Genomic DNA, 115,343 nt, shown 5'->3' with positions numbered 1-115,343 from the left:
CGGCATGGCGAAGTCCGTCACGACGTCTGCGATCGCCCGCACCGTCTGATCCGGTGTCAGATCGAGCGCGGCCTCGCCGAGGTTCCCGTAGAAGATCATGTGCAGGTTCTCGTCCGCGGCGATTCGAGCCAGCATTCGGTCCGCCACCGGGTCACCGCACGCATGGCCGGTGTTGCGGTGGGACACTCGCGTCGCAAGCTCCTGCAATGTCACGTAGGCGACCGAATGCAGAAAGTTCGCGCCGTCCATCGGAGCGTCGACGCCTGTGGTCATGTGCTGCATCCGTGCCCGTTCGAGCTCGACAGGGTCCACCGCTCGGGTCACGACGAGGTAGTCCCGCATCACGATGCCGTGCCGGTTCTCTTCCGCCGTCCACCGACCGACCCACGTACCCCAGGCACCGTCGAGCGAGAAGTTGTCTGCCAGACCGCGGTGATACGACGGCAGGTTGTCCTCGGTGAGCAGGTTCGTGATCATCGCCGTGCGCGCGAGGTCGGACAGTCCGGACTGCGACTCGTCCCAGTCGTCGCCGCCCATCGCAGCGAAATTTCTGCCTTCGTCCCACGGAATGTAGTCGTGGGGATGCCATTCCTTCGCTATCGAGAGGTGGCGATCGAGGTTCACCGCCATCGTCGCTTCGAGTTCGGTCAGCAGTTCGGTGTGATCGAGGTTGCGCATCGCTGATTCCTGTTCACGAGGTCGATACGCACGTCGCGTCCGAGGTGGCCTGATACGCGCTGACGCTAGAGCAGTCCCTGGCGCTCGGTCCCCCGTCCGCGGGTTGTCTGGGAATGTCCACATCCGGCTCGCGGTCGCTTGGTCGCCATCACAGACATTGGCAGTTTTTCGCGGAAGTATGACATAACTGCCACTGTTCGACGTGGCCTGCACCGATCGACACTTGCACCATGGCAACCTTCCTCGCACTGGTACTCGTACTCGGATTCATCCACGTCGCCGCCACCACCTACGTGCGACACCAGACCTCGAACTCGGTCAGCAGACTCTGGGCCGGCCCCTACCGATACAACTACTTCCGTCCCGAAGAAGAATCCGTTCCCACCCACCGCATCCGGACGACCCCACAACGCAGTGACCCCACAACGCAGTGACCCCGACACGCATTCGCGTATCGGGGTCACTGACGATCTGTGAAGCTATCCAACTGTCGAACTATCTAATTGTGGAGCCTAGGAGATTCGAACTCCTGACATCTGCCTTGCAAAGGCAGCGCTCTACCAACTGAGCTAAGGCCCCGGGGTGGTGCAAGCGAACAGTACCTTACGAAATCTCGAACTCGAAATTCCCTGGTCCTGACGCCTCCGTGCGGACGATCAGCGAGTGGAAACCTCGTGCCACACACCGTCGCTGTTGCGGAGGGACCGCACGTTCGACGCCGCCAACACGACTGCTACCGCTGCACCGATCAGAAGAAGGATTTTCATGACTATGTCCCTCTTCCAAATTGCTCGGTGTGGGCCTAGGAGGACTTGAACCTCCGACCTCTTCCTTATCAGGGAAGCGCTCTAACCGCCTGAGCTATAGGCCCGTGAACCTCGATTCGGGCAGAAGATTTCTCTTTCCGAACCGAGGAGAGAGATTACCGCATCGAACCGCCGTACTCCAAAACGGCTCGATCCGGCACTCTCGAGCGACCTGATTCAGTCCCGATCCGCGAGGGTTACTTCGACGCCCCCGACCAGGTCGGAAGACAGGTTGTAGATGAACGATCCGATGGTCGTCAACGCCGTGAACAACACCACGTTGATGACGCCGATCACTGCGGCGTAGCCGAATACCTGTCCGGCACTGACCAATCCACCGTCACCCGACTCGGACACGATGTCGGTGAACGCACTGTTCAAGCGATCCCAGACACCCATCCCGTCGAGAACCGCGTACAGCAGCCCGACTGCGACCATCCACACGAAGAACAGCGACACCGCGATGACGAGGGAGATCTTGAGCGTCGACCACGGATCGATCTTGCGCAGTTGAATCGTGGCACGCAGAGGAGTTCCGTCCTCTCGCGCCGCAATAGCGACCGGCTGAGCGATCTGCTGCGTCTCCGACGCCGGTGCCGTGTGCCGGACCTCCGACAGATCCGGCATGTCCTTCGCCAGATCCTTGCGTTCGATGTGCCGCGTCGGTCCGTCGATGCCTGCAGCCTTCGTCTTGGCGGCTTCGCGACGCTGTGAACTGTCCGCCGAACTCTCGGCGCTCACTGCGGCAGTGGCAGCCGCTGCGGACCCTGCCTGGGTCCCGCGACGATCGTCGCCTGGCTGTCCGGACTGTCCCGGCTGGCTCGGTTGAGCGCCCGGTCCGACGGGCGGGAGCGTTCCGCCGCGCGCCGACAGGTTGGTCTGCGGCTGGCTCTGTGCGGCGTTCGCCGGACCGCGCTGCCACGGAGGTGCGCCCTGCCCCGAAACCTTGCCCTGACCCGAAGCACTGCCCTGACCCGAACCGTTCTGGACGGGCCCACTGCGCACCGGTCCCGGACCGTTCTGGTAGCCACCCGCCGGCGGCTGTGTGACGTCACCCGCACCCAGTGGATCGAACGGACGCTCGTTGTCCACCCGTGGCGCCGCCTCGGTGGGCGGCTGCTGGGTAGCAGCGGAGCGTGCCGGTGCGGGCGGACGCGGCTGATTCTGCGGCGGCGCCTTCGGTGCCTCGGCAGGACGCTGGTTCTCCGGGGGACGCTGGTTCTCCGGGGAACGCTGAGGTGCCGATGCCGGAGCTTGCTGAGTCGTCGGAGCCTGCTGAGTCGTCGGAGCCTGCTGAGGTGTCGGCGGCTGAGGCGCAGTCGGCCGCTGGGGAGACTGAGCTTGGGACTGCTCGCGCGCCGAGCCGTCGGACGTCCTGACGGATTCCGAAGCACCTCCCTGACGTTCGGGTGCCTGACGTTCGGGTGCTTGACGCGCCGGCTGATTCGGCGGTTGCCGATCGCCGCCGGCGGGACGCGCACCGTTCCCCTGTTGAGGGCCGGCCTGCTGTGGAGCGGGCTGCTGTGGAGCGCCCTGCTGGGACCCCGCACCCTGTTGAGGGCCGGCCTGCTGAGGGGCCGGGGCACCGGGTCGCGACGGAGGACGCCCGCCACCGTTCTGCGGCGTTCCGGGGCGAACCGCCGGCTGCGGCCGCGCAGAGGTGCGTGGCTGCTCGGCGTCGCTGGGCGGAACGGGCCTGCTGCCAGGCCTGTTGGGAGTGCTCACTTACGACTCCTTCGGTGCGTCGTCTTCGTCTCCGGCGGCGCCGGGCTCGGGTTCGGCTTCGTCGGCGTTACGGGCAATAGCGAGCAGTGTGTCGCCTTCCCCGAGATTCATCAACCGAACGCCCTTCGTCTGTCGGCCGGCCTTCCGTACCTGCTTCGCTGCAGTCCGGATTACACCACCACTGGAGGTGATGGCGTACAGCTCGTCCTCGTCGTCGACGATGAGAGCCCCCACCAGGGTGCCACGCTTCGGGTCGTACTGGATCGTCAGCACGCCCTTTCCGCCGCGGCCCTGTGCCGGGTAGTCCTCCATCGCAGTGCGCTTGGAGTAGCCACCGGAGGTGGCCACCAGTAGGTACTTGCCCTCCCGCACCACGTTCAGCGACAACAGCTCGTCCTCGCCGTTGAACCGCATGCCCTGGACACCGGAGGTCGCGCGACCCATCGGACGCAGAACCTCGTCGGTTGCGGAGAAGCGAATCGACTGACCCTGAGCGGACACCAGCAACAGGTCGTCGTCGGATGACGCCAACACAGCACCGACCAGTTCGTCCTCGCCGCGGAGGTTGACCGCGACGATGCCGCCGCTTCGGTTGGAGTCGAAGTCGGTGAGCTTGGACTTCTTGACCAGTCCGCCCTTGGTTGCGAGCACCAGGTAAGGAGCGTCCTCGTAGGTCTTGATCTGAATGACCTGCGCGATGCGCTCGTCCGGCTGGAACGCCAACAGGTTCGCGACGTGCTGCCCGCGGGCCGTCCGGTTTGCCTCGGGAAGCTCGTACGCCTTGGCGCGATAGACCCTGCCCTTGGTGGTGAAGAACAGAATCCAGTCGTGCGTCGAGCAGACGAAGAACTTGCTGACGATGTCGTCCTGCTTCAACCCCGCGCCTTGCACTCCCTTGCCGCCACGCTTCTGCGAGCGGTAGAGGTCGGTTCTGGTGCGCTTGGCGTAGCCGGTTTCGGTGATGGTGACGACGACGTTCTCGCGTGCGATGAGATCCTCGTCGTTGACGTCTCCGTCGCTGGCGATGATGCGGGTACGACGGTCGTCGCCGTACTTCTCGACGATCTCGCCGAGCTCGTCGCGGACGATCTGACGCTGACGCTCCGGCCGAGCCAGGATGTCCTGCAGGTCGGCAATGGTGCGTTCGATCTCGGCCAACTCGTCGATGATCTTCTGACGCTCGAGGGCAGCGAGGCGACGCAACTGCATCGCGAGGATGGCGTCGGCCTGGATCTCGTCGATGTCGAGCAGTTCGATCAAGCCGGTCTTGGCGTCGTCGGCCGTCGGCGAACGACGGATGAGGGCGATGACCTCGTCCAGAGCGTCGAGTGCCTTGACCAGTCCGCGCAGGATGTGAGCGCGCTCCTCGGCTTTGCGCAGCCGGTATCGCGTGCGCCTGATGATCACGTCGAGCTGATGAGCCACGTAGTAGCGGATCATCTGATCCAGACGCAGGGTGCGCGGCACACCGTCGACGATCGACAGCATGTTCGCGCCGAAGCTCGTCTGCAGCTGGGTGTGCTTGTAGAGGTTGTTCAGCACCACCTTCGCGACGGCGTCGCGCTTGATGGTGACCACGATGCGCATGCCGACGCGGTCCGAGGACTCGTCGTCGATCTTGGAGATGCCGGCCAGTTTGCCGTCGCGCACCTGCTCTGCAATCGACGTGATCAGGTTGTCCGGGTTGACCTGGTACGGCAGCTCGGTCATGACGATCGTGGTGCGGCCGTTGGAGTCTTCCTCGATCTCGACGACGCCGCGCATGCGAATGGATCCGCGTCCGGTCGAGTACGCGTCCTGGATGCCCTGCCCGCCGACGATCAAGCCATGCGTCGGGAAGTCGGGGCCCTTCACGCGTTCCATGCACGCGGCGAGGGTCGCTTCTTCGTCGGCCTCGTGGTTGTCGAGGGCCCAGAAGACGGCGTCGCCGAGTTCACGCAGGTTGTGCGGCGGGATGTTGGTGGCCATACCGACGGCGATGCCGTTGGAGCCGTTCATCAACAGGTTGGGTACCCGCGACGGAAGTACCGTCGGCTCTTGGGTTTTGCCGTCGTAGTTGGGGATGAAGTCGACGGTTTCCTCGTCGATGTCCCGCAACATCTCCATGGCGAGAGGAGTCAGCCGTGCCTCGGTGTATCGCATGGCAGCCGCGCCGTCGTTGCCACGGGAGCCGAAGTTGCCCTGGCCGTCGACCAACGGGTACCGCATGGACCAGGGCTGAGCCAGGCGCACCAGCGCGTCGTAGATCGAGGTGTCACCGTGCGGGTGGTAGTTACCCATCGTTTCGGCAACGGGGCGTGCGGATTTGACATAACTGCGGTCCGGGCGGAAGCCGGAGTCGTACATCGCGTACAGCACGCGACGGTGCACGGGCTTGAGGCCGTCGCGTACTTCGGGAAGTGCGCGGCCGACGATGACGCTCATCGCGTAGTCGATGTAGCTACGCTGCATCTCCTGCTGGATGTCGACCGGATCGATGCGGTCGCCGCCCTCGGCGTTCGTGGTCTGTCCGGGAGGCCCGACAGGAGGCTCGGTTATGTCCGACATGGAAACTCCTTCAGCGAAAGTCTAAGAGGTGTAACGAATTTCAAGAACCGCGTGAAAGTTCGTCACACGTCCAGGAAGCGGACGTCCTTGGCGTTGCGGGCGATGAAACTGCGCCGGGCACTGACGTCCTCGCCCATCAGGACACTGAACAACTCGTCCGCGGCGGCGGCATCGTCGAGGGTGACCAGTCGGAGCACGCGCACCGATGGGTCCATCGTGGTCTCCCACAGTTCCTTCGCGTTCATCTCGCCGAGACCTTTGTAACGCTGGACGCCATCCTCGATGTTGATCTTGCGCTTGTTCGCAATACCGGCCTCGAGCAGACCGTCGCGTTCGCGATCGGAGTACGCGAAGTCGGGTTCGCCACGGCTCCACTTCAACTTGTACAGCGGCGGCATGGCCAGATAGACGTGGCCGTGCTCGATGAGCGGACGCATGAACCGGAACAGCAGCGTCATCAGCAGCGTCGAGATGTGCTGACCGTCCACGTCGGCGTCGGCCATCAACACGATCTTGTGGTAGCGGAGCTTGGTGATGTCGAACTCGTCGTGGATACCGGTGCCGAACGCGGTGATGATCGACTGGACCTCGTTGTTCTTCAGAACGCGGTCGATGCGAGCCTTCTCGACGTTGATGATCTTTCCGCGGAGCGGAAGGATCGCCTGGTACATCGAGTCACGACCGGACTTGGCCGAGCCGCCGGCGGAGTCGCCCTCCACGATGTAGATCTCGGACTTGCTCGGGTCGTTGGAGCGGCAGTCGGCGAGCTTGCCGGGAAGGCCACCGATGTCCGTTGCACTCTTGCGCCGCACCAACTCTCGCGCCTTGCGCGCGGCCATACGGGCCTGAGCCGAGGACACGGCCTTGTTGATGATGGTCTTCGCGTCGGCCGGGTTGGACTCGAACCAGTGCGCCAGGTGCTCGTTGCACGCCTTCTGCACGAACGAGCGGACCTCGGTGTTGCCGAGCTTCGTCTTGGTCTGACCCTCGAACTGCGGCTCGCCCACACGAACGGAAATGACCGCGGCGAGACCCTCGCGGATGTCGTCGCCGGTGAGTTTGCCGTCCTTCTCCTTGACGAGCTTCTTGTCCGCCGCGTACTTGTTCACCGTCGAGGTGAGCGCGGTACGGAAGCCTTCCTCGTGCGTGCCGCCCTCGTGCGTGTTGATCGTGTTGGCGAACGTGTGGACCGACTCGGAATAGCCGGCGTTCCACTGCATCGCGATCTCGACCTCGTGGCCTTCACCCTTGGCGGTGAAGCCGACGACGGAGTTGTGGATGGATGTCTTCGTCTTGTTGATGTGCTTGACGAAGTCGACGAGGCCGTCGGGGTAGTGGTAGGTGCGCTTCTTGACCTTGGCAGGCTTGGCCTCGACGGCCTGAGCTTCTTCCTCGGACGCAGACTTCGGTGCCTCCGCGGTCTCCGCCAGCTCTTCCTCGCTGGCGTCGGTTGCCGCCACGCGCTCGTCGGTGAAGTTGATGGTCAGTCCCTTGTTCAGGAACGCCATCTCCTGGAGGCGACGGTGCACGATGTCGAAGCTGAAGTCGAGTGTCTCGAAGATCTTGCCGTCCGGCCAGAAGCGGACGATCGTGCCGGTGTCCTGGGTTTCGCCGACGGTCTCGAGCGGGCCTGGCTTGGCGTAGTCGTACGTCTGGGTGTAGCGGTGACCGTCGCGGGCGATCTGGAGTTCCACCTTGGTGGAGAGTGCGTTCACCACGGAGATACCGACGCCGTGCAGACCACCGGACACTGCGTACGAGTCCGAGTCGAACTTTCCGCCCGCGTGCAACTGGGTCATGACGACCTCGACGGTGGGAACACCGGAGGCGTGGGTGGCGACGGGAATTCCTCGACCGTCGTCCTTGACCTCGACGCTGCCGTCCTCGTGAATCGTGACGTCGACAGTGGAAGCGTATCCGGCCATGGCCTCGTCGACGGAGTTGTCGACGACCTCCCAGATCAGGTGATGCAGCCCTCGCTCACCGGTGGATCCGATGTACATGCCGGGCCTTTTACGAACTGCTTCCAGTCCCTCGAGCACGGTGATCGACGAAGCGCCGTAATCCTTGTTCTCGGTCTTACCCGACTTCTCGGCAGCCACGGTTCGGTTGTTCTCCTTCAGCGTCAAGGTCCCCCTCGCACCGAATGGGTGCTGCCGTGTGGGCACCGGGTGGTGCCACCGCACGAGTCTGCTCGGCCGTCCTGCCCACCCTGCGGGTAGGCCGTGACGGTGAACAGATCCGAAGGGCTTCTCTGTTACCCGTCCATACTACTGGTACGCACCGACGGCATGGGGACGATGACACCCCGAAATGGCCCCTGGTTGCCTCACAGACGCATTTTTTCGCGTCCCGACGGCAAATATGGACAGCAGAATCAGCTCCGACGGTTACAGATCGAGAACGATGCGGCCTCCCGCTGCCCGCGACACGCAGATCAGCATCTCGCTCTCCTGCTCCTCTGGGGTCAGCCGAGTCTCACGGTGTTCGGGAGTGCCGACGAGCACTCGGGTTCGGCACGTTCCGCAGAACCCCTGCTGGCAGGAGTACGCTACCGACGGCCTCACCTCACGGATCGCCTGCAACGCCGTCTGTTCTGCGCCGACGGTGATGACGTCACCGGAATCGACCAATTGCACCTCGAACTCCACACCGTTCCGAACCGGAGGCGGGGAAAAACGCTCGAAATACAGATGAGTGGCGTCGGTGCCGTCGACGGCAGCTCGCACCGCGTCGATCATCGGCGGCGGGCCACAGCAGTAGACGGCACCACCCGCCACGCGATCGAGCAATTCACTACCCGACGCGATTCCGTCCACATCATCGGTGCGTACGTTCACCCGGTCGTCGTCCAAGGCGAGGATCTCGTCGAGGAACGGAAGCGACTCCCGCGAGCGCCCCCGGTACTCCAGGTACCAGTCCATACCCGTGGCGCGAGCGGCCCGGACCATCGGCAGGATCGCGGTGATCCCGATCCCGCCTGCGACGAACACCGCCCGCCCGTCGGCGACGAACGGAAATCCGTTGCGTGGACCTGTCACGGTGACCGGCGTTCCGATTTCGAGCGCATGCATCTCCGCCGAACCACCGCCGCCGTCCGGAATGAACCGCACCGCAACGGTGTACGCGTGAGCGTCCGACGGGTCACCGCACAACGAGTACTGCCGGCGTCGACCGGACGGCAGAACGAAGTCGAGGTGCATTCCCGGAGCCCATGCCGGAAGTTCCTCGCCCGATGGACTTTCGAACTCGAGCCGGACGACCTGTTGGTCCCCGCACAGAACTTCGCGTGACCGGAGCGTCAGAGCGATGTCCCTGACTACCGGCGCAGCCGCATGACTGTCGTCGAACTCTCCGTTGTCCAGCAGCGCGAACCACTTGTCCAACGCATCGGTCACGAGAGACATCGTCTGATCGGGCACGTCGCGGCCGTACAGATCCTGCGGAACCTGACGACCCTCACGAAACGTATCGACCGTTCTCGCCATGTCGGACAACCGCTTTCGCAGCCCTGTCTTCTTCTTCGATCCCACGTGCTCGACTCTCGAATCCGGATTCGAAACCGCGGTCACCGTGCGCACGCTCGTGCGGCGGGCGAGGTTGCCAGATACTGCACGGCTTGCTCGGTCGACCCTTCGCTCGAGGGGTGGTAGTCACGGGCGAAGTAGCGAAGCGAGGCTTTCCAGATCATCTTCGGGCCAGGGAACAGACCGCGTGCGGCAACCGCGCGATAGTCGCGAAGCGACGGCCGGCGTCGCTTCGCGGGCAGGTGCGCCAGCGTCGGATCGCGATCCATCAGGTACCGAACGCCGCGAGTCCAGAACCACACGAGCGTGGGTGCGATTGCGACATAGGTGCGGATACGCCGGGCGGGGCGGACGTCGAAGTACTGCATGACCTCGAACGCCACCGAGCGGTGCTCGACTTCCTCGGCCCCGTGCCAGCGAAGCAGGTCGAGCATGGTCGGATCGAAATCGACTTCGTCCAGCGCACGCGCGTTCAGCACCCAGTCACCGAGGAACGCCGTCAGATGTTCGACGGCTGCGATCAGCGCAACTCGCTCGACCAGGCTGTTCCTGGTGTGCGTGCGCCTGTTCCCCAGCGCGCGACCGAACAGGAACTGCATCTGCTCGACGTACGGTGCGACGTCGATACCGTGGGCGGTCAACGAATCGAGCACCTGGGTGTGGGCCGTGGCGTGCATCGCTTCCTGGCCGATGAAACCGATGACGTCTTCTCGCAGGCGCTCGTCGTGGATCAGAGGAAGCGCTTCCTTGAAGGTCCGGACGAACCACTCCTCACCCTCGGGCAGGAGCAGATGCATCACGTTCACCAGATGTGTCGCGAGCGGATCGCCGTCCACGTAGTGCAGCGGCAGAGCAGACCAGTCGAATTCGACGTTTCGGGCCTGGAGCACAACGCGGTCCTCCGGCTGTCGATCGATCGCCGACCTGTCGGATTCTTCTTTGGCGTCGGGTGAGAACACGCGGTCCCTTCGTCGTAGCGGGTCGGATCACGAGCAACGATCCCGATCTCGTGGCTTGTGATCGATCACCGAATTACGCTACGCACCGAGGCTGTACAGAGCAACCAAGATCACCTTGATCCATGTGTGTGATCCAGGCAATAGGGACAATTAACAGCGTTGGTCCGCTTCGGTAGGGGTTGAATCTACCCGTACGTGTCCCGAGGCCCGCGGCCCTTGATGTGGCGGTCACCCTTACGCCAACTCTTGGTCGTGGGTCCATGGATCTTCAAGGACTTCACGACGCCGTGTCCCACTGCCGCCGCGATCTTGGCCAGAATCTGCGCTTGCATCAATCGCAGTTGCGTCGCCCACGCCGTGGACTCCGCGGTGACGCTCAGAACACCGTCCTCGAGCTTCGTCGGCGTCGCGTGTGACGCGATGTCCTCGCCGACCACCGCGGGCCACCGCCCGAGCACCGTACCTTCCGCCACCTTGTCCGACCATCCACGCTTCTGCGCGATCGAACCGGCAAGCGAACCCAGAGTCTGCGGGTCACGGTCATCGGGGCCGGCACCGGACCATCCACGCTTGCGCCGCCCTCGAAGTGCACGGACGCCTCCCTTCGGGGAAGAACGTCCCTGTCCGACAGATTTTCCGCTCGCCTTGGCGGCTGCTCGCGCGTCCTCGAGGGCACGGCGCGCCAAGTCGACGCCCTTCAGTTCTTCCGTTCCTTCACCTGATTCTTCGTTCACGTCTCATACTCCTTCGATGGAGTCGACGGTGGCGTCGATCGGGGCTATCGTCGAGATACGTTCCGAACTGTGTTGCACTGCTTCGACTTTCCATCGACGAGCATCGATCTCTGGCGGAATGTCCTCCGCCACGGCCGCGGTGATCAACACTTGCTCCGCCTCGGCCGCGACGGCGGCAAGGGCACTGCGGCGCTTGCGGTCGAGCTCGGCGAAGACATCGTCGAGCATCAAGACCGGGTCGGTACCCTCCGCCCGTAGCAATCGAAAAGACGCCAGCCGCAACGACAATGCGTAGGACCACGATTCACCATGGCTGGCAAACCCTTTCGCAGGCTGATCACCGAGAATCAACTCGAGGTCGTCGCGATGTGGCCCCACCAAACAGACTCCGCGTTCGATCTCTCGTTGACGCATCTCGTTCAGCCGGTGGAGAAACGCAGCCTCGAGCACATCGACGTCGTCGGGCTCCGGTACGCGGTCCGCCTCGGCGAACTCCGGCGGCAGTACGTCCCCCAGACTGCTTCTGTATCGCACTGCGGCAGGGCGTGATTCAGGCGCAATCGATGCATAGGACTCGGCAACCAACGGTTCGAGTTCGTGAACCAAGGCGATGCGGGCAGCCAGCAATTGGGCGCCGTGAGCTGCGAGATGACCGTCCCACACGTCGAGCGTGGCGAGCGCACTGGCACCGTCGGTCGACCGTGAACCACGCCGCAGTGCGCCACCCGCAGTCTTGAGCAACGCTGACCGTTGCCGGAGCACCTTGTCGTAATCTGCCCGCACACCCGCCATTCGAGGCCTTCGGGTGGTCGACAGCTCGTCCAGATAGCGACGTCGATCCCCTGGATCTCCTCGCACGAGCGACAGGTCTTCCGGCGCGAAGAGCACACTGTGCAGAACGCCCAGTATCTCCCGCGGTCTGCGCACCGGAGAGCGATTCATCCTGGCCTTGTTGGCTTTTCCCTCGAGCAACTCGATGTCGATGGTCAGTTCTCGACCGAGATTGACCACCGACGCACTCGCGAACGCCCGCTGTGCGCCCGCGCGGATCATCGGAGCATCGGATGACACCCGATGCGACGACAGCGTCGACAGATAGCCGAGCGACTCGAGCAGGTTCGTCTTACCGTGACCGTTCGGGCCGACGAACACCGTCGAACCCGGCTCGAGTTCGACGGTGACGTCGTCCCAGGACCTGAAGTCCCGCACGGTGAAAGAGCGAACGAACAAGATCTATTTCTTGGGATCGGGTGCGCGAAGAGTTTCTTCGGTGGACGCGCGCTTGACGGCGTGACCACCGAACTGATTGCGCAGTGCGGACACGGCTTTCATCGCCGGTGAGTCGTCCTGACGGGATGCGAATCGCGCGAACAGCGCCGCAGAGATGACCGGCGCCGGAACCGCATGCCGGATCGCCTCTTCGACCGTCCACCTGCCTTCGCCGGAATCCTCTGTGTATCCGGAGATTTCAGCGAACTCGGGATCCTCGGCCAGCGCCTGGACCAGCAGGTCGAGTAGCCAGGATCGGACAACGGTGCCCTTGCTCCACGCGCGCAGGACACCACGCGTGTCCTGCACGAGTTCCTCGGCCTCGAGCAGCTCGTACCCCTCGGCATACGCCTGCATCAACCCGTACTCGATGCCGTTGTGCACCATCTTGGAGTAGTGACCGGCACCCACAGGGCCCGCATGGACGAAACCGTCGGCCCGCTCACCCTCCGGACGAAGCGCGTCGAAAATCGGCTGAGCGCGTGCTACGTCGGCCTCCGATCCACCGACCATCAGGCCGTAACCGTTCTCCAGGCCCCAGACGCCGCCCGACACACCCGCATCGATGTAACCGATGCCCTTCTTCGCCAGCAGTTCCGCATTGGGTCCGTCGTCGGTGAAGCGCGAGTTACCACCGTCGATGACCAGGTCGCCCTCCTCGAGGGCGTCGGCCAGCCCGACGATGGTGTTTCGGGTGATCTCGCCGGACGGCACCATCACCCAGACGATGCGCGGCGCGGCAAGCGCCTGCGCCAGGCCCTCGAGCGACGGGGTGTCCGTTACCTCGGGCCGCGGGTCGTAACCGATGACTTCGTGGCCGTGCGAGCGCAACCGCTCGCGCATGTTGAAGCCCATCTTTCCGAGGCCGACCAGTCCCAGCTGCATGCGAAGTGTCCTTTGCGTCGAAGATGCTGCCGATGGTGAGGACGTCCACCGACGTCCTCACGGGTGGTACCCGATCAGCCGGGAAGACGCACCGGCATCAACAGATAGGTGTAAGCGCTCTGCGGTGCCGCGAACTTGCCCGAAGAATCCGGTACCAGTTCATCATCCGTCGTCGGCCGGAGAACCGCAGGCCTACTGGGAGTCGTGAATCCGAATGTGACCTTCTCGCTGTGCAGCGACGACAACCCGTCGATCAGGTAGCCGGGATTGAACGCGATGGTCAGAGGCTCACCCTGGAAGTCGGCGAGCAGTGCTTCCTCGGCCCGACCGGCATCGTCACCACCAGCCGACAGGAGGACGCCTTCGGAGGAGAACTCGAGGCGAACCTGCGCACCACGCTCGGCAACGAGCGCCACACGCTTGATCGCTTCGACGAGCGGTGCGATCTCCACGACAGCAACCGCCGTGTGCTCGGGTGGCAACAACTGACGGAACTTCGGGAAGTCCGCATCGAGGAGGCGCGTCGTCGTTCGACGACCTCCGCTGATGATGCCGAGAAGACCGTCGGCGCCGATCGACGATCCGGACCCCAGAGCGAGCTCCACCGGCGAACTTGCGTTGCCGGTCAACGTCTTTGCCGATTCAGACAACGTACGAGCCGGGATCAGGACCTCGGTCTTGGTCTCACCTCCGACGGGCAACCACTCGAGCTCGCGGACGGCGAGCCGGAACCGGTCGGTCGCCGCGAGGACGACCGTCGTGCCATGGATTTCGACGCGGATACCGGTGAGCATCGGCAACGTGTCGTCCTTGCCTGCGGCGACGGCCACCTGCGCGATTGCCTCGGAGAACACGTCCACCGCGATCGAACCCGTCTGCGTGGGCAGTTCGGGCAACTGGGGGTAGTCCTCGACGGGCATCGTCGGGAGCGAGAACTTCGCGCTTCCGCAGTTGATGAGCACCCGGGTGCCGTCGACGCTGACGTCGACAGGCTTGTTGGGAAGTGACTTGGTGATGTCGGCGAGCAACTTGCCGGACACCAGGACACGACCGGACGTTGCCACCTCCGCTGACACGCGGACCTGAGCCGAGACTTCGTAGTCGAACCCGGAGACGGTCAGACCTTGATCGTCCGCCGCGAGCAGCACACCACCGAGTACTGGTACCGGCGGCCTGGACGGCAGGCTACGGGCAACCCAGGCAACGGAATCGGAAAAATCTTCGCGAGCAACGCGAAACTTCAGACTTCCAAGCTCCATCGCTCGGTTTTTCCTCTCGTTCGGCAGCGGATCGTCTCGAAGGGGTCTTCGTCGAGCATCGGGTGAGCTCGTTTACCGGTGCGTCAAAGAGTCTGACACAGGCCGCGGTGATGAACACCGTATGCCCTTCGTGACCAACTTGAAAGCCGAAGATCACGACGGAACCACCGGACGCAGCCGCGGGGGCGACCCTGTGAACGGATCGGTCCCCAACACCTGTTTTAGAAGAGATTCCTTCGAAGAGAAAATCTTCTTATTAATAGGTCCTGTGGAATCTGTGCACACACACCATGCGGTGCTGGTCGTCAAGCGTGGTGTCGTGGGGATGAACTCTGAACCAATCGGTGGCCAACTCGGGACCGCCTGTGGACGAAATTCGGCGGTGCACAGGCCCTCACAATTCATCCCCAGAAGTACTCCACTATCCACATGGTTATCCACAGGTGTGAATCAATGGAGCAAAGTACGAAAAAAACTCCTCGGTACCGACTCCTGGGTTGTTTTCGGAGGCCGAAACATGACCTGGAGCACACGACATTCCTCGAGCGAAACGCGAAACGGCGCGAGCCCCGTGTCTCCGGGGTCTCGCGCCGTGATCGTTCCTCGCGTGCTGTACGAGCGCCGTCGCTATCGCTTCGAGCGCTGCTTGATCCGAGCGGTGAGCTCCTGGACCTGGTCGTACACCTTGCGACGCTCCGTCATTTCCTTGCGGATCTTCTTGTCGGCATACATGACGGTCGTGTGGTCGCGGCCGAACGTCTGACCGATCTTGGGCAACGACAGGTCCGTCAGTTCGCGGCAGAGATACATGGCTATCTGCCTGGCCATGGCCAAGGCGCGAGCCTTTCCGGGGCCACACAGGTCGTCGATGGTGGTGTTGAAGTACTCGGCCGTGACCGCCATGATCGTCGCCGCGTTGATCTCGAGGCTCGTCGAATCCGGCATCAGATCCCGGAGCACGACCTCGGCCAACGTCAGGTCCAGTGCCTGCCCGTTCAGAGAGGCGAAGGCGGTGACGCGAATCAGCGCACCCTCCAGCTCACGAATGTTGCGCTCGATTCGACTGGCGATCAACTCGAGAACGTCGTGGGGAACGTCCAGGCGATCCATTCTCGCCTTCTTGCTGAGAATCGCGATCCGAGTCTCGAGCTCGGGCGGCTGAACGTCGGTGATCAGACCCCACTCGAACCGCGTACGCAGGCGCTCCTCGAGGGTGGCCAATTGTTTCGGTGGCCGATCGGAGGACACGACGATCTGCTTGTTCGCGTTGTGCAGGGTGTTGAAGGTGTGGAAGAACTCTTCCTGGATACCTTCCTTGCCCTCGATGAACTGAATGTCGTCGACCAGTAGCACGTCGGTTTCGCGGTAGCGACGCTTGAACGCGACTTTGCGGTCGTCACGAAGCGAGTTGATGAAGTCGTTCGTGAATTCCTCGGTGGAGACGTACTTCACGCGCATGCCGGGGAAGAGTCGCTGCGCGTAGTGCCCGGCGGCATGCAGCAGGTGAGTCTTGCCCAGCCCCGACGCACCCCACACGAACAGGGGGTTGTAGGCGCGGGCGGGAGCTTCGGCGATCGCGACGGCGGCCGCGTGAGCGAATCGATTGGACGCGCCGATGACGAAGGTGTCGAAGGTGTACTTCGCGTTGAGACTTCCCGCGCCCGGGGTGGTGGTGGTTGTCTCCGGGGGCTTGGTGAAGTAGGTAGGCCACGAGTTCTGCACACTCGCGAGTGCCTCTCGCTCGTCGTCCACTTCCTCGTAGTCCGCGGTCTCCGAGTCCGACGGCTCGTCGTCGGAGCTGGTGAGGAAACGGCGCCGGTACGTCGGAGAGCTCGGCGTCTCCGGATATCCGGTCCGTTCGGGCTCGGCCTTCTCCTCCTCGGGAGCGGAGATTCTGACGCCCAGGCCTTCGACGCCCTGGCCGAGGTGACGGCCGAGTGCGTGCAGGATCGGCTCGCGTAGGTCGCGTTCGATGGCCTCCTGAGCGAAGGACGACGGCACCGCCAACAGTGCAAACCCCTGGGTCAGAGTCAGCGGCTCGACCAGCGCGAGCCATGCCTTCTGACCTTTGGTCAACGGTTGACCACTGTGCCTGTCGGACGTCAACTCCGTGACAACCTCTGGCCAGACGCGCGCCAGCGCACCCGGATCGTCGCTCACGGCGCCTCCTACTAGACCAAACCGAACTGTGCAGATTTCAGCGAAACGAAGATCGCCGAAGCGGTCATGCGGCGCTTCGTCGTCGACTAGCGTCACCGACGGCGAACGGATGCCGGCGAGTTCGAAGACGGACATTGCGCGCGCCCGGTACGAATATGCCACCTGCGGGCTGTTTCCACACAATTATCCACAGGTGTGGATGAACGACACCGGTGTTACCCACGAACGTCGAAATCCGGCTGAGAACGACCACTCATGCGATCTGACCTGCAGTGTTGCGCTCGCCGAAATTCTCGAGCTACGGAAGAAACATGTCGAGAGCGTCACCGGTACTCGTTCGAGCGGTTATTCACACACCTCTGTCCCCACCCTTGTGGATGAATTACACCGATGTAGTCTTCTGGGAGAAGATTGCTTTCGTCATTCCTGCAGGCTCCACTCCCGGTGCTTGAATCATTCCTGCAGGCTCCACTCCCGGCTGGGCGAGTTTGACCCGTCCCTTCTCCATCAGTACTCTCGAACAGTCACCCAAAGCGAGGTGACCGATGCTTGCTGGGTGTTTACAGTTCGGTGGTCGGCCTTCTCGCTGTGGGATGTAATTCGAGTTCGACCGAACTCGGTACTACCGCCAGTAGGCGCCTGGAGTGGGCGCTGAAAATTTTCGAGGAGTGTTGACCGTGGCCAAGGGCAAGCGGACGTTCCAGCCGAACAACCGACGCCGCGCGCGCGTTCACGGCTTCCGTCTTCGTATGCGCACGCGTGCAGGTCGTGCAATCGTTTCTGCGCGTCGCGGCAAGGGCCGCAAGGAACTCACCGCCTAAATCATTGTTCGTCTGAGTTACGGAGCTCGGGGTGTTACCTGAGCCGAACAGACTGCACCGCAGCGCGGATTTCTCGCGTGCCGTGCGTCGAGGCCGTCGAATGGGAAGACAAGACGTGGTTGTTCACGCGTTCGCGCGCGACGACGCACGTTCGGTCTTCTCTGTCGGCTCTCCCAGATTCGGACTGATCGTGAGCAAGGCAGTCGGGCCGGCGGTAACTCGTCATCGAGTTGCACGCCGGCTTCGGCATATCTGCTCCCAGCTCGTGGTGGATGTGCCGTCCAACACCGACGTGGTGATCAGAGCTCTACCAGGAGCTTCGGTACTGACGTCGAAAGAACTGCATCGTCAGGTCCGGTCCGGATTGAAGAAGATGGGCTACCTGGATGCATCCGGCCCCACTGCGTCGAAAGATGCATCGTAAATGAGCCTTCTCCAACTAGTTCGTTCGCTCCCGGTACGAACACTTGTCTTCTCGATCCAGCTGTACCGCAATTATGTGTCTCCGCTTCGGCTGCCTACCTGCAGATTCATCCCCACCTGCAGTGAGTACGCCGTCGATGCGTTGAAGACCCACGGTGCAATCAAAGGCTCGATCCTCGCTATCGCTCGCTTGCTCAAATGCGCCCCCTGGCACTCTGGAGGTTGGGATCCGGTGCCCGAGCGCGGTTCGTGGCGACACCGAACCTGCAGCGATGCAACACAGACTTCGACCGAAGACATCCACTCGTTCGTAGGAGTGGACGAACAGAGGAGTACATAGACCCGTGCTCGATTTCATCTACTATCCGGTCTCCTGGATTCTCTGGGTATGGCACAAGGTGTTCGGCGCCGTTCTCGGCGACGACAACGGCTTCGCCTGGGCGCTGTCCGTGGTGTTCCTGGTGTTCACGCTTCGCTTGATTCTGTACAAGCCCTTCGTCAAACAGGTGCGTACGACTCGGCAGATGCAGGAGCTGCAGCCGCAGATCAAGGCACTGCAGAAGAAGTACGGCAAAGACAAGCAGCGCATGGCCGTCGAAATGCAGAAGCTGCAGAAGGAGCACGGCTTCAACCCGATCATGGGTTGCCTCCCGGTCCTTGCTCAGGCGCCTGTGTTCATCGGTCTGTTCCATGTGCTTCGTTCGTTCAACCGAACAGGCACCGGATTCGGTCAGCTCGGCCTCAGTGCGCAAGAGACCCGATCGCTTCCGAACTATGCGTTCAACGTCGATGACGTCAACTCGTTCCTGGACGCCCGTCTGTTCGGCGCTCCGATCTCCGCATTCATCACGATGCCGCAGGATCAGCTCGACGCCTATGCCAACCCCGATCTCGGCCTCGGCATCCCGGCAGTGTGGACGATCGTCGCAGTGTCCGTGCCGCTCATGATCATCGCGGCCGTCGCGACGCACCTGAACTCGCGTGCGTCGGTGGCTCGTCAGAGCGAGGCTGCTGCGGCCAACCCACAGTCCGCCATCATGAACAAGCTCGCGCTGTACGTCTTCCCTCTCGGCGTTCTGGCGTTCGGTGCCTTCCTGCCCATCGCCATCCTGCTCTACTGGGTGAGTAACAACGCGTGGACGTACGGTCAGCAGCACCTCGTGTTCGGCAAGATCGACAAAGAGGAAGCAGCGAAGAAGCAGGTTGCACTCGAGAAGCGATCCGAGAACGCGCCGAAGCCCGGAGTGAAGCCCGTGAGCAAGCCGAAGCCCGGTGCACGTCCGAAACTCTCGAAGTTGGCGTCCAACGACGTTCAGGCCGACATTCAGGCCGACGACGGGGACGCGGATTCGACCGGCAGTTCGGGCAGTGGTGGCACGTCGAACGCAAGTTCCTCCGGCGCCGCGAAGCCCAAGCCGCGACCACAGGCCAACCGAAGCAAGTCCAAGCGCAAGCGTCGCTGACGCGCGGATACCGAGGATCAAGAGATGTCTGCAGATACAGATCAAGAATCGAACACGGACAACGCGGTGAGCGCTGGGGATGGAGCGAGTGAAGTCGTGGCAGTCGACACCGAGCAGTCGGACACAGAAGCTGTAGTTGCCGCACCCGAGAACGTCGACGCCGCACAGGTCGACGAGGACGATCTCGACGACGAGGATTCGGAGGACTACCTCGTCGAAGAAGGCGAGATTGCCGGCGACTACCTCGAGCAGTTGCTCGACGTTCTCGACTTCGACGGTGACATCGATCTGGATGTCGAGGGCGATCGCGCGGTTGTGAGCATCGACGGTGGCTCCGATCTGTCGAAACTCGTCGGACGCAAGGGCGAGGTTCTCGACGCGTTGCAGGAACTGACTCGTCTGGCGGTTCAGCAGTCGACCGGTGAGCGCAGCAAGCTCATGCTCGATGTCGCCGGATGGCGAGCCAACCGACGCAGCGAACTGAGCACCTTGGGTGTGGAAGCGGCACGTCGTGTCCTGGAGAGCGGCGACCGCGAGGAACTGACGCCGATGACTCCCTTCGAGCGGAAGATCGTGCACGACGCCGTCGCGAAGATCGATGGCGTGGACAGCGAAAGTACGGGCGTCGAACCGTCCCGACGAGTAGTTGTCGTGAAGGCGTAGCAAAGAGACGGATCCCGCCCAGTCGAGAATCTCGACGAAGATGTCAGTTCGAACCGAAAGCCCCCGGCAATCAGCCGGGGGCTTTCGTGTATCAGGACTAGGACGAATTCCACCGTTGTGATTCGTGGACCGGACCAAATTTTCGGGTGTTTCCCATGCAGTCCACTGTGCCCATGAAACGTCACTGTGACAGTTGCCGGTGACATCGTGTCGGACAGCTCAGCCCGTCGACATGGCGCCGAATCCGATGGGCCGAGGGGGCTGTGTTTCACGTGAAACTTGGAGGCGCGTCGGTCGGGTCGACGCAGCGGATACGTCATCGACGGCCTTACCCCGTCGGAACAACAGCGAGGTTCAATTTCGGATTTCGGTTAGTGAGGGTGGTTGGCGTACTGGGTGTAGCGACGCCGGTTCACGGGCACCGAACAGAGGACGTCGATTTTGCAGTGATCAGTTGCCGACGTATCAACATCACGAATCGGAAGGTGTTGTTCGAAGCGGCTGTTTCACGTGAAACCCGATCGGTGTGGTGATTCGCGACGGTTCAGGATCGGTGATGTCCGCGGATTGGCGTGGACGTGGAGATGTGCTCTAGCTTCGGATCGTCCTCCACTCCCCCGGCTGTACGCGGTGTACGTAGGGAGATCCGGAACCCGGCTCCGCCTCCTGGCCGTGTTTCACGTGAAACCTGGGTGACAAGCGGGCGGTATTGGCAAACTAACGCTCGGGATCATCATGGTTCGAGAGGCACCACTCCAGCATTGCCCAATCATGATCGTCCGGTGGCGGTCCAGATCGCTGAATTCGACGCACCGCCACCGGGTCGATGACCACCGACGGCAGACTCCTGATGATGCAACAACTGGCCGCCCCAGATCAGCGGTCCACAGTTCGTGAAGCGAGAAGGGGAATTGACGGCGAACCGCCCTGTCCGATAGGTCAGCACGACCGGTCGGCGATACAACCCGGACGTGGGTGATCGAAGACGTGTCGGTAGGCGTTCGAGTGGGCGACCCCGGAGGCGGCGGGATGCATGGAGTGCGCCCGGTGAGATGTGAAGTGAAGGGTCTCTATGTACCGAACGAATGTCGGCGGGAGGGACATCTCGAAGTACGTGCGATCCAGAGAGTGAGTCCGGTGTCCGCGTGGCGAGGTTCGTTCGCAAGGGCCCGTTCTATGACGAGAGGTCAGTTGGGACGAGACGACGCAGTCGCTGGATTCCGCCGAATTCACGGGGATCGGTGCGGTGCAGAGGCAGAATTGAGTCCGGAGCGGGCGGGCTGACCGTTGCGCGTCGGTTCCGCGAAGAGGGCAGGATCGCAGCCCAGATTGACCGAGCGGAATGGTGTCCCCGGTTGACGCGATCGACCACGTCGAACGGTAGTCCCGGGTTAGGGATGCCCATGCGCGATGGCTCCTGTTTCACGTGAAACCTGGCGGCACTCATGCACCCCGATCGGCGGGTCAGTCGGCCGCACCGTTTAGACGTGACGCGACGGACTGAAGTCGGTAACCGGATTTCTGGTCAATGGAGTCGCGTCCACTCGGCCGTCCGAGTTGGAGGTGACCACAGCTGGGTATCGAACCAAATCGCTATCGGCTTGTTTCACGTGAAACCCACAAAGGAAGAAGATGCGATGCGCAGTGCTGGACCGTCGTGGATACACCACGAGTTTCGAATGCTGCCGAACTCCCGCACGCAGTCTTCGTATACGACCGCTGCGAACCTCCGACAGAACCAGTAACTGATTCATGACGGGACTAGGTTTACGCCGGCCTCGGTCAAGCGGCGTCCAAGACTGATCGCCGACCTGCTGTAACCGTATGCCCGCCAGACGGGGTGGCGGTCGGATCCCCGAGTTCGGCTCCGATGCACCACGCCGCCATGAGGGTCAGTTGGCAGCGGCCGAGACCGGTGGTCGCACCTGGTCGGATCCATCTGTTCCACGTGAAACTCGACTACTGACGAGAAATTGGGTGATTTCCGAGCCAATACGCCTCGAGGGTTTGGTGTTGCGACCCCCTACACGGGAGGATGGAGGACGTGCAACCAGAGCCGCTTGATGACGACAGAGTATTGGCCATCGCCGAGCGCGTGTTCGGACCGCGGCTCGATCTGGCAAAGCAGTATCACGAGTCGTTGGCGACGCTCGGTGTCGAGCGAGGGTTGATCGGTCCGCGCGAAGTGCCTCGGTTGTGGGAGCGGCACATCTTGAATTGCGCGGTAGTCGGTGAACTGATCGACGAGGGCGAGCGGGTGGTGGACATAGGAAGCGGAGCGGGGCTGCCCGGAATCCCCCTCGCGATTGCGCGCCCCGATCTCCACGTGACACTCGTAGAGCCACTGCTTCGACGCACCGTCTATCTCGCTGAATTCATCGAGGGCGCCGGACTGGACGTGTTGGTGGTCCGGGGCCGCGCCGAGCAGCCGGGCGTGAAGAAGGAAGCCGGTGGAGCCGACGTCGTCACCTCGCGTGCCGTTGCCCCGCTCGAGAAGCTTGCCAAATGGTCTCTCCCGCTGATCCACGAACGCGGGCGGATGCTTGCGCTCAAAGGAAGCAGCGCCGAAGAGGAAATCGAACGCGATCGCTCTTCCCTTGGTCGTATGGGTGCTGGCAAGCTGGAGGTCGTCAAGTGTGGCGTGGACATTGTTCCCACGCCGACGATCGTGGTTCGTGCCGAACGAGTCCCTCGCCGCTTTCCGCGTTCGTGAGACCGCACTTGTCTTCGCGCCAAGTCCCTCAATCCACGTAGTTCAATCCGTTCCGCATTAAGGAGCACATATGTCGGGTGGATCCGATCCCACTGTTTCACGTGAAACAGAAGACAACGTTTCACGTGAAACAGAATCCTCTGCGCCGAGGTCCCGAAGTTCCCGGGGCGGCGCAGGATCGAAAGCGACGGACGGATCTGGTTTCGGCGCCTACAGCAGCATCTCCCCCGACGACACTCCCATCGGTGCGGCGGCCCACAGAGCCAGCCAGGTACTGCACCCAGGCAGCGTCACACTCCCAAAGCCGGACAAGCGACGGATGTTGACAATTGCCAACCAGAAGGGTGGCGTCGGCAAGACGACAACTGCGGTCAACCTAGCTGCTGCGCTCGCGATCCAAGGGCTGACCGTGCTGGTAGTGGATCTCGACCCTCAGGGCAACGCCAGCACCGCTCTGGGCGTCGAGCATCACTCCGGGGTGCCGTCGAGCTATGAGGTTCTGATCGGTGAAGTCAGCGCCCGAGACGCCATCCAACAAAGCCCCCACAGCGAGCGCCTGTACTGCATTCCGGCGACGATCGACCTCGCCGGTGCAGAGATCGAGCTGGTCTCCATGGTGGCTCGTGAGGGACGCCTGAAGACCGCACTGGCCGATCTCGACTCCATCGACGCGGACTTCGTGTTGATCGACTGCCCGCCCTCGCTGGGTCTGTTGACCGTCAACGCGTTGGTTGCGGCGACTGAAGTACTGATCCCGATCCAGTGCGAGTACTACGCCCTCGAGGGTGTGGGTCAGTTGCTACGCAACATCGAGTTGGTACAGGCGCATCTGAACCCCGCCCTGCATGTGTCCACGGTGATCCTGACGATGTACGACGGACGTACGAAACTTGCGGATCAGGTTGCCGAAGAGGTCCGGAAACACTTCGGTGACGCAGTCCTCCGCGCCGTGATTCCGCGCAGTGTCAAGGTCTCGGAGGCGCCCGGCTACGGGATGACTGTCTTGGATTACGACCCCGGCTCACGCGGTGCGATGAGCTATCTGGACGCGGGTAGAGAACTGGCAGCGCGGTCCGCAGGCGCAGCATCCGACGGAACGCAGGAGCACTAGGAACTATGAGTCAGACACGTAAAGGCGGTTTGGGTCGCGGACTGGCCGCACTGATTCCCACCGGACCGGACGCAGGACCTCGGCTCGGCAACGCGGCAGCGGACGTCGTGATCGGTAAGGACAACTCGGCGACGCGTGCCAAACCGAAGCCGGCCGCCGCAGGATCGGCCGAAGAGGTGGCGTCGGCGCCCACGCCGACACCGCCGGTGCGGAGTTCCGACGAGGACCTCTCCCCCGCGGGTGCGGTCTACCGCGAGATTCCTCCTGGGCTGATTCAGCCGAACCCGAAGCAGCCCCGCAGCGTGTTCGACGACGAGGCGCTCGCTGAACTGGTCCACTCGATCCGTGAATTCGGGTTGATGCAACCGATCGTCGTACGCACGCTCGAAGGCGGTAAGTACGAGCTCGTGATGGGCGAGCGTCGGTGGCGCGCGAGCCAGGAAGCGGGCTTGGAGTCCATCCCGGCGATCGTTCGGGAGACCGCAGATGACGCGATGTTGCGCGACGCCCTGCTCGAGAACATTCACCGCGTTCAACTCAATCCGCTCGAGGAGGCCGCGGCGTATCAGCAACTCCTCGAAGAATTCGACGTCACGCACGAGGAATTGGCGGCCAAGATCGGCCGATCTCGGCCAGTTGTCACCAACATGATTCGTCTTCTCAAGCTGCCGATCGCGGTGCAACGTCGCGTCGCAGCGGGTGTCCTGTCTGCCGGCCATGCGCGTGCATTGCTTTCACTCGACGCTGGGACCGACGCCCAGGAGGCTCTCGCGGCGCGGATCGTCGCGGAAGGCATGTCCGTCCGAGCGACGGAGGAAGCGGTCACTCTCGCAAATCGGGAGGACAGTTCGGGTCCGAATCCTGCTCCGCGGCGGAAGCCGATTCAGATGCCGGGGCTCCAGGATGTCGCGGATCGTCTCTCCGATTCGTTCGACACCCGAGTTACGGTGAGCCTCGGTAAGAAAAAAGGAAAGATTGTGGTCGAGTTCGGCTCGGTCGACGATCTTCAGCGCATCGTCGAGATGATGGAAAATCAGAAGAAGAAGTAGCCGCGAAAATTCAGGTACAGACACACACGGTCATTACGTCACGGTGACGTAAGTGCTGGAAGATCGGACGAGGATGTACGTCGAGAACGTGAAAAGTACTGCAGTGCAGAACTTTACAGCGGACACTTCGATTCCAGGTGTGACCGGACGAGGTCGGTCGGCTCGGCGCCCGCTACATGAGGCGCGACGGGCAGATCGATCGCATATTCTTGACGAGCGTGCCCGATGTTCTGTGCGGGACGCCGAAGGTTCTAGGCTTGGAAGCTGAGGTAAGCAGTGTCGCCGCTCGTCACGGGAGTCACGTTGGACTCCTTCGATCGACTACCGACCCACACACGGCGGTGCCGCTTCTGGGTACTCGATCCAGCTACCGACAAAGCAGATGACGGTGCCGTAGATCTCGAGCTCGAGAACGAAGCATGGTTGTCGATGATCATGCTCGAGTGGGGATCCTGTGGACAATTGCTCACACTCGACGGTGCAACAGCGGGCTGTGCCCTGTACGCCCCTCCGAGTGCCGTTCCCCGGGCATCGAAATTTCCGACGTCGCCGGTAAGTGCCGACGCCGTACTGTTGACAACCCTCCGAACCGAATCCGACGTCGACAGCGAAGGAAACTCGGCAGCGCTGATTCAAGCTGTCGTCGCAGATCTGGTCAACCGCGGCGTGCGGGCACTCGAGGCGTTCGGCCTACGACGCACCGACGACGACGAGGTGCAGGGGCCGAGAGCATCGGCGTCGTTGGTGTGCACGGAGGCCATGTGCATGATCGACGCGGATTTCCTCGAAAAAACGGGTTTCGAAGTTGTTGCGCCTCATCACCGTTACCCTCGCCTTCGCCTCGAGCTCGACCGTGACCACGGTTGGAAGGAAGACGTCGAATCGGCGCTCGAGCAGCTCCTCATCGCAGCGAGCCTGACGATGGTGGAAATCGAGCACAAGACGCCCGTCGGAGTCCGCTGACAAACCCCGCTGACAAACCCCGCTGACATCTGCCCGTCGGCTGGCTTTGTCGGCTGGTGTCAGCGCCTGTCGGCTGGTTTTGTCAGCGCCTGTCGGCTGCGGCCAGTTCTTCGGCCAGGAGTTCCGCGAACGTGAAGGTGCCCGTCGGTTGATCGTCCTGTCCGAGTAGGTAGAGACGCTTGACCGCGATCAGGATTGCTTCGGCGATGATGTCGCGTGAGCGAGGATCACCGAGGACTGCTACGTCCGCCGAGTTGGTGAGGTAGCCGAGATCCACCTGAACGGTGGGCATGTTGGTGAGCCGCAACAGATCCCATGTGCGGCCGTGGCTACGGCAATCGAGAAGTGGTGTGCGAGCCACGATTTCGCGTTGGATGTAACCGGTGAGGACCTGGCCGATGAGGGAGGTGGAACCGTGCGAGTTACCGAAGTGGAAGCTGGCGACGCCGTTGGCGGCGGTGCTGGAACTCGACGCACATCGAAGCGAAATCATCAGGTCGGCATTGAAGGCGTTGGAGGTCTCGGCGCGTTCGGCGACACTGGGATTGGTGCCGCGCGCCCTCGAGAGGAACGTCTCCATACCGGTAGCCGCCATGCGGCCCTCGAGGCGGCTTGCCACGTCCCACAGAATTTCGGCTTCGGAGATTCGGCCGTACAAGCCGTCGACGATCAGACCGGTATCCGCTCCGCCGAGATCGGGGTCGATGACGATACGCTTGCCGGTCAGCTGTGGGCCGGACTGCCGTACCAACTCTTCTTCGCTGATGGCGTGTGGGGATCCACCCGTGACGCGTGCACCCAGCAACTCGAGGGAACGCAGTGTGGCGGGCCCGCAGATGCCGTCGGGAGACAGGCCGATCTCACGCTGGAACGAGGACAGACCCTCGTGTGTCTTGGGACCGAAGTATCCGTCGACACGTTCGCTGTAGAAACCCAGATCCTGTAGACGAGTCTGGAGGGTCGCGACATCGTCGCCGTACAGCGGCGCCGACAACTGGTAGATGAGAGTGCGAGCGCCGAGCCGGTAGGACGCTTCCTTGAGGGAGCGGTACGTCGCGGGGCCCACGATGCCGTCGACCAGCAGGCCGCGGTGTTGCTGGAACGCACGGACGGCGCCATCGAGCGACGAGTCGAACTCCGAGGTGGGTGCACTCCAGTGCAGCGCGTCATCAGTGGTGGGCGACGCGGTATCCAGCAGGAATCCGAGAGAAACCAGCGTGCTCCGTACCTCTGCGACGGCGGGACCGCTGTCGCCGTGACCGAGTCGGTGCATACCCCAAGACCTCCTGCTGAAGAACGCTGATCGTCGGCCGCATCGCATTCCGGAGGAACGGTGACCACCGGTGGCTACGACGCCGACGAACAACAGTCGATGTGCCGACACTGCGTCGGCGCATCAGACGATTGTCGCAGAAAGTAGCCGACGGACCGCAATCCACGCCCGAACGGAGCCTGACGAGCGACCGTCGCAGTCGGGCCTGGATGCGGCACTACCGCGTGCTCGCTACAGAACGGCGTCGAGGTCCTTGAGCAGTGCTGCCTTGCCCTTGGCGCCGACGATCTGCTTCACGGGCTTACCACCCTGGAAGAGAATGAGTGTCGGGATGGACATCACCTTGAAATCGCGCGCGGCCTGCGGGTTGGCGTCGATGTCCAGCTTTGCGATGGTGAGCTTGTCGGAGTGCTCGGCGGCGATCTCCTCGAGGACCGGGGCGACCATCTTGCACGGTCCGCACCAAGTCGCCCAGAAGTCGACGAGGACCGGCTTTTCGCTGGTCAGCACGTCGTCGGCGAACGACGCATCGGTGATGGTGACGGTCTTCTTGTCATCGGACATATTCTGTGTGCTCCTGAGGGTTGGGACAACTAGGTGAGGCAGGGTCGATCAGGCGGAAACAGCGTCGACCGGCTGGTCAGCGTGCTCGAGCGTATTGCTGGTGATGTCACCCTGCTCCGCGAGCCAACGCTCGGCATCGATCGAGGCGGTGCATCCGGTACCGGCTGCGGTGATGGCCTGCTGGTACACGTGGTCGACGAGATCTCCAGCGGCGAAAACGCCGGGCAGCGACGTTGCCGACGACGGCGAGGCGACCTTGACGTAGCCCTCGTCGTCCAGGTCGACCTGGCCCTTGACGAGTTCGCTGCGGGGATCGTGGCCGATGGCGACGAACAATCCCGTGACGTCGAGGGTGCTGGTCTCGCCGGTGCGCGCGTCTTCGACGACCAGGCCGGTGACGGATGTATCACCGAGAACTTCGTTGACCTTGGTGTCGGTGAGGAAGCGGATCTTGTCGTTCTTCTTCGCACGTTCGAGCATGATGCGTGACGCACGGAATTCGCTGCGGCGATGGACGATCGTGACACTACGCGCGAATCGAGTGAGGAATGTCGCTTCCTCCATCGCGGAGTCCCCACCGCCGATGACGGCGATGTCCTGGTCGCGGAAGAAGAAGCCGTCGCAGGTGGCGCAGGCGCTGACGCCGCGGCCCAGCAACTTCTCTTCTCCGGGAATGCCCAGGTAGCGGGCGGCTGCGCCCATCGCGAGGATGACGGCACGCGCCTGGTAGGTCTCGCCGTTCGCGGACACGGTCTTGATCTCGCCGGTCAGGTCGAGTTCCTCGACGTCCTCGGTGCGGATGTCGGCACCGAAGCGCTTGGCCTGCTCGCGCATCTGCTCCATGAGGTCCGGTCCCATGATTCCTTCCCGGAAACCGGGAAAGTTCTCCACCTCGGTGGTGGTCATCAATGCGCCACCGAACTGGGTGCCCTCGAACAGCAGCGGCTCGAGCTCGGCCCGGGCTGCGTAGACACCAGCGGTGTAGCCGGCCGGTCCCGAGCCGACGATGATGAGGTCGTGAACCTTGGGCGTAGTCATGCGGACCTTCCGATAGATGTTCGGGTAGCAATCGCGTGAAGCAAGTGAACTTCAGACGTGTGTGACAACACCAGGGTAAGGGGTGTTGTTCCCGCTCGTATCGGACCAGTCACTCGATGTCGCGTCGAACCAACGTGGCCGGATTGTTCGCACCGCAGTCCGGTCCGACGGCCAACAGGACCATGCCGTCGGCAGCCGAGGCGGTAGCGATCACCAGCATCACTCCCCGCCTGCCGTCGAGTTCCACGGGCGCAGACCCGAGCACCGTACTGTTCGAGCGAAAGCCGTTGGCGATCAGGCATTCGCGAAGATTGCCCGCATCGGTGACGTCGTTTCGCCCGCGCGTCGCCATGACGTCGAAGGCGAGGGAGTTGTTCAGGTCGTCGGAGGTCAGCACCAACGTGGGTGCCTCCGCTCGAAGATCATCCGCGTAACCGCCGTCGACGACGCCCGAATTGTCCGATGTTGCCGTCACTACTGCAGCCGCGACTACCGACACCACCACGACCGACGCTGCAATCCCGGCCGCCAGCACGGTCCGTGACCTGCGACGGCGTGATGCGAGCCGAATCGGCGCTCGGTTCTGCGCCGAGGAGGTGACTGCCGGAGCCTGTACCGGGGGTGCGGCCGTGAGTGCGCGATCGATACGTTCCGCGACCTCGGGAGGCATCGGCTCGCCCGCGGTGAGTTCACGGCCTGCGGTGGCCAACCGCTCGGTGACGGCGTCGAGTGCGTCGAGAATTCGGACCGCATCCGGGTCCTGCCGGACGAGTGGCCACAGTTGCTCGCTCACTGCATCCGGAAGAACGCCTGCATGGAGATCGGCCAGGAGATCCGGCGAGTACGGAGGCTCCAGAAGACCGGCGTCGGATGAAGTCATGCCGATCTCCTTCCACGCATGATTCGGTCCTACACACTGTAAGACGCACCGCCCTGGTTATCGGTTCCCCTCCTCGCGGAGAAAGTCGAGTAGCCCCGCGAGCTTCAATCGTCCGCGGGCACACCGGCTCTTGACGGTTCCTGTCGGAACACCGAGTATCCGGGCTGCGTCGGACACCGAGTATCCCTCCATGTCCACCGCCACGACCGCCGCACGTTGTTCCGGGGCCAACTCCATCAGCGCGTTGTGCACCTCGATCGACGTTTCGACCGCGGACATCTGGTCGCGGACGTCCGGCAGTTCGGCCGAGTCTCCCTCGGGCAGCGGGACGGTCGGCCGCGAGCGGTTGCGACGGATTCGATCGAGGCAGGCGTTGACGACGATCTTGTGCAGCCAACTACGTACGGCAGCATCCGCTCGGAACGACGCTGCGGTCCGGTGCGCGGACAGCAGCGCTTCCTGCAAGGCGTCGGCGGCATCCTCGGTGGTGTAACTGGTCCGCCGCGCCGTCATCCACAGATGCTCGTGGTGCCGATGCACGAGTGTCGTGAACGCCCGCTCGTCGCCTGCAACGTGCGCAGCCAACAACTCCACGTCGGAACGCCCGCTCAGAACATCCCCGACGCCGCTTAGATCTGCACTCCCCATACGAAAACGGCTCCCCCCGTGTTACCGCATTGTTGGAGAGCCTAAGCCATAGAGACCGCGGAGTACGAAACGTTGTCGAATTCAAGCATTCTGCAGGTGAGAGGAGATCCCGCAGACCGTTGGTCAGGATTGCGCCGTGAACCCGAAGTCCGCGATCGACGACTGATTACGGCCACTGTCCGAGCTCAACCCGGTGATCCACAGCAGAACGTGGCTCGTGGGCTCGCTGACCTGTAGTGGAATATCGGTCACTCCGCTACCCAGTGTTGCCTGACCGATCACGGTGGTGTCGCTCAGACTCGGCGAATCGCTGGGTGCGGATCTGATCTCGACGACCGTTCCCGGTGACGGAGAATTGACGAACGCGCTGGTGAGAACCTGTGACGACGGGAGCGTCGCAATCAAGCCCACACCGTCCTTGAGCGACGGGAACGGCTGGAAGTAGGAGTCCGTCGCCCAGACGGTCGACTGGTCCCCGTCGATGGCGTTGGATGCCGAGCCGGCGTTGTCCGCGCTGCCCTGCGGCGAGAACACCTCGACCGAATCGATAGCCACCGGGCTCGACGCCGGGGCGGCAGGCGCGGGCGCACCCGGTGCGGGCGGTGCTGTCTCCTCGGTGGTCAGACCGAGGGCTTCCTGAGATGTCAGCGGCTCGTCCGAGCTACCGCCCGCGATGAACGTGAACAGCCAGTACCCCGCGAATCCGAGCACGACCACCGTGAGAACGCCCAGCACCGCCAAGGCGATGTTGGTGCGGCGGGATCGCTCTTTCTGCGCCGCCATCTCCTCCGGATCCGCGAGCGAATGGCCCGATGCGCCGGGTGCTCGCTGTCCGAGCCTCAGTGCGGGCATCAGATCGGTCTTGTCGTTGACGACGGCTGCCTGGTCGAGGACGTGTTGAACCGTCGCTGCGGTTCTGATGCCACTGTTCTGCTCGAGTGCTCGCACTGCCACCGCGGAAATCTCGAACGGCACGTCCGAACGGACTCGGCGTGGCTCGACGGCGTTTCCGTTCGAGTCGCGGTCTGCGGGCTTCATGCCGCCGACCGATCGCGGCTGCCCGCCGGATGCGGCGTCGACGAGGGGCCAGCGCGCCGTGATCAACGCGTACAACATCGCGCCGAGACCACGGACGTCCGAACCTGGATCAGCGTCGGCCAACGTTGCCGGGAACGCCAGAACGGCGTTGCCGCTGGTACTGATACGGACGCGGTCCGGATGGTCGATCGACAGTGCGCCGCCGCTGCGGTGCGCAGCCTCGGCCGCCGCCGCCAATGCCTTGATGGCCCGTGCTGCACCCGTCGGCGACGGAACGGTGTCCGCCATCTCGCGGAGCGAGCGACCCGGAGTCCACTCGGCGACGACGATTCCGCCGGAGCTTCCACGCACGACGTCGAGCACGCGTGCCAGGCCGGGAGAGTTGATGCGGCCGAGGCGCAATGTGCGGGACAGGATGGCCTGCGGGCCCTCGGGGCGGTCCACGGAGACGTCGGTCGACTGCTGCTCCGAATCGACGAACGTCAACGCGACCTCACGGTCCAGCTTGACGTCGTGCGCCTGCCAGAACTTGAGGCCACGTGCGCCGCCGTGCGGTGCCAGCAGTCGATACCGGCCACCGGCAACCGAAGCGCCGGGGATCAGCTTCGGACCGCGGAGCGAACGCGGGTTCTCGGTCGGGGCACCGGCCTTCACCGGCGTCGCCTCGGCCGACGGAGTCCCCTTGGCTGGAGCGTCCTTGGCCGGGGCGTCCTTGGCTGGGGCTGGGGCCTTGTCGGCCGATTGCGCGCCCGCTGCGGACGTGGATTTTTCGGCTGCGTCGGGAGCCGTGGAGGCTGTCTCGGAATCGGCTGCCGCGGCCTGCGGTGCCTTCGAAGCAGGTGTCTTGGACGTCGCAGGGTCGGCGGCATCAGGCGCGGCCGACTTGGCCGCGGTCGCACCCTTGATCAGAGACGTCTTCTCGCCGGCAGTCTTGTCGGAAGCAGTCTTGTCGGAAGCAGTCTTGTCGGAAGCAGCTTTGTCGGAAACAGCTTTGTCGGAAGCAGTCTTGTCACCGGCGGGCTTGTCCACCGGGAGCTTGGCTGTGGCAGTGCTGTCGGACGACGCTGCTGTGGTCGGCTCGGTGGAGTCCGACGATGCGGCCTGCCGCTCGTCCACCTCCACGCCGCCTTGTGCTCGGTCGCCGCCCTTTTTCGCGGACTCGGCCGGCCCCCCAGCCACTTCGTCGTCGGTCACTCTCACTCCTTCACGCGTGTATGCCCCGGGTAGCCCCATGCGCCCGCCAGGTTCAGGCAGGCGCGACGGGGACGGCGTCCCGGTCCGCCGACGTCCAGGGTACGGGAGTCGGTCGGGTGCAGTGTCCCATGCAGAAACAGAACTGACGACCGGTATGGAATCGGGATGTGCTGGGACGACGGGTTCGGGAGCGGGCGCTGACCTCTTCAGGACGCGGTCGAGGATTCTGCGGATGGCGACGGTGACGGCCAGGACTTCCGGGATGCGTCCGAACCACAGGATCCCGAAGGTGATGCCGAGCATCAGCACGGCGCAGATGCCGACTCGGACGATGGCACCGATCATGCCGAACGGTTCGGTGAGGCCACCGAGATCGGTAATTCGGTCGATGGCGAGCATCGCCGTCCCGCCTGCGGCCGACGCGATCAGAACCATCCAGACCGTCTTGCCGACGTTCGCCATGCGGAGATTTCCGAGGCTGCGGTGCAGCAGAAATCCGCCGATGCAGGCGCCGACGACGAATCCGATGCCGTTGGCGACACCCAACCAGAGCACCACCTGCTCGTCCGAGCTGGCGACGACCGGGGCGAGCGCGGACAGGGCGATCTTGATTCCGGTGATGCCGAGGATGATCCAGGTCGGTGTCCATGCCTGTTCACGGGCGTAGAACACACGGAGGTGGATCAGGACCAGTGCGTACGGGATGAGGGTGAAGGCCGACCAGCTCACCGCTTCGCCCAGTCGCGGTGCCTCGTCCTTGAAGTTGCCGAAACCGAACAGTGCTTCGCCGACCCACGGGCCGGTGAAGGTCAGGAACACCACGATCGGTACCAGGGCAACCAGCGTCAATCGGGTCGCGACGGACAGGTCGTCGACGACGGCCGGTGTGTCACCGTTTGCGGCGTTGCGGCTCAATCTCGGCATGATGGCCGTCAGCACCGTGACACCGAGGATGCCGTACGGCAGTTGCAGCAGGATCCAGGCCTGCGAGTAGATCGCCGGGCCTGCTTCGTCGGCGCTGGAGGAGATGTTCGTCGCGAACACCAGCCCGAGCTGGCTGATGACGACGTAGAGGACGATAGCGGCGGCCATCCCACCGAAGGCCTTGAGGCGGGCGTCGAACCCCCACAGTGGTCGTAGGTCGATCTTCTCGCGCCGCAACGCCGGGATCAGGGCCGCGACCTGCGTCACGACACCGGCGGTGACGCCGAGACCCAGGATGAGGATGTGCGGATCGCTCATCTCGACCGGGTTCAGGGTGATCTCGCCCGGGACGAAGAAGTAGAGGGAGAAGACACCGAGGACGATCAGGTTGTTCCACACGGGTGCCCATGCACCGGGACGGAAGTTCTGTCGTGTGTTCAGCACGGCCGTCAGCAGGCCGGACAGTCCGTAGAAGAGGATCGCGGGGAGAACCAGATAGGACAGCGCGGTGGTCAGTTCACTGCTGACCTTGGCGTCGTCCTTGATCAGCACGCGCGAGAGAAGCGGCGCGCTGATCGTCGCGGCGACCGATACGACGAACAGCATCGTGAACGCCAACGTGAAGAGTCGACGGATGAAGGACGCACCCCGGTCGGGATCCTCCATCTCGGCCCGGACGAGGACCGGTACGACGATCGCGGTGAGGACTGCGCCGAGCACCAACTCCGAGATCATGTTCGGCAGGATCGTGGCGGCGGTGAACGAACTCGCAATGGCTCCGCCGAGGATCGCCAGCATGATCATCTGCTTGAAGAAGCCGGTGATGCGGCTGACGAGCGTCGCCACGGCGATCGAACCTGTGGCGGCGAGCAGGCTCTTCTGCGGTTTCGGCTCGTCCATCTGCGGCGGGGCCGTCTCCGGCGGCGGGGGCTGCGGATAGTCCTCGTCGCGGAATCGCGGGATCAGCTGGGTGACCGAATTGTCCGGGGCAGGGCCACCGTCGGGGGACGGCGGTGCCGGGTAGCTTCGCATCTCCCGAGGCGGTGCCGCGGCCCGTCCGTCGCGTTCCCACGGCGCAGGCCTCGGCGGCTCGGTGCGTCGGAAAACCTGGGATGCGGGCAGCCGCTCGCGAGGCCCGCCGCCGGCGGGCGGCGTTCCCTTGTAGGGCAAGTTTCCCGAATACGGGAAGTCGCTACCCGTCATGGTCGTTCGTACCCTTCGTCTGCAGGATCCGGCTGACCCTTGAACCGATGCCACAATCTGCGGCCGGCGAGCAGCAACAGAAGGACCCCGGCGCAGGCGGTGATGATCGCCAACGCCTGTCCGTACGCGTTCGACCGTACGGACACCGTGGACGCTTCGCCCAATTGTTGGCCGTCGAGAGTGGTCAAGGAGAAGTCGACGGCAAGGTTTCTGCTGTCGTCGACCTGGGCGGGCACGGTGATCGTTCGACTTCCGCGCGCCGGTAGCGCCATTGCTCCGACGTCGCTGACGGTCATCTCGGGGGGAGCGTCGACCTTCAGCCGAACGTTGACCCCGATCGGGAGATCGTTACGGGCGACCAGCAGCAGCGGGCTCTGCTCGGACGCCAGGGTGTAGACGCCGCCGGGAGCCAGAACCGTCACGGCTTCGAAGATGGCGTTCAGTCCGGCCTCCGAGGTGTCCATTCGGATCCGGGACATGTTCGACGCGGCGATCGGGTCCACCGACCGGTCGGCAGTCCCGATCGCACGCAACAGGTCCTCGCGCAGCGGTGCGGTGAACCGGCGCGGAGTCAACACCGATTGAGGGTCCTCGACGAGGGATCCACGCAGCGCCTCGATGCGTTTGCTCTGTGCACGAATGCGATCCTCGAGGTTCCGGTCCCGATCGCTCACACTCGTCGTGACGGTCTCCACGGGCAGCCCGGTCGGTTGCTCCTCGGCCAGCTCGGCGAACGGGCGCGGCGTCGCCAGACCGGTCCGGAGCAGCGAGGACACCGTGCCGAGAATCGCATCGGGTTCGTCGCCGCCTGCCGTCCAGTACTGAGGCGGAGCGATGGTCAGAGCTCGCGGAGAGCCGTCGGGCGGCGTCAACGCGTGGTACGTCACCGCGCCGAGCGCATCCTGCAGGCGAGCGGTCCGCGAATCCCCGGCCAGGTCGTACCGCTGGTCGTCGGGCGTGAAACGCGGCGTCGACGGATCCGTCCCGACGCCGGCCAGGGCCGTCGCCGTCGGGCCGTCGAACACGGTCGCGTTCAGTTCGGCCGCGACCGTGGTGTCTCCCACGACGCGAGCCACGGCCCCTGCGGCTCCGGGAGCGATGCTGTTGTCGGCGACAAGAGCGGTGCGTTGGCCGATCGACCGCACCGTCGCCGCGCCTGCCTCACCGAGTTGACCCGTCGAACTCCACACCACACCGCGTACCGACGTCACGCCGAGGATCGCGTCGACCACCTCGGCCGGCGACTCGAGGGCGGTCGACGCCAACGAGGCGTCGCCGACGTTGCCCAGCGTGTCCAGATCCACCTGCGCGAACGGCAGCGCTGTCACGCACATCGATTCGGTGAGGGTCTCGAGTCGCGACAACCACGCCGTCGCTGCGTCGCGACCGGTGCCTTCCCTGCTCGGTCCCGAAGGATCGGCGGGATCGGCGACGACGAGGTATCCGCGCGTCATGTTGGAGACGGTGACCAGCAGGTCCGGATCCACCGCGATACAGAGGCTCTGTGCGAGCTTGCCGCCGGGGTCGACGTCCGACGCGGTCGCCGACTCCACTGCCTCCAGAAGTTGATCGAGCCGTCCCCCGGGCGCCAACTCAGCCGCAAGATCGTCGTCGACGAGCCGAACCCTGTCATCGATCGAACCCGGAATGCCCGCCGCGAGGCGAGGTTTGTCCGCCAACGGCCACAGAACCGTCGTCGCCACCGGGTCCGCGGTGCTCGGCGGCAGTGGGACAGCGTCGGGAGCCATCGGGTCCGGCACTGTCGGATCACGTGGAACCCCGGTGACCGGGAGCAGGAAGCGGGCGTCGTCGAGCCGCGCCGTTCCGCCGTACTCCGGCGTTCCGTTGGCGTTGAGGAGCAGCGGATACACGCCGGGGCGGTCGATACCCAACGACGGAGACTGCGTCCCGCGAAGCGGCATCGACACCGTGAACTGAGCGGTGGCGCCCTGCTCGAGACTGTCCGCGACAACCTGGAATTCACCGACGTCGGCGTACTCCTGTTGATCCAACGACAGTGTCGTCCGAAGCTCGTCCGGCGAGTCCACGGCGTCCGCGCTCTGCATACGGACGCTGATGTCGTCGACCCGGCGGTCCCCGGTGTTGCGGACAGTGGCGCGCACCGTCACGAACGGCTCGCTCGTCGTCGTCACCGTCCCGGGAGCAACCGCGTCGATTGACATCTCGAGAAACTGAGTACCTCGCGTCGTCCGAGGAAGATCGGACGCCGACGACTGATACGTGACGGTCCCGTCCTCGCTCTGCGAACCCCCTGATGGATCCTGCGCGGCTGGATCCTGCGCGGCTGGATCCTGCGCGGCTGGATCCTGCGCAGCAGCAACACCGGTCCCCAGCAGCAGCGATGCACCGAGAACGAGCACCGACGTCGCTGCAGTGATCCTGGAACGTAGCGCCATCACTGCTTGCCGACGGGCGTTTCGGGGTCGTTCGTCTCGCCGCTCATGCCGTCTATCAGGCGGCTGGCGATGGCCGCCAACTTGCGCTCGTCCGCGTACGCCAACCGCGAGTTCAGTTCACTCAGCGGAACCCACGCCACTTCGGTGACCTCGACGTCCTCGTCGGAGAGTTCACCACCCAGAAACCTCAGCAAATAATGGTGCACGGTCTTGTGGACGCGACGGCCCTCCGTCACGAACCAGTAATCGATACTCCCCAGCGACGCCAACACCGAACCCTGGATACCGGTCTCCTCGGCGACCTCACGCATCGCCGTCTGCTCCGCCGTCTCACCCTGCTCGATATGCCCCTTCGGCAGCGACCACAACAACCGGCCCCGACGATCCGTTCTGCCGATCAACGCCGCGCAACGCTGCGCAGGCGGGCCGTCGAGCCCATCCACCACCAACCCACCGGCAGACGTTTCCCGAACCGTTCGAAGCCGCGGTTTGTCCGTCTCGACACGCGAATTCCGCCGCCGCGGGTTGCGGCGGCTCCTGTTCGCACGTTCGCCAGCAGACACCCAACCAATACTAGAGGGAAAGAACCAATGCTTCGGGCTGCCATACCGAGCTCATTCCGCGGGCTCCACTCGCGGCCATACAGAGCTCATTCCGCGGGCTCCACTCGCGGCCATACCGAGCTCATTCCGCGGGCTCCACTCGCGGCCATACCGAGCTCATTCCGCGGGCTCCACTCGCGGCCATACCGAGCTCATTCCGCAGGCTCCACTCGCGGCCATACCGAGCCTGTTCACGTGGGGCCCTTCCCCCGGTCGGACCGCCTGCTAATAGGCTCTGTCGACGTGGCCGAGAAGTCTCCTGTCCCCCAGCAGCCCGACGTGTCCGCCGACCGTCGCGCGAGACTGCTGGCGTCGGCCGCCGTGTCGTTGAAAGACCTGTCCGGCATCCTGACGCCACTGGCCATGAGGTTCGCGGCCGAGGGGCATGAATTGTTCCTGGTCGGCGGCAGTGTGCGCGACGCCGTGCTGGGCCGCCTCGGTACGGACCTCGACTTCACGACCGACGCCAGGCCGGAGGTCGTCCAACGGCTCCTGACCGGGTGGGCCGACAATCAGTGGGACACCGGCATCGCGTTCGGCACGATCAGTGCGGCGAAGGGCGATCAGCTGGTCGAGATCACCACGTTCCGCACCGACTCCTACGACCAGGTCTCGCGTAATCCCGAAGTCAGGTACGGCACCAGCCTGGAAGAGGATCTGGTTCGTCGTGATTTCACCGTCAACGCGATGGCCGTTCGTCTCGGCGCTGATGGCTCGCAGGAGTTCGTCGACCCTCTCGGCGGCATGGACGCGCTGCTCGAGGGGCTGCTGGACACACCGTCGACCCCGGAGAAGTCGTTCAACGACGACCCACTGCGGATGCTTCGCGGCGCGCGGTTCGTGTCGCAGCTCGGGTTCGCGCTGATGCCGCGCGTGCATCAGGCGATCACGGAGATGGCCGGTCAGATCGAACGCATCACAGCCGAGCGTGTTCAGGTGGAGTTGGACAAGCTGATCCTCGGTGAGTTCCCGCTCGAGGGTGTCGACGTGATGTGCGAGACGGGACTGGCCGGGTACGTGCTTCCCGAGGTGCCTGCGATGAAGCTCGAGATCGACGAGCATCACCAACACAAGGATGTCTACTGGCATTCACTGACGGTGTTGAAGCAGGCGATCGAGCTCGAGGATGGCGATCCGGACCTCGTATTGCGCTGGGCAGCACTGCTTCACGACATCGGGAAGCCGGACACTCGCCGCCACGAGCCGGGCGGAGGCGTCAGCTTCCATCACCACGAGGTGGTCGGCTCGAAGATGGTGCGCAAGCGGATGCGCGCGCTGAAGTACTCCAAGAAGATGATCGACGACGTGTCCCAGCTGGTGTTCCTGCATCTGCGCTTCCACGGGTACGGCAAAGGTCAGTGGACGGACTCGGCCGTGCGCCGCTACGCGACCGATGCCGGCGAGCTACTTCCAAAGTTGCACAAGCTGGTTCGCGCCGACAGCACGACGCGGAACAAGCGTCGGGCGGCCGCTCTGCAGGCCACCTACGACGATCTGGAGGAGCGGATAGCCGCCCTGGCCGCCCAGGAGGACTTGGCGCGGGTTCGCCCCGACCTCGACGGCAACGCCATCATGGAGCTTCTCGATATCCCGGCGGGTCCACAGGTGGGCAAGGCGTGGAAGTTTCTGAAGGAGCTCAGGCTCGACCGCGGTCCTCTCCCCCGCGAGGAAGCGGAGAAAGAACTGCTGGCCTGGTGGAAAAGCGACTTGTGAGTCGAGATGTAGGCGGTCTCGAGCCGTAGGCCAGGGCCTGCATTTCCACTCACCTGCGCAGTATCGCCACCAAACCCACCAGGTACACCGCGGCCCCAGCCAGAACGACGACGTGGGCTGAGGATTCACCGGCCAGATCGGTAGTGGCTGGACCGACGGCGAACGCCGCGACGGCCAGGGCTGCGACGAAGAAGATATTGAACACGGTGTCCTGCAGAGCGAACACGCGACCGCGGTGATCGTCGTCGATTTCGGTCTGCATCGATGCGTCACCGGTGAGCTTGATCGTCTGGCCCGCGACCCCCAGCAGGAACGCGCCGATGAGCAGGCTCGTCTGGGTGAGGGTGTTGATGAACGTGACCTGGACGATCGCGGCGGCCGCGAGAGCCACCATGATCGAGCGAACACGGCCGAAACGCGGAAGAACGAACGGCGTCAGCAGGGCAGCGACGAACATTCCGGCTGCCGTGGCGCCGACGGCTATACCGAATCCGGCGAGTCCACCGGGCAGGGAACTCGACGTGGTTTCGCGCAGGATGAGAACCATGACGAGGGTGTCGACGCCGAACACGATTCGGTGGGCGCCGATGCCGGTCATGGCGGCGGTGACCGTCGGTGATCGCCAGACGGCCACGGCACCGGATTTGAGTCCGTGGGCGATGTCCACCGCAGCCTTCATCGCCCCATGGTCACCACGCTCGGGGAGTGTCTCCGGGCCCAGGGACCTGGGCGCGAATCGCGCGGCGGCGACGGTCCCCACGAGCGAGCCGGACGCTGCTGCGGCAACGGCAATTCCGGAACCGAAGTCCCCTGCACCGACGTATCCGATGATTCCGACGGCTGCGCCCGCCCCGGCGGCGGCGAAACCGGAACCGATGGTGGCGAGGAGGGAGTTCATGGGTACGAGCCATTCGGTTCGTACGACGTGTGGGAGCGACGCCGAGACGCCGGCGAGGACGAATCTGCTGAGTCCGACGGTGGTGAGGGCAAGCAGGAGCAGTGGTGTCTCACCGCCGCCTGCACAGAGCAGGGTTGCGGTGACGGCGATGAGGATGATGCGAAGTACGTTGGCCCACAGAACGACTGCGCGGCGATCCCAGCGGTCCAGCATGGCGCCTGCGAACGGGCCGATGACGGAGTACGGGACGAGGAGGACGGCGAATCCGGCTGCGATGGCAGCCGGATTCGATTCTCGCTCGGGGTTGAACAGGATGGCGCCGCTGAGTGCGGCTTGGAACAGTCCGTCGCCGAACTGGCCTGCGAAACGGATGGCGGTGAGCTTGCCTGCGCCTGGCGAATCGCGCAATCGCGCCAGGAATGTCGTCTCGCTCACTCGCTGAACTTTAGCCTGACGTACTTTACGAGGTCGACGTCAGCTCCTCGGCGTTCCACCATGCGACGGTGGCTGCCGCGCCGTCGTCGAGCGGGGTCGGACGAAGGCCGAGGAGTGTGTCGCTGCGCGTGCTGTCCAGGACGTAGGGGTACTGGAACTGGTACAGCGTGTCGCTCAGCTCTTTCATCTGCCCGGGTACGACGCCCAGTGTCCGGACGATCCATGCCGGTATCGCGGTGACGGTGGGTGCGGGTACTCGGGCGGCGTCGGCGAAGAGTTCGATCATGCCCCGTTGCGTGACGGCAGGTGCGGTGGGGGCGTGCAGGAACGTGTTCCACAGGTCTTTCCTTGCTCCGGCGACGATCATCGCTGCGGCGAAGTCCGGTATGTAGGTGAAGGAGTGGGGTACGTCGGCTTCGGCGATGACGCTGACGGATTTGCCTGCCGTGACCTTGGGGACGATTCGTGCGCCCATGTGCGACGTCCTCACGCGAGGACCGTAGAAGTCCGATGCGGCGACGCTGACGGTCGGGGTGCGGTGGGTGTCACGGGCGGCCAACAGGAGGGTTCGGACGCCGAGTTTGCGGTGAGTTGCCGTGCGCGGGCTGTCCTCTCGGATGGGGCCGTCGGTCTTGCCGTAGGAGTACAGACTTTCGGGGAAGACGACGACGGTTCCGGCGGCGGCGTCGAGCACCCGTCGTTCCATCGCGGGGAGTTTCTCGCGCCAGACCTTGAATTCGTATGCGACGTGAGTGCAGAGATAAATGGCTGTGGCACCTGCGAACTCGCCAGTCAGGTCGTCGGTCTCGATGTTCACGCGGCGACGTTCGACGGCCGGGTGATCCGGGCCCGATCCGGACCGGGTGAGGATCCGTACCGAATGTCCCTGTGCGGCAAGCTGTTCTGCGATCGTCCAACCGACCGGTCCGGCGCCGATGACGACGTGTAGCTGGTTCATGGTGTCTCCCTCGTTCGAAATGTGAGCACTGCTCTCTGTTTCCTCCAGTGTGCGCCTGTTCGCCTGAGAAAGCAAGAGCAGTGCTCTCGGTTGGGCTGTGGCGGATTTGCCGACGAATACACATCCGCCGGGCCGATAGTGTGAATTCATGCCGACCACGCCCCGCGCGCGAGCGAGACAACAGACTCTCGCCGACATCACCCGTATCGGACGGGAGCATTTGGCTGCCGACGGTGCGGCGGCGTTGTCTCTACGCGCGGTGGCCAGGGATCTGGGTGTCGTGTCGTCGGCGGTGTATCGGTACGTCAAGAGCCGCGACGAGCTGCTGACTCTGCTCGTCGTCGACGCATACACCGAGCTCGGCGACGTCGTGGACGACGCTGTCGACGAGGTGTCCGGTCCACTCGAGAAGTTCCTCGCACTCGGTCGTGCGGTCCGTGGGTGGGGGCTTCGGGAACCGGCTCGGTATGCGCTGTTGTTCGGAAGTCCGGTGCCCGGTTACAACGCTCCGGCCGAGCAGACGACAGGCCCGGGTACGAGGGTGATCGTCAAGCTGGTGTCGATTTTCGATGAGGCGTGGGCCGCGGGAACGCTGGCGGAACGTTCGGCGCCTGTGTCGTTGACTGCGTTGAGCCAGAATTTCACGGACGTTCGTAACGAAATGGGAACGGAAATGTCCGACGAGGTGATCGCTCGCGGAGTTCTGGTGTGGGCGGCGCTGTTCGGTGCGGTCAGCTTCGATGTGTTCGATCAGTACGGGTCGGATACCTTCAGCAGCCGAGATGCGTTGTTCGAGTACCAATTGGCGAGCCTGGCCGAGCTCTCGGGGTTCGGCGGGGCGCCGAACAACATCTGAGGTTCCTTGCGTTACATCCGTAGGTGCGCGGTGCCACAATGTCTTGCATGGCGGCGCATGCGGAAGAACCCGAAGACCAGACGGCACCGGCCCCGCAATCGGTGCGACCGGGGAGCTTGTTGGTGTCGTCGATCGAGCTGGTCGAGCCCACGTTCCGACGCACTGTCGTGTACGTCATCGAGCACAACGACGCAGGCAGCCTCGGTGTCGTGATCAATCGGCCGAGCGACACCGCGGTCCAGAACGTGTTACCTCAGTGGACCGATCTCGCGGCGCGGCCGAAGGCCTTGTACGTGGGCGGTCCGGTGAAGAGGGATTCCGCTCTCTGTCTGGCGACGGTCAGGACGGGGGTGGACATCGACGGAATCGCCGGGGTGCGCCGCGTCGACGGTCGGGTCGTCATGGTGGACCTGGATTCGGATCCCGCCGACATCGCGCCGCACGTCGAGGGCGTTCGCATCTTCGCGGGGTATTCCGGGTGGACGCTCGGGCAGCTGGAGGGCGAGCTGGAGCGGGACGACTGGATGGTCGTCTCCGCCCTCGCCTCCGATGTCATCGGTCCACCGAAGATCGATCTGTGGGCCCACGTGCTGCGTCGTCAACCTCTGCCGCTGGCGATGCTCGCCTCGCACCCGATCGACGTCGACCGCAATTGAGGAGTCAGTGCGCGAAGTGGGTGGCCGACGAGTGTCCACCTCCCGCGGCCGATGAGTCGAGTTGATCGATCACTTCGGCGATGGCGCCGCACAGCAGCCTGCCGAGGTCTGCGCTGAATCCCTCTCGCACGACGATGCGGAGCACGGCTACTCCGGTGGCGTTGTCCGGCATCGTGTACGCGGGAACCTGCCAGCCGCGTGCGCGTAGTTCGTGGGAGATGTCGAACACGGTGTATTCACGGTCGCCGGTGAGTTCGAATGCGACGACGGGGATGGCGCTGCCGTCGGTGATGACGTGGAACGCGGGATGCTCGGACAGGTGGCCGGCGACGCGAACAGCGGTATCGCGCAGTGCGTGCATGATGTCGCTGTATCCGGAGCGTCCGAGCCGGAGGAAGTTGTAGTACTGGCCGATCACCTGGTTGCCGGGGCGGGAGAAGTTGAGGGTGAAGGTAGGCATGTCGCCGCCGAGGTAGTTGACCCGGAACACCAGGTCCTCGGGCAGGTCCTCGCGTGTCCGCCACACCGCGAAACCGATTCCAGGATAGGTCAGTCCGTACTTGTGTCCACTGGCGTTGATGGATTTCACCCGCGGTAGACGGAAGTCCCATTCGAGGTGGGGATGAAGGAACGGTACGACGAACCCGCCGCTGGCCGCGTCGACGTGGACGGGGACGTCGGGTCCACCGGACGCTGCGACGGAATCGAGCATCGCGCAGATCTCCTCCACAGGCTCGAGTTCGCCGGTGAAGGTGGTTCCGAGGATCGCCACGACACCGATGGTGTTGTCGTCGACGGCATCTCGAACCTGCTCCGGGGTGATGACGTATCGCCCCGGTTCGACGGGCAGGTACTTGGGTTCGACGTCGAAGTAGCGGCAGAACTTCTCCCACACGACCTGAACATTGCTTCCCAGAACGAGATTCGGACGCGAGGTGTCGGTGCGGCCTTCGCGCCACCGCCATTTCAGGGCGAGGCCTGCGAGCATGACCGCTTCGCTCGATCCGATCGTCGACACTCCCGTCGCGGACTTGGAATCCTCCGGGTCGAGTCCGGGCGCGTGGAACAGATCCGCGACCATGTTGACGCAGCGTTCCTCGATCGACGCCGTTGCCGGGTACTCGTCCTTGTCGATCATGTTCTTGTCGAACGTCTCGGCCATTAGCTTCTCGGCCTGCGGGTCCATCCAGGTCGTGACGAACGTCGCGAGGTTGAGTCGGGAGGAGCCGTCGAGCATCAGTTCGTCGTGAATGAATCGGTACGCCGCTTCAGGATCCAGTTGCTCGTCGGGGAGTCGCAGTGCGGGGATGGGATCGGTGGCGAGTCTCCCGGTGTATGCCGCGGCGATGACTCCGCCTGGGTGTTTGCCTGGCTTCGACAACTCTTTCCGCACGTCGATCCTCCACATTCGTCGTCTGTGGTGCCGACGCTAATCCGCCAGGGCTGATTGCGCATCATCCTTGTCAGGCGATTGCCGAGCATCTGCTTGTCGCGCGTATCGCTGGGCGAGCACGGCACACACCATCAGCTGAATCTGGTGGAACAGAAGCAGAGGAAGCACGATCAGGCCGACGGGCCCGCCGACGAAGAGGACCGAAGCCATGGGTAGTCCGCTCGCCAGGCTCTTCTTGGAACCGCAGAACAACAGAACGATCCGGTCTTCGACGGGAAAGCCGATGGCGCGGCCGATCCAGTACGTGAACGCCAGAATCAGCGCGAGGACGACGATGCAGACCACTACGACCGCAACGATCTGCGGTGGAGACACGGACGACCAGACGTTCTGGTTCATGCTTTCGCTGAACGCGGCGTAGACCACGAGCAGGATGGAACCGCGGTCGACGATCTTCGTCGGTCCGGAATGGCGTGTGAGCCATCCCTTCACGAGCGGTCGGAGGGCTTGCCCGAGGAGGAAGGGCAGAAGCAACTGGGCGCAGATACTCACGATCGACGATGCGTCGACGTGTGCGTCCCCGGTGGTGTTCACCAACAGGATTACCAGCAGGGGTGTCACGAAGACGCCGATGAGGTTGGAGAACGACGCACTGACGACGGCTCCGGCGACGTTGCCGCGTGCGATCGAGGTGAAGGCGATGGAGGACTGAACCGTCGAAGGCACTAGGCACATGAACAGGATGCCGGTGTAGAGGTCCGCTGTGACGACGGTCGGTTCGAGGACGCGCAGAGCCAGTCCGACGAGAGGAAAAACGAGGTACGTGGTGGCCAGCACGACGGAGTGGAGTCGCCAGTGTTTGACGCCGTGCCATGCTTCCTGCGGGGACAGGCGCGCGCCGTAGATCAGGAACAGCAGTCCGATAGCGACTCGGGTGACCCAGGTGAGGACGGTTTCCGAGGTGCCGGACGCTGGGAAGATGCTGGCCAGTACCGCGATCGCGATGATGCTCAGGACGAAGCCGTCGGGCCGGATCTGCCGCAGAAAGTTCACTTGGCTCACGATATCGTGCGTCAATTGATCACGAAAGTCGATAGCTGCGTTAACTGTGAACGTGAATCGTGATAGGAACGACGGGTGAATCTCGATCCGATTCTGCTTCGAACCTTCCTCGCTGTCGAACGGGAAGGTGGCTTCACAGCGGGCGGTGATCTGCTGGGCCTGCGTCAGTCGACGGTCAGCGGCCACATCACGCGACTGGAGAAGGCCGTCGGGCGCGAGTTGTTCCTTCGCGACACCAGGAACATGGAGCTGACGGCCGACGGCACCGCCATGATCGGGTTCGCCCGTTCGATCCTCGATGCAACCGCCGAGGCAGAGCACTATTTCGCCGAAGCCCCGTTGGCGGGCAGGCTCCGGCTCGGGGTGTCCGACGACCTGGTCTCCACCGAGTTGCCGCATGTCCTCTACGACTTTCGTCGCGCGCATCCCGGCGTCGACCTCGAGCTGACCGTCGGGCTGAGCGAGACATTGCGGTCCAAGTTCGACGGCGGTGAGCTGGACCTGGTCTTCGGGAAGCGTCGTCCAGGTGAGACGCACGGTGATCTGGTGTGGGCAGATCGGTTGGTCTGGGCAGGCATTCCGGGAACGCGGGTGGAACCGGGCCCGGTGCCGTTCGTGACGTATCCACCCCCGAGCATCACGCGGTCCGCGGCGTTGGCTGCACTCGGTCGTGAGGGTAGGGGCTGGCGATTCACCTGCGTCACGGACAGCGAGCTGGGGTTGCGTGCGGCAGTCCAGGCGGGGCTCGGATACCTGGTGCACGCGGAGTCGACTCTCCCCGAAGGCGTGGTGGCTTTGGACGGTCAGGATCTTCCGGACCTCGGAGGTATCGAGTTCGTGCTGCTGACGAAGGACCGGGCGAGATCGCCTCGCGCGGCGTTACGCGAGGCGATCATGACGCGGCTGGGCCGCTGACGGCGGCTGGGCCACTGACAGGGCTGGGCCACTGACGGGGCTGGGCCACAGACTGCGGCTGGGCCACTGACGGCGTCGGGGGTGTGGCCGGGTTGTGACTGGACCCAACCGTCGCGGTCGCCGGGTGACCGCGTTTCCAGACGTCGGGCTCGGCTGTAGTCAGTGACCGTTACCACTCCTACTGTCCTCTGTGATTCAGCAAACAGCATCGCGCTGAAATCGAGTCACGCCTTCTCGCCAGCGATGCCGAAGAAGAAAAGGGACGCGCATGGTTCAACACTCTCGGTCGATGTCGATCGAGCATTCACGACTACGAGGCCGAGCACGAGGCATGACGACCATCGCGGCGTTGTCCGCGGCCGTCATGTTCGCCGGCCTGTCGGTTGCCTCTGCGCAGCCTGCCGAGCCAACCGAACCCACCGACTCGGCAGTGCCGTCGGCGACGGCACTGCCCGCGACGATCAGCGAAGACGGAACGGAGGTCATTCCTCCCGAAGGGTCGGAAGCGGAACGGCCGAAGGCAGAAGAGCAGGGCATCGAGAAGCCCGACATCGCGGACGCGTCGCCTGCCCGAGTCACCGACGATCCGGAGACCGAGACGGTCGGATACGGGCCGGAGCAGAAGAACTTCCTTGCTGGTTTCCTGTACAGCATCGTCAAGCCGGACGTCGCACCGCCGGGTGCCAACGATTGGAACTGCAAGCCGACCGAGGAGCACCCCAATCCCGTTGTCCTGCTTCATGGAACATGGGAGAACGCGTACAACAACTTCGCTCGAATCTCCCCGGCATTGAAGGCGGAGGGCTACTGTGTCTTCGCCCCGAACACCGGTGACAAGGATTCGAGCGCACTCGGACACGTGAAGGCACTGCGAGGCACGGGCCCGATCACCGAGAGCGCCAAGGAGATTGCCTTCTACATCGATGCGGTCCTCGAACGGACCGGCGCGGAACAGGTCGACATCGTCGGTCACTCCCAGGGCAGCCTGGCGTCTCGTCAGTACATGCGATTCGAAGGCGGTGCCGATCCGTCGGATCCGAGCAAGAACAAGGTCGGCAAGATCGTCAGCCTCGGTGGGTCGAACCACGGGACAACACTTGTCGGAATCGGAACTCTGGGGCGGACCATCAACAATCTCGGCTTGAACGTGCTGGGGCTCGTGGGTGCTGTCGCCGGGCCCGCGGCGTCGGACCAAGTCATCGACTCCGACCTCATCAAGGCATTGACGGCGGGCGGCGACACCGAACGCGGTGTCGACTACACGGCCATCGCCACTCGGTTCGACGAGGTGGTCACTCCGTTCCGGACGACGTTCCTCGAAGCCGGTCCCGATGCCACGGTGAACAACGTTCTGTTGCAGGACGGTTGCGGTATCGACCTCTCCGACCATCTGTCGATGTCGGTGTCGCCGCGATCGATCGGATACATCAAGAACGCACTCGATCCGGAGGGCTTCCCGGTCAGCGAGGTTCCGTGTGTATGGAACGCTCCCGTGACAGGAGGCTAGACCAGCAGTAATCGGAACCAGCCCGGACTCCCACGGTGGAGTCCGGGCTTTCTGCGGTGGACGTCTGGCTGGGAGGTGTCAGAGCTGGATCGAGGCTGTGCGGTTGCCGCCGTCGTACTTGGCTCGGTACATCATCGAGTCGGCGGCACGGGTGGCTCGGGTGATGGTGGCGGCACCGTCGTTCCACAGGTCCGACGGGCTCGACACCACGGCAGCTCCCACGCTCACCGTGATGGGGATCCGATCGTCGCGGCGGTACAGGGTGTGGCCGATTCGGTGGACCATGTCGTGAGCGTGCTCCATCGTGCCGGCAAACACGACGAGGAACTCTTCGCCTCCTGTTCGGGCGACAACGCCGTCCTCCGCGAACAGAGCTCTCAAGCGGTGCGCGACGGTGACGATGACGTCGTCACCTGCGTCGTGGCCGAAGTAGTCGTTGACGGACTTGAATCGGTCGATGTCCACGACGACGACCACGAGGCAGTGACCCCGGGCGTGGCTTCTCGATATCAGCGACAGTGCTGCGTCTTCGACGCCGCGACGGTTGAGCAGTTCGGTCAGGGGGTCGAGCAGTGAGCGGCGGGCATCTCGGCCGATCGCGGTCCATGCGATGTGGGCGAGCAGGGGTATTGCGGAGTTGATGGCGATGGCGACGAGGCCGCCGGCCAGGGCCGTCGGAACATCCTCGGTTTCGGCCAACATGGCTCGGACAACTGTGACGGAGACGAACACGACGCACCAGGCGAGATGGGCGAGTAGCCAGCGTTGACTGAGGAAGTAGGTACACAACGCACCGGTCACGACGAACAAGCCGGAGCCGATCAGGGCACCGAACGGCTCGTACAGGACGAGCACGGACGTCAGACCGACATCGCCGAAGATGGCGAAAGCGATGAAGTCTCGGCGTGTGGGCAGCGGACCGAAGAACCAGCGCAATGCGACGGCGACCTGGACGAGTAGAACGATTCCGACCCAGGCTTGGGCGAGGAGTCCCTGTGGTCCGCGTGCACTGAACAGCATGAGGATCGACGCTGCCGCGTACAGGATGGTGGCGGCCCCGAACATGTTCTGCAGCGAACGGTGCAGGCCCCGTGTGGAGCGATGGTGGATGATCCACTCGTAATCGAACGGTTGCCGGTACCACTCCTGAAGTGTGGTCCACACAGTGTCGGTCGACGGCTTCCTGTGGCTGCCGGTGCGGACCGATCCGGGTCCGTTGCCCGCTGATGATCGTGTGTCGTTCGTGCCGGCCTCCAGCCCTTACCCCTTTACGATCACAGCCTAGATGTAAAAAGCGGCAATCGGTTTGTTTCAGCGCAAATCAGCGTTCGGACGCCAACGAATTGACGGTTCCTGCGATCTCGTCCGCATCGTCGACCGTAACGGTCAGCTTCTGTCCGTTCGCGAAGGTGAGGAACACGGCCTGACCTTTGCGCGTGGCCACCGCGTAGTTTCCTCGCCCTTTGACGCGGAGGCCCCATCCGCCGAAGTCGGAGAACGGATCGACCTCGCGAACGGACGCTCCGGTGACTTCGCTGATCGAGTATTCGAAGGCAGGCATGCCGAGGCTGCGTACGTGGATGCCGAGTTTGTCGACGATGAGCTCGTACCGCATGAGCGACGAGGTGAACGCCGCGATCGGTGCGAAGACCGCGACCGGCCACCACGACTCGGACAGCCAGCAGGTCAGTGCTGCTGCCGCGGCCAGGATGGTGAACACGATCGCGATGGACGTGCGGCTCGCGCCGATGGGTTCGACGATGGGGAGTTCGGCCCTCGCGCGGGGCAACGTCGACGGTGGCGGTGACGTGGCGTCGACACGGTCTCGATAGTCGCGTAGCTGGGTGGCACCGAGGAGTCCGACGGCGAATCCGACGAGTGTCCCCACTCCGATCGCCCAGCCGGGAATTTCGACGCTGGTCACCGTGGTGACATCGAGTTGCCTGGCCAGTATCGCGAGCTGCAGGACGGTGATGAGACCGACGACGGTGAGGCCGATCATCAACATCGTCCGGCGCAGGGACAACAGTGCGTGGGACAACGCTGCGACGGCGCTGCATCCACCACCGACGAGCACGATGACGATCGCGAGGGTCCAGGCGCTCGTCGACGGACTCATGAATCCGTCCGGTTCGGTGCCCGACCAGTGGGTGGCGATCTGTTCCGGGAGCCGGGTGCGCCAGACGTGGACGGCAACGAGCCCGAGTGCTGCCGCAGCAATCGGCACGGCAACGCCGAAGATCACTCCAGCCGGGTCGAACGTCCGCTGCTTCATGTCCGGGTCTCAGCTCGGGGCGCAGGCGTCCTTGAGGCTGCACGAGATGCAGGAGTGGCCGCACCCGCCCGTCTCCGAGGTGGGCTTGGCGGCGGCCGCACGTGCGCCGATGGATCCGCCGACACCGGCGGTGACGAACGCCGCGAGCAGGCATACGACGACGGCGATGATCGAGATCGCGCCGCCGAGCATCAGTGCCGCTGCACCACCGATGAGCAGCAGAAGCGCCGACGCTGCCGTGGTGGGGCCTGCGACTTTGTTGGCCATGACGAAGGTCTCGTCGTCGCGCATGGACTCTGCAGTTCTGACTCCTGCCCAGCGGTTGCGGGGGAGCTTGCCTGCCAGCGAGGCCGCGGCAACGGAGCCGACGACGAGCGCGAGGACGAACATGAGTATCGACACGACGATCACGCTGGTAAGGATACGTCTTCTACGCGCGCCCGTAGTACGCGCCTCCGGCGCACGTGAGTGGAAATGTAGGGCCATCGGGTCGCTCCGCAGGCTCCGCTCCTGCCCCCTGGCCTTGATTTTCACTCGCATAGGCTCTGAGCTGGCCGGATTCCCGCTCACAAGGGCAGCAGGTGGCTACGACTAAACTGCGTGCGTGACTGTTCCAGTGGACGCAACGCCCCAGCACCGCTACACCGCGGATGTGGCCGCGCGCATCGAGAAGCAATGGCAAGACCTGTGGGAAGAGCAGGGCACGTTCGACGCGCCCAACCCGGTCGGTGCGCTTGCCGGTGACGTCCCGAAGGACAAGCTCTTCGTTCAGGACATGTTCCCGTACCCATCGGGAAGTGGCCTTCACGTCGGTCACCCGCTCGGGTACATCGCGACGGACGTGTTCGCGCGTTTCCATCGGATGCACGGCCGCAACGTTCTGCATGCGCTCGGATACGACGCCTTCGGTCTGCCTGCGGAGCAGTACGCCGTCCAGACGGGTACGCATCCGCGGACGACGACGGAGGCGAACATCGCCAACATGCGTCGCCAGCTGGGACGCCTCGGCCTCGGTCATGATCGGCGTCGATCCCTGGCGACGACGGATGTCGACTTCTATCACTGGACGCAGTGGATCTTCCTGCAGATCTTCAACTCCTGGTACGACGAGGAGCAGCAGAAGGCGCGCCCCATCGCCGAGTTGGAATCGTCGTTCGCCGACGGTTCGCGTGCGCTCGAGGACGGCCGGGAGTGGTCGGCTCTGTCGGCGGCCGAGAAGGCTGCGGTGCTGGATTCGTTCCGCCTCGTGTACGAGTCCAATTCGTTGGTCAACTGGTGCCCCGGCTTGGGTACGGTGCTGGCGAACGAGGAGGTCACGGCCGACGGTCGCAGCGACCGTGGCAACTTCCCGGTGTTCCGGAAGAACTTGAAGCAGTGGATGATGCGTATCACTGCGTATTCGGATCGCTTGATCGACGATCTGGAGTACCTCGATTGGCCGGACAAGGTCAAGACGATGCAGCGCAACTGGATCGGTCGATCGCGCGGCGCCGAGGTGTCGTTCGGCGACATCACGGTGTTCACGACGCGGCCGGACACGCTGTTCGGTGCCAGTTACGTGGTGCTCGCGCCCGAACACGACCTGGTCGACGGTCTGGTGGCTGCCGCCTGGCCCGACGGTGTGTCGGAAATCTGGACCGGCGGCGCCGCGACTCCCGCGGAGGCCGTTGCGGCATATCGTGCCTCGATCGCCGCGAAGTCGGACCTGGAGCGTCAGGAGAACAAGGAGAAGACCGGCGTCTTCACCGGCTCCTACGCGGTGAACCCCGTCAACGGTGAACAGGTCCCGGTGTTCATCGCGGACTACGTGCTCACCGGCTACGGCACGGGCGCGATCATGGCCGTGCCGTCTCACGACCAGCGGGACTGGGAATTCGCCACGAAGTTCGGTCTGCCCATCCGCGAGGTCATCTCGGGCGGAGACGTCACCGAGGCTGCGTACACCGGCGACGGTCCGTTGGTGAACTCCGGCTTCCTGGACGGACTTTCGGTCGACGACGCCAAGGCCGCCATCGTGGAGAAGCTGGAAGCCGACGGTACGGCGACCGGCAAGATCCAGTACAAGCTGCGAGACTGGCTCTTCGCCCGTCAGCGGTACTGGGGCGAACCGTTCCCCATCGTCTACGACGCCGACGGCAATGCGCACGCCCTCCCGGACAGTGTGCTCCCCGTTGAGCTTCCCGAGGTCGAGGACTACGCACCGGTCTCCTTCGACCCGGACGACGCGAGTTCCGAGCCCTCCCCGCCCCTGGCGAAGGCGTCGGATTGGGTGGAGGTGGAACTGGATCTCGGCGACGGGCTGCAGACGTACCGCCGCGACACCAACGTGATGCCGCAGTGGGCGGGTAGCTCGTGGTACCAGCTGCGGTACATCGATCCGACCAATTCGGAGACGTTCGCGGACCCGGAGAACGAGAAGTACTGGACGGGGCCGCGTCCGGACATCCACGGGCCGAACGATCCGGGCGGTGTCGATCTGTACGTCGGCGGCGTCGAGCATGCGGTGCTGCACCTGCTGTACTCGCGGTTCTGGCACAAGGTGCTGTTCGATCTGGGGCACGTCAGCTCGAGCGAGCCGTACCGTCGCCTCTACAACCAGGGCTACATCCAGGCGTATGCGTTCACCGATGCGCGTGGGGTCTACGTTCCGGCCGAGGAGGTCGAAGAACGCGACGGCGGGTACTTCTACCAGGGCGAACCCGTCAATCGCGAGTACGGGAAGATGGGCAAGAGCCTGAAGAACTCGGTCTCGCCCGACGACATCTTCACCGAGTACGGTGCCGACACGCTGCGTGTGTACGAGATGTCGATGGGTCCGCTGGACACGTCGCGTCCGTGGGCGACGAAGGACGTCGTCGGCGCGCAGCGTTTCCTGCAGCGCGTGTGGCGTCTGGTGCTCGACGAGGAGACCGGCGCTGTGCGCGTCACCGACGACAAGCCCACCGAGGACACGTTGCGCGTCCTCAACCGGGTGATCGACGGGGTGGAAGCGGATTACACTGCGCTGCGCGACAATACGGCCGGCGCCAAGCTCATCGAGCTGACCAACCATCTCACGAAGGCGTACCCGGACGGTGCACCGCGCGGTGTCGTGGAGCCGCTGGTTCTGATGCTCGCACCGATGGCACCGCACTTGTCCGAGGAGCTGTGGAAGCTGCTCGGCCACGACCGTTCGCTCGCCCACGGGCCGTTCCCGCGGGTGGAGAAGAAATGGCTCGTCGCGGACACCGTCGACTACCCGATCCAGGTCAACGGCAAGGTCCGTAGCCGCATCTCCGTGCCTGCCGATGCGGCTCCCGCCGACGTCGAGAAAATCGCGTTGGAGGACGAGAAGATCGCAGCCCTGCTGGACGGAAAGGCGCCGACGAAGGTCATCGTCATTCCGGGACGCATGGTCAACATCGTTCTGAAGTAATCCCCCAACTCACATAGACCCATCCTTTGAGGATGAGACTTGCGTTCGGCGGTGTAACAGCGGGCATGGGTGCGCTTTAATCTGTCTCATGTCACGAGTTGGTAAAGGCTTCTTGGTCGGCGTGGTCGCGGCCGTGGTGGTCGGGTCGAGTGCGTTCGTTGCCCAGGCGGATCCGGGGCCCGGGTCGCCGATCCCGGCGAACGATCCGTTCTACAGCTACGACGGGTCTCTCGACGTTGCGCCGGGCACGGTGCTGCGGAGTCGGCCGATGGTGTTCGCAACGCCGACCCTGACCACGCCGATCACCGGGGATCAGGTGCTGTTCCGCACCACCGATCAACAGGGTCGCGGCGCAGTCACCGCGGCGGCCGTTCTGCGACCGCTGATTCCCGGCCCGACCAAGATCGTCTCGTACCACATGGCGTACGACGCTCTCGGATCGCAGTGCGACCCGTCCTACACCCTCAGCGGTGGTGCGACGAGTCCTATTGCCGAGGCGGAGCAGGCAGTGATCGCTGGTTACCTCGCTGCGGGATACACCGTCGTCGCACCGGATTACGAAGGTGAAGAACTGGAGTGGACGATCGGACGACAGTCCGGGTACGCCGCGCTGGACGGTATTCGCGCGGCCGAGCAGTTCCTGCAGGTGCCGACGTCGACTCCCGTTGGGATGATCGGATACTCGGGCGGCTCGGTTCCGACGCAGTGGGGTGCCGAGGTTGCACCGAGTTACGCGCCGGAGCTCAACCTTGTCGGCGTCGCGGCGGGTGGTCTCCCGGTCGACCTCGCTCACAATCTTCCTTACGTCAGCGGAAGCGCGCAGTGGGCGGGTGTGATTCCGGCACTCATCGTCGCGTACCAGCGGGCGTACGGACTGAACACGAGCGAATTCGTCTCGGATTACGGGCTGCAGGTGATGGACCAGGTGGATCAGGAGTGCATCGCGCAGTTCGCCGACGACTACCCCACCCTCACCGATGCAGACATGGTGAAGGCGCCGTACACGTCACTTCTGGATGTGCCGGAGGTAGTCGAGGCGATCAACGACAACATCATGGGCACAGCAGGTAGACCGCGTATTCCGATGTTCTTGGCCGTTGGCCATGCGGATCCGATCGGTGACACCATCATGATCACCGCCGACGTTCAGGCGCTCGCACACCAGTACTGCAGCCAGGGCGTCGACGTCCAGTACTCGCAGTACGACGGGTTGACCCACGGCGAGGCTTTTCCACCGTTCGAGGCCCAGGGACTGCTGTTCATGACCGAGCGGTTCTCGGGGGCGCCGACGCACAGCAATTGCGCCACGATTCCCCCGGGCAACAGCCTCGCGCCGACGCCGGTGCCCTAGAGCAGCGTGGGTAGGACTCCCCCGTCGACTCTGACCGCTGCGCCGTTGGTGGCCGAGGCGATCGGGCTGGCCAGGAATGTCACCATGTTCGCGATTTCGGCCGGTTCGATGAAACGTTGCAGCAGGGACGTCGTGTTGGAGCTCGCGATCGCAGATTTCAGGTCGTCGACGGGGATGGACCGCGCCGCGGCGAGAGCGTCGATGGTCCGTGCTACTCCGTCGGAGTAGGTGGGTCCACCGAGGACCGAATTGACGGTCACAGCAGTGGCTTTCGTGAGCTTGGCCAATCCGTTTCCCAGGGACAGCATCGCGGTCTTGGTCGTGCCGTAGTGGATCATGTCGGCCGGCACGTCGACTCCGGATTCACTGCTGACGAACAGGATTCGTCCCCATCCACGCCCCAGCATGCCGGGCATGAGGCGTCGGGCGAGGCGCACTCCGCTCATGACGTTGACGTCGAAGTATCGCTGCCAGTCGTCGTCGGAGATGTCGGTGAAGGGTGTGAGTTCGAACAGACCGACGTTGTTCACGAGGATGTCGACGTCCCCGAGCCGGTCGACGAGGAGTTCGACGTCGGTGGCCACGGAGAAGTCGGCGACGATTCCGCGGACGGTGGCGTCGGGGGCGTGATGCTGCAGGGACTCGACGGCACGGTCGAGCCGCGCGGTGTCGCGGCCGTTGATCGTCACGTCGACGCCTTCGGCGAGCAGCGACCGCGCGACGGCGTATCCGATTCCTTCGGTGGAACCGCTGACGAATGCCGATTTTCCGGTGAGGTTCATGTCCATGCGTCGATCGTCGTGCACGTCGATCAGCGGCCGATCAGCGCGAACTAGAATCGCAGCGTGAGCGAGCTTCGAATCCGCGTTCTCGGCCCGGTGGAGGCGGAGATCGACGGTACGCCGGTGCGCATCTCGAAGCCGCGTCTCCGCGAGGTGCTCTGCTTGCTGGCGATCGCTCGCGGTAGGACGGTGCAGACGTCGAGTCTCGTCGACGATCTGTGGGAGGACGCACCTGCGGGTGCACTCGGCATCGTGCAGACCTTCGTCGGTGAGCTTCGGAAGATTCTGGAACCGGGGAGGCCGGCGCGCACTCCCCCGACGACGGTGGTGACCAGGGGTTCCGGATACGCACTCGATCTGTCCGCCGACGCGGTGGATCTGTGGCGCGCGGAGCAGCTGCTTTTGGACGACGAGCCCGAGCATGCACTCGAGCAGTGGACCGGACGGGCGTTCCAGGAGTTCGAGGATCGCGCGTGGGCCACGGGGGAACGCGCGCGAATCGCCGAGCTCAGGGCCGGTGCGGTGGAGCGTCTTGCGGAGTCGCGAATCGCCGAGGCCAAGTGGGACAGCACCATTGCGTTGCTCGACCGCCACGTCGACGAGCACCCGTGGCGTGAGGAGGGGTGGCGTCTGTCGGCTCTCGCGTTGTACGGGGCTGGTCGGCAGGGCGACGCTCTCGAGGTTCTGCGTCGTGCTCGCGAGACGTTCGTCCGTGGGCTCGGCCTCGATCCGAGTGATCGCCTGGCAAATGTGGAACAGCGCATTCTGACACGGGATCCGGGGCTGCTCTCTCATGGCAGCTCTGTCCTGATGCAGACCGCGGCAGCGCAGGCGCGCGGCGGAGCGCGATCGCAGATCGAAAGTGCTACAGCACTTCTGCCGCTTCTTGCACAGTCCGGTTCGGTCGACGCCGCCACCGAGCAGCGCGTGGCGACGATCCGTGCTGCCGAGCAGTTCGGTGATCCAGAGCTGACGGCACGCGTCATCGTGGGCTACGACGTTCCGGGAGTCTGGACGCGGTCCGATGATCCGGCGAAATCAGCAGCGATCGTCGAGGCCGCCGACCGGACTCTGGCGATCCTCCCGCCGACGGCATCGACCCGAGTACGGGCACGTCTGCTGGCGACGATCGCGATGGAATCTCGTGGTGTGGACAGCCGGATGGACGAGGCCCGGGAGGCCGAGCGGCTGGCGCGGACCCTCGCCGACCCGGCGCTGCGCTGCCTCGCGCTGAGCGCACGCTATTTACAGACGTGTCGGACAACCGGCCTGGCCCGCGATCGTGAACGCATCGGTGCCGACATCATCGATATCGCAGTGGCTTCCGAGTTGTCCACCTTCGACATCGCCGGTCGATTGATTCGAATGCAAGCGTTGTGTGCGCTCGACGACATCGACGAAGCCTCGGTGGAGGCAGACCTCGTGGACGGAATCGCTGCCAGATTCGATCGCCCCCTCGCGTCGGTGTTCACCGCGTGGTTTCGCTACACCTTCACCGGCGGACCACCTCCGCCCGACGGTGACGAAATGCCTGGATTCCGAATCGGATTGACTGCCATGTCCGCGCTGACCACGGCTCTGCGGAACGACACTGCGCTACCCAGGGGAGACTTCGGCCCCTATGCGCCGTGGGTCGCACCGCTCCTCGCGACCGACGCGGAGGCGTCGGGCATGCTCGAGACGGTCCCCGATCCGCCGCACGATCTGATGGCCGAAATCTGTTGGTACCTCGTCGGTACAGCGGCTCTCCGTGTCGGGCACCACGGCGCTGCTCGACGCGCACACGCGGCGTTGCTCCCTGCCGTCGGCGAGCGTGCGGCGGGATCCGGGGCACTCGATCTGGGCCCGATCGGCCCGTTGATCACGGCGTTGGAGTGACTCCGCGGCAGTAACGCGCCAGCATCATCTCCACTGCTTCGTCGACGACGTGCAGTACGGCATCGTCCTCGGGCGTCCACTGCACCAGCAGCAGGCGCGGCCAGAAGACGTAGTTCGAGATCATTCCGAGGAATTGAGTGGCCGCGAGCTCGGCGTCGTCGAGTCGGATGGTTCCGCGCGCGTTCTCGGCGTCGAGGTACGCCCGAACGGAGTCGAAGTACGGCATCTTTCCGAGGTCGAACTGTGTGCGTCCGAGCTCGGGAAAGCGCGGTACCTCGGCGATGACGATGCGGAAGAGCTTCGCCATACTCGGCTGGGTCAGCAGCTCGGCGTATCCCCGGCCGATGGACGTCAATCCTGCACGGAGATTCCCCGGATGCGGCTCGACTGTGGTGTCGCTCTTGGTGTTCCACGATGCGTCGACGATGGCCTCGAACAGGGCGGCCTTCGTCGGAAATTGTTTGAACAGGGTGGCTTTCGACACGCCTGCTTCGACGGCAACTTTGGCCAGCGAGGTCCTGTCGTATCCGAGGTCGAGAAACAAGCTGGTTGCAGCGTCGACGATCGCGGATCGTTTCTGCTCGGCGACGTCTCGGTGGTACGACGACGATTGTGCGGCCATGTCCCCAGTGTGCCGCATCATGAGGCGAGTCACTTGACTCACCTCTCGGGTCGGCGCTACCGTTCCTACTGGTGAGTCGAGCGACTCACCATACGAGAGGGAGAACATCGTGGGACGTTTCGAGGGCACAACGGTCGTCGTCACCGGAGGGGCTGGAGGACAGGGCGCCAGTCACGTCCGGGCCTATCACCGGGAAGGCGCCAGCGTGGTCGTGGCTGGAATCGCGGAGGACCGCAGTCGCGCGTTGGTCGAGGAGTTGGGGGATCGAGCTCTGTTCGCTCGACTCGACGTCGCCGACGAACAGAACTGGGCGACCGTCGTCGCCGCGGCAGAGCGCCACTTCGGACCGATCTCGGTTCTGGTCAACAACGCGGGAATCCAGAACCCTGCCGCCACCATCGAAAACACCGAGCTCGACGTGTGGGAGCGGGTCCTGGCGATCAACCTCACTGGCCAGTTCCTGGGAATCAAGACGGTCACCCCGTCGATGCGACGAGGGGGCGGTGGGGTCGTCGTCAACATCGCGTCGACCATGGCGCACGGAGGGACCGCGATGTACGCCCCGTATGTCGCGAGCAAATGGGCGTTGCGAGGGCTGACCCGCACTGCTGCATTGGAACTCGGCCGCGACAACATTCGAGTGAACTCCATCCATCCTGGAGTCGTCGCCACGCCGCTCATCACCGAACCGACCGTCGCCGGACAAGCGCCTATCGGCGACTTCTACTCCCCCGATCCCTATGCTGTTCCGCGACTCGGGGAACCGGGAGACATCACCTCGGCACTGCTCTTCCTGACATCGCCGGATGCCGCCTTCGCGACGGGAACAGAACTGGTCGTCGACGGTGGGCTGTTGCTCGGGCCCGCCCTTCCGGCGGAGGAAGCAGCACTTCGATGACGATCACCGCCGACGATATCCACGCAGTTGCCCCGTACGGGGTTCCGCGGTTGCCACGGCTACTCCGATGAGAGTCGGCCGAGGCCGAGTAGTCGTCTCGGTGGACCTTGCCGACGAGTCAGGCAAGTCCTCTGCGCACGTGATTCAGACAGTGCACATTAGTATTTCGTGACGCTGGATATGTCAGAAGAAGCGGTCGACCAGTTCGCCGACGAGGGAGAGATCGCGTGCGTCGGGAATCAGGTACTTGGTGACGGTTCCGCTGATGAACGGGTGCCAGGCGCCGCCGCCGAATTCGTCGGCAACTACCACTGCCTGCCCGACGAACACGCCCGGGAAATGCCGAGCCGCCAGTGTGCCGTTGTGTGCGGCGATGGCCAGGAGTTCCTCGGCGCGGCTGCGGTCGATGACGTCGCCCATTCGTGCCAGGAGTTCGCGGCCCGTGTCGGCGGCCTGCGGACGTGGCTCGGCCGACACCAGGACGAGCTGCCCGACGCTCACGCCTCGGCGCTGGAGTTCGACGGCTATCGCGTGGGCGAGAACGCCGCCGAAGGAGACACCGAGAAGATGCACGGTGCCCGACGCCTGGGCCGCCACGATCTCGTCGGCGTAGAGCGCGGCGAGCGATGTCAGGGACTCGGCCTTGGTGCTGATCGCCTGAACCCCGTACACGGGCCGATCCTCGGCGACATGCTCCACGAGCTCGGCGTAGCAGCTGGTCAGCCCCTCGATCGGGTGGATGCAGAAGACTGGAGCCTGGGTGCCGGTGGTCCGGATGGGTAGAACCGCGGGCGATGCGTAGCTGGTGACCGCAGTGTCGGCGTAATCGGTGAAGGCCAACTTCGAGTAATCGTTCACTACGGTCATGCGGTGCCTCCAGGGTCGAGTCTGTCGGGATGTCTTCAGTGGGTCTCTTGTGCCGCCTGAGGAGTATGTCGCGCATTCAACCAACACTGTTACCCGCGTCACAGACTCGTTATATTACGATTCGGTCGAGCCCCCGAATGACACTGGTGGGATTCGTGATTCATCCAGTGCATCTCGAGTTCGCACTTGTGCAGACGACACGCCGGTGAGGACCTGCACAAGTGCGAATTCGCTGGGTTCAGAACACCCAGTTCTGCAGGACGACGCAGGTGACGGTGCCGCCGAGGATGCTGAGGGCGATGTTGCGGCGCCAGAGGTGCAGGCCGATGGTGACGGTGACGCCGGCGAGGGGTGGGATGCCGTGGGCGGCGCCGGTGAGGTCGATGGAGGACAGGGCGTAGACGGCGAGGATGGCGACGGCGCCGAGGGGCATCCATTTGCCGAGTGAGTCGAGGAGGGCGGATTCTCGGAGGGATGACCGGACGAGGAACGGAATTGCTCTCAGCGAGAATGTGATTCCGACGGCGACGGCCAGGGCGGCGGCGATGTACCAGTAGTCAACCACGCCGGTGCCTGACCATCAGGGCGGCGGTGAACACGCACATTGCAACGACCAGCATCGATCCGGGCGCGAGGAGGTAGCCGATGACGCCTGCGCCGACGGCGAGTCCGAGGGTGACGCGGTCGGGGTTTTCGCGGTAGACGTCGAGGAACAGCACGACGAACAGTGCGGTGAGGACGAAGTCGAGTCCTTCGAGGCCTGAGAGTAGTGAACTTCCGATACCGGCGCCGACGAGGGATCCCATCATCCACGACGAGTGCAGACCCAACTGTGTCCACAGGATTTGTTTGCCCCGTAGGCGCGCGGACGCGAGGGCGAAGGCTTCGTCGCAGAGGGCGAAGATGCTGTACAGCTTCGCCATTCGGCCGTCGACTTGCTGCAAGGGGAAGGTGAGACCGTAGAACAGGTGCCGGGAGTTGACCAGCAGTGTGGTGATCGCGATCGCGGCAAGGGGTGCGGATGCGGCCAGGAGCCCGACCAGGATGAATTCGACGGATCCCGCGAAGAGGACGCCGGACATGATCGGCGCAAGCCACCACGGGAGGTGGTGCGCGGTGACGATCACGCCGAAACCGATTCCCAGAACGAACAATCCGAGCCATACGACGCCTGCGGACCGGGTGGCGTCGCGGAGCGGGGAGCGAACCTGGGTGGGGGCGAGCGTGGTCATGCGGCAATGATAGGAAATCAGGCGAGCGATTTTGTTGCCGCTTCTTGTGTAAAGCGCGAGAGGCGCGCAATATCAGAGATGTGGATGCCATCGATGAACACATTTTGTTGCTGTTGCAGGAGAACGGCAGGTTGACCAATCAGGAGCTGGCGGCACAGGTCGGCCTCACACCGGCGCCGTGCCTGAGGCGCGTCCGCAAGTTGGAGGAGGACGGTGTCATCACGGGGTACTCCGCGATAGTCGACCGAACGCGCATGGGACGGGGGTTCGAAGTCATCATCCATGCGGACCTCGTCGCGAAGGACTTCCGGACGGTTGCCGCATTCGAGGAACGCATGGCCGGGATGTCCGAGGTCGCGGAGTTGCGCAGGATGTTCGGCATCCCCGACTATTTCGTTCGTGTTCGTGTGGCGGACCTTGCAGCGTTCGAAAAATGGCTCACGACACAACTTATGGGCGATCCTGCTATCGCGAGGGTGGACTCGCGTATCACCATGAAAATTCTCAAGTCCGACGCTCCGTGATCTTCGGTGACCTACCATCGTTCGCGTGAGGAAGCTGATTGCGTTCTGTGCGATCGTTGTTGCGGCACTGCTTATCGGGAACGTTCCCGCGCACGCGCAACCGCGTCCGTTGAGGGTGGCGATCGTCGGCGATTCCTTCAGCGCGGGAATCGGCGCCAGCAACGGCTACGGCGGGTACGCCACTCTGCTCGGTGCCAGGGGCTGCTGGGATCTGAATCTGGTGGCACGGTCCGGCAGTGGGTACGCGGCAAGCACCGACCCGTTCGTCAGTGTGCCGCGGGTGGCGGCCGTCGCGACGTCGCTTCCGGACGTGATCATCGTGCAGGGCAGCGGAAACGACCGCGGCGACGGCAGGTTGTTCGCAGCGGCGACGGGCTTGTACCTCACTTATCGCGTGGTGGCGCCCCAAGCGCGGATTGTCGTCGTCGGGCCGACCGGTGCCCCCGATGCCAAACACGGCAACATCGACGAGATCCGACGCCACCTCCGCGATGCGGCTGGGGTGGCAGGCGTGACGTTCCTGGATCCGAAGGCGGAGCGATGGTTGAACCCGGCCACCGACTACGCCCCCGACGGCATACATCCGAACAACAGTGGTCACGCTCGATTGGCGGACCGACTGTTCTCCGCTCTGTCCGGCCTCGGTGTCGCCGGCACCTGTGGTTGATCGGCACGGCTGAGTTGTAGATCGCGCAGCCACACCAGCAGTGACAAGCCGGCGAACACCACTCCGGTCACGCAGACTCCTGTCCAGCCGTGGTGCTTCCAGGCGAGTGTGCCGACGGCCGATCCCACCGAAGCTCCGACGAAGTACGTCGTCATGTAGATCGAGTTGATGCGCGCCCGTGCTTCCGGTTCCAAGGCGTAGACGACGTTCTGATTGCTGACGTGCACGCCTTGCAGTGCCAGGTCGACCAGGACGAAGGCAAGCACGAACACCAGCCAGACGTGGCTTCCGATCATGAACAGCGGCCACACGGCAATCAGCAGTACGACGCCGATTCCGGTTCCCCACTGAACCAGTCCGCGGTCGGCCAGACGACCGGCGACCGACGCCATCAGCGCACCGGCCACGCCGGCGAGCCCGATCAGCCCGATCTGAGCTGCGGAGAAGCCGAATTCGGTGGTGAGCAGCAACGTCATCGTCGCGAACACCGCGCTGACCGACGCGAAGGACAAGGCACCGAGGGCGGATCGAACACGTAACCGGGGGTACCGACGGACGAGCACGCCCATCGACGCGAGCGCGGGCAGGTAGGACACGCCTGCTGTCCCCGAATGTCGCGGCAGTACCCGCCACAGGCCCGCTGCCGCGATCAACATCAGGACCGAAGCCAGCCGGTACACCCCCTGCCATCCGGTCACGTCGGACAGTAGGCCGGAGATGCTGCGGGCCAGCAGAATTCCCGTCAGCAAACCGCCCATCACGATGCCGACGACTCGGCCCGACTCCGACGGGTCGGCCATCGAGGCGGCGAACGGAACGATGACCTGCGCGGCAACGGAGAACAATCCGGCCATGGCCGTCCCGACGAGCAACCACGAGAGTCCGGGCGAGAAGCCGGCGAGTGCCTGTCCGACTGCGGCCAGCACCATCAGTCCGACGCTGAGCTTCCGTCGATCGACGACATCGCCGAGCGGGACGAGGAACAGCAGACCGAGTGCGTAGGAGATCTGTGCGACGGTGACCGACACTGCGGCCGCGGACTGCGAGACTCCGAAGTGTTCGGCGATGAGGTCGAGCAGTGGCTGGTTGAGGTAGTTGCCGCCGGCGCTCAGTCCCGTTGCCACCGCCATGAGGGCGACGACGGGAGTCCCGATCCCGGTTTTGTTCGACGTTGTCGTGTTCACGGGTACAGCCTTCTCCTGATCGATCATGCTGTCCAATAGATCGATCAGCACCATTGATCGCGCCAAACGATAGATTGTGGGGGTGGAACTCCGTCACATCCAATATGCCGTCGCGGTAGCCGAGGAACAGCATTTCAGCCGAGCTGCCGCGCGCCTGCACGTCGCGCAATCCGCTTTGAGCAGTCAGATCCGCGACCTCGAGCGAGAGCTCGGCGTCGAGCTGTTCACCCGCACCAGCCGTAGCGTCACCGTCACCAAGGCGGGCCAGATCTTTCTCGAACGCGCTTACGGCGTGCTGGGTGCGGTGGCGCGCCTCGTCTCGGACGTGTCACCGTCGAACACCGAGGTTCGACGCCTCCGCGTCGGGATGATCGTTCCCCTGACCCGGGTGGATGTGGTCGCGGCCGTCGCCGCGTTGGGGACCTCGCACCCCAACACGACGGTGTCGTTGTTGCCGAGGGGCAGCGCGGATACCGTCGCAGGGGTCGCCGACGGTTCCCTCGACGTGGGCATCATCGGTCTCGCGCCGGGGCGGACGCACGTCGGTCTGACGTCGACTGCGCTGTGGACGGAGAAGCTGTCGTTGTTCGTCTCTCCCCGTCACGAGTGGGCAGGCAGGTCGACGGTGCGCCTGGCCGAACTGGGCGGAGTGCCGATGATCGACCGGCCCGCGGGGAGCGAAGCCCGCATGCAGACCGATCACGCGTTCACGCAGTCCTCCGTCGAGCGGGGCCCGGTCATCGAAGCAGACTCGGCGGAACTCGTCACCGGGCTGGCGGAGGCGCAGCTGGGTGTCACACTGCTGCCGTCGTCACTGGCCGAGTTGTTTCCTCGGCTTCATCGGATCGACGTGGTCGACGCACCGACGCGCACCGTCTCGGTGATCACCCACCCCGAGCACATCACTTCGGTGACAACAGCGTTCACCGAGCTCCTGCTGAATCAGGCGTCCTGAGTCCGGATCCGGGGGTAAGTGCCGTCGCCCAGGTTCGGGTCCGGCAGAACACCGTCGGGATCGATGAGCGCGACGTCTCGGCCGTCGAGCGCTATGCGTCGCATACCCTCGAGAGTCATTCGTCGGCCGACGTCGGAGAACCGGTTCACCCGGGATACATCGAAAACGACTGTGCCCGAGGATGTGTCGCGGGACAAGGCGTCGAGCAGCATCTCCGCGCCACCGAACTGTACGACGCCCTGCAGCTCGATTGTCGATTCGCCATCCTCGTCGCGGATGCTCCGCAGGACCGACGAACCGTAGGGTTCGACGTCCATCAGATGCATGCCCATGTCGTCGGACAGCCGCTCGAAGACCTTCACGCCGCGGACGCTGTTGCCGTGCGAGTCGAGTCTCGGCGACAGGACGCCGATGCCCACCTGGCCCGGAAGTGAACCCAGAAGGCCGCCTGCCACACCACTTTTCGCGGGAATGCCCACCGACGTCAACCAGTGGCCGGCGGCGTCGTACATGCCCGCTCCTGCCATGACCGACAGGGTCTGCCGGGCGACCGCCCTGCTGACGACCTGTTCACCGGTCGTCGGGTGAACTCCGCCGGACGCCAGCGTGGCGCCCATCAGCGAGAGGTCTCGGACCGTGACGTTGATGGAGCACTGCGTCGTGTAGCCCTCGACGACGGCATGGGCCTCGTCGGGCAGAATTCCGTAGTTGCGCAGCATGTGCGCGATGGCGAGGTTTCTGTCCGCAGTGTCCAGCTCGGACCGGCAGACGGACTCGTCGACGGACAACTGTCGTCCGGCGAGGGTCGAGAAGAAACTCAGTGCGCGAGAGGTTCTTTCGTCGACCGACGAACCCAGCAGAGAATGTGTGGCGATGGCGCCTGCATTGATCATCGGGTTCTTCGGCCGGCGAGTGTCACCTTCGAGGGACAGCTCGTTGAACGCCTCGCCCGACGGCTCCACGCCGACCGTGTCGAGCACTGCGTCGAAGCCCCGGTCGGTCAGCGCGGCCGCGTACGCGAACGGCTTGGAAATCGACTGGATCGAGAACTCGGTCTCGTCGTCGCCGACGGAATGAGTCCGGCCGTCGACCGTCGTCACCGCGATTCCGAACACGTCGGGGTTCGCGTGCGCGAGATCGGGAATGTAGTCCGCGACCTCGCCGTCCGTAGTGCTCGACAGGCTGTCCAGTACTTCCCGCAGGTAATCGGGAACAGGTGACTTCACGGTACGAAATTTAGCACCGGGTCACCGGGCGACGCTCAGACAGCGCCCATGTCTGCGGACAACCAGTGCCGAGGTTCGAGGTAGAACGCGACGTGCTCACCCAGGGTCTTCTCGAACTCGAGGTATCCCTCCACCTTGTCGGGAGCGAGGTAGCGGCTCGCCATCTCTCGCGACTTCTCCTCGCTGCCCGGCTCTTCGCGGAGCAGAGGCCCGTCGATCGAGACGTAGCGGATGGACGGCTCCGTACGCTCGACCATCAAGCTGAATCGTCCTGCGGCACGGATTAACTCGGCCTTCTTGGAAGTCTTCCCGGTGAGCACCCAGGCTTCGCCGCCGGGGGTGTACTGGTACCAGATGGGTACGGTCAGAGGACCTCGATCGTTGCCGGCGAAGACCGACAGGGCCGCGATGTGCGGTTCGGACAGAAACTCTTCTCGTTCCGATTTCGACAGTGGCATGCGCTCAGTTTAGGTCCGTCACTCCAGCTCGTCGAAGGGTTTCGCATACCGAAAGCTCCCGTTCACCGGGCCTGCGCTGAGCTGGAGAGCCTGAAAGAAGTGGCCCCACGCGGGGTCGGGTGATTCGACGCCGACATCGGAGCCCGCGCGAAACCCGAACCGGCTGTAGTACCCGGGGTCGCCCAGCAGAGCCAGCACCGGGATGTCGACTGCCTCCGACGCGCCGATCAGCGCGTACATCAACGCTGTCCCGACGCCGGTGCCCTGGAACTCCGGGAGCACGGCGAGCGGCCCGATCCCGACCCCGAAGTCGACGCCGCGGCTACCGATGACGTACCCCACGATCGTCCCGTCCACGACCGCCAGCAGCGACAACTCGGGGACGTACCCGTCGGCGAACAGCTTCTCGGTCAACCCGACTTCGACAGGTTCGGTGTCGTCCTGGCGGAATGCTGCCCGCACGACGCCGAGGATGGCCGGGCGGTCGGCTGGACGTTCGCGTCGAATCATCACCGCCCGAGTATGATCGCCGTTCATCGGTGGTCCGATCACTCAGCGGGGAATCGGCTTGAGGACGATGTCGGTCGGATGAGCGTCGGCCGGTGTGTCGACCGCATTGCGGACTGCCTGTGCGACGGTGGATGCCCGCAGGAACTGCGACGGCTCGTAGTGATCCCCTTCGTGTTCGACGATCGCCTTCTGCATGTCCGTGTCGATGCGTCCGGGGTGAATCGATGTGACCCGAAGCGCCGGCTCCTCCGCGCGCAACGCGTCGCCGAATGCCCTCAACGCGAACTTCGACGCGGCGTACGCGCCCCACCCCGGATTGACGCGCAGACCCGCCCCGGAATTGATCAGCACCACGTGGCCGCCCGCCCGTCGCAACGCCGGCAGAAGAGCCTTCGTCAGGGACACGACCGCGAGAACATTCGACTCGTACTGGGCGCGCCAATCCGCAATCGAGGACTCGGCAACCGTCCCCAGCGCCGCAACGCCTGCATTGTGCACCAGCACGTCGAGAGACTCGATGCCCTCCGCCGCCCTGGCCACAGCGTCGTGATCGAGAAGATCCACCGGCCACGGCGTCGAACCCGGCAGTTCCGACGCAATCGACGCCAGCGAGTCCGCCGACCGTCCGCCCAGTCGAACCTCGTGATCCGACGCCAACACCCGGGCAATCTCCGCCCCGAGTCCCCGGCTCGCACCCGTCACCAGTGCAGTGGAAGTCATACCTCCACCTTAGATCCGTGCCCTGTGTCGGACCGAACGTGACGTTCGGTCACTTGGAGTGACCGAACGGTTCATTCGGTCCGAAAAAAGGCCTCAGTCGAATGTCATGCCTGCTTCGGCGGCCATGGCCATGGTGGTGCTGCCGCCGTCGAGGGATTCGCGGATGATGTCGGCGTGGCCGGCGTGCTGGGCGATTTCGCGCAGGATGTGGAGCAGGGTGAACCGTGCCGATTGCCATGCGCGTTCGGGAGCCCAGGGTGCCGTCGGGAGTGGGATTTGGGCGTCGAGGTCCATGGTGGCGAGTGCTGTTTCGGTGTCGGCGGCGACGCGTGCGAGGTCGTCGATCAGTCCGGCTACGGTGTCGTCGGGGCCCATGACGTATTCGGTGCCCATGCGGGACATGTCGAATTCTGCGTTCTCGTCCATGTCCGCGATGGTTTTCATCCAGCCGCGCTCGTTGCTGACGACGTGGTGGAGCAGGCCGCCGAGGGTCAGTTCGCTGACGGTGGTTCGGGTGCGGGCCTGGTCGTCGGTGATGCCGGTGACGGTGTAGAGGAAGTTCTTGCGCTGATCGGCGAGCATTCGGGCGATGTCGGCTTTTTCACCGGTGAGAGTCATGGTGTTCCCTTTCGTTGCTGGTGAGAACGACACTAGAGACGATTGCGGACAGTTACGGTCCTGAAAAGAACTCGAGTCTCGATGGGCGGAAAGTACGGAGGGGTCGCAAACTAGAGGGATGGGCGACCGTGGATTCACTTCGACACAACTGGCCGCGCGGGCTGCCTACCTTCTGCGCGGCAACGATCTGGGCACCATGACGAGCGCCGCACCGAAGCTCTATCCACACATGTGGAGCTGGGACGCGGCGTTCGTGTCGGTCGGGTTGGCGCCTCTGAGCGTGGAGCGGGCGGTCGTCGAGCTGGACACGTTGTTGTCGGCGCAGTGGAAGAACGGGATGATCCCGCACATCGTCTTCGCCAACGGCGTCGACGGCTACTTCCCGGGTCCGGCGAGGTGGGAAACGTCGGAACTGGCGGTGCACGCTCCGTTGGGGCCGCAGACGTCGGGCATCACTCAGCCACCCGTCCATGCGATCGCGGTGCAGAGAATCCTCGATCATTCCCGTCGTCACGGCCGCACCACCAGAGCGGTTGCGGAGGAGTTCCTCGACCGGCGGTGGGACAACCTGGTGCGGTGGCATCGCTGGCTGGCCGAGGCGCGCGACATTGCGGACAACGGCCGCGTCACCCTGTTTCACGGCTGGGAATCCGGGATGGACAACTCGCCGCGGTGGGACGCGTCGTATCTGGGTGTCGTGCCCGGGGAGATGCCGCCGTTCGTGCGCAAGGACGACACGGTCGTGACGGACGCGTCGCAGCGGCCGAGCAATATCGAGTACGACCGCTACATCTGGCTCGTCGAGGAGATGAAGCAGGCGGGGTACGACGACGCTGCGCTCAAGGAGAAGATGAGCTTCGCTGTCGAGGACGTGTTCGTCAGCGCGATCTTCGCCATGGCGTGCGATGTGTTGGCGACGATCGGCGAGGAGCATTCGAAACCGAATTCCGATGTCCGCGAGTTGCGTGGGTGGGCCGAGAAGTTCCGCAAAGGTGTCATCGCCACGACGGACAGTCGGTCGGGTGCCGCACGCGATTACGATCTGCGGGCTCGGCGCTGGATCACCACCGACACCATCGCGATGTTCGCGCCGCTGTTGTGCGGTGGATTGCCGCGTGAGCAGGAACGGACGCTGCTGCGGCTGTTCGAGGGAACACGGTTCTGTGGGCACCCCGACCTTCGCTACGCGGTACCGCCGTCGACGTCACCGGTGTCACGGGACTTCCGCCCACGCGAATACTGGCGCGGCCCGGTGTGGCCGGTCATGACGTGGTTGTTCTCGTGGGCGTTCTCGCGGCGCGGCTGGGCGGAGCGTTCGCTGGACCTGCGTGAGGAAGGCTTGCGGCAGGCCAGCGACGGCACGTTCGCCGAGTACTACGAGCCGTTCACGGGTGAGCCGCTCGGCAGCATGCAGCAATCCTGGACTGCTGCAGCAGTTCTCGACTGGCTCGGCTGACTCACATCGGCGGTTACCAGCGCGCCAACGGACGGATGTCGTCACCGGAGAAGTGGTTGATGTCCGTGGGTGCATCGATGCCGGGGATTCGGCCGTTGTCGGTGTATTGCCAGAACAACCAGTTCGTCCACCCGCCGGGGAGTGGTCCGAGGGTGTCGTTGTAGTCCGCGATCCACAGTGGATAGTGGTTGAACTCGTGGGTGTCCGCCATCGCGGTGCGCCAGAAGTTCGGGTAGGTGTAGATGATCGGCTGACGTCCGGTGAGCGCATGCACCGTGTTCAGGTACCTGTGGGTCCAGTCGATGAGGTGCTCGGGCGGCAGCCCGTGGGAGTGTTCGAGGTCCAGCACCGGTGGCAGATCGCCCGGTCCGTTGATCCCGAGCACCACCGTCGAGTAGTAGGCGGCCTGCGCTTCCGGTGAAAGCCGTACGTCCGCGTAGTGATACGCGCCGCGGGCTACTCCGGCTGCTCGCATGACGAGGCAGTCCTGCACGAAGTACGGGTTGATGTAGTCGAGACCTTCGGTTGCCTTCACCATCGCGAAGTCGTGGCCGGACCCTCGTACTCGGTGCCAGTCGATCTTGGTGCCGTCGATGTGTTGCCACGAGGACACATCCGGCCCCTGCGCTCCCAGTGTCTGCGGGTTGGCCGACGCCACCGCGGGCATGCCGCAGATCAGTGCGCCGGTGATGACGAGGGTTTTCAACGCACGTGTCATGCTCACAGCTTTCGTCGAGTACGGATTTTGCGCGAACGTGGAACGGCTCAGCCGGCCAGCGCCCGTTCCAGGGTCGGCCAGGATGCGCGGAGCGCGTCCTGCCAGTACAGCCATGAGTGTGTTCCTGGATGCCCCAGGTCGAACTGCGCTGGAATACCCAGTTCACCGAGCCGCTGCTGCAGCCGTTCGGCGCATCCGTTCGCGACGGCTTCGATCACCCCACCCAGCAGAATCTGCTCCTGCAGCGGGGGTGAACCGACCGGGCGCACGGCGTTCGGCATCTCGTGCGGCCCGGGCAGCCCGGTGGCGTTGGAGACGAACAGCTCCAGACCACGCAACCCCTCGGCGTTGACGTACGGGTCGTGCTCGACCCAGCGAGGATCACCGTCGGGACCCCACATGTTGTCGGTGTCGCCTTTGCCGCGTACGGCGATGAGAGTGCGAATGAAGTTGCGTGCTACTGGATCCGATGTCTGCGCGCACCCGCTGTACGACGCCACCCCGCGGTAGAGGCCGGGTGCCTGGATCGCGAGATCGAGGACGCTGCCGGCGGACATGGACAAGCCACCGATCGCGTTGACGCCGTTGGCCCCGAGTGCGTCGTCGAGGACGGGCGGCAGTTCCTCGGTCAGGAAGGTCTGCCATTTGTTCCGTCCGAGACCGGGATCGTCGTGCTCCCAGTCGGTGTAGTAGCTGAGGTAACCACCGACGGGGATGACGACGTTGACGTTCTTGTCCGCGAAGAACTCCGGCATGTCGGTCTGCTTCAGCCAGTTCGCGCCGTCCTCGCCCCCGCCTGCGCCGTTGAGCATGTACAGCGTCGGCCGCGGTGCCGAGGTGTCCGCGGGTCGGAGGACCTGCAGTGGGATGACGCGGTCCATCGACGCCGAGTAGACGTGCACATCCCATCGTCGATCGCTGATCTTCTCGATGTGGTCGACGGAGCTCACGGCGCCGGGCGCCTCGGGTTGGGCGAACGCGACCGACGTCGGTCCCATCAGGACAGCGGCGGCGACGATCACGAGGGCTCGCCGGAGAACTACCTTCATGCGCGGACCTCGAGGTGCCGTGCGACGAGCGGGCCGACTGCGCGCAAAGCGGACGGCGACGTCATCTGCCAATGCGAGTGCGACACCGAGAAGTTCGAGATGTCCCCGGTCACGTACGGGTGCCACGTCGCGAGTCCGTGCAGTTCCTCGTGGCCGGCACTGACGAACAGGATGTCACCGTCGTAGACGCCGGGGGTGTGCCCGACGGCCAACTCGTGGTTGTGTCGTGCGGCGGCGATCAGCCGTTCCACTTCGTGTGTCTCGATTATGCCCGATCCTGCGACGAGGGACGGGAGCGAATCGAGGCGGATGCGCTGCCCCCCGGCCGGTCCGAATCCGTCGATACCGGGCATGGCGATTCCGACGGCGTCGAGCAGGTCTGCCGCGGGAAGCTCTGTCTCCCAGACATCCTGGTTCTGCACTGCATGGCTGTCCAGCAGCACCAGAGAGCCGACGGTTTTGCCCTGGGCCCGGAGGCGGACGGCCATGGCGTGGGCGATCGTTCCGCCGAGTGACCATCCGAGCAAGTGGTAGGGGCCGTTCGGCAGGATCTTCTCGATCTCGTCGATGTAACGCTGTGCGAGTGCGTCCAGGCTGTTCGGCAGGTCGGACGGAGCTGGGGTCTGGATGCCGTAGATCGGCCGGTCGGTGTACTTGTCGAATCCGTTGTAGCACCAGGACAGTCCGACGATCGGGTGGATGCAGAACAGCGGCACCCCGTCACCGGTGGTGCGGATCGGGAACACCACGTCGAACGACGAGCTGCCGTCGGATCCGGAGTCCAACAGTGTCGCAATCGATTCCGGTGTAGGTTCGGCGAGCAGTGCCTGCAGGGACAGAGCGGTGCCGGTCGATGCCCTCAGCTTGCTGAGCACACGCATCGCCGTGAGCGAGGACCCGCCTCGTTCGAAGAAGTCGTCTGTCACCGAGATGTCGTTCACTGCCAGTACCTCCGAGAATGCTTCTGTGACGAGCCGTTCGGTCGCCGTGGACGGGAGTCTGTTCGGGCCGGCGTCGCGGCCGAAGTCGGGTGGTGGAAGCGCACCGACGTCGAGCTTTCCGGTCGGTGTGCGAGGGACGGTCGTCAGATACGTGACGGACGCCGGAATCATGAATCCGGGCAGCCGTTTCCGCAGGTAGCTGCGCAGCGCGTCACCCTGCACCGCGTCACCCTGCACCGCGTCTCGGTCGCCCAGGACGTACGAGACGAGGACCGTCTCTCCCGACGGCATGCCATGGCCGACGGTCACCGCGAAGTCGACACCGGGGTGAGTCGACAGTGCGGCGTCGATCTCACCGAGCTCGATGCGGAACCCGCGAATCTTGATCTGCGTGTCGCTGCGTCCGCTGTATCGGAGCCGACCGTCGGGTGTGCGACGAACGATGTCCCCGGTTCGGTACATGCGGCCGCCGCTGACCGGATCCGCCAGGAATCGTGTCGACGTCAACCCTGCCCGGCCGTGATAGCCACGTGCGACGGCGGGGCCGCCGACGTACAGCTCGCCGGGGACGCCGTCGGGCACCGGGTGGAGGCGTCCGTCGAGAACGTGAGCGACGAGGCCCGCGACAGGCCTGCCGATGTCGATCGGGGCGTCGGCGGTGATCTCGCCGAGTGTCGATATGTCCGTGGCTTCCGTGGGTCCGTAGCCGTTCACCATGATTCGGCCCGGCGCCCACCGGGCGATCAGCTCGGGGCTGCACGCCTCGCCGCCGACACAGACGACCTGCACGGTGTCCAGGTCGCTCGGATCGAGCGTGGACAGGGTGGATGGAGTCGTCAACGTGTGGGTGACGGACTCGTCGCGCAGGAACGCGGCCAGTTCTTCGCCGCCCAGAATCTCCGGTGGGGACACCACCAGCGTTGCGGCTGCGGACAGCGCGGACACCATCTCCCCGACGGCCATGTCGAAACTCGGTGAGGTGTTGTGCAGGAACCGCGACGACTGTTCGATGCGGTGAATTTCGCGCCTGGACTCGGCGAGGTTCGCGAGCCCGCGGTGCGAGACGACGACTCCCTTGGGCAGGCCGGTGGAACCGGACGTGTAGATCATGTACGCCGCACTGTCGAGTCCGGCGACGCCGTTCAGCTCCTCCGCTGCGACGGCGTGACGCGGTGCCCGCTCCACTTCGCTGTTGATCTCCGGGTCGTCGAGTTCGAGCCAGGTGATATCTCCCGGCAGCGCACTGCGGTGCGAGGTGAGCGTGATTCCCATGACCGCTCCGGAATCGGAGACCATGTGCTGCAGTCGATCCCGCGGATATGCGGGGTCGACGGGCACGTACGCGGCGCCGGTCTTCGTCACGGCCCAGACGGTCAGAACCGAATCCAACGAGCGGGGAAGCCCGATCGCGACGACGGTCTCGGGGCCGATTCCGTATCCGAGTAGTACCCGGGCCAGTCGGGTCGACGCGTCGTCGACCTCGCGGTAGGTGTGGTCCTCCCCGTTCCATCGGATGGCGACTCCGTCGGGATTCTGCGCGACGGCCTGTCCGATCAACTGCGTGAGCGTACGAGGGCTGACGGCATCGCGGCCGCGGACCGGTTCGTGTTCGCGCGGGCCGAGGATGTCGATGTCGCCGACGGCCTGCGTCGGGTTCTCCACTGCTGCCGTGAGAATCCGAGCGAACCGGTCCACGAAGCCCTCGATGGTTGCGGCGTCGAACAGGTCGGTGCTGTAGCGCAGGGAACCACCGAGGCCGCCTGCCGTCTCCCGGAGTGTCAGCGCGAGATCGAATCGCGTGACGCCGGATTCGTACGGGAATTCCGAGACGGTGAGGCCGGGTAGTTCCAGCATCGACGGCCGATCCGGTTCGAACGCCAGCAGCGCCTGGAACAGCGGGGAGTGGGACGTCGCGCGGGTCGGACGCAGTGTTTCCACGACCTGCTCGAACGGCACGTCGGCGTTCTCCAGTGCTTCGAGGTTGGTGCTGCGCACCCTGTCGAGGAGATCGGCGAAGCTTTCCGCCGGCCGAATCTCGTTGCGCAGAACGACGGTTCCGACGAACATGCCGACGACATCGTCGAGGCTGCCTGCGCTTCGACCCGCCACAGTGGTGCCGATCGGGATGTCGGTGGTACCCGACAAGCGGGCCAGCAGGACTGCGTACGCCGCGCCGACGACCATGAACACCGAGGCGCTGTGGCGATGGGCAAGCGACTTGATCGCCGACGCTACGGCGGGGTCGATGTCGAACGCCACCTCGGCACCGCGTTGCGACGAGACAGCAGGCCGCGGCCGGTCCGTGGGCAGATCCAGGACGTCGGGTAGCCCGTCCAACCGGGTACGCCAGTAGTCGAGCTGCGTGGACAGGACGGACTCGGGATCGTCCGCGGAACCCAGAACGTTCGACTGCCAGAGTGCGAAGTCCGCATACTGCACCGGCAGCGGTTCCCACGGCGCGGGCGCGCCGTGTGTTCGGGCCGCGTACGCGGTGACGACGTCGCGGGCGAGCGGGCCCATGGACAGTCCGTCCGCCGCGATGTGGTGAACGACGAGAAGCAGTACGTACTCGGTCGGGGACGTGCGGAGAACACTGCCGCGCAGCGGCACTGCTGTTGTCACGTCGAATCCGCGATTGAGTACCGCTGCCGCCGAGGCCAGGACGGCCGATTCGTCGATGTCCTGAGGCGTGAGATCGAGTTCGACCTCGTCGGCCGGAAGAATCACCTGATGGGGGTCTTCGGAGACGGGATAGACGGTCCGAAGCGATTCGTGCCGATCGAGTACGTCACGCAGGGCTGCGGCCAACGCATCCGCATCGAGGTCTCCACTCAACCTCACGGCGAACGCGATGTTGTATGCCGCCGAGGCCGGTTCGGCCTGGTTCAACAACCACATTCGGCGTTGCGCGGCAGACAACGGGATCACGTCGGGACGCGGTCCCGGGCGCAGCGCAGGCAGCGCCGACGATTCGGAGGCGTCGATCGTCACTGCCAGCTGCGCAGGCGTCGGGGCTTCGAACAGCGCGCGCACAGGCAGTGTCCGTCCGACCCGCTCGTTGACGTGCGCCATGACTCGCGTGGCGACGAGTGAGCTTCCTCCGAGGTCGAAGAAGTTGTCGTCCACACCGATGCGTGGAACGCCGAACACCGCCCCGAACACCTCGGACACGATCGTTTCCGTTGGCGTTCGAGGAGCGAGAAACTCGCGGGTCGCGAACACCGGCTCCGGCAACGCGGTGCGGTCGGTCTTTCCGGTCGGCGTGCGCGGCACCTCGTCGATGATCGTGACGGCCTGCGGCACCATGTGGGACGGCAGCGACCGTCGCGCGTGCTCGACGACGTCGGAGGGATCTGCATGTACTCCCGACACCGCGTCGGAGACGACGATGTAACTCACCACACTGTCCGCGTGAACGATCGACACCGACTGTTCGACGCCGGGGTGGCGGGTCAGGACGGCGTCGACCTCACCGAGTTCGATGCGGAACCCGCGGATCTTGACCTGGTGGTCGATGCGCCCGTGGTACTCGAGGGCGTCGCCGACGCGCCGCACGCGATCGCCGGTGCGGTACAGCCGATGCCCGCGCGGGTCGAACGGGTTGGCGACGAAGGCCGTCGCCGTCGTTGCGGGGTTGCCGTGGTAACTCCGGGCGAGAGCGCCTCCGCCGAGGTAGAGCTCGCCGACTGTTCCCGTCGGCACCGGATGCAGGCGCGCGTCGAGCACGTATGCGTCGACTCCTCGTATCGGGGAGCCGATTCGGATCGGCGCGTCGGCGATCATCGGGTCGGACATCGTCGCGACGACGGTGCTCTCCGTCGGACCGTAAGCGTTGAACAACGCCACCCGATCAGCCCAGGTGGAGATCAGATCCGGGCCGCACGCTTCTCCGCCGACGACGAGGACGCGGAGGTTCGGTACCGAATCCGGGTCGATCGTTGCGGCAGCGGCGGGCGTCAGGAACGCGTGGGTGACGCCGTCGAGTGCGGCTGCGAGCTCGGCGCCACCGTAGATCTCGGGATCGGCGATGTGCATCGTACTGCCGCTGCCGATCGCCAGGAGCAGTTCGAGGATCGACGCGTCGAAACTGGGTGAGGCGAAATGTAGTGTTCGACTGTTCTTGTCGAGACCGAGACGCTCGACCAGTTCTGCACCGAGGTTGGCAAGACCGGCATGGGTGACCGACACACCTTTCGGCGTTCCGGTGGATCCGGAGGTGTAGATGACGTAGGCCGGATGGTGGGGGCTCAGTGCGCTGTTGCGTTCGCGGTCGGTGATGGGAAACGCCGAGCCGAGAGTCGGATCGAGCTCGTCGGGACGAATCCAGTCGACACCGGCCACCTCCGAACCGAAGCTTCCGTTTGTTTCCGAGACACCGTTTGTTTCCGAGATACCGTTGCTGTCCGAGATACCGTTGCTGTCCGATATACCCAGGCGTGCACCGGAATCGGCGACGATGTGCAGGATCCGGTCGAGCGGGTAGCGCGGGTCGACGGGCACGAACGCGGCGCCGGTCTTGGCCACCGCCCACAGCATCGTCATCGCGGTGATGCCGCGCGGCAGCGCGATCGCCACCGCGGTCTCGGGGCCTGCTCCGCGCGCGATGAGCTGACGGGCGATGCGCGTCGATGCGTCGTCGAGCGCCGGGTAATCGATGGACACGCAGCCGGAGACCATTGCGGTACCGCCGGCGGACGAGACGACGGCTGCGGACAGGGCATCGGGCAGCGTGCGGTGTCGCAGAGACGGCGTACCGCGAAGCGGGTCGACGGACACCAGGTCGATGTCGCCGACGATCGTCCGAGGATCGGCGACCACTGCGTCGAGGATCGTCCGGAACAACTCGGTGAAGGATCGAGCGGTACCGGCGTCGAAGAGGTCGGTTGCGTAGGTGAGGGTTCCGGACAGATCCTCCGAGTCGAACGCCAGCTGCAGATCGAACTTCGCCACTGCGCCGACCGGCGCGAGAGGGGCGACCGTCAGCTCGGGCAGCTCGACCGTCGGCACCGGATCCTCGAGGGACAGCATCACCTGGAACAGCGGATGATGCGCGGTGGACCGGACCGGGGTGAGCTCCTCGACGACGCGATCGAAGGGGATGTCGGCGTTGCCGTAGGCAGCCAGGTCGCGGTCGCGTACCGACGCGAGAAGATCGGCGAACGGCACGGCCGGATCCACGTGCGACCGCAGAGTCAGCGTGCCGACGAACATTCCGACGAGATCGTCCAGGGCCCGGTCTCCACGGCCTGCCACCGGTGTTCCGACGGTGATGTCGGACGTTCCGGACACTCTCGCGAGCATGATTGCCAACGCAGCATGGAGAACCATGAACTCGGTGGCACCGGACTGCCGTGCAAGCTCGCTCAGTGCGCGTCGGGTGTCGGGGGCCACCGAGAACGCGACCGTCTCGCCTCGATGCGATGCGGCCGGTGGCCGAGGCCGATCGATCGGCAGCGGCAGGTGATCGGCGATACCTGCGAGTTCTTCTCGCCAGAAGGACAATTGACGCGATGCCACGGATTCCGGATCCTGCTCGGAACCGAGCGACTCGATCTTCCACAGCGTGTAGTCGGTGTACTGAACCTCGAGGGGCGGCCACTTAGGTGTTGAACTTCGGGGTGTCGAACCTGGGCCTGCAGTTCCGGCGGCACGTGCGGTGTAGGCGATCATCACGTCACGTGCCAGGGGCCGCATGGACCATCCGTCGGCCGCGATGTGATGGGTGACGACGACGAGCACGTGATCGTCTGCGGCGAGACGCAGAATCGCCGCGCGCACGGGTGGTCGTTCGGTGACGTCGAAGCCGCGGACCGCGAGCCCTGCCACGGCGCCCGACAACCCACTCTCGGTGGTGTTCGCGATGCTCACGTCGAGGAAATCCGAGTCGACGACGACCTGACGGGGGCCGACCGTCGCAGTGGTCTTCCCGGGCTCGGAGTCGGGGTAGAACGTCCGAAGCGCTTCGTGACGGTCGACGACGTCGAACACCGACTCGACGAGTGCGTCGGCGTCGAGCACACCGGTCAGCCGGACGGCACCGGCGATGTTGTACGCACCCGAGGCCGGGTCGAACCGGTTGAGCAGCCACATCCGGTGCTGATTGGGGGCGAGTGGAACGTGCGCCGGCCGAACCTGTGGGACGAGCGCGGGACCGCCACTGCCGCGGGACATGCGGCTCAGCCGGCTCGTCAGGCCGCGGACCGTCGGTTCCTCGAACAGGTCTCGGACACCGAGATCGGCGTGCAGTTCCGCGTTCATGCGCGCTACCACCTGCGTGGCGGTCAGCGAGTTGCCGCCGAGCTCGAACCAACTCGCCGTCACACCGACGCTGTCGATTCCCAGCACGTCGGCGAAGATCTGCGCGACGGCCGTCTCGGCCGCACCGTCGGGTGCGACGTCCTCGGCCTGGCCGACGGACGGCTCGGGCAGGGCAGTTCGATCGAGTTTTCCGTTGCGGCCCAATGGCAGACGAGCCAGTGGCACGTACACCGTCGGAACCATGAACGCGGGTAGTTCGGCGTCGGCGTGTGCTCGGATGTCGTCTGCATCGGCGTCACCGCAGACGTAGGCGACCAGCTTCTCCGAGGTCCCTTCGCCGTGGACGGTGACCACGGCGGCCGTGACGCCCTCGGCGCGCAACAGGGCTTCTTCGATCTCGCCGAGTTCGAGGCGCTGACCGCGAAGCTTGACCTGGAAGTCGTTGCGGCCCAGATAGTGCAGTTCTCCGTCGAGGGTCCAGCGGACGAGGTCGCCCGTGCGGTACAACCGACCGTCGCCGTGCGGATCGGCGACGAACCGTTCGGAAGTGAGGGCTGCTCTGCCGGTGTAGCCGCGTGCCAGTTGCACACCGGAGAGGTAGAGCTCACCGACACTTCCGATCGGAACGACTCGAAGCGCGTTGTCCAACACTCGGACCCCGGTGTTCCAGACCGGAACCCCGATGGGTACCGGCCCGGTCTCCGCGCCGTCGGTGCGGTGATACGTGACATCGACGGCGGCCTCGGTGGGACCGTAGAGATTGTGCAGTTCCGCGGTCAGCATGCCGTGGAAACGCTGCACGGTTCGGCGGCTCAACGCTTCACCGCTGGCGAAGACCCGGCGCAGTGATCCGGTGTCCTCGTGATCGCCGTGGTCGAGGTACAGGTCGAGCATCGACGGAACGAAATGGGCGGTGGTGATCGACTCGTCTCGCACGAGCCGCGAGAGGTACTTGGGGTCGCGATGGCCACCGGGTTCCGCGATGACCGTCCTGGCGCCGGCGATGTGGGGCCAGAACAGTTCCCACACGGACACGTCGAACGTGGCCGGTGTCTTGTGCAGGACGGCGTCGGACGTGTCCAACGGGTAGGTGTCCTGCATCCACAGCAACCGATTGACGATGGCCGCGTGCGACACCGCGACGCCCTTGGGCCGTCCCGTCGAGCCGGAGGTGAACAGGACGTACGCGGTGTTGTCCGGGTGAACCGGTGTGGGTCGCTCGTGGTGGGCGATGGGTCCGGTGGCGAATGCCGACAGATCCAGGGTGCGCGGGTCTGCACGTGGCACCGATGTCTCGATATCGGCACCGAGAATCAGTGCAGGAGATGCAGCGTCGATCATGTAGGCGATGCGTGACGCGGGCAAGGTGTCGTCGAGAGGCAGATACGCCGCACCGGCATGCACGACGGCATGGATGGCCACGAGCTGGTCCATCGACCTCGGTAGAGACACCGCGACCACGGACTCGGCGCCGATTCCGCACCGAATCAAGTAGCGAGCCAGACAGTGCACGCGGGCGGCGAAGTTGTCGTACGTCAACGAGTGGCCGTCGTACACCACACAGGTGGACGTACCGTACACCGACGACGCTCGGCCGAGCAGTTCCAGCAGAGTGTCGGTGCCACAGTCGACTTCCGTCGCCACCCAGTCCGAGGTGACTGCCTGACGCTCGAGTTCGCCGAGCACGTCGATGTCCAGAACGCGCCCCCGAGGCCGGTCGGCCATGGCCCGGATGGCCCGCTGGAGACGGTCGGCGAACGTCGCGACCTGACCGCGGGAGAAGGCGTCGGGCGAGAAGCGCAACGTCATCGTCGGAGTCGGCTCGAGCACGGTCACCAAAGTGAGCGGATAGTGCGTGGAATCGGAGACGTCGATACCGCGGACCGCCATGCCCGCGATGTCGGTCGCGGCGTCGAGTGCGCTGTGATCGACGGGGTAGGACTCGAACACCACGAGAGTGTCGAAGTCCGCGCTCCGCCCGGCCGCCGCGTGGATCTCGGCGAGTCCGACGTGGTGGACGTCCAACAGCTCCACTTGCTCGCGCTGCACCCGCTCGGTCAGCGACTCGACGGTGTCCTGCACGTCGATCGAGACGCGAAGCGGGAGTGTGTTGATGAACAGCCCCAGCATCTCGGTGGCACCGGCCAGATCACCCGGCCTGCCGGACACGGTGGCACCGAACACGACGTCGTCACGCGAGAGGACGGTGGACAACACGATCGACCACGCAGCCTGCACCACGGTGTTGACGGTGACGTTCGACGTACGGGCGATCGACGCCAGAACGGAACCGTCGATGCGAACGTCCACGTCCTCCGGCAACCGACCACTGGGAACGTGTGGGCCCGCGAGCAACGTCGGGCCGTCGACGCCCGCGAGGTGCGCAGCCCAGCGGTCGACATCCGAGTCGGAGCGACGAGCACTCGACCACGCCAGGAAGTCCCGGTACCTACGGACGGGAACGCCGATCTGCGTGTCGGCTGCATAGAGGACCAGCAGTTCCTTGATCAGGATCGGCATGGACCAACCGTCGAACAGGATGTGATGGTTGGTGACCACCAAGCGAGTACCCGCGGGCCCGTGCACCAGGGCGAACCTGATGAGCGGTGCGTCAGCGAGATCGAAGCGTCGGCTGCGTTCCGCCGCGACGGTCGCAGCGACATCGTCCGTCTGCACCTCCTGCCACGGGACGACCACATCGTCGACAACCAGCTGGACAGGAAGACCCGAGGCATCGTGAACGAACGCGGTGCGTAGATTCTCGTGACGATCGAGCAGACGCTGCGCGGCACGATGGAGTCGATCACCGTCGACGACGCCGGACAGATCGAAGACGATCTGCGCGGTGTACGGATCCACCCCGTCGCGCATCAGATCGGCGTGGAACATCAGACCCCGCTGCAACGGGGTGAGCGGCCACACGTCCGAGACGTTGCCGAACTCGCTGTGCCACAGGTTCAGTCGAGCCTGGTCGACGGTCACCAGTGGGACGTCGCTCGGCGTCAACTCCCCCACGCCCTCGGACCGGCCGTGCTCCGCGAGCTCGGTGATGGCATCGGACCACAGATCGGTGAGACGACGGACATCGGCGGCGTCGAGCACACCCGTCGGGAATCCGATGCGCACGACCAACGAGCCGTCGCGGACCAGTGCGTTGATGTCCAGCTCGTACGCGGTCCGCAGGGCATATCCGCTGCCGACGTCGTTGCCGACGGTCAGGTCCGGTGTCCACGGTTGATCCAGCGATCCCCCCGGCACCTTGCCCAGATAATTGAAGCTGATCCGTGGCTCTGGTGAATCGACGAATTCACCACGCGCAGAGAGGATACCGAACATCTGGGGTTCGGTGGGAATGCTCCGCAGCTGTTCCTTGACCGCCTTGACGATCGAGGCTGCATCGGAACCGGACGGCGCCTCGATACGCGCAGCATGTGTCGAGGTGAACCATCCGACGGTCCTGGTGAGGTCCGCACCGAGAACCGAATCGGTATCGCGGCCATGGCTTTCGATCGACACCAGGTGCGACGCCGGGCCCCTCCACGTCCGCAGGGCCATGGCCAGGGAGGTGAGCAGGGCGTCCTCGGGACCCATCCGATAGCGGTTCGGCAGCTGTTCCAGCAGCGCCTGCGTGACGTCGGAGGGAACGCTCAGCTGGGCGAGCTGAGTCGTGGCCCCGGTATCCCGCGCATCGAGGGGGCGCGAACCGAGCAGGGCGTTCTCACCGCTCAGCAGTACACGCCACGCGTCGGCGTCGTGCGACGCGAGGTCGTCGACAGCATGAGCCCACCGGCGGAACGAGGTCTCCACCGGCTGGAGAGTCGGGCCGGAGTCGCGCAGCGCGTAGGCGGTGGCGAGATCCGGCAGAAGAATGCGCCACGACACACCGTCGACGACCAGGTGATGGGCGACCAGCACGATCCGTGGGCAGTCGGCGTCGGTCACGTGAACCACCTGGAGCATCACTGCATCTCGGGGCCGCAGACGTGCACCGGCGCGAGCGATGACGCCCTCGAGATCGGTCCCCGATTCGCCCCCCGAATCCACAGTCGAGCATTCAATCGACACCAAGCCCGCAGCATCCACGGATCCGGCGGGTCCGACCACGAGACTGTCGTCGACGAGTCGTGCCCGCAGCGCATCGTGGTGATCGATCAGCACGGCCAGCGCGGCGACCAGATCCTCGGTGTTCAGATCGGACGGCGCGACCAGTACGAGAGCCTGATGGAAGTTGTCGAGGTCCGACGGCTGCTCGGCCCGCGCCAGGACGCTCCTGGCGATGGGGAGAAGCGGCATGTCGCCGACCCCGCCGCCCGGCAGTTCCTCGAGCCGGACCCGGTCGGCGTCGCTGACTGCTGCGTCGGCGAGGCCGGCAACGGTGCGCCGTTCGAAGACGTCCCGTGGCGTGAACACCACACCGGATGCCTTGGCGCGCGAGACAAGTTGGATCGCAACGATACTGTCGCCGCCGAGAGCGAAGAACGAGTCGTCGACGCCGACGGACTCCTTGCCCAGCACCTCCGCCATTGCGTCGGCGATGATCTGTTGGACCGGATCGCTCGCGGCGCGGAACGGAACGGTGTCGACGTGAGCGAGCGGATCCGGCAGGGCAGAACGGTCGACCTTGCCCGACGGCGTGATCGGAACCGAGTCGATCTCGACCAGAAGGGAAGGAACCGACTGCCGCGGAAGGAATTCCGACGCCAACGCGATGAGAGCGTCGCGATCGAACTCGTGACCGGGCTTGACCTTGACGTAGGAGACGAGGGTGGATCGGTCGCCGCGCTGGGCCACCGTCGAGACGACGAAGTCCACGGACTGATGCCAGGACAGAACGGCGTCGACCTCGCCGAGTTCGATTCGCAGGCCGTGAAGCTGCACCTGGAAGTCGCTGCGGCCGATGAACTCCAGATCCATGTCCGCTGTGCCCGACGCCCGCCACCGCACCACGTCTCCGGTGCGGTAGAGGCGCTGACCCGAGCCGTACGGATCCGCGACGAAGCGGGTCGACGTCAACCCCTCACGGTTGTGGTAGCCGCGTGCCAGACCTGGTCCGCCGACGTAGAGCTCGCCACTCGTACCGACCGGCACGGGCCGAAGCCACCGATCGAGCACCACGGCGGACGCGCCCTGCAAGGGCCGCCCGATCGTGATCCCCCGGGGGTCCGTCTGGGGTTCGGTCATCGTGATCACGATGGTGGATTCGGTGGGGCCGTAGCTGTTCCGCAGCTCGGCTCGCGACCGTAGCCTGTCCACCAGGTCGGGTGGGCAGACGTCACCGCCGACGACGACGGATGTCAACGACTCGACCTTCTCCACCTCGACGGTCGACAGCAGTGCAGGAGCAGTGACGATGTGCGTGACCGCCTGTTGCCTGAGCAGCTCCGTCAGTTCGCCGCCGCCGTGAACGTCTGCAGGCGCGACGACCATCGTGGCTCCGGCGCCGAACGCGGCGAGCATCTCGAACACCGAGGCGTCGAAACTGGCCGACGAGAACCGCAGGACGCGGGAGTTCGTCGTCAGCGCGAGTTCCGGGCGCTGAGCGGCGGTGAACACGGAGAGACCGCGGTGGCCGACGAGCACGCCCTTCGGTGTCCCCGTCGATCCCGACGTGTAGATCATGTAAGCCGTGTGATCGAGACAGAGTCGAGACCGCCGGTCCACGTCGGAGATCGGTGCGTCGGAGCGTGTCTCGAGCTCGCTCGTGAAGCTCGGGTCGTCCATCCCGAGCCAGTGCACGGCGTCGGGAAGCGAGGCCGCCAACGCTGTGGTGCTGAGGCCCACCAGGACACCGGAATCGGTGACCATGTGGCCGATCCGCTCGGCCGGATACGTCGGATCGATCGGCACGAAGGCTGCGCCGGTCTTCGCTGCGGCCCAGAACGCGACGACCGAGTCGATGGAACGGGGAAGTGCGACGGCCACCACCGACTCCGGCCCCGCGCCGCGGGCGATCAGAGCTCGGGCGACGGTGTTGCTGCGCTGATCGAGCTCTGCGTAGGAAAGTTCGGTGGTGCCCTCGACCAGAGCAGTGCCGTTCGGGTTCCGCGCGACACCCGCCGCGAGGATGTCCGGAAGAAGCTGCGGCGGTTCGCCCGGTTCGCCGCGCGCAGGAACGACGGCGTCGACTTCCGCGGCATCGAGCAGGTCGAGATCGGTGACAGTGAACTCCGGATCACTGTGAAGGAACTGCGCGAGAAGCCGGACGAAGCGGCGGTACAGGTCCTCGGTCGCCTCGGCGCTGTAGACGTTGGGGTTGGCTTCGAAGTCGATACGGGAACCACCGCCGTCGACAGGTGGATAGATGTTGACCGACAGATCCTCGACAGGGCCCGTGGACAGGACGTTGAAATGCCCCGTCCGGCCGCCGAATCCGACCTCGCGCTCGTACGCCATGATGTTGATGGCGGTGCCGAAGAACCCGCGGTGCTCCTGGCTGGCACCGGCGTCGCGTCGAATGTCCTCGGCGCGGTAACGCTGGTGCCGCAGAGCACCGGTCAGTTCCAGCTGCACAGCGTCGACGAGGCTCGCGACGGTCGTCCCAGGGGCGATGCGCACACGGATCGGGAGGACGTTGGACACCATGCCGCCCGAGCGTCGCAGCACCGCCGTCGTACGTCCGGCAACGGGCAGCGAGAGAACGATGTCGTCGTTGCCGGTCAGACGGGACAGAAAAGCAGCTACGGCGGATACGGCCAACGGTGCGAATGCCGATCCGAGCCTGTCCGCTGCGCGAGTGAGTGCCTTCTCGAGAGTCTGCGGTAGCGGCTCTCCGCAGATCCGCGACCGCGGCGCCGGTGGTGCGACGATGCCCGACGGTGACACCGGCGCGGGCAGCCCGCGGGTCTTCTCCCGCCAGTACTCGCGGTCCTTCTCGAAGCGAGACGACGAACGGTACTCGTCCTCGGCTGCGTAGACGTCCTCGAGTGCGCCCGCCTTCGAGACCGACGGCGACTCACCTGCCTGAACTGCCGTATAGATCTCCGCGGCCCGATTCATCAGCCGAACTGCGCCGTAGCCGTCGAGAGCGATGTGATGGACGTGTGAGTACCAGAACGTGCGATCGGCGCCGACGCGCAGTGTCGCAGCTCGGATCAGCGGGCCCTCGATGATGTCGATCGGTTGCGAGTACGCGGCCTGCATCCAGTCGATCGCCGCGGCCTCGGGGTCGGGCTCCTGGGTGAAATCGAGATCCGTCGACTCGTGACGGGTGGACTTGTCGATGTACTGGTGTGGTTCACCATCGATTTCCACCAGGCGTAGCGAGCCTGCGCCGAGCTCGGCCGCAGCCTGCTCCACCGCCCCACGCATCAGGTCACCGTCGAGTTCACCGTGGACGTCGATGTAGTTCGCGATGGTGATCGGAACGTCCGGCATCAAATGCTGGGCGAACCACAGCCCGCGTTGTGCAGCAGTGAGCGGGAACGGCGCGGACGTCAGCGTGTGCCCGGTGTCGGTCCTGCTCAGCGCAACTGAATCAGCCGAATCCACAGTAGTGCTCTCTCGGTCGAAGGAGCGTGGTTGGCGGAGGCTCGGAACCGGACGTGGCGTGCGCTGCCCCGAAACGCCGCTCGCTCTGTGACGAAGGTCCCACCCGCTAGGTCTGAGGATTCGAGGTTTACACAACCGTTACCCGAGGTCAACCGAACCCCGGCCCTGGCCGAGACTGTGAAGAGAATTCACAGATGTGGTCAATTTTTTGAATGAGACCTAACAATGCAGAAGGCGCGCACAGCCCTGTGGGCTGTGCGCGCCTTCCGCGGGGGCGTGCGTCACGAGTCCTGGGTAGCTAGACCTTCCAGACCGCTACCATGGCCGGGCGGGGCTGGGAATCGCCACCGTCGGGCCAGTGCGACATGGGGTTGTCGGCAGACGCCTCGTCGAACTCACCCGGGTGCTGCACGGCGACGACGACACGCTCGTCCTGGATGATCGGCCCGCAGGTCTCGCCGCCGGCAGGGACGGTCAGGAACTGGCGGGTCTCGCCGCGACGGTCGCCGTCGAGGACCACCGCGAACAGGCCGTCGTTGGAATCGAGAGCGTTGCCGTCCGTCGACACCCACAGGTTGCCCTTGGAATCGAACGCGAGGTTGTCCGGGCAGGAGATCGGGCTGACCTGGCTCTTGTCGAAGCCACCGAAGTAGGTGTCCGCCTCGTTCGGGTCACCAGCGACGATGAGCAGGTTCCACACGAACGTGGTGCCTGCATGGTCGTCTTCCAGCTCGAGAACCTGACCGTTCTTGTTCTTGTTACGCGGGTTCGCTTCGTCGGCTGCGGCTTTGCCCTCGGTGCCTCGGTTGGTGTTGTTGGTCAGTGCCACGTACACCTTGCCGGTGACCGGATTGGGCTCGAAGTCCTCCGGGCGGTCCATCTTCGTGGCGCCCACCTTGTCGCCGGCCTGTCGGGTGAAGACCGCGACCTCTTCGGCGGACATGCCGTCGACGAGGGACTCTCCTCGTCCGTCCTCACCGGTGCGGAGCAGCGGAATCCACTCACCCTTACCGGCGAACTTGCCCGACGGCGGAAGGGTTCCGCTGCCGTCGATGGCGTCGGGTGCATCGCCCGTGAGCACGGCCACGTAGAGCGTGCCCGCGTCGAGGATGGTTTGGTTGTGCCTCATGGCGGCCTGCCCGTTGCCGGACATCATCTTTCGACTGGACACGAACTTGTACATGTAGTCGAACCGCTCGTCGTCACCGCTGTAGGCGACGACCGTGCCGTCGTCGGTGACGTAGATCGTCGCGGCCTCGTGCTTGAAGCGGCCCAGCGCGGTGTGCTTGATCGGAGTGGAGTTCGGATCCCACGGATCGACCTCGACGACGTAGCCGAATCGGTTGACCTCGTTGGGTTCCTGCGCGATGTCGAATCGCTTGTCGAAGCGCTCCCACTTGCGATCGCTCGCGGCTCCCTCGATGCCGTAGCGCGCGAGACGCTCGGCGACGACGGGATCGGTGACCGACTCGGCGTTGCCGAAGTACTGGTTGATGTTCTCTTCGCCCGAGAGCACCGTGCCCCACGGCGTCAGGCCACCGGAACAGTTGTTGAACGTGCCGAATGCCGTGGTTCCGGTCGGGTCGACGGAGGTCTTGAGGAAATCGCTGCCCGCGGCGGGGCCGGTGATCACGAATTCGGTGGTGCCGGTGATACGACGGTTGTACTGGCTGAACGCCGGAGTCAGCTTGCCGGATCCGGACTCACCGTTCACCTGCAGGACCGAAAGACCGTGTGCGGCAAGCGCGATGTCGAACTGCTCGCGCGTCGGGTTCTCCTCGTCGTATCCCTTGAACAGGAACGGCTCGGTGGTGTACTCGTGGTTGACCACCAGCAAGTACGCGTTCGGGGTTCCCTCGATGGGCAGCAGGCCCGCAAAGTCGTTGTTGAAACCGAACTGCATGGCCTGCGCGGCTGCCGTCTGATTGTCGAAGTCGAACTCCGGCGCACCCTCGAGCACAGGATCGCCCCACCGAATGACGATGCCCTGCTCGTAACCCTCGGGGACGACGACGGCGTCCTCGGTGTTGGGCGCGACAGCGGTGAAGTCGACGCCGTCGACGGGCGGGGTGTCCGTCGCCCCGGCAGAACCGGTGGCTGCAGGCTCGTCCGTGCTGCAGGCGGCGAGAACACCACCGGCACCGACCGCGACGACGGCCATCGCGCCGCCGCGCAGCACACCACGCCTCGACATCGCCGTCTTGACGATGTCGCCGAAGTACTGACCCTTCGACGTGTTCGGCACCTCGTGGAAACACGCGTCGCCGCACTTGTACTTGCACGTCAGGTTCGATCGCGAGGAACTGCCGTCATGAACCGAGAGAATAGGGAGAAGCTTCATGAACGGGGAGAGTGTCAGTCAAAAGCGAAGGTAAAGGAACGTGATGGTGAAGTCACGACCAACGAGCCTTACCTAACTTCCACTCACGTAGGGCTACAGAACCTGGGACAGGAACTGCTTGAGACGATCTGTGTGCGGATCGTCGAACAGCTGATCAGGAGTTCCGGTTTCGACGGCACTGCCGTGGTCCATGAACAGAACCTTGTTGGACACCGAGCGGGCGAAGCCCATCTCGTGCGTCACGACGACCATTGTCATGCCACCGGACGCGAGGTCGGCCATCAGTGCCAGAACACCCTTGACCAGCTCCGGATCCAACGCGGAGGTGGCCTCGTCGAAGAACATGACCTCGGGCTTCATGGCGAGAGCTCGGGCGATTGCCACACGCTGTTGCTGGCCTCCGGAGAGGTTGCCGGGACGTGAATCGGCCTTTGCGGACAGTCCGACGAGTTCGAGCTGTTCGAGCGCGGCGGCCCGTGCTGCGTCCTTCGACAGACCCTTCAGCTTGCGGGGTCCGAGCGCGATGTTCTCGGCAACGGTCTTGTGCGGGAACAGGTTGAAGTGCTGGAAGACCATGCCGATGCGCTGACGGAGATCGTCCGGATTGTCCTGCAGTACCGACTTGCCGGCGAGCAGAATGTCGCCCTGGTCCGGCTCGTGCAGACGGTTCAGTGCGCGCAGCAGTGTGGATTTTCCGGAACCGGACGGGCCGATGACCGTCGTGGTCTTGCCTGCGTCGACATGGATGTTGACTCCGCGCAGCACCTTGTTGGTACCGAACGCAAGGTGAATATCGTTGCCGGTCAATGAAACCGAAGACATGACTACCTCTCCACCGCAATGATCTTTTCCACCGGATCCAACGTTCCCGACGTGTCGGCCTTGCCCGATCGCAGCCGCTTGTCGATGAAGTTGACCAAGTGGGTCAGCGGAATCGTCAGGAACAGATAGAACACGCCTGCCGCGAGCAACGGTGACAGGTTGCCGGTCTGCGCGGCGGTGTCCTGGCCGACTCGGAACAACTCACGTTGCGACGCGAGCAATCCGAGGAAGTAGATCAGCGAACTGTCCTTGATCAGCGAGATGAACTGATTGACGATCGCAGGAAGGACGCGGCGGATGCCCTGTGGCACGACGACAAGTGTCATCGACTTGCGGTAGCTGAAACCCAGAGCCCGCGACGCTTCGAGCTGGCCGGAATCGACGCTCTGAATGCCGGAGCGGAAGATCTCGCCGAAGTACGCCGCCGCCATGAGCGACAGCGCCAGGATGCCGAGCGGAAACGGGCTGCGGCTACCGGTGTACTCGGTCAGCGTCGGCCCGAATCCGAGGCCGATGAGAAGGATGACGACCGCCGCGGGCAGGCCACGGAAGATGTCCGTGTACACCCGCGCCGGCCACCGGAGCCAGCGGGTGCGGGAGATACCCGCCACCGCCAGCCCGAGCCCGATCACCGTACCGATGACCCCCGACGACGCCGCCAAGATGAGGGTGTTCGGCAATCCGACGGTGATCAGTTTGGGAACGGTGTCCCAGATGAGTTCCCAGTCGAAGAACGTGTCGTACAGATTCGACAGTGTGCTCATGTTCTAGTTCGCCGGAGGGGTGGACGCCTTGCTGCCCGGCTTCCAGTCCGCGGGAACCTCGCGGTCCGGGTACCACTCCTTCTCGAGGGTGCTCCACGTGCCGTCGGCCACCACAGCGTCGAGGCCGGAGTTCAGCGCGTCGATCAGTGGCTGGTTGTCCTTCGCGACAGCGAACGCCGTGAAGTTGGTGGTGTTGATGGTCTTCTCCAGGATGGCGACGCCGTCCTCGGCCTTCACCTGACCCGAAGCCTGCTGCGACGGGGCGACCCACGCGTCGATCTGGCCGGACTTCACGTTCGCGTACGCAGTGTTGTAGTCCGGGAAGCGAACCGGCTCGATGCCGAGGGTGTTGGTGACGTAGTCGTCCTGAACCGTGCCCTGCACGACACCGATGCGCTGCTGGTCGTCCAGCTCGGCGATGGTCTTGACCGCGTAGTCGTTCTTCGCGACGAGCGCCATTTCACCGAAGTCGTAACCGTTGGTGAACCCGACGGTGTTGCGGCGGGCGTCCGTCGTCGAGATCGACGAGGATCCGGCGTCGTACACCTTGTTGTTGACCGCTGCGAGCAGCGAGGAGAACTCGGTGGCGGAGAACTCGACGGTCAGGTCGAGCTTCGCAGCAACGGCCTTCAGCAGCTCGTTGTCGAAGCCGGTGAAGTTGCCTGCCTCGTCGATGAAGATGTTCGGCGGGGCGTCGGACAGCGTGCCGACATACAGCGTTCCAGGCTTGATGAGCCCGAGGTTCGCGGTGTCGATCTGATCGAGCGGTGTCACGTCCTCGGTGGTGTACTTGTCGAGAGACTGCTGGTCGGAACCGGCGAGTGCGTTCTCCCCGGTCCCGCCCGAGCTGTTGTCACTCGAGCAGGCGACCGCCCCGAGCGTGAGTGCGAGCGCCGCAGCGACAGCCGCGATACCGCGGCCTCGTAAACGTCGACTGGTCAAGAGAGAACTCCTCGGTGCATGGTTTCGATGACCACTGAGGCTAACGTGCCTGAGCTGGTGATCGGTACCCGGATTGCGAACGTGTTAACCAACTCGCGTCGTCTTCGTTGTATTCCGACCGTCGTCATGACATTCGTCATTGCCGATCCGTGACGTTGTAACCAGAACCGGTGACCGCGCGCACTGCCCCGACGCGAGCAGGTCCGGAAGGCTTCGGAGTCATGAGGAAGTTGACGCCGTTGCGGCCGTGGCAGGTACTGAACAGGTACCTGTACGAGCTCGACCTCGCCGGGACTCGGTACACGGTCGAGGTCGATATCGCCGACGACGACGTAGCCAAGCTCTATGCGGACGGGCGGCTTGTGTCCACGCTGGACCTGCCCGCGTCGTTCGCCGTCGGAGATGGCCGAATCGACGTCGCCGCGTCGCTCTACGGCGTCACCCGGGTTCATTTCTCGAGACGCGACGGCGTCGGGCGCAGGCTCACGCCGGTGCGAGGGACGCTCGAAGACCGACGCCGACGCCTGGGCGAGCGTCACCCGGTTCTCAGCAGGGTCATCGGGTGGGTGGCGATCGTTCTTCTGATCGTCAACCTGATTCTGGCGGTTCCGTTCGCTCTGGAGATCGTGACGGAAATTCCGGTGGTGGCCGAACGCTTCGGAACGTTCGTCTCGCCGATCCAATTACCCGTGTGGGCGAACACGCCCCTGTTGCTCGCCGGCATCGTCGCCGCGATGGAACGTGCACTCACGCTGCGGCACAACAAGATTCTCGACATGGAAACGATATGGACATCGATGTGAACGAAGGAAACGGAGAAGACATGACTGCACCCGGCCTGATCTCGATCGAGGATTTCTTCGGCGCGCCCGAGCGCACCGGGGCGTCGATCTCGCCCGACGGCAGCAGGATCGCCTACCTGGCGCCCTGGCGAAACCGTCTGAACGTGTGGATCCAAGACCTCGAGGAAGGCTCCGAAGCGCGCTGTGTCACCGCCGACGATGTACGAAGTGTGCTCGACTATCGGTGGACGGATGACCCGCGTTGGCTTCTGTACCTTCAGGATTCCGGTGGAGACGAGAACCACCACGTCTTTCGTGTCGATCTGCACGACCCGGATGCCGCCGCCGTCGACCTGACCCCGTTCCCCGGGTCAAGGGTGTACTCGTTGGAGCAGTCCCGCGAGAAGGACGGCGTGTTCACTCTCGCCATGAACGCGCGGAGCCTCGCCGAGTTCGATCTGTACGAATTAGTCGTTTCCACAGGAGAATTGACGGTCATCGGCGAGAGCCCGGGACCGGGGACGGGCTGGAGTGCAGGCGTCGGAGGCGACCTCCTGCTGTCCGAGTTCACCGATCAGGGCCACATGAAGATTTCCCGTCGCCGCGCGGGATCCGACGATGTCATCCACGTGACGACCTTCGACGGTTCCGATTATCCGTACGGCGTGACGCTGACGCACCCGACCGCCGACGGCACGGGAGTGTTGATCGACTCCGTGACGAACAGCGATCTGACGGTGCTCGCGCGCATCGACCTGGAGACGGGCGAGGAGACCGTCGTCGACAGTCATCCGAGCATGGAGCTGGATGCGTCTCGGCGTGCTGTCGAACAGAGTGGCTCGCCCCTGATCTTCAGCAGGGCGACGGGTGAGCTGATCGGTGTGCGGTACCTCGGTGAGCGGCAGGTGATACACGCGGTGGATGCGGGTTTCGCCGAGGTTCTGAAGAACGTGGAGGCCTTGTCCGACGGTGACGTGGGAGCCCTGTCCTCCGATGACTCCGGCAATAAATGGGTGGTCGGTTTCACGCACGACCGTGACCCCAACGTCACGTACTTCTACGACCACGAGTCGGGTGAGAGCCGGATGCTGTTCCGGCCGTATCCGCACCTCGACTCGCGTGACATGGCGAATATGACACCGGTGACGATCGAGGCCCGCGACGGACTGCCGCTGCCGTCGTACCTGACGCTCCCTGTGGGTGTCGAACCGGCGAACTTGCCGATGGTCGTTCTCGTCCACGGCGGACCGTGGTATCGGGACGCGTGGAGGTACACGCCAGGTGTGCAATTTCTTGCCAATCGCGGGTACGCCGTGCTGCAGATCAACTTTCGCGGATCGACGGGATGCGGCAAAGCACACACTCAGGCAGCGATCGGTGAATTCGCCGGCAAGATGCACACCGATCTGGTCGACGGCGTGGAGTGGGCTGTTGCCCAGGGTTACGCCGATCGCGACCGCGTCGCGATCATGGGCGGGTCCTACGGCGGGTACGCGGCGCTCGTGGGAGCCACGTTCACGCCGGAGGTGTTCGCGGCATCGATCGACTACGTCGGGGTGTCCGACCTCGCCAACTTCATGCGCACACAACCGGCGTTCGCGCGGCCCGGACTGGTCAACAACTGGTACCGGTACGTCGGCGACCCCGCGATCCCGGAGCAGGAAGCGGACATGCTTGCGCGGTCACCGATTTCGCGGCTCGACGACGTCACCCGCCCGCTCATGATCGCCCAGGGCGCCAACGATGCCCGTGTGGTCAAGGCCGAATCGGACAACGTCGTCGAGCGGCTTCGAGCGAGGGGCGTCGAGGTCGACTACCTCGTCTTCGACGACGAAGGGCACGGATTCGTCAATCCGGAGAACAACATCACGTTCTACCGTGCGGTCGAGAAGTTCCTCGCCGAACACCTAGGCGGGCGCGCGATGTAGCCGACGGACCCGGAGAACGGTGTCGTGGGTGTGATGCGCCCCCTCGGGCGGAGCAGTCGTTCGAGGACGTGTCTCGTCGATCTCGACCGTCCACGACTCGTCCAGGAGCTCGGCTATGCCGTGTGGCTCGAAGAAGTCCGACGGCTTGATCCCGTTCCACTCCTGGTCGGCACCCACGTCGTGATTCACGACGAGGAGAGTCCCGCCCGGCGCGACGGCGTCGGCGATCGCGCGAGCCGCGGCGGGATTCGCCTTGGGAATCGCGAAGTAATGCAATGTCACCAGGTCGAATGCCGCGACCGCCGGCGCCTCGGCAACGTAGTCCGCGTGGACGAAGGTGATGTCCCCGGTGCCCTCCGCGCGCTCGGCGGCGCGAGCAAGCGCAACGGACGAGATGTCCGACGCCGTGACGGTCCATCCTTTCGACGCCAGCCATCTCGCATCGTCGCCCTGCCCGCAGCCGATGTCCAGCGCACGGCCTGGCTTCAGATCCGCGACCTGCTGCACGAGAACCGGATTGGGATTGCCGCTCCAACCGGAGCCGTTGCCCAAGTGCATGTCGTCCCAGAACTTCTCGTCCATGATCATCGGCCGATCACCGCGAATCCATGACGAGCACTGCCGAGCACGATCTCGCAGACCTCCGCCTCGGAACTTGCCGAGAACACATCCGTTTCTGTCATGAGACCAACATGCCGCACCGCCCGTGTTTCGGCAAGGGAGTTTGCCGAAGCGGCAATTCCTACCCGACTCGCGACACCTTGATTCTGTACATACTAGTTGTTACATTTTTCAGGTGGGAGCACGAGATCAGTTGACCAGCGCGATGGCCGAATTGCTGTGGGAGCGCGGCTACGCGGCGACGAGCCCGCGCGACGTGATGGAACGGGCTGGGGTCGGGCAGGGCAGTATGTACCACCACTTCAGTGGCAAGCATCAGCTTGCTGTCGAGGCTCTTTCCGACGTCGCGCGCGACATGATGGACCAGTCCTCGGTGCTGGATGGCCACGGTTCGCCGCTCGAGCGAATGAAGAGATACCTGCTGGCTCCGCGTCCTGGAACAAAGGGATGTCGGGTCGGCCGAATGACGCAGGACCCCCAGGTGGTCGTCGATCCGGAGTTGCTCGCCGTCGTTTCGGGTGCCTTCGAGGGCATGCTCATTCGCTGGGAGAACACCATCGCGGAGGCAATCGACGTTCACGAGCTCCCGGCTTCGATCGTGCCGGCCGACCTTGCACGTACCTTGTCCGCCGTACTTCAGGGGGGCTATGTCCTCGCCCGCGCGCAGGGCAAACAGGAACCGATGGATGCGGCCGCGCGCGGCGCCGTGTCCTTGCTCGACGCTGCGGCCTCGGGCAGCCAGGAAGGACAGTCATGACCGTGCGGATCGGGATCAATGGGTTCGGTCGCATCGGGCGCAGTTACGTGCGTGCCGCCCTGCGTAGCGGAGCAGACGTGCAGGTAGTCGCGATCAACGACATTGCCGACGCCTCTACGCTCGCCACACTTCTCGAGTGGGACTCGTTGGCCGGCCACTTGAACGGTGTCCAGGTCGACGGTGACACGATCTTCGTCGATGGGTCCGGTATCCGGGTCACCGCGGAGCGCAAACCTACCGACATCGACTGGGGTGCCGAGGATGTGGACGTCGTCATCGAGTCCACGGGTTTGTTCACCGGTTCAACGGACGCGCGGGGACACTTGGCCGCGGGAGCAAAAAAGGTCGTCGTCTCCGCGCCGGCCGACCCCGACATCCCCGCGGTGGTGCTCGGGGTCAACGGCGGTGACGTCGACTTGTCGGGAGACGTGTTCTCCAACGGCTCCTGCACCACCAATTGCCTCGCACCGATGGCCAAAGTGCTGCACGATGCCTTCGGAATCGAGTCGGGCCTGATGACGACCGTGCATGCCTATACGAGCGATCAACGGCTACACGACGCCCCGCACAGCGACCCTCGTCGGGCTCGAGCTGCGGCTCAGTCCACGATTCCCACGTCGTCGGGCGCTGCGCGCACCATCGGAAGGATCATCCCGGAACTGGACGGCAAGCTGACTGGACTCGCTCTGCGGGTGCCCGTTCCAGTCGGATCGATCACCGACCTCACAGCACGCCTCACGCAACCTGCAACGGTTGACGACGTCAACCGAGCGTTCTGCGCGGCGGCAAAGTCGTCCGACTTGTCGCCGTATCTCGCCTACTCGGAGGCGCCACTGGTCTCGGCCGACATCGTCGGCAATCCTCACTCGGCCGTCTTCGACGCACCGTTGACCCAAGTTGTGGGCGACCAGGTCAAGGTGTTCGCGTGGTACGACAACGAATGGGGATTCTCCAATCGTCTTGTCGAGCTCTCGGAGCTCGTCGGCGCGCGATGAGGGGTCTAACCGTCGTTCGCTGCGTTCCGCCAGGCGATGGCCTCTTTCAGCTCGGTCAGGTCGTAGTCGGGACCACCGGTTCCGACGGTGAACAACGTGGCCCCGGCGTCGACGAAGCCTTGGGCTTTGTCCGCGCCCGGCCAGGCGACGGACCTGGCGATCGAGCTGACGTCGCGCCCGACGGTGTCGCCGTGCTCGGCCAGGATCCCGGATTTGCGCGTCAACTCGTCGAGATCGGCGAAGCTGTGCCAGATGTGTGCGTACTGCGCGACGAGCTTGAGAGTCTTCTTCTCGCCGCCGCCGCCGATGAGGATGGGGATGTCGCGCGTCGGCGCCGGGTTGCCGACCTTCAAACGATCGACGATGCGCGGCAGGTACTCGGCAAGGAGCTTCAGGCGTGAGCCCGGTGTGCCGAACTCGTAACCGAAGTTGTCGTAGTCCTTCTGATTCCAACCGGCGCCGATGCCGAGGATCAGCCGACCTCCACTGATGTGGTCGACGGTGCGAGCCATGTCGGCGAGCAGGTCCGGGTTGCGGTAGCCGCCGCCGGTGACGAGGGCGCCGATCTCCACGTTCGACGTCTGCTCGGCCCACGCACCGAGCATGGTCCAGCACTCGAAATGCTCGCCGTCGAGGTCGCCGTACAGCGGATAGAAGTGGTCCCAGTTGAAGACTATGTCGACGCCTGCGTCCTCGGAACGGAGAACCGCGTCGCGGATGAGCTGGTAGTCGGGAGCGTGCTGGGGCTGAAGCTGAACGCCGATTTTCACAGTCATGACCTCCAGTATGCGCGCTATCCGATGGTGACGCCGCAGTCCAGCATCGTCGCCCGCAGTACGAATCCGGCTTCCTGGCCGATGATCTCGCCGACCAAAGTGATGAACAGATCCACGAATTCTCCACCGTGCGAAGAGTTTTCGGCACGATCGAAGTGATGTGCCAGCTCGTGCAGAACCACCAGTTCACGTAGCGCCCACGCCTCGTTCCGGCGGTGAAGCGGAACGGCGATGGTCTGAGTGTCCGGTTCGTAGTGCGACGCCCCGGTCCCGGACCGCTCGCGAACATGTACGACGCTGTCCGCATGCGGCCACCGGGCCTGCACCCAGTTCATCGCCAGAACGGCATCGACATACCTCTGCACGGACTCGATCGACGCGAACTTCCGCTCCACCGGCAGCGTGATCGTGGAGCCGTGAATTTCCACGGACCGCAGATTGCGTTCCTCGGCGCGATCGAACATGCGCCGGACCATCGTCTCCGCCTCGTACACCTTGGAACGCTGCGAGTCCCTCGTCTTCACCGGCGCGATCATAATGCCGCCCACCGACCGTTCACGCCCGGTTCCGGTGGATTCACCTCTGCGGGTGGGCGCGCTCGTTGTACTCCAGGGCAACGCCGATCCAGTAGTCCAGACCGCCACCGGCCACACCGTCGGAGTCGACGGTGATCCAGCCGTTGCCCATGTCGCGATCTCCCATGACCGCGGCTCGTGCTCCTCGTCGAGAAACCAGGTCTTCCGTCTGCGCGGGGGTCCGGTCTGACGAGTGCTTCGCGGATCCGATCCGCCAATTCCGCGTCGTACGCCATGGACGGATACCAGGACGCGGGAGGCGCCCCGTCGATGTATAGTCTGCTATACGTATAGCTTCCTATACATCGGAGGATGGACATGACCCGTCGTTGGTTCTACGCCGGATCGACCGGGCTTGCTGCAGCCCTGCTCGTCGCCGCAGCGGCCTGGCTCCTGTCCCCGGTCGCGCCGGGGCTGTCCGCGATAGTCTTCGGACTGTGTGCGCTCCCGGCGTGTGGCGCACTCGGATGGTTGTTCTGGGTGGCGCCTGTGACGATTCCGAAACAGGGACCGTCCGAGGGTGACGTCGAATCCACCTGGCTCAGTGCAGCATTGAGCGGAACAGCTACCGATCTGATCATCGTGATCGGCCTCGGCCTCGCGGCAGTGTCCATCGGTAGAATCGATGTCCCTGCAGCGACACTGTTGATCGGACTGCTGCTCGTCGCCCTCGCATCGTGCACGACACGCTACGCGATCGAGCGCCGACGAACCCTCGCGTGAGATGAAGAACGACGTTCGACGACGACGACTCCAACTCGGTTGGTCCCAAGCAGATCTCGCCGACCGCATCGGCGTCACACGGCTCACCGTCATCTCGATCGAGAAGGAACGGTACGACCCGAGCCTGCCCGTCGCATTCCAGCTTGCCGCGGTCTTCCGATGCCGAATCGAGGACATCTTCGACCCGCAATGACGCCGGACCGGACCTACGGCCGAATGCGAAGAACTCGAATCTTCTCGGCCTCGTCCAGCTCGAAATAGAACCGCAGAGTGACGGGACTGCCCGGGAAATCACCTGCGATCTCCGCCTTCACGTCATGACCGTCACCGGACACCGTCGGCGTCCGGGGACGATAGGTGACGTCGGGAACCTCGGTTCGCCACGCGCGAATCTCGTCTCTGCCGTGGTGCTCCCGGCCCTCGTCCTCGACAACGGCATCGGGACGGAACTGTGCAAAGTATGCCTCCAGATCGGAAGCGGCGGCGAGTTCGAAATACCTGTCGATGAATGTCATGACGGACACGCTCCACCCTCCCCCACCGGGAGAGTCAACCCCAGGCAGGATGTGGGCATGAACGGCCTGCTCACCATCGGTGAGTTCTCCCGCATCACTCATCTGTCGGTGAAGACGCTCCGTCGCTATCACGAATCCGGCATGCTCGAACCCGCCGAGGTCGACGCCCACTCCGGTTATCGCTATTACACGACGGCGCAGGTGCCGACAGCTCAGATCATTCGCCGGTTTCGGAGTTTCGACATGCCGGAGCGCGAGGTGCGCGCGATCGTCACCAACCCGGACCCGACGCAGCGGGCGGGGCTGGTTCTGGGGCATCTGGAACGGCTCGAACGTCAGGTGAAGGAAGCGGAGTCGTCGATCAGCGCGATGAAGAGGCTCCTCCGACCGACCGGGGCTTCCGTGGCGGTCACGCGTCTCGTCACCGAAAAGGTCACGGTCGCGGCGATATCCGGCGAGGTGGACTCGTCGAACATGCTCGAGTGGTATTCCGACGCCATGGCCGAGCTCGACGCGGTGGTCTCCCCCGACGGCAGTCCTGGCGGGTTGTACGACAACGACCTGTTCACCGACGGCCGCGGAACGATGACGGTGTACCTGCCCACGACCGATGCACCTCGGATGGGACGGGTGCAACCGCTGACGATCGGCGGAACGGAGCTGGCGACGACGGTGCACCACGGCAGCCACGACGACATCGACGTCACCTACGGTGCGCTCGGGGTGTACGTCGAATCCAACGGCCTCGCGATCGCCGGCCCGATACACGAGACCTATCACGTCGGACCGCGCGACACCGCCGACCCGAGTCGATGGCGAACCGAAATCGGCTGGCCGGTTTTCGGAACGTAGCCGACGGGTGCGGTTACCATTCGTCGTCGGCACACGTCGGCACCCAACACTCGGATCGTCCGGCACGTTCCTGCCGGTGGAGGGATCTACTATTCATGGCTTCGATCACGTTCGACCGTGCCACCAGGCTTTTTCCCGGCTCCGACACTCCGGCGGTGGATGCGTTGGACCTGGAGATCGCCGACGGCGAATTCCTCGTCCTCGTCGGCCCGTCGGGCTGCGGTAAGTCCACGTCGCTACGCATGCTCGCCGGCTTGGAGGAGGTGAACAGCGGCCGCATCCTCATCGGCGGCAGCGATGTCACTCACGCCGAGCCCAAGGATCGCGACATCGCGATGGTGTTCCAGAACTACGCGCTGTACCCGCACATGTCCGTCGCCGAGAACATGGGCTTCGCACTCAAACTCGCCAAGGCGAACAAGGACGAGATCCGCACCCGTGTCCTCGAAGCAGCCAAGCTTCTCGACCTGGAGGCGTACCTCGACCGCAAACCCAAAGCGCTGTCCGGCGGTCAGCGTCAGCGAGTTGCCATGGGGCGGGCCATCGTCCGTCAACCGCAGGTGTTCCTGATGGACGAGCCACTGTCCAACCTCGATGCCAAACTGCGGGTGCAGACGCGCACGCAGATCGCTCAGCTGCAGCGCAGGCTCGCGACGACCACCGTCTACGTCACCCACGATCAGGTCGAGGCAATGACCATGGGCGACCGGGTGGCGGTACTGAAAGGTGGTGTGTTGCAGCAGTGTGCATCACCTCGTGAGCTGTACCGCACACCGACCAACGTGTTCGTCGCCGGATTCATGGGCTCGCCGTCGATGAACCTGTTCCGGGTGCCCGTCACCGACGGTGGCGTGCGGATCGGTGAGCAGGTCATTCCGGTGTCGCGGGGCACACTGGCCGGCTCGACCGGAAGCGAAGTGGTGTTCGGCATCCGGCCCGAGCACGTCGAGATCGTGTCCTACGGGCTGAAGTTGGAGGTCGATGTCGTCGAAGAACTCGGCTCCGAGGCCTTCGTCTTCGGACGGGCCGACATCAACGGCACCACTCAGACGATCGTCGCCCGCGCGGACTGGCGTGATCCCCCGCAGAAAGGCGACGTGGTGGGCATCCGGTTCGACGAAGCGCATGCTCACGTGTTCGACGGCTCCGAGGCCGGGGTCCGGCTCAGCTGACCCTAGGGGAGTTCCGTACGGGTCACGTCGTCGCCGTCGGTCACCACGATCGTCGCCAGTGCCGTCCGCCCCGCCGGGTGGATACGCACGGTGACCGACCCTGCGTCCGCACCGTCCAAGCTGCACGCCACCGCGCGGCGCACCTCGTCGGCGACCCGACGAGGTTGGTCGGTCAGGCCACCGTCGTCGAGCAACTGCACGGTGACTCCGCGCTCGCGCGCGGACCGCGCTGCTGTCACCACCTCGGGTACGTCCAGTGCGCGGGCGCGAATGCTGTCTCGCAAAGTCGCTTCCACCAGCAGCGCCTCGGTGCGGGATGCGTCGTCCATGGGGTTGTCGGCGATGCGCCGTAGGACCGGCCGAACCAGGTCGTCGAGCCGGCGCAATTGATGCTCGCGTTCCTGTTCGGCCGCGTTCACGGCGGCGCGCTCCGCGAAGGTCGCAGCGCGTTCCCGGCGAAGCGAGTAGATCGACGCAGCCGCAGGGCGGACAGCGAAGGCGAAGAACGTCGCCATGATCATCACACCGGCACCCGTGACGAAAGTGGATGCTGCACCGGCGACATCAGGGGCGGCGGTCCAGTACACCGCGAACGCGGCCAGTTGGCCGGCCCACGCCCAGCGGATCCGGCCTCGAACGCACAGGAACGCGCACAGCGCCGCACCTCCACCGACGGTTGTGGTCACCGCCTGCGACTGTGTCGCCCCGGTGTCCACGACGCGAATCAGTACCGCGAACTGAGCGGACGGCACTGCCGCGACAGTCAATGCGGCCCACCTCGGAAACGGATCGCCTGGAACGGCGACGAGAAGCGTAGCGCCGACCGCGAGAAGCGCGATCACCAGGCACTTCTCGGCGACACCGTCGCCTCCCGGGCCCAGAATTGCGACCGCAGCCGCAGTCACGACCGACGCGGTGACGGCGTAGGCGCCCCTCGATTGCATGCCGATGATCGTCGACGCGTCGCCCCTCAGCGAGCTCACGGCGCCTCCCACGAGACGATCACCGTCGTGCCCGCACCCGGGAAACTTCGGATGTGCGACGATCCGCCCTCGAGCTGCGCCATCCGGCCGACGATGCTGACATCGATTCCCAGACGGCCGGATCCTGTTGTCGAGGTGTCGAATCCGACGCCGCCGTCCTCGACGGTCACACGGACGAGGCCGGGACGTAGTTCGACGGTGATACGGCACTGTGCGGCAGGGCCTGCGTGCACGACGCTGTTGCGCACGGCCTCTGCCGACGCGCCCACCACCGCGGACGCAACAGCTCCCGGAAACTGACTGCGACCGTCGTCGATGGTTGCTCCCACGGCGACACCGTGGTCGGCTCCCACCGTGGACAGCTGCGCGAAGATGCCGTCGGCCGACACCGTCGCGTCTCGGCCGGAATCGTCGACGACGCGGTCCAGCTCGGCCAACGCCGACCTCGCTTCCGCCACGAGCCTGCCGCCGGGATCGGCACGATCCGTCGCCAGCAGAGTGCTCAACACCTGGTCGTGGATCAGCGCATCGAACCGCGCTTTCTCGCGTTCACGTGCCTGGGCGGCCGCGGCTATCGCGGCACTGCGATCGAGCGATTGCTTGGTGGAATCGAGTATCGATCCGCTGCGCAAGGCCATGATCACCGCGGCGGTCAACAGCGCCGACAACCCGAACGACCACAGGCCGGCATAGACGATGCCGGCGGTCGACGCCCGGCCGCCGAACAACCCGATCTGGTCGACGGTGGCAATGGTCGAGGTTGCGACGAGCTGAACGGCGAACGCGATCCACGGTCTCCACGCAAGCGTTGCGCACAGGCCGGCGAGGCCGGCGAACGCCGACATCCACGTGCCCCGTGCAGACCCGTGCAGCACATCGCCGTTCCACGCGAAGAACCAGAGGCAGGCGGCGAGCAGGATTCCGAGGGCCGCCGAACCTGCCGCCGGACCGATACGGCGGGGACGAACCAGCGCCGCGACCAACAGTGCGACACCGGGAACGAAGATCAGCACCACTGCCAGCGGGGTCCACCACGACGCGAGAATCCGAGAGCCCTCCGCAATTCCGGACAGCGACACGAAGAAATATCCGACGAAACCTACGCCGAGGAAGCGAGCGACCAGGATACGTAGGCGCTCGCCGGGTGAGAATTCACGGCTGTCCGTCTGCCTACGCCACGTCACGATGGGGTCAGATTACCGCCCGAGTTGCTTCGAACCGCGGCTGATCTCGGTTTCACCCCCGAGCCGGGCAGCGCGGCCGGCCCTGTCCCCCGCGCGACTGGCGCCGTGCGAGTACCCCGCGCCCGCACTTCGGCTCCGCCAGGTGCCGCGTGCAGTGGAGTTGGACGAGTAGTAATCCTTCAGCTCGACTTCCTTGTTCCGCAGGACAAGAGCGGTGCCCGCGTCCGGCTTCTCCTCGGACACTGCCTTGGACTCCGCCTCCTTCTTCACCGCGGCGAGGCGCTTGCCCACCCGCGTGGCGAAGGCAGTCTGGAAGTTCAACCGCGCCGTGACCGCAGCGACCACGACCGTCTCCTGGCGTTTGTAGCTTCGGCGACCGATCTTTTCCACCACCGTGCGTACCGCAGTCTCGTTCTTGTACTCGCCCGATTTGATGTAGGCGTCCGACGCCCGCACCATCTGGACGAGGAGGCTCGAATACAGCGCCTCGGTGGTGTCGATGTCGGACGCGAAACCGTAGGCGAACACCTGCGTCGACGACCGGGCGACGTCGCACGTCACGTCGTTGGCCGCAGCGATCGAGACGAACAACTGGACGAACGTCTTGAGACCACGTTTGCCCGCTTCTCCGATGGGGACGACGCGCTGTGTCGGCGTCGCCTGCTTCTCACGCGAGGCGCTGTGCGAGCGGGCCACGGCCAGATCGATCGACGTCGACGTCGCCAGACGCTGTGCGGCCTCCATGAACGCTTCCGCCTCGTGCGGGTTGTCCGTCGACTCCGCCTGGCGGAGAAGCCCACCGATTCTGGTCAGCATCTTGTCCGAAGTCACCTGGGCGAGGCTACAACCACCCACCGACAGACCCGTCGGGTGAGGGTTGACCGATTCAGCTAGGTCGGTAATGGCCCGCTGCGACCGAAATGTGTATAAGTTCCTATCGACATGTGCGTCGGGGGGAGCACATTCGCACATCAACTGTGCCGCCTCCCACACACACCACCGTGTACGAAGCAAGTGGAGAGAACTCATGGCGTCTTTGATCTCGAAGGTGGCGGTGCTCGCAACAGCGGCCTCGCTGCTGACGCTCACCGCGTGTTCCAGCGACAGCGGATCCAGTGATTCCGCGTCCGAGAACACCGACGGCCGCGGACCCATCACCTACGTCGAAGGCAAGGACACCACCGAAACCGGTGTCGTCCGTCAGATCATCGAAGAGTGGAACGCGGCCAACCCGGACGAGCAGGTCACCTTCAAGGAACAGTCCAACGACGCCGACCAGGCACACGACGACCTGGTCCAGCACCTGCAGGCAGAGCAGAGCGACTACGACGTCATGGCTCTCGACGTCATCTGGACGGCCGAGTTCGCCGCGAAGGGCTGGCTCGTGCCGCTCGAAGGCGAGTTCGCACTCGACAACGCCGGAATTCTCCCGTCGACGGTGGACAGCGCAACCTACAACGGCACCCAGTACGCAGCCCCGAAGAACACCAACGGCGGTCTGCTGTTCTACCGCACCGACCTCGTGCCCGCAGCCCCCACCACCTGGGACGAGCTGACGGCAAGCTGCACCGTCGCCGTGGAGAACAACATCGACTGCTACGCAGGACAGTTCGCGTCCTACGAGGGCCTGACGGTCAACGCGTCGGAGATCATCAACGCACACGGTGGATCGTTCGTCGCCGAGGACGGCAAGACCCCGACCGTCGACTCTCCCGAGGCCAAAGCGGGCCTGCAGGCACTCGTGACGGCGTTCCAGAACAACGTCATCCCCGCTCAGGACACCACGTTCAAGGAGCCGGAGAGCCAGCAGGCATTCGAGGACGGTAAGGCGCTCTACCTGCGTAACTGGCCGTACGTCTACGGCACAGCGGCCAAGGAAGGCTCTGCCGTCGCCGGAAAGTACGGTGTTGCACCACTTCCCGGCGTCACCGGCGTCGGAACCTCCACGCTCGGTGGATACAACGCAGCGATCAGCGCGTTCTCGCAGAACAAGGCCACGGCCGCCGACTTCCTTCGCTTCCTCCAGGGTGAGCAGGCTCAGCGCATCATCGCCGAGGGTGCACTGCCTCCGGTGCTCGCGTCGCTGTACGACGACCCGGCCCTCATCGCCGAGATGCCGTACCTCCCGGCCCTGAAGGAATCGATCGAAAACGCTGTCCCGCGTCCCGTCACGCCGTTCTACCCGGCAGTGTCGAAGGCCATCCAGGACAACACCGCTGCTGCGATCAAGGGTGAGAAGCAGGTCGACCAGGCCATCGCCGACATCCAGGCCGGCATCGAGTCCGCAGGCGCTAACTAAGCCTTCGGCTTTCGATTTCAGGAGAATTTCATGGCTCTACCTACTGGTGAACCCAGTGGGGCTGTAAACGTCGCCGCGGCCGGGGGATCATCCTCCGGCCGCGGCGGGAGCGCAGCCAGCGGAGTGACTCCATCAGGACGGCATGTGCGCACCGACAAGAAGAGGCGATTCGGACTGAGTGCCGGGCGCGCCTGGTTGCTCATCGCCCCGACTCTGGTGATTCTCGCAGTCGTCATCGCCTATCCCGTAATTCGTGCCGTCGTCATGTCCTTCCAGAAGGACGCCGGTCTCGATCCCGCGACGGGGATGTTCGTCAAGGGCGGCAGTGCCGGATTCTCCAACTACACGCACTGGATCCTGCAGCAGTGCACGTCGGCGTCGGGCACGCTCGTTCCGTGCCCACCGGGCACCCTGGGCTCGCAGTTCTGGGGTGCGGTCGGCAACACGGCGTTCTTCACCGTCGTGACAGTGTCCATCGAGGTGGTCATCGGATTCGCGATGGCCGTCATCATGGGCAAGACGTTCGCCGGCCGCGCCTTGTTGCGTGCCGCCATTCTGATCCCGTGGGCGATTCCGACGGCGGTGACCGCCAAGCTCTGGTATTTCATCTTCAGTTACGACGGAATCGCCAACAAGCTTCTCGGCACACAGATCCTGTGGACGGGAGACGCGTGGCCCGCGCGGTTCGCGGTCATCATCGCCGACGTCTGGAAGACCACACCGTTCATGGCGCTGCTGATTCTCGCTGGCCTGCAGATGATTCCGTCCGATGTGTACGAGGCAGCGCGCGTCGACGGAGCGTCCGCGTGGCAGCGGTTCACCAAGATCACACTTCCGCTCGTCAAGCCGGCTCTGATGGTGGCGATTCTGTTCCGCACGATGGATGCGCTGCGCATGTACGACCTGCCCGCGATCCTCACCGAGGGCAACCCGGCGACGCGGACCATCTCGATTCTCGTGGTCGAGCAGATCCGGCAAGGGTTCAATGCAGCGGCGTCTCTGTCGACCATCTCGTTCATCATGATCTTCATCGTCGCGTTCGTGCTCGTGAAATTCCTCGGCGCGAACGCGGTTGCCACGCAGGAGAACCAACGAAAAGGCACGATCCGATGAAGACCGCACGTATCTACCTCGGCGTCGTGATCATCCTCGTGTGGGGGCTCGCGCCGTTCTACTGGATGGCCGTCACTGCGTTCCGCGACCCGCGGTACACGTTCGATACCACACCCTGGCCGACGCACGTGACCACCGAGAACTTCACCAACGCGCTCTCCACGAGCAACGGAAACAACTTCCTCCGTGCAGTCGCCAACAGCTTGATCATCGGCGGCGTCACCACGTTCATCGCGCTGGTGATCGGAATCTTCTGCGCATACGCACTGTCCCGCATCGACTTTCGATTCAAGTACATCGTCGTCGGCATCGTCCTGGGAGCATCGATGTTCCCCGTCGTCGCGCTGGTGACACCGCTGTTCCAGTTCTTCACGAACATCGGATGGATCGGCAGCTACCAGGCGATGATCATCCCCAACATCTCCTTCGTGCTGCCCCTGACCATCTACACACTGACGGCGTTCTTCGCCGAACTGCCCTGGGAACTGGAAGAAGCCGCACGCATCGACGGCGCCGGACGGTTCCAGGCATTCCGCCTGGTGATGCTTCCGTTGGCCGCGCCGGCACTCTTCACCACCGCAATCCTCGCTTTCATCGCCGCAGTCAATGAGTACCTGCTGGCCAGCCAACTCTCCAGCGACAAAACCGAGCCCGTCACCGTGGCCATCGCACGCTTCTCCGGCAACGACCCACACGTCGTGCCGTATGCGGCGATCATGGCAGCGGGAACCATCGTCGCCATTCCCCTCGTCGTCATGGTGCTGATCTTCCAGCGCCGCATCATCTCCGGTCTCACCGCCGGCGGCGTGAAGTCATGACCGCTCAGGACCACCTGCAGATCCTCGCCGGCATTCTCGGTTTCTTCGCACTGATGGCTTTCATCGCCGCAGTCGCGGGCATTCTCGGTGGAGATCCGCCCGTCTGGCCCTCCGTCGTTCTCCTCGGCCTCCTCGCCGCCCTGACCTACGTGGTGCGCAAAATCCGAGCCTGACGGGGGTCACTCCGCCGGCTCCGCTCCTGCCTTGAGCTCTGCCAGGGTCATGAAGATCGGCACGTCGCCGTCGAGGTCGATTTCCTTGCGCTGCAGGAATGCGTCGAGCAGTCCCCAGACCAGTGCCGTGAGTTGGTCGACGAAGTCGCCTGCGTCGAGTTCCGTGTCGTCCAACCAGAGGTCGGTGGCGGCCAGGAGAGCCCCGACGGCGGCGCGGCACGCGTATTCGATGCCCGAGGTGTCGGCGTCGACCGAATCGAGAATCGTCTTCGCGACGGTGGCGAAGCGTGTCGCGATGTCACGTCCGATGTCGAGGGGCGGAGCGACTGCAGGATCCTCCGGTGTGGACCTGGACTGGGCGAGGAACCGGAAGACATTGGGGTGGCGTCCCACCACATCCGCGTAACCGGAGATCGCATGTCGTAGCGCGGACACCGGTGCGTCGAGCAGGAAGTTGAAGTCGGATACGGCGAGCGTGTAGACCTCGTCGGCCATGCGCTGTGCCACGGCGCTGTACAGATCTGCCTTGTCCGCGAACTGCCGGTACAGCCTCGGCTTGGTGGCACCTGCCTCTCGAGCGATGTCGTTCATGCTCGGGTTCGGTCCGTGCGCGTCGATGACCCTGAACGTTGCGTCGACGAACTCCTCACGTGCCCTGGTTCTACGGGCTTCGGAATCTCGCGAGGTAGGCATCTGGTCATTCTAGGTGTCGCCCCAGGTGGAGGCGGTCGTGTCTTGACACCTTCGCGGAGATTGTGGAGAGTTCACAGCAATGGCGTACCGGCGGTAACGTTAAACGTACTATCGGTACGGGACGGAGCGACGGGAACAGGCGGGGAGTGGGCATGACCATCGAGAAGGCGCGCGACCGAACACGCACCGTGCGCGTCGACGGTGCTGGGCTCTACGTGCAGGAATTCGGTAACCTCGACGGCCCGGTGCTGGTGCTCGTGCACGGTTGGCCGGACACCCATCACCTGTGGGACGCGGTGGTCCCGTTGCTGACCGACAAGTTCCACGTCGTCACGTACGACACGCGCGGTCACGGCGAATCCTTCGGTGACGGCACGGTCACGGAGATGAAACTCGAACAGTTGGCCGCGGACTTCATGGCCGTCGTCGACGTAGTGGCGGGGTCGATTCCGGTGCACGTTCTCGCTCACGACTGGGGATCGGTGCAGGTGTGGGAGGCAATCTGCGAGCCGGGCGCCGACACCAGAATCGCGTCGTTCACCTCGATCTCGGGTCCGAGCCTCGACCACATGGGAATGTGGCTGCAGTCGACGCCGAAGAGCTCGAAGGCACTGTGGCAGAAACTGACCCAGCTGGTTTCAGGTGCCTACACGCTGTTCTTCATGTCGGGGCCGCTGTCGCGAACCTTCTTCCGCATATTCGGTAGGCGCTGGATCTGGTCGTTGCTGCTGCGCATCGTCGAACGCGTGGACAAGCGAAATCTCCATATCGCGCCGACGCTCAACCGAGACATGGTCGACGGGTTGCGCATCTACCGCGCCAACGTCCTCCAGAAGGTCCTGCGGCCGACTGAGCGGTACACACACGTCCCGGTCCACTTGCTGGTCACGCGACGAGACCCTGCCATCAGACCCGCATCGTTCGACGGCATCGAGCGGTGGGTGTCGCGGGTCAGCCGCACCGATGTCCGTTCCGGGCACTGGCTCCCCCTGAAGAACCCGGCTCTCGTCGCCGCCGAAACAACGAAGTTCGTGGAAAGGATCGATCGTGAACGAACACGACCCCGGTGAAGTGTCCTTGCAGGCACGGAACGTCGCCTTCGACTGGTCGGAGACTCCGTTGCACTGGATGCCGAACGAGCCCATTGCCTCGCACAGTCTCAGCGCGTTGAATCTGCTTCTCCCCGAGGGAGAGCGGTGGTTCTGCGCCACCTACACCGAAGCCCTCCCACTGATCGCCGACGCGAAACTGCGCGAGGACGTCCTCGGCTTCATCGGGCAGGAAGCCATGCATGCCGAGACGCACAATGTGGTGTTGTACGACTACCTCGACGCACACGGCGTCGATCCGAGGCCGTTCACGTCGCACTCCGAGTATTTGATGCGCAAGGTGCTCGGGCCTCGGCCGGCGCTGTCGGCGAGAGCCCAGAAGCAGCAGCTGGTCGGACGAATCGCGATGATCGGCGCGATCGAGCACCTGACGGCCTTCCTCGGCGACTACGCGCTGAACTCGAGATGGGACGACTTCGACGGCGACCCCGCGATGGTGGATCTCTATCGCTGGCACGGTGCCGAGGAAGTGGAGCACCGCAACGTCGCCCACGACGTCGCAACGTATTTCGGCGTCGGGTACTTCCGGCGAAACTTCTCGATGCTCATCGCTTTCGTCGGCTTCATCGTGCTGATGCTGCGCGGCACGCGATTCATCGTCCGCCAGGATCCGACGCTGACCGACCGGGGTTACCTCGTCCTGTGGCTGCAATGGTTGGGTGCGATGCGCAGAGGATCGCTCCCGTCGCTCGCCCAGATGACGAAAGGCGTTGCACGGTACCTGAAACCGTCGTACACCCCGGAGGACGAGGGCGACACCGCGCAAGCCGTCGCCTATCTGGCGAAGTCTCCCGCTGCCCGATCGGCACTGCCGTGAACCTCCAGCTACCTGTACCGACCACGATGCCCGGTGACCTCTACGGTCGTCACGAACGGGACCCGCTCCTGCGAGTGCTGGAACGGGTCATGAACGCGCACATGGGCACGATGCGTCTACTGCATCGTAAAGAATTCGTGGGCGCGACGGACGATCGACGACTCGAGGTCGTCGTCTCCGAGCGTCGCATCGAGGCGTTCGACGAGAACGTCGTCAGCTTCGTTCTGTCGGCCGCACACGGCGGCGAACTGCCGTCCTGGCGCGCAGGAGCACACATCGACGTCGAGACGCCCTCGGGGAGGCTGCGTCAGTACTCTCTGTGCGGAGATCCAGCGGACAGCACCCGCTATCGCATTGCAGTGCGGCGTATTCCGGACGGTGGCGGCGGATCGATCGAGATGCACGACCTGGAGGTCGGCAGCAGATTGACCGTCCGAGGTCCGCGAAACGCGTTCGCATTCGCGGTTCCCGGTTTCGGATCACCCGCGGACAGTCTGCATTTCGTTGCGGGCGGGATCGGCATCACACCGATTCTCCCGATGATGAGGCTGGCCTACCGACTGGGCCTCGATTGGTCGATGGTCTACACGGGTAGAAGCCGAGAGTCGTTGCCGTTCCTGGGTGAACTCGACGAGTTCGGCGACGCGGTGACGCTTCGAACCGACGATGTCGACGGAATCCCGACGTCGGAGATGCTGCTGGAAGGATCGCGGCCGGGAGCGGCGATCTACGCGTGCGGACCGATGCCGATGATCGGCACACTGCAACGCGGAGTCGACCCGGAGTCGGAGTTTCACTTCGAAAGGTTCTCGGCGCCACCGATTGTGAACGGCGTCGAATTCGAGGTAGTCCTCGCTCGCACCGGCCAAAGAGTGACGGTCCCGGCGGATAAGTCGATACTGGACGCGGTCATGCCGTTGCGCCCCGACGTCGCGTACTCCTGCCGTCAGGGTTTCTGCGGCACCTGCCGGGTTCCTGCAGCACACGCGCCCGACGGAATGCTGATCTGCACCGAACGCACCGACGGCGACGAAGTGACCCTCGCCTTGTGAGTGGAGCCTGCGGAGTGACCCGCAGACTACCGGGAGCGGAGCCTGCGGAGTGACCCGCAGACTACCGGGAGCGGAGCCTGCGGAGTGACCCGCAGACTACCGGGAGCGGAGCCTGCGGAGTGACCCGCAGACTCCGCTCCACTCACGTGAGGGCTAGGCGTCGATGATGAACGCTTCGAGCTGCTGGCGCGCGACGTCGTCGGCGAGCTGCTTGGGAGGGCTCTTCATCAGGTAGGCCGATGCCGGGATGACCGGTCCACCGATGCCGCGGTCGAGGGCGATCTTGGCGGCGCGGACGGCGTCGATGATGACACCCGCCGAGTTGGGCGAGTCCCATACTTCGAGCTTGTACTCGAGGTTCAACGGCACGTCACCGAATGCGCGGCCTTCGAGGCGGACGTACGCCCACTTGCGGTCGTCGAGCCAGCCGACGTGGTCGCTCGGTCCGATGTGGACGTCCTTGGTGTTGAACTCGCGCTGCAGGTTCGACGTGACGGCCTGGGTCTTGGAGATCTTCTTCGACTCGAGGCGGCTGCGCTCGAGCATGTTGAGGAAGTCCATGTTGCCGCCGACGTTGAGCTGCATGGTGCGGTCGAGCTGAACTCCGCGGTCCTCGAACAGCTTTGCCATGACGCGGTGCGTGATGGTGGCACCGACCTGGCTCTTGATGTCGTCGCCGACGATGGGAACGCCTGCGTCGACGAACTTCTGGGCCCAGACCGGGTCGCTGGCGATGAACACGGGCAGAGCGTTGACGAACGCGACACCGGCATCGATAGCGGCCTGTGCGTAGAACTTGTCTGCCTCTTCGGATCCCACGGGGAGGTAGGACACGAGCACGTCGACCTTGGCGTCACGTAGCGCCTGGGCTACGTCCACCGCCTCGCCGTCGGCTTCGGTGATGGTCTCGCGGTAGTACTTTCCGAGCCCGTCGAGGGTCGGTCCGCGCAGAACCTGAACGTCCTTCGGCGGCACGTCGGCAATCTTGATGGTGTTGTTCTCGCTCGAGAAGATCGCGTCGGAGAGGTCGAATCCGACCTTCTTGGCGTCGACGTCGAACGCGGCGACGAATTCCACGTCGCGGACGTGGTACTTGCCGAACTTGACGTGCATGAGGCCGGGAACGGTGACGTTCTCGTCGGCGTCCTTGTAGTACTCGACGCCTTGGACGAGCGACGCGGCGCAGTTGCCCACACCCACGATGGCTACCCGGATGGCGTTGCCGTCCGAAGTGTTGGTGTTCTCACCCATGTTCGGGTTCTCCTTCTTTGTTCGTAACGCTTTTCGGGTTGGGCGTGGCGGTCGGGCCCGCCTGCTCGGCAGCGATCACTTCGTTGAGCCAGCGGACTTCTCGTTCGCTGGATTCGAGACCGAGCTGATGTAACTGACGGGTGTAGCGGTCGAGCGTCCCGCTGGCTCGATCCACCGCTTCGCGGAGCCCTTCTCTGCGCTCCTCGACCTGACGACGTCTGCCTTCGAGGATGCGCAACCGCGCTTCCGCCGGTGTCCGGCTGAAGAAGGCGAGATGCACGCCGAAACCGTCGTCCGTGTAGTTCTGCGGTCCCGTGTCCGCAACGAGCTCGGCGAATCTCTGCTTGCCCTTGGGTGTGAGCTCGTAGACCCGCCGTGCTCGCCGCTTCACGAGTGTGTCCGGACCGTCGTTCTCGGCGATCAGCCCGTCCGCCTGTAGGCGGCGCAGGGCCGGGTAGAGCGAACCGTAGGAGAACGCTCTGAATGCTCCGAGGAGTCCGGTCAGTCGTTTACGCAGCTCGTATCCGTGCATCGGGGATTGAAGTAGCAGACCGAGAATTGCCAGCTCGAGCATGCCTACCTCTCCCCTCGACGTGAATCGTGCACCTGATGCGGTTCCCGAGCATATACGCAAAATGTATCGGCTCGATATATGTACATACATCGAGACAAGTCACAATGTAAGGACATGAAACGAACCAGAGACCTGCCGACGCAGGTGCACGAGGTCAGCCCGAGTACGGCGAGACGCGCACGATGTTGCCCGCGAGATCCGACACGATCCGGCCGCCGCGACGGTCGGCGTCGTACGCCGTCACTGCAATTTGCGGAACGCCGTCGTCGGTGTCGATGGTCACCCAGTCGGCAACCGCGTCGGGAACGCCGACGGCCGCCGGTGCTCCGGCGATCAGGCCGGCCACGACGGCGGAATCGACGAGAGCCCAATCGAACGGAATCTCCGACGGATCCAGCAGGTCGGTGGTGCGATACACCTCGAAACCGCCCGCGACGAAGACGCGTTCCCGACGCCCGTCGGCCGAGACTCGGTAGACGTCCGCGCGGTTGTCGTCGTCGACCTGAATGCTCAACTCCAGGACCTCGGTTGTTCCGAAGCGTTCGATGTACCGTGTGCGGAAATCGTCGAGACCCGCGGGGGTGTCGAAGACGAACGGCTGGGCGACGATCGGCGTCACATCCGCCGGCAGCGGCATCGACAGTTGCGGGGTCGGTGACGCCGTCGCCTCCTGTTGCGCCACAACGGGTTCCTCGCCGGAGTCTCGGGTCGCGAAGAACAGTGCCAACCCGGCGGCGATGATCACGACGGATCCGAGAGCGAGAAACACGCGGGGTTTCGGCGCGGACCGTCGGGCAACGGGCTCGGGCAGATCGACGTCGAGTTGCAGATCGCTGACCAGACGATGCAGTTCGTCCAACGTCACCGCATTACGTGCCCGTTCACTCCGCAGACGATGCTCACCGAAGGACAGCTGACCGTCGGCGTAGGCCGTGTCGAGCGCCGACGCGGTGAGCGCGCGGTCGATGTCGCGTGCGCGGAACGCGGTGGAACGATATTTCGCGGCCATGAGAGTCCTACTTCCCGAACTGGAACGGGGTCACGTACAAGAAGTTGCCGGCCGGATCGACCGACATGGTGCCGCTTTCCTCGTCGGTGTTGTCTGCGCTGATCAACACCTCGGGACCGTCGGACTGACCTCGCATCTGGATGTTGAGGCCGTCGATTCTGGACAGATTCAGGCTCGCCGCAGCTCCGGCCACGACGGCAGCCAACTTCGGTAGGTCGACCGTCGCGAGATCGATCTGCTGCTGATCGGCGCTCCTGGACGTCGACCAGTCCTCGTCGAATTCGAGCACACCGTCGCGGAAGTCGTAGGTGATCTGCTTCTGCGGCGCCCCGGGCGCAGGCATCCTGAGAATCGCGTAGGAGTCGTACAGACCGAGACTGTCGACGACGGTGGTGCCCGTCTGTGCCTGCAGCGCGGCAGCGATATCCGCCACGATGGCGGGGTTCTGGTAGCCCATCTCACCGTAGGTGTCGACGGGGTCGCCCGCCGCGGCGCACGACCTGACACCGAACGTGATCGCGACGGCCGCTGCCACCAGTGGAATCGCAACCGCGAAGAACCCCAGGCGCGACGACCGCGCCGTGCGAACCGGATGTGCCAGCTCGATCGAGTCGGCCATGAGAGGAAGGTCGGTCTCGTTCTGCAGGTCCTCGATGAGCGAGTGCAGATCCGCGAGCGTCTCCGCTTCCATCGCCAGGTCGACGCGCGCCGCGTGCTCCTCCTCGGACAATTGACCGTCGGCCCGTGCATCGTCGAGAGTGGCGCACGCCTGAGTTCGGTCGGTATCTCTCGCCCGGGTGGAGGGCGGAAGTCGCGTCGGCACAGGTGGAGCATAGTTTCGGGTCCCCGAATTGCCCAGATGCGGCGACACCGGCGCCCACCCGTCGGCGGCCGCACGTACTCTGGTTCTCGTGCGACTTCAGCGACAGGTGGTGGACTACGCCCTTCAGCGACGGTCGCTGCTTGCCGAGGTGTACTCGGGCAGGACAGGAGTGAGCGCCGTATGCGACGCCGATCCCTATCTGCTCCGGGCCGCCAAGTTCCACGGCCGTGGCAGCGACGTCGTCTGCCCGATCTGCAGGAAGGAACAGCTCACCCACGTCTCCTGGGTGTTCGGCGAGAAGCTGGGCCCACTGTCCGGGTCCGCTCGCACCGCGGACGAGCTGGTACGCCTCGCCGCGACACAGGAGGAGTTCTCCGTCCACGTAGTGGAGGTCTGCAGATCCTGCAGCTGGAACCACCTCGTGCAGTCCTATGTCCTCGGCGCCGTGCCCGCGCCCAAGCAACCGAGACGGTCCCGGTCCAATTCTCGCGGACCTGGCCGTCGAACAGCGAGCGAGTGACACAATCGCATGCGCTGACCGACCCCGGTCTTCCATGTGAGTAGTGCCCGCCCAAGACCACTGGAGTTCTGTACGTGAGTTCCCCCTACGACAACACCCCCGGCGGTAGCTCCGGAGATCGTGACCCGTCCAGGCGCCCGCCGAACGTGCCCCCCGGCACCTCTGGCCGACCGCCGGGCCCACGTCCCCCGATGCCACCTCCCGGGCGTCGTCCGGCTGGACCTCCACCCGGCGTCAGGCGCGACGCGCAGGGGCGTCCTCTCGGACCGCCCGCGGGTCCACCGCCGGGGCCCCCGCCCATGCGTCGTGACGCCCAGGGCCGCCCGATTCCCCCGCGTG

92 protein-coding genes, 2 tRNA genes and 4 pseudogenes (1 of these 98 running past the window's edge) are annotated in these 115,343 nt (G+C 64.5%); 40 read left to right on the top strand and 58 right to left on the bottom strand.

Translation table 11 applies throughout. The annotated features are described in order from the left end of the window. Positions 1 to 678: the 5' portion of an acyl-ACP desaturase gene (locus tag CH293_RS10500; RefSeq protein ID WP_094720144.1), read on the bottom strand. It extends 270 nt beyond the left edge of the window; only the first 678 of its 948 coding nucleotides appear in the window; it begins with the start codon at positions 676 to 678; the stop codon falls past the left edge of the window. 230 nt (positions 679 to 908) lie between these two features. On the opposite strand from CH293_RS10500, the gene CH293_RS10495 reads away from it, so the two are divergent. Then, complete coding sequence (locus tag CH293_RS10495) at positions 909 to 1,112, top strand: hypothetical protein (protein WP_037109995.1); 204 nt, start codon at positions 909 to 911, stop codon at positions 1,110 to 1,112. A gap of 72 nt (positions 1,113 to 1,184) precedes the next feature. Here the strand turns inward: CH293_RS10495 and CH293_RS10490 are convergent. The 12 genes and pseudogenes from CH293_RS10490 to dnaA all read right to left on the bottom strand — a co-directional run bounded on the left by CH293_RS10490 (position 1,185) and on the right by dnaA (position 16,549). Next, positions 1,185 to 1,257: transfer RNA gene (locus CH293_RS10490), tRNA-Ala, on the bottom strand. A 218-nt stretch (positions 1,258 to 1,475) separates the two neighbouring features. Beyond that, a tRNA-Ile gene (locus CH293_RS10485) sits at positions 1,476 to 1,549 on the bottom strand. A 112-nt stretch (positions 1,550 to 1,661) separates the two neighbouring features. Continuing rightward, a complete protein-coding gene (locus CH293_RS28550; RefSeq protein WP_255122792.1) occupies positions 1,662 to 3,209 on the bottom strand; it encodes a DUF3566 domain-containing protein in 1,548 nt (515 codons plus the stop codon). Next, positions 3,210 to 5,756 carry a DNA gyrase subunit A gene (gyrA, locus tag CH293_RS10475; RefSeq protein WP_019665049.1) on the bottom strand — a complete coding sequence of 849 codons (2,547 nt, stop codon included), beginning with the start codon at positions 5,754 to 5,756 and terminating at the stop codon, positions 3,210 to 3,212. Between the two features lie 62 nt (positions 5,757 to 5,818). Then, complete coding sequence (gene gyrB, locus CH293_RS10470) at positions 5,819 to 7,858, bottom strand: DNA topoisomerase (ATP-hydrolyzing) subunit B (RefSeq protein WP_094720253.1); 2,040 nt, start codon at positions 7,856 to 7,858, stop codon at positions 5,819 to 5,821. A gap of 288 nt (positions 7,859 to 8,146) precedes the next feature. Continuing rightward, positions 8,147 to 9,337 (bottom strand): PDR/VanB family oxidoreductase, encoded by a 1,191-nt coding sequence (locus CH293_RS10465; RefSeq protein ID WP_037109989.1) that lies wholly within the window; start codon positions 9,335 to 9,337, stop codon positions 8,147 to 8,149. After that, entirely contained in the window at positions 9,325 to 10,242 is a 918-nt protein-coding gene (locus CH293_RS10460) for a metal-dependent hydrolase (RefSeq protein ID WP_094720142.1), read from the bottom strand. Before CH293_RS10460 ends, CH293_RS10465 begins: the two co-directional genes overlap by 13 nt. A gap of 185 nt (positions 10,243 to 10,427) precedes the next feature. Beyond that, positions 10,428 to 10,976: a DUF721 family protein gene (locus CH293_RS10455; RefSeq protein WP_037109983.1), complete on the bottom strand. Its 549-nt coding sequence runs from the start codon at positions 10,974 to 10,976 to the stop codon at positions 10,428 to 10,430. A 3-nt stretch (positions 10,977 to 10,979) separates the two neighbouring features. Then, positions 10,980 to 12,206 (bottom strand): DNA replication/repair protein RecF, encoded by a 1,227-nt coding sequence (gene recF / locus CH293_RS10450; protein WP_094720141.1) that lies wholly within the window; start codon positions 12,204 to 12,206, stop codon positions 10,980 to 10,982. 3 nt (positions 12,207 to 12,209) lie between these two features. Beyond that, positions 12,210 to 13,145: pseudogene (gene gnd, locus CH293_RS10445) on the bottom strand (phosphogluconate dehydrogenase (NAD(+)-dependent, decarboxylating)); the annotation flags it as partial. A gap of 59 nt (positions 13,146 to 13,204) precedes the next feature. Beyond that, positions 13,205 to 14,389, bottom strand: coding sequence for a DNA polymerase III subunit beta (dnaN, locus tag CH293_RS10440; RefSeq protein WP_026347784.1), 1,185 nt, complete (start codon positions 14,387 to 14,389; stop codon positions 13,205 to 13,207). Between the two features lie 627 nt (positions 14,390 to 15,016). Continuing rightward, entirely contained in the window at positions 15,017 to 16,549 is a 1,533-nt protein-coding gene (gene dnaA, locus CH293_RS10435) for a chromosomal replication initiator protein DnaA (protein WP_037110128.1), read from the bottom strand. A gap of 677 nt (positions 16,550 to 17,226) precedes the next feature. On the opposite strand from dnaA, the gene rpmH reads away from it, so the two are divergent. The 9 genes from rpmH to CH293_RS10390 all read left to right on the top strand — a co-directional run bounded on the left by rpmH (position 17,227) and on the right by CH293_RS10390 (position 25,755). Next, positions 17,227 to 17,370, top strand: a complete 144-nt coding sequence (gene rpmH, locus CH293_RS10430) for a 50S ribosomal protein L34 (RefSeq protein WP_026347786.1) — start codon at positions 17,227 to 17,229, stop codon at positions 17,368 to 17,370. Positions 17,371 to 17,401: 31 nt separating this feature from the next. Then, entirely contained in the window at positions 17,402 to 17,794 is a 393-nt protein-coding gene (gene rnpA / locus CH293_RS10425) for a ribonuclease P protein component (RefSeq protein WP_080732964.1), read from the top strand. Continuing rightward, entirely contained in the window at positions 17,795 to 18,133 is a 339-nt protein-coding gene (gene yidD / locus CH293_RS10420) for a membrane protein insertion efficiency factor YidD (protein WP_094720140.1), read from the top strand. 4 nt (positions 18,134 to 18,137) lie between these two features. Continuing rightward, positions 18,138 to 19,256, top strand: coding sequence for a membrane protein insertase YidC (gene yidC / locus CH293_RS10415; protein ID WP_037109962.1), 1,119 nt, complete (start codon positions 18,138 to 18,140; stop codon positions 19,254 to 19,256). Positions 19,257 to 19,280: 24 nt separating this feature from the next. After that, complete coding sequence (locus CH293_RS10410) at positions 19,281 to 19,919, top strand: protein jag (protein WP_094720139.1); 639 nt, start codon at positions 19,281 to 19,283, stop codon at positions 19,917 to 19,919. Positions 19,920 to 21,954: 2,035 nt separating this feature from the next. After that, positions 21,955 to 22,632 carry a 16S rRNA (guanine(527)-N(7))-methyltransferase RsmG gene (gene rsmG / locus CH293_RS10405; protein ID WP_094720138.1) on the top strand — a complete coding sequence of 226 codons (678 nt, stop codon included), beginning with the start codon at positions 21,955 to 21,957 and terminating at the stop codon, positions 22,630 to 22,632. Between the two features lie 70 nt (positions 22,633 to 22,702). Continuing rightward, positions 22,703 to 23,743: a ParA family protein gene (locus CH293_RS10400; protein WP_037109949.1), complete on the top strand. Its 1,041-nt coding sequence runs from the start codon at positions 22,703 to 22,705 to the stop codon at positions 23,741 to 23,743. Between the two features lie 5 nt (positions 23,744 to 23,748). Further along, positions 23,749 to 24,792 (top strand): ParB/RepB/Spo0J family partition protein, encoded by a 1,044-nt coding sequence (locus CH293_RS10395; protein WP_094720137.1) that lies wholly within the window; start codon positions 23,749 to 23,751, stop codon positions 24,790 to 24,792. A 276-nt stretch (positions 24,793 to 25,068) separates the two neighbouring features. Then, a complete protein-coding gene (locus CH293_RS10390; RefSeq protein ID WP_094720136.1) occupies positions 25,069 to 25,755 on the top strand; it encodes a hypothetical protein in 687 nt (228 codons plus the stop codon). A gap of 82 nt (positions 25,756 to 25,837) precedes the next feature. Here the strand turns inward: CH293_RS10390 and CH293_RS10385 are convergent, their stop codons facing one another. The 5 genes from CH293_RS10385 to sigM all read right to left on the bottom strand — a co-directional run bounded on the left by CH293_RS10385 (position 25,838) and on the right by sigM (position 30,158). Then, positions 25,838 to 27,028, bottom strand: a complete 1,191-nt coding sequence (locus tag CH293_RS10385) for an N-acetylmuramoyl-L-alanine amidase (protein ID WP_037109942.1) — start codon at positions 27,026 to 27,028, stop codon at positions 25,838 to 25,840. Between the two features lie 231 nt (positions 27,029 to 27,259). Further along, positions 27,260 to 27,592 carry a thioredoxin gene (gene trxA, locus CH293_RS10380; RefSeq protein ID WP_037109940.1) on the bottom strand — a complete coding sequence of 111 codons (333 nt, stop codon included), beginning with the start codon at positions 27,590 to 27,592 and terminating at the stop codon, positions 27,260 to 27,262. A gap of 48 nt (positions 27,593 to 27,640) precedes the next feature. Then, the gene (trxB, locus tag CH293_RS10375; protein ID WP_037109938.1) at positions 27,641 to 28,630 is read right to left on the bottom strand and encodes a thioredoxin-disulfide reductase; all 990 of its coding nucleotides are present in this window, start codon (positions 28,628 to 28,630) and stop codon (positions 27,641 to 27,643) included. Between the two features lie 109 nt (positions 28,631 to 28,739). Next, positions 28,740 to 29,510: a hypothetical protein gene (locus CH293_RS10370; RefSeq protein ID WP_094720135.1), complete on the bottom strand. Its 771-nt coding sequence runs from the start codon at positions 29,508 to 29,510 to the stop codon at positions 28,740 to 28,742. Positions 29,511 to 29,567: 57 nt separating this feature from the next. Next, positions 29,568 to 30,158, bottom strand: coding sequence for an RNA polymerase sigma factor SigM (gene sigM, locus CH293_RS10365; RefSeq protein ID WP_051104895.1), 591 nt, complete (start codon positions 30,156 to 30,158; stop codon positions 29,568 to 29,570). Positions 30,159 to 31,077: 919 nt separating this feature from the next. On the opposite strand from sigM, the pseudogene CH293_RS28775 reads away from it, so the two are divergent. After that, positions 31,078 to 32,169 (top strand): annotated as a pseudogene (locus CH293_RS28775) (hypothetical protein); the annotation flags it as partial. A gap of 623 nt (positions 32,170 to 32,792) precedes the next feature. Here CH293_RS28775 and murJ read toward each other — a convergent pair. The 3 genes and pseudogenes from murJ to CH293_RS10350 form a co-directional block, all read right to left on the bottom strand. Further along, positions 32,793 to 34,112 (bottom strand): annotated as a pseudogene (murJ, locus tag CH293_RS28770) (murein biosynthesis integral membrane protein MurJ); the annotation flags it as partial. A gap of 401 nt (positions 34,113 to 34,513) precedes the next feature. Further along, complete coding sequence (locus tag CH293_RS10355) at positions 34,514 to 36,934, bottom strand: DUF6049 family protein (RefSeq protein ID WP_094720134.1); 2,421 nt, start codon at positions 36,932 to 36,934, stop codon at positions 34,514 to 34,516. Beyond that, a complete protein-coding gene (locus tag CH293_RS10350; protein WP_037109932.1) occupies positions 36,934 to 37,497 on the bottom strand; it encodes an NUDIX hydrolase in 564 nt (187 codons plus the stop codon). Before CH293_RS10350 ends, CH293_RS10355 begins: the two co-directional genes overlap by 1 nt. Before the next feature lie 282 nt (positions 37,498 to 37,779). On the opposite strand from CH293_RS10350, the gene CH293_RS10345 reads away from it, so the two are divergent. Next, entirely contained in the window at positions 37,780 to 39,249 is a 1,470-nt protein-coding gene (locus tag CH293_RS10345) for a CCA tRNA nucleotidyltransferase (protein ID WP_037109929.1), read from the top strand. A gap of 49 nt (positions 39,250 to 39,298) precedes the next feature. Here CH293_RS10345 and CH293_RS10340 read toward each other — a convergent pair whose 3' ends face one another. Then, positions 39,299 to 40,582, bottom strand: coding sequence for an MFS transporter (locus tag CH293_RS10340; RefSeq protein WP_037140877.1), 1,284 nt, complete (start codon positions 40,580 to 40,582; stop codon positions 39,299 to 39,301). 25 nt (positions 40,583 to 40,607) lie between these two features. Beyond that, positions 40,608 to 41,540, bottom strand: coding sequence for an NAD-dependent epimerase/dehydratase family protein (locus CH293_RS10335; protein WP_094720133.1), 933 nt, complete (start codon positions 41,538 to 41,540; stop codon positions 40,608 to 40,610). A 148-nt stretch (positions 41,541 to 41,688) separates the two neighbouring features. On the opposite strand from CH293_RS10335, the gene CH293_RS10330 reads away from it, so the two are divergent. Both CH293_RS10330 and CH293_RS10325 read left to right on the top strand, forming a co-directional pair. Then, positions 41,689 to 42,396 (top strand): TetR/AcrR family transcriptional regulator, encoded by a 708-nt coding sequence (locus CH293_RS10330; protein ID WP_094720132.1) that lies wholly within the window; start codon positions 41,689 to 41,691, stop codon positions 42,394 to 42,396. 47 nt (positions 42,397 to 42,443) lie between these two features. Continuing rightward, complete coding sequence (locus CH293_RS10325; RefSeq protein ID WP_019665081.1) at positions 42,444 to 43,052, top strand: YqgE/AlgH family protein; 609 nt, start codon at positions 42,444 to 42,446, stop codon at positions 43,050 to 43,052. Between the two features lie 4 nt (positions 43,053 to 43,056). Here the strand turns inward: CH293_RS10325 and CH293_RS10320 are convergent, their stop codons facing one another. Continuing rightward, positions 43,057 to 44,460, bottom strand: coding sequence for a glutamate decarboxylase (locus CH293_RS10320; protein WP_052059256.1), 1,404 nt, complete (start codon positions 44,458 to 44,460; stop codon positions 43,057 to 43,059). Positions 44,461 to 44,481: 21 nt separating this feature from the next. Beyond that, positions 44,482 to 45,498 (bottom strand): bile acid:sodium symporter family protein, encoded by a 1,017-nt coding sequence (locus CH293_RS10315; RefSeq protein WP_037141018.1) that lies wholly within the window; start codon positions 45,496 to 45,498, stop codon positions 44,482 to 44,484. A gap of 84 nt (positions 45,499 to 45,582) precedes the next feature. On the opposite strand from CH293_RS10315, the gene CH293_RS10310 reads away from it, so the two are divergent. Together CH293_RS10310 and CH293_RS10305 are read left to right on the top strand one after the other, a co-directional pair. Then, positions 45,583 to 46,422: a LysR family transcriptional regulator gene (locus CH293_RS10310; protein WP_037140884.1), complete on the top strand. Its 840-nt coding sequence runs from the start codon at positions 45,583 to 45,585 to the stop codon at positions 46,420 to 46,422. Between the two features lie 289 nt (positions 46,423 to 46,711). Then, positions 46,712 to 47,929 (top strand): triacylglycerol lipase, encoded by a 1,218-nt coding sequence (locus CH293_RS10305; RefSeq protein ID WP_255122790.1) that lies wholly within the window; start codon positions 46,712 to 46,714, stop codon positions 47,927 to 47,929. Positions 47,930 to 48,007: 78 nt separating this feature from the next. Here CH293_RS10305 and CH293_RS10300 read toward each other — a convergent pair whose 3' ends face one another. The 3 genes from CH293_RS10300 to CH293_RS10290 all read right to left on the bottom strand — a co-directional run bounded on the left by CH293_RS10300 (position 48,008) and on the right by CH293_RS10290 (position 50,615). Beyond that, a complete protein-coding gene (locus tag CH293_RS10300) occupies positions 48,008 to 49,093 on the bottom strand; it encodes a diguanylate cyclase (protein WP_037109911.1) in 1,086 nt (361 codons plus the stop codon). A gap of 157 nt (positions 49,094 to 49,250) precedes the next feature. Continuing rightward, positions 49,251 to 50,204, bottom strand: coding sequence for a DUF1648 domain-containing protein (locus CH293_RS10295; protein WP_094720130.1), 954 nt, complete (start codon positions 50,202 to 50,204; stop codon positions 49,251 to 49,253). 9 nt (positions 50,205 to 50,213) lie between these two features. Next, the gene (locus CH293_RS10290) at positions 50,214 to 50,615 is read right to left on the bottom strand and encodes an SdpI family protein (protein WP_037140890.1); all 402 of its coding nucleotides are present in this window, start codon (positions 50,613 to 50,615) and stop codon (positions 50,214 to 50,216) included. A 205-nt stretch (positions 50,616 to 50,820) separates the two neighbouring features. Here CH293_RS10290 and leuS point away from each other — a divergent pair, with 205 nt between their 5' ends. Then, positions 50,821 to 53,619 carry a leucine--tRNA ligase gene (gene leuS, locus CH293_RS10285; protein ID WP_037109902.1) on the top strand — a complete coding sequence of 933 codons (2,799 nt, stop codon included), beginning with the start codon at positions 50,821 to 50,823 and terminating at the stop codon, positions 53,617 to 53,619. Positions 53,620 to 53,707: 88 nt separating this feature from the next. Continuing rightward, entirely contained in the window at positions 53,708 to 54,970 is a 1,263-nt protein-coding gene (locus tag CH293_RS10280) for a lipase family protein (protein ID WP_094720129.1), read from the top strand. On the opposite strand, the gene CH293_RS10275 is transcribed toward CH293_RS10280, so the two are convergent. Next, positions 54,967 to 55,758 carry an SDR family NAD(P)-dependent oxidoreductase gene (locus CH293_RS10275; protein ID WP_176459968.1) on the bottom strand — a complete coding sequence of 264 codons (792 nt, stop codon included), beginning with the start codon at positions 55,756 to 55,758 and terminating at the stop codon, positions 54,967 to 54,969. The genes CH293_RS10280 and CH293_RS10275 overlap by 4 nt on opposite strands. Positions 55,759 to 55,815: 57 nt before the next feature. On the opposite strand from CH293_RS10275, the gene CH293_RS10270 reads away from it, so the two are divergent. Beyond that, positions 55,816 to 57,630 carry a BTAD domain-containing putative transcriptional regulator gene (locus CH293_RS10270; RefSeq protein WP_094720127.1) on the top strand — a complete coding sequence of 605 codons (1,815 nt, stop codon included), beginning with the start codon at positions 55,816 to 55,818 and terminating at the stop codon, positions 57,628 to 57,630. On the opposite strand, the gene CH293_RS10265 is transcribed toward CH293_RS10270, so the two are convergent. Further along, entirely contained in the window at positions 57,614 to 58,252 is a 639-nt protein-coding gene (locus tag CH293_RS10265; protein WP_052059264.1) for a TetR/AcrR family transcriptional regulator, read from the bottom strand. The two genes, CH293_RS10270 and CH293_RS10265, sit on opposite strands and share 17 nt — an antisense overlap. 109 nt (positions 58,253 to 58,361) lie before the next feature. Between CH293_RS10265 and CH293_RS10260 the strand changes: the two genes are divergently transcribed. Further along, a complete protein-coding gene (locus tag CH293_RS10260; RefSeq protein WP_037140903.1) occupies positions 58,362 to 59,150 on the top strand; it encodes an SDR family NAD(P)-dependent oxidoreductase in 789 nt (262 codons plus the stop codon). Between the two features lie 183 nt (positions 59,151 to 59,333). On the opposite strand, the gene CH293_RS10255 is transcribed toward CH293_RS10260, so the two are convergent. The 3 genes from CH293_RS10255 to CH293_RS10245 all read right to left on the bottom strand — a co-directional run bounded on the left by CH293_RS10255 (position 59,334) and on the right by CH293_RS10245 (position 61,249). Further along, on the bottom strand, positions 59,334 to 60,017 hold the full coding sequence (locus tag CH293_RS10255) for a thioesterase domain-containing protein (RefSeq protein ID WP_094720126.1): 684 nt from the start codon (positions 60,015 to 60,017) through the stop codon (positions 59,334 to 59,336). Between the two features lie 238 nt (positions 60,018 to 60,255). After that, positions 60,256 to 60,582, bottom strand: a complete 327-nt coding sequence (locus CH293_RS10250) for a branched-chain amino acid transporter permease (RefSeq protein ID WP_037109883.1) — start codon at positions 60,580 to 60,582, stop codon at positions 60,256 to 60,258. Then, the gene (locus CH293_RS10245; RefSeq protein ID WP_037109882.1) at positions 60,575 to 61,249 is read right to left on the bottom strand and encodes an AzlC family ABC transporter permease; all 675 of its coding nucleotides are present in this window, start codon (positions 61,247 to 61,249) and stop codon (positions 60,575 to 60,577) included. The genes CH293_RS10250 and CH293_RS10245 overlap by 8 nt, the downstream gene beginning before the upstream one ends. Positions 61,250 to 61,329: 80 nt before the next feature. On the opposite strand from CH293_RS10245, the gene CH293_RS10240 reads away from it, so the two are divergent. Further along, positions 61,330 to 61,773: an Lrp/AsnC family transcriptional regulator gene (locus CH293_RS10240; RefSeq protein ID WP_037140909.1), complete on the top strand. Its 444-nt coding sequence runs from the start codon at positions 61,330 to 61,332 to the stop codon at positions 61,771 to 61,773. A gap of 25 nt (positions 61,774 to 61,798) precedes the next feature. Further along, positions 61,799 to 62,440, top strand: a complete 642-nt coding sequence (locus tag CH293_RS10235) for an SGNH/GDSL hydrolase family protein (RefSeq protein WP_094720125.1) — start codon at positions 61,799 to 61,801, stop codon at positions 62,438 to 62,440. On the opposite strand, the gene CH293_RS10230 is transcribed toward CH293_RS10235, so the two are convergent. Next, positions 62,371 to 63,675 carry an MFS transporter gene (locus CH293_RS10230; RefSeq protein ID WP_094720251.1) on the bottom strand — a complete coding sequence of 435 codons (1,305 nt, stop codon included), beginning with the start codon at positions 63,673 to 63,675 and terminating at the stop codon, positions 62,371 to 62,373. The two genes, CH293_RS10235 and CH293_RS10230, sit on opposite strands and share 70 nt — an antisense overlap. Before the next feature lie 31 nt (positions 63,676 to 63,706). On the opposite strand from CH293_RS10230, the gene CH293_RS10225 reads away from it, so the two are divergent. After that, positions 63,707 to 64,579: a LysR substrate-binding domain-containing protein gene (locus CH293_RS10225; protein ID WP_094720250.1), complete on the top strand. Its 873-nt coding sequence runs from the start codon at positions 63,707 to 63,709 to the stop codon at positions 64,577 to 64,579. Here CH293_RS10225 and CH293_RS10220 read toward each other — a convergent pair. The 5 genes from CH293_RS10220 to CH293_RS10200 form a co-directional block, all read right to left on the bottom strand. Beyond that, on the bottom strand, positions 64,567 to 65,805 hold the full coding sequence (locus tag CH293_RS10220) for a glutaminase (RefSeq protein WP_037109879.1): 1,239 nt from the start codon (positions 65,803 to 65,805) through the stop codon (positions 64,567 to 64,569). The genes CH293_RS10225 and CH293_RS10220 overlap by 13 nt on opposite strands. Before the next feature lie 35 nt (positions 65,806 to 65,840). Then, complete coding sequence (locus CH293_RS10215; RefSeq protein WP_094720124.1) at positions 65,841 to 66,263, bottom strand: pyridoxamine 5'-phosphate oxidase family protein; 423 nt, start codon at positions 66,261 to 66,263, stop codon at positions 65,841 to 65,843. 18 nt (positions 66,264 to 66,281) lie between these two features. Then, positions 66,282 to 66,800 (bottom strand): GNAT family N-acetyltransferase, encoded by a 519-nt coding sequence (locus CH293_RS10210; RefSeq protein WP_255122789.1) that lies wholly within the window; start codon positions 66,798 to 66,800, stop codon positions 66,282 to 66,284. 15 nt (positions 66,801 to 66,815) lie between these two features. Then, the gene (locus CH293_RS10205; RefSeq protein ID WP_094720123.1) at positions 66,816 to 67,493 is read right to left on the bottom strand and encodes an SDR family oxidoreductase; all 678 of its coding nucleotides are present in this window, start codon (positions 67,491 to 67,493) and stop codon (positions 66,816 to 66,818) included. 93 nt (positions 67,494 to 67,586) lie between these two features. Beyond that, positions 67,587 to 68,111 (bottom strand): DinB family protein, encoded by a 525-nt coding sequence (locus CH293_RS10200; RefSeq protein ID WP_037109875.1) that lies wholly within the window; start codon positions 68,109 to 68,111, stop codon positions 67,587 to 67,589. Positions 68,112 to 68,229: 118 nt separating this feature from the next. Here CH293_RS10200 and CH293_RS10195 point away from each other — a divergent pair, with 118 nt between their 5' ends. Continuing rightward, positions 68,230 to 69,567, top strand: a complete 1,338-nt coding sequence (locus CH293_RS10195) for an amylo-alpha-1,6-glucosidase (RefSeq protein WP_037109873.1) — start codon at positions 68,230 to 68,232, stop codon at positions 69,565 to 69,567. A 13-nt stretch (positions 69,568 to 69,580) separates the two neighbouring features. On the opposite strand, the gene CH293_RS10190 is transcribed toward CH293_RS10195, so the two are convergent. From CH293_RS10190 to CH293_RS28545, 6 genes and pseudogenes are all read right to left on the bottom strand, one after another. Continuing rightward, entirely contained in the window at positions 69,581 to 70,285 is a 705-nt protein-coding gene (locus CH293_RS10190; protein ID WP_094720249.1) for a glycoside hydrolase family 25 protein, read from the bottom strand. Between the two features lie 47 nt (positions 70,286 to 70,332). Further along, complete coding sequence (locus tag CH293_RS10185) at positions 70,333 to 71,334, bottom strand: alpha/beta hydrolase family protein (protein ID WP_176459967.1); 1,002 nt, start codon at positions 71,332 to 71,334, stop codon at positions 70,333 to 70,335. Next, the gene (locus CH293_RS10180) at positions 71,331 to 86,021 is read right to left on the bottom strand and encodes a non-ribosomal peptide synthetase (RefSeq protein ID WP_094720122.1); all 14,691 of its coding nucleotides are present in this window, start codon (positions 86,019 to 86,021) and stop codon (positions 71,331 to 71,333) included. Before CH293_RS10180 ends, CH293_RS10185 begins: the two co-directional genes overlap by 4 nt. Positions 86,022 to 86,319: 298 nt before the next feature. Next, positions 86,320 to 88,362, bottom strand: coding sequence for a PhoX family phosphatase (locus CH293_RS10175; RefSeq protein ID WP_037109865.1), 2,043 nt, complete (start codon positions 88,360 to 88,362; stop codon positions 86,320 to 86,322). A gap of 93 nt (positions 88,363 to 88,455) precedes the next feature. Continuing rightward, a complete protein-coding gene (locus tag CH293_RS10170) occupies positions 88,456 to 89,184 on the bottom strand; it encodes an amino acid ABC transporter ATP-binding protein (RefSeq protein ID WP_037140929.1) in 729 nt (242 codons plus the stop codon). A gap of 2 nt (positions 89,185 to 89,186) precedes the next feature. Beyond that, positions 89,187 to 90,890: pseudogene (locus CH293_RS28545) on the bottom strand (ABC transporter substrate-binding protein/permease). A gap of 221 nt (positions 90,891 to 91,111) precedes the next feature. Between CH293_RS28545 and CH293_RS10155 the strand changes: the two are divergent. Then, the gene (locus CH293_RS10155) at positions 91,112 to 91,693 is read left to right on the top strand and encodes a hypothetical protein (protein ID WP_141217166.1); all 582 of its coding nucleotides are present in this window, start codon (positions 91,112 to 91,114) and stop codon (positions 91,691 to 91,693) included. A 20-nt stretch (positions 91,694 to 91,713) separates the two neighbouring features. Beyond that, on the top strand, positions 91,714 to 93,600 hold the full coding sequence (locus tag CH293_RS10150) for a S9 family peptidase (protein WP_217900751.1): 1,887 nt from the start codon (positions 91,714 to 91,716) through the stop codon (positions 93,598 to 93,600). Here CH293_RS10150 and CH293_RS10145 read toward each other — a convergent pair. Further along, entirely contained in the window at positions 93,580 to 94,188 is a 609-nt protein-coding gene (locus tag CH293_RS10145; RefSeq protein ID WP_094720119.1) for a bifunctional 2-polyprenyl-6-hydroxyphenol methylase/3-demethylubiquinol 3-O-methyltransferase UbiG, read from the bottom strand. The genes CH293_RS10150 and CH293_RS10145 overlap by 21 nt on opposite strands. A 208-nt stretch (positions 94,189 to 94,396) precedes the next feature. Here CH293_RS10145 and CH293_RS10140 point away from each other — a divergent pair, with 208 nt between their 5' ends. Together CH293_RS10140 and gap are read left to right on the top strand one after the other, a co-directional pair. Further along, positions 94,397 to 94,978 (top strand): TetR/AcrR family transcriptional regulator, encoded by a 582-nt coding sequence (locus CH293_RS10140; RefSeq protein ID WP_217900750.1) that lies wholly within the window; start codon positions 94,397 to 94,399, stop codon positions 94,976 to 94,978. Beyond that, a complete protein-coding gene (gap, locus tag CH293_RS10135; RefSeq protein ID WP_094720118.1) occupies positions 94,975 to 95,973 on the top strand; it encodes a type I glyceraldehyde-3-phosphate dehydrogenase in 999 nt (332 codons plus the stop codon). Before CH293_RS10140 ends, gap begins: the two co-directional genes overlap by 4 nt. Before the next feature lie 5 nt (positions 95,974 to 95,978). Here the strand turns inward: gap and CH293_RS10130 are convergent, their stop codons facing one another. The 3 genes from CH293_RS10130 to CH293_RS28540 are packed head-to-tail and all read right to left on the bottom strand — an operon-like array spanning position 95,979 to position 97,451. Further along, positions 95,979 to 96,749, bottom strand: coding sequence for an LLM class F420-dependent oxidoreductase (locus tag CH293_RS10130; protein WP_094720117.1), 771 nt, complete (start codon positions 96,747 to 96,749; stop codon positions 95,979 to 95,981). A 17-nt stretch (positions 96,750 to 96,766) separates the two neighbouring features. Then, positions 96,767 to 97,285, bottom strand: coding sequence for a TIGR04338 family metallohydrolase (locus tag CH293_RS10125; protein WP_037109852.1), 519 nt, complete (start codon positions 97,283 to 97,285; stop codon positions 96,767 to 96,769). Between the two features lie 40 nt (positions 97,286 to 97,325). Then, positions 97,326 to 97,451 (bottom strand): hypothetical protein, encoded by a 126-nt coding sequence (locus tag CH293_RS28540; protein WP_255122788.1) that lies wholly within the window; start codon positions 97,449 to 97,451, stop codon positions 97,326 to 97,328. Positions 97,452 to 97,642: 191 nt separating this feature from the next. On the opposite strand from CH293_RS28540, the gene CH293_RS10115 reads away from it, so the two are divergent. Both CH293_RS10115 and CH293_RS10110 read left to right on the top strand, forming a co-directional pair. Further along, positions 97,643 to 98,047, top strand: coding sequence for a hypothetical protein (locus CH293_RS10115; RefSeq protein WP_231383743.1), 405 nt, complete (start codon positions 97,643 to 97,645; stop codon positions 98,045 to 98,047). 1 nt (position 98,048) lies between these two features. Beyond that, positions 98,049 to 98,240: a helix-turn-helix transcriptional regulator gene (locus CH293_RS10110; RefSeq protein WP_033189486.1), complete on the top strand. Its 192-nt coding sequence runs from the start codon at positions 98,049 to 98,051 to the stop codon at positions 98,238 to 98,240. Positions 98,241 to 98,253: 13 nt separating this feature from the next. Here CH293_RS10110 and CH293_RS10105 read toward each other — a convergent pair whose 3' ends face one another. Beyond that, on the bottom strand, positions 98,254 to 98,562 hold the full coding sequence (locus tag CH293_RS10105; protein WP_094720116.1) for a nuclear transport factor 2 family protein: 309 nt from the start codon (positions 98,560 to 98,562) through the stop codon (positions 98,254 to 98,256). A gap of 57 nt (positions 98,563 to 98,619) precedes the next feature. On the opposite strand from CH293_RS10105, the gene CH293_RS10100 reads away from it, so the two are divergent. Both CH293_RS10100 and CH293_RS10095 read left to right on the top strand, forming a co-directional pair. Continuing rightward, complete coding sequence (locus CH293_RS10100) at positions 98,620 to 99,414, top strand: MerR family transcriptional regulator (protein ID WP_094720115.1); 795 nt, start codon at positions 98,620 to 98,622, stop codon at positions 99,412 to 99,414. Positions 99,415 to 99,509: 95 nt separating this feature from the next. After that, positions 99,510 to 100,586 (top strand): ABC transporter ATP-binding protein, encoded by a 1,077-nt coding sequence (locus tag CH293_RS10095; protein ID WP_037109841.1) that lies wholly within the window; start codon positions 99,510 to 99,512, stop codon positions 100,584 to 100,586. A gap of 2 nt (positions 100,587 to 100,588) precedes the next feature. Here the strand turns inward: CH293_RS10095 and CH293_RS10090 are convergent, their stop codons facing one another. The 3 genes from CH293_RS10090 to CH293_RS10080 are packed head-to-tail and all read right to left on the bottom strand — an operon-like array spanning position 100,589 to position 103,584. Then, positions 100,589 to 101,569 carry a hypothetical protein gene (locus CH293_RS10090; RefSeq protein ID WP_094720246.1) on the bottom strand — a complete coding sequence of 327 codons (981 nt, stop codon included), beginning with the start codon at positions 101,567 to 101,569 and terminating at the stop codon, positions 100,589 to 100,591. Beyond that, positions 101,566 to 102,753: an ATP-binding protein gene (locus CH293_RS10085; RefSeq protein ID WP_094720114.1), complete on the bottom strand. Its 1,188-nt coding sequence runs from the start codon at positions 102,751 to 102,753 to the stop codon at positions 101,566 to 101,568. The genes CH293_RS10090 and CH293_RS10085 overlap by 4 nt, the downstream gene beginning before the upstream one ends. 12 nt (positions 102,754 to 102,765) lie before the next feature. Next, a complete protein-coding gene (locus tag CH293_RS10080) occupies positions 102,766 to 103,584 on the bottom strand; it encodes a DUF2786 domain-containing protein (RefSeq protein ID WP_094720113.1) in 819 nt (272 codons plus the stop codon). Between the two features lie 196 nt (positions 103,585 to 103,780). Here CH293_RS10080 and CH293_RS10075 point away from each other — a divergent pair, with 196 nt between their 5' ends. The 4 genes from CH293_RS10075 to CH293_RS28175 are packed head-to-tail and all read left to right on the top strand — an operon-like array spanning position 103,781 to position 107,156. Next, positions 103,781 to 105,052: an ABC transporter substrate-binding protein gene (locus tag CH293_RS10075; protein ID WP_019665128.1), complete on the top strand. Its 1,272-nt coding sequence runs from the start codon at positions 103,781 to 103,783 to the stop codon at positions 105,050 to 105,052. Positions 105,053 to 105,082: 30 nt separating this feature from the next. After that, the gene (locus CH293_RS10070) at positions 105,083 to 106,165 is read left to right on the top strand and encodes a carbohydrate ABC transporter permease (RefSeq protein WP_176459966.1); all 1,083 of its coding nucleotides are present in this window, start codon (positions 105,083 to 105,085) and stop codon (positions 106,163 to 106,165) included. Continuing rightward, positions 106,162 to 106,983, top strand: a complete 822-nt coding sequence (locus tag CH293_RS10065; protein ID WP_037109830.1) for a carbohydrate ABC transporter permease — start codon at positions 106,162 to 106,164, stop codon at positions 106,981 to 106,983. The genes CH293_RS10070 and CH293_RS10065 overlap by 4 nt, the downstream gene beginning before the upstream one ends. Then, positions 106,980 to 107,156, top strand: a complete 177-nt coding sequence (locus tag CH293_RS28175; RefSeq protein ID WP_170945197.1) for a hypothetical protein — start codon at positions 106,980 to 106,982, stop codon at positions 107,154 to 107,156. Before CH293_RS10065 ends, CH293_RS28175 begins: the two co-directional genes overlap by 4 nt. Positions 107,157 to 107,162: 6 nt before the next feature. On the opposite strand, the gene CH293_RS10060 is transcribed toward CH293_RS28175, so the two are convergent. Next, positions 107,163 to 107,849, bottom strand: a complete 687-nt coding sequence (locus CH293_RS10060; protein ID WP_094720111.1) for a TetR/AcrR family transcriptional regulator — start codon at positions 107,847 to 107,849, stop codon at positions 107,163 to 107,165. A 152-nt stretch (positions 107,850 to 108,001) separates the two neighbouring features. Between CH293_RS10060 and CH293_RS10055 the strand changes: the two genes are divergently transcribed. From CH293_RS10055 to CH293_RS10045, 3 genes are read left to right on the top strand one after another with little or no spacing between them, the layout of a single operon-like run. Next, positions 108,002 to 108,919 carry an alpha/beta fold hydrolase gene (locus CH293_RS10055; RefSeq protein WP_094720245.1) on the top strand — a complete coding sequence of 306 codons (918 nt, stop codon included), beginning with the start codon at positions 108,002 to 108,004 and terminating at the stop codon, positions 108,917 to 108,919. Beyond that, positions 108,897 to 109,775 (top strand): metal-dependent hydrolase, encoded by an 879-nt coding sequence (locus CH293_RS10050; protein ID WP_094720110.1) that lies wholly within the window; start codon positions 108,897 to 108,899, stop codon positions 109,773 to 109,775. The genes CH293_RS10055 and CH293_RS10050 overlap by 23 nt, the downstream gene beginning before the upstream one ends. Next, positions 109,772 to 110,827: a PDR/VanB family oxidoreductase gene (locus CH293_RS10045; RefSeq protein WP_037109822.1), complete on the top strand. Its 1,056-nt coding sequence runs from the start codon at positions 109,772 to 109,774 to the stop codon at positions 110,825 to 110,827. The genes CH293_RS10050 and CH293_RS10045 overlap by 4 nt, the downstream gene beginning before the upstream one ends. Before the next feature lie 153 nt (positions 110,828 to 110,980). Here CH293_RS10045 and CH293_RS10040 read toward each other — a convergent pair whose 3' ends face one another. The 4 genes from CH293_RS10040 to CH293_RS10025 all read right to left on the bottom strand — a co-directional run bounded on the left by CH293_RS10040 (position 110,981) and on the right by CH293_RS10025 (position 114,484). After that, complete coding sequence (locus tag CH293_RS10040) at positions 110,981 to 112,078, bottom strand: inositol-3-phosphate synthase (protein WP_037109820.1); 1,098 nt, start codon at positions 112,076 to 112,078, stop codon at positions 110,981 to 110,983. After that, positions 112,071 to 112,652 (bottom strand): PadR family transcriptional regulator, encoded by a 582-nt coding sequence (locus CH293_RS10035; RefSeq protein WP_019665137.1) that lies wholly within the window; start codon positions 112,650 to 112,652, stop codon positions 112,071 to 112,073. Before CH293_RS10035 ends, CH293_RS10040 begins: the two co-directional genes overlap by 8 nt. A 154-nt stretch (positions 112,653 to 112,806) precedes the next feature. Further along, positions 112,807 to 113,661 carry a DUF1707 domain-containing protein gene (locus tag CH293_RS10030; RefSeq protein ID WP_037109817.1) on the bottom strand — a complete coding sequence of 285 codons (855 nt, stop codon included), beginning with the start codon at positions 113,659 to 113,661 and terminating at the stop codon, positions 112,807 to 112,809. 7 nt (positions 113,662 to 113,668) lie between these two features. Continuing rightward, positions 113,669 to 114,484: a DUF1707 domain-containing protein gene (locus tag CH293_RS10025; RefSeq protein WP_080732961.1), complete on the bottom strand. Its 816-nt coding sequence runs from the start codon at positions 114,482 to 114,484 to the stop codon at positions 113,669 to 113,671. 88 nt (positions 114,485 to 114,572) lie between these two features. Here CH293_RS10025 and CH293_RS10020 point away from each other — a divergent pair, with 88 nt between their 5' ends. Then, positions 114,573 to 115,004: a DUF5318 domain-containing protein gene (locus CH293_RS10020; protein ID WP_026347800.1), complete on the top strand. Its 432-nt coding sequence runs from the start codon at positions 114,573 to 114,575 to the stop codon at positions 115,002 to 115,004. Positions 115,005 to 115,343: the final 339 nt, after the last annotated feature.

The sequence above is a fragment of the Rhodococcus sp. 14-2470-1b genome, assembly GCF_002259415.1.
Taxonomy (GTDB): Bacteria; Actinomycetota; Actinomycetes; order Mycobacteriales; family Mycobacteriaceae; genus Rhodococcoides.
The sequence above is the reverse complement of the archived record's forward strand: the minus strand, read 5'-3'. Positions and strand labels throughout refer to the sequence as shown.

Coding starts and splice junctions, on each gene's coding strand:
- trxB (WP_037109938.1), bottom strand. CDS start 28,630: ATGACTACGCCCAAGGTTCACGACCTCATCATCGTCGGCTCGGGACCG.
- CH293_RS10215 (WP_094720124.1), bottom strand. CDS start 66,263: ATGCCACTGTCGAAATCGGAACGAGAAGAGTTTCTGTCCGAACCGCAC.
- CH293_RS10355 (WP_094720134.1), bottom strand. CDS start 36,934: ATGGCGCTACGTTCCAGGATCACTGCAGCGACGTCGGTGCTCGTTCTC.
- CH293_RS10105 (WP_094720116.1), bottom strand. CDS start 98,562: ATGACATTCATCGACAGGTATTTCGAACTCGCCGCCGCTTCCGATCTG.
- CH293_RS10275 (WP_176459968.1), bottom strand. CDS start 55,758: ATGGACATGAACCTCACCGGAAAATCGGCATTCGTCAGCGGTTCCACC.
- CH293_RS10065 (WP_037109830.1), top strand. CDS start 106,162: ATGAAGACCGCACGTATCTACCTCGGCGTCGTGATCATCCTCGTGTGG.
- CH293_RS10190 (WP_094720249.1), bottom strand. CDS start 70,285: ATGACACGTGCGTTGAAAACCCTCGTCATCACCGGCGCACTGATCTGC.
- CH293_RS10060 (WP_094720111.1), bottom strand. CDS start 107,849: ATGCCTACCTCGCGAGATTCCGAAGCCCGTAGAACCAGGGCACGTGAG.
- gap (WP_094720118.1), top strand. CDS start 94,975: ATGACCGTGCGGATCGGGATCAATGGGTTCGGTCGCATCGGGCGCAGT.
- CH293_RS10305 (WP_255122790.1), top strand. CDS start 46,712: ATGTCGATCGAGCATTCACGACTACGAGGCCGAGCACGAGGCATGACG.
- CH293_RS10145 (WP_094720119.1), bottom strand. CDS start 94,188: ATGATCATGGACGAGAAGTTCTGGGACGACATGCACTTGGGCAACGGC.
- CH293_RS10185 (WP_176459967.1), bottom strand. CDS start 71,334: ATGAAGGTAGTTCTCCGGCGAGCCCTCGTGATCGTCGCCGCCGCTGTC.
- CH293_RS10030 (WP_037109817.1), bottom strand. CDS start 113,661: ATGGCCGCGAAATATCGTTCCACCGCGTTCCGCGCACGCGACATCGAC.
- CH293_RS10385 (WP_037109942.1), bottom strand. CDS start 27,028: ATGCACCGACTCGGTCACGGCGACAGCGGTCCCGCCGTCGCAGAGGTA.
- CH293_RS10125 (WP_037109852.1), bottom strand. CDS start 97,285: ATGATCGCGCCGGTGAAGACGAGGGACTCGCAGCGTTCCAAGGTGTAC.
- CH293_RS10095 (WP_037109841.1), top strand. CDS start 99,510: ATGGCTTCGATCACGTTCGACCGTGCCACCAGGCTTTTTCCCGGCTCC.
- CH293_RS10200 (WP_037109875.1), bottom strand. CDS start 68,111: ATGACTCTCACCGGTGAAAAAGCCGACATCGCCCGAATGCTCGCCGAT.
- dnaN (WP_026347784.1), bottom strand. CDS start 14,389: ATGGAGCTTGGAAGTCTGAAGTTTCGCGTTGCTCGCGAAGATTTTTCC.
- CH293_RS10115 (WP_231383743.1), top strand. CDS start 97,643: ATGACCCGTCGTTGGTTCTACGCCGGATCGACCGGGCTTGCTGCAGCC.
- CH293_RS10170 (WP_037140929.1), bottom strand. CDS start 89,184: ATGTCTTCGGTTTCATTGACCGGCAACGATATTCACCTTGCGTTCGGT.
- CH293_RS10155 (WP_141217166.1), top strand. CDS start 91,112: ATGAGGAAGTTGACGCCGTTGCGGCCGTGGCAGGTACTGAACAGGTAC.
- CH293_RS10210 (WP_255122789.1), bottom strand. CDS start 66,800: ATGAACGGCGATCATACTCGGGCGGTGATGATTCGACGCGAACGTCCA.
- CH293_RS10195 (WP_037109873.1), top strand. CDS start 68,230: ATGGGCGACCGTGGATTCACTTCGACACAACTGGCCGCGCGGGCTGCC.
- sigM (WP_051104895.1), bottom strand. CDS start 30,158: ATGGGGAGTGCAGATCTAAGCGGCGTCGGGGATGTTCTGAGCGGGCGT.
- CH293_RS10255 (WP_094720126.1), bottom strand. CDS start 60,017: ATGACCGTAGTGAACGATTACTCGAAGTTGGCCTTCACCGATTACGCC.
- CH293_RS10175 (WP_037109865.1), bottom strand. CDS start 88,362: ATGAAGCTTCTCCCTATTCTCTCGGTTCATGACGGCAGTTCCTCGCGA.
- CH293_RS10075 (WP_019665128.1), top strand. CDS start 103,781: ATGGCGTCTTTGATCTCGAAGGTGGCGGTGCTCGCAACAGCGGCCTCG.
- gyrA (WP_019665049.1), bottom strand. CDS start 5,756: ATGTCGGACATAACCGAGCCTCCTGTCGGGCCTCCCGGACAGACCACG.
- CH293_RS10205 (WP_094720123.1), bottom strand. CDS start 67,493: ATGACTTCCACTGCACTGGTGACGGGTGCGAGCCGGGGACTCGGGGCG.
- CH293_RS10330 (WP_094720132.1), top strand. CDS start 41,689: ATGCCGACCACGCCCCGCGCGCGAGCGAGACAACAGACTCTCGCCGAC.
- CH293_RS28540 (WP_255122788.1), bottom strand. CDS start 97,451: ATGGGAGATCGCGACATGGGCAACGGCTGGATCACCGTCGACTCCGAC.
- yidD (WP_094720140.1), top strand. CDS start 17,795: ATGAGCCTTCTCCAACTAGTTCGTTCGCTCCCGGTACGAACACTTGTC.
- CH293_RS10110 (WP_033189486.1), top strand. CDS start 98,049: ATGAAGAACGACGTTCGACGACGACGACTCCAACTCGGTTGGTCCCAA.
- CH293_RS10150 (WP_217900751.1), top strand. CDS start 91,714: ATGACTGCACCCGGCCTGATCTCGATCGAGGATTTCTTCGGCGCGCCC.
- CH293_RS10395 (WP_094720137.1), top strand. CDS start 23,749: ATGAGTCAGACACGTAAAGGCGGTTTGGGTCGCGGACTGGCCGCACTG.
- CH293_RS10280 (WP_094720129.1), top strand. CDS start 53,708: ATGTCACGAGTTGGTAAAGGCTTCTTGGTCGGCGTGGTCGCGGCCGTG.
- rsmG (WP_094720138.1), top strand. CDS start 21,955: ATGGAGGACGTGCAACCAGAGCCGCTTGATGACGACAGAGTATTGGCC.
- CH293_RS10320 (WP_052059256.1), bottom strand. CDS start 44,460: ATGTGGAGGATCGACGTGCGGAAAGAGTTGTCGAAGCCAGGCAAACAC.
- CH293_RS10325 (WP_019665081.1), top strand. CDS start 42,444: ATGGCGGCGCATGCGGAAGAACCCGAAGACCAGACGGCACCGGCCCCG.
- CH293_RS10035 (WP_019665137.1), bottom strand. CDS start 112,652: ATGCTCGAGCTGGCAATTCTCGGTCTGCTACTTCAATCCCCGATGCAC.
- CH293_RS10410 (WP_094720139.1), top strand. CDS start 19,281: ATGTCTGCAGATACAGATCAAGAATCGAACACGGACAACGCGGTGAGC.
- CH293_RS10070 (WP_176459966.1), top strand. CDS start 105,083: ATGGCTCTACCTACTGGTGAACCCAGTGGGGCTGTAAACGTCGCCGCG.
- CH293_RS10245 (WP_037109882.1), bottom strand. CDS start 61,249: ATGACCACGCTCGCCCCCACCCAGGTTCGCTCCCCGCTCCGCGACGCC.
- CH293_RS10495 (WP_037109995.1), top strand. CDS start 909: ATGGCAACCTTCCTCGCACTGGTACTCGTACTCGGATTCATCCACGTC.
- CH293_RS10295 (WP_094720130.1), bottom strand. CDS start 50,204: ATGAAGCAGCGGACGTTCGACCCGGCTGGAGTGATCTTCGGCGTTGCC.
- CH293_RS10400 (WP_037109949.1), top strand. CDS start 22,703: ATGTCGGGTGGATCCGATCCCACTGTTTCACGTGAAACAGAAGACAAC.
- CH293_RS10055 (WP_094720245.1), top strand. CDS start 108,002: ATGACCATCGAGAAGGCGCGCGACCGAACACGCACCGTGCGCGTCGAC.
- CH293_RS10370 (WP_094720135.1), bottom strand. CDS start 29,510: ATGACTTCATCCGACGCCGGTCTTCTGGAGCCTCCGTACTCGCCGGAT.
- CH293_RS10130 (WP_094720117.1), bottom strand. CDS start 96,749: ATGACTGTGAAAATCGGCGTTCAGCTTCAGCCCCAGCACGCTCCCGAC.
- trxA (WP_037109940.1), bottom strand. CDS start 27,592: ATGTCCGATGACAAGAAGACCGTCACCATCACCGATGCGTCGTTCGCC.
- CH293_RS10040 (WP_037109820.1), bottom strand. CDS start 112,078: ATGGGTGAGAACACCAACACTTCGGACGGCAACGCCATCCGGGTAGCC.
- CH293_RS10100 (WP_094720115.1), top strand. CDS start 98,620: ATGAACGGCCTGCTCACCATCGGTGAGTTCTCCCGCATCACTCATCTG.
- CH293_RS10265 (WP_052059264.1), bottom strand. CDS start 58,252: ATGGCCGCACAATCGTCGTCGTACCACCGAGACGTCGCCGAGCAGAAA.
- CH293_RS28175 (WP_170945197.1), top strand. CDS start 106,980: ATGACCGCTCAGGACCACCTGCAGATCCTCGCCGGCATTCTCGGTTTC.
- CH293_RS10335 (WP_094720133.1), bottom strand. CDS start 41,540: ATGAACCAGCTACACGTCGTCATCGGCGCCGGACCGGTCGGTTGGACG.